Origin of the sequence: Lichenihabitans psoromatis, from assembly GCF_004323635.1 — a bacterium.
GTDB classification, from domain to species: domain Bacteria; phylum Pseudomonadota; class Alphaproteobacteria; order Rhizobiales; family Beijerinckiaceae; genus Lichenihabitans; species Lichenihabitans psoromatis.
Window position 1 is genome coordinate 1,192,501 of the sequence record NZ_CP036515.1, and the last position, 115,343, is coordinate 1,307,843.

The 115,343-nt window shown below is 63.6% G+C and carries 102 protein-coding genes, 3 tRNA genes, 1 rRNA gene and 1 pseudogene (1 of these 107 running past the window's edge); 67 read left to right on the forward strand and 40 right to left on the reverse strand.

Features of this window, described 5'->3' with window-relative positions:
• Positions 1–18 precede the first annotated feature (18 nt).
• The 3 genes from EY713_RS05560 to EY713_RS05570 all read right to left on the reverse strand — a co-directional run bounded on the left by EY713_RS05560 (position 19) and on the right by EY713_RS05570 (position 1,917).
• A tRNA-Ala gene (locus EY713_RS05560) sits at positions 19–94 on the reverse strand.
• 52 nt (positions 95–146) lie between these two features.
• Positions 147–223 (reverse strand) — tRNA-Ile (locus tag EY713_RS05565).
• A gap of 209 nt (positions 224–432) precedes the next feature.
• Positions 433–1,917 (reverse strand): 16S ribosomal RNA (locus EY713_RS05570).
• Positions 1,918–2,867: 950 nt separating this feature from the next.
• Here EY713_RS05570 and EY713_RS05575 point away from each other — a divergent pair.
• The 8 genes from EY713_RS05575 (at position 2,868) to fhuF (ending at position 11,997) form a co-directional block, all read left to right on the forward strand.
• A complete protein-coding gene (locus tag EY713_RS05575; RefSeq protein WP_131113936.1) occupies positions 2,868–4,997 on the forward strand; it encodes a TonB-dependent siderophore receptor in 2,130 nt (709 codons plus the stop codon).
• The gene (locus EY713_RS05580; RefSeq protein WP_131113937.1) at positions 4,997–5,830 is read left to right on the forward strand and encodes an ABC transporter ATP-binding protein; all 834 of its coding nucleotides are present in this window, start codon (positions 4,997–4,999) and stop codon (positions 5,828–5,830) included. Before EY713_RS05575 ends, EY713_RS05580 begins: the two co-directional genes overlap by 1 nt.
• A gap of 17 nt (positions 5,831–5,847) precedes the next feature.
• Positions 5,848–6,747 carry an ABC transporter substrate-binding protein gene (locus tag EY713_RS05585; RefSeq protein WP_165491041.1) on the forward strand — a complete coding sequence of 300 codons (900 nt, stop codon included), beginning with the start codon at positions 5,848–5,850 and terminating at the stop codon, positions 6,745–6,747.
• Complete coding sequence (gene fhuB / locus EY713_RS05590; RefSeq protein WP_131113939.1) at positions 6,737–8,731, forward strand: Fe(3+)-hydroxamate ABC transporter permease FhuB; 1,995 nt, start codon at positions 6,737–6,739, stop codon at positions 8,729–8,731. The genes EY713_RS05585 and fhuB overlap by 11 nt, the downstream gene beginning before the upstream one ends.
• Before the next feature lie 136 nt (positions 8,732–8,867).
• Entirely contained in the window at positions 8,868–9,803 is a 936-nt protein-coding gene (gene exbB, locus EY713_RS05595; RefSeq protein WP_131119305.1) for a tonB-system energizer ExbB, read from the forward strand.
• A gap of 4 nt (positions 9,804–9,807) precedes the next feature.
• On the forward strand, positions 9,808–10,278 hold the full coding sequence (exbD, locus tag EY713_RS05600; RefSeq protein WP_245572904.1) for a TonB system transport protein ExbD: 471 nt from the start codon (positions 9,808–9,810) through the stop codon (positions 10,276–10,278).
• Positions 10,275–11,264 carry a cell envelope integrity protein TolA gene (gene tolA / locus EY713_RS05605; RefSeq protein WP_131113941.1) on the forward strand — a complete coding sequence of 330 codons (990 nt, stop codon included), beginning with the start codon at positions 10,275–10,277 and terminating at the stop codon, positions 11,262–11,264. Before exbD ends, tolA begins: the two co-directional genes overlap by 4 nt.
• A 28-nt stretch (positions 11,265–11,292) precedes the next feature.
• On the forward strand, positions 11,293–11,997 hold the full coding sequence (gene fhuF, locus EY713_RS05610; protein ID WP_131113942.1) for a siderophore-iron reductase FhuF: 705 nt from the start codon (positions 11,293–11,295) through the stop codon (positions 11,995–11,997).
• Here the strand turns inward: fhuF and EY713_RS05615 are convergent.
• From EY713_RS05615 to EY713_RS05630, 4 genes are read right to left on the reverse strand one after another with little or no spacing between them, the layout of a single operon-like run.
• Positions 11,991–12,215 (reverse strand): hypothetical protein, encoded by a 225-nt coding sequence (locus EY713_RS05615; protein WP_131113943.1) that lies wholly within the window; start codon positions 12,213–12,215, stop codon positions 11,991–11,993. The two genes, fhuF and EY713_RS05615, sit on opposite strands and share 7 nt — an antisense overlap.
• A gap of 41 nt (positions 12,216–12,256) precedes the next feature.
• Positions 12,257–12,922: a LutC/YkgG family protein gene (locus EY713_RS05620; RefSeq protein WP_131113944.1), complete on the reverse strand. Its 666-nt coding sequence runs from the start codon at positions 12,920–12,922 to the stop codon at positions 12,257–12,259.
• Positions 12,919–14,352 (reverse strand): lactate utilization protein B, encoded by a 1,434-nt coding sequence (locus EY713_RS05625; RefSeq protein WP_131113945.1) that lies wholly within the window; start codon positions 14,350–14,352, stop codon positions 12,919–12,921. Before EY713_RS05625 ends, EY713_RS05620 begins: the two co-directional genes overlap by 4 nt.
• Positions 14,349–15,092: a (Fe-S)-binding protein gene (locus EY713_RS05630; RefSeq protein ID WP_131113946.1), complete on the reverse strand. Its 744-nt coding sequence runs from the start codon at positions 15,090–15,092 to the stop codon at positions 14,349–14,351. Before EY713_RS05630 ends, EY713_RS05625 begins: the two co-directional genes overlap by 4 nt.
• Before the next feature lie 242 nt (positions 15,093–15,334).
• Between EY713_RS05630 and EY713_RS05635 the strand changes: the two genes are divergently transcribed.
• The 16 genes from EY713_RS05635 to mbfA all read left to right on the forward strand — a co-directional run bounded on the left by EY713_RS05635 (position 15,335) and on the right by mbfA (position 31,394).
• On the forward strand, positions 15,335–15,580 hold the full coding sequence (locus tag EY713_RS05635; protein ID WP_131113947.1) for a DUF6522 family protein: 246 nt from the start codon (positions 15,335–15,337) through the stop codon (positions 15,578–15,580).
• Entirely contained in the window at positions 15,580–16,875 is a 1,296-nt protein-coding gene (locus tag EY713_RS05640) for a cytochrome P450 (RefSeq protein WP_131113948.1), read from the forward strand. Before EY713_RS05635 ends, EY713_RS05640 begins: the two co-directional genes overlap by 1 nt.
• Positions 16,876–16,942: 67 nt before the next feature.
• Positions 16,943–18,247, forward strand: coding sequence for a PQQ-dependent sugar dehydrogenase (locus tag EY713_RS05645; protein WP_131113949.1), 1,305 nt, complete (start codon positions 16,943–16,945; stop codon positions 18,245–18,247).
• Between the two features lie 104 nt (positions 18,248–18,351).
• Complete coding sequence (locus tag EY713_RS05650) at positions 18,352–18,705, forward strand: c-type cytochrome (RefSeq protein WP_425374336.1); 354 nt, start codon at positions 18,352–18,354, stop codon at positions 18,703–18,705.
• 82 nt (positions 18,706–18,787) lie between these two features.
• Entirely contained in the window at positions 18,788–19,678 is an 891-nt protein-coding gene (locus EY713_RS05655; RefSeq protein ID WP_131113950.1) for a proline iminopeptidase-family hydrolase, read from the forward strand.
• A gap of 43 nt (positions 19,679–19,721) precedes the next feature.
• A complete protein-coding gene (locus tag EY713_RS05660; RefSeq protein WP_131113951.1) occupies positions 19,722–21,398 on the forward strand; it encodes an ABC transporter substrate-binding protein in 1,677 nt (558 codons plus the stop codon).
• A gap of 13 nt (positions 21,399–21,411) precedes the next feature.
• Positions 21,412–22,452 carry an ABC transporter permease gene (locus tag EY713_RS05665; protein ID WP_245572905.1) on the forward strand — a complete coding sequence of 347 codons (1,041 nt, stop codon included), beginning with the start codon at positions 21,412–21,414 and terminating at the stop codon, positions 22,450–22,452.
• Complete coding sequence (locus EY713_RS05670; RefSeq protein WP_131113952.1) at positions 22,452–23,429, forward strand: ABC transporter permease; 978 nt, start codon at positions 22,452–22,454, stop codon at positions 23,427–23,429. Before EY713_RS05665 ends, EY713_RS05670 begins: the two co-directional genes overlap by 1 nt.
• 85 nt (positions 23,430–23,514) lie before the next feature.
• Positions 23,515–24,453: an ABC transporter ATP-binding protein gene (locus EY713_RS05675; RefSeq protein WP_131119311.1), complete on the forward strand. Its 939-nt coding sequence runs from the start codon at positions 23,515–23,517 to the stop codon at positions 24,451–24,453.
• Complete coding sequence (locus tag EY713_RS05680) at positions 24,450–25,442, forward strand: ABC transporter ATP-binding protein (RefSeq protein ID WP_131113953.1); 993 nt, start codon at positions 24,450–24,452, stop codon at positions 25,440–25,442. Before EY713_RS05675 ends, EY713_RS05680 begins: the two co-directional genes overlap by 4 nt.
• 103 nt (positions 25,443–25,545) lie before the next feature.
• Positions 25,546–25,854 (forward strand): hypothetical protein, encoded by a 309-nt coding sequence (locus EY713_RS05685; protein ID WP_131113954.1) that lies wholly within the window; start codon positions 25,546–25,548, stop codon positions 25,852–25,854.
• 227 nt (positions 25,855–26,081) lie between these two features.
• Complete coding sequence (locus EY713_RS05690) at positions 26,082–27,440, forward strand: LLM class flavin-dependent oxidoreductase (protein WP_131113955.1); 1,359 nt, start codon at positions 26,082–26,084, stop codon at positions 27,438–27,440.
• Positions 27,441–27,452: 12 nt separating this feature from the next.
• A complete protein-coding gene (locus EY713_RS05695) occupies positions 27,453–28,220 on the forward strand; it encodes a DUF427 domain-containing protein (protein ID WP_131113956.1) in 768 nt (255 codons plus the stop codon).
• Positions 28,221–28,254: 34 nt separating this feature from the next.
• On the forward strand, positions 28,255–29,901 hold the full coding sequence (locus EY713_RS05700; protein ID WP_131113957.1) for an ABC transporter substrate-binding protein: 1,647 nt from the start codon (positions 28,255–28,257) through the stop codon (positions 29,899–29,901).
• 95 nt (positions 29,902–29,996) lie between these two features.
• Positions 29,997–30,070: transfer RNA gene (locus EY713_RS05705), tRNA-Gly, on the forward strand.
• Positions 30,071–30,437: 367 nt separating this feature from the next.
• Positions 30,438–31,394, forward strand: a complete 957-nt coding sequence (gene mbfA / locus EY713_RS05710; protein WP_131113958.1) for an iron exporter MbfA — start codon at positions 30,438–30,440, stop codon at positions 31,392–31,394.
• A gap of 56 nt (positions 31,395–31,450) precedes the next feature.
• Here the strand turns inward: mbfA and katG are convergent, their stop codons facing one another.
• From katG to EY713_RS05735, 5 genes are all read right to left on the reverse strand, one after another.
• Positions 31,451–33,697, reverse strand: a complete 2,247-nt coding sequence (gene katG, locus EY713_RS05715; protein WP_170314101.1) for a catalase/peroxidase HPI — start codon at positions 33,695–33,697, stop codon at positions 31,451–31,453.
• A 365-nt stretch (positions 33,698–34,062) separates the two neighbouring features.
• Positions 34,063–34,656 (reverse strand): LysE family translocator, encoded by a 594-nt coding sequence (locus EY713_RS05720; protein ID WP_131113960.1) that lies wholly within the window; start codon positions 34,654–34,656, stop codon positions 34,063–34,065.
• Between the two features lie 10 nt (positions 34,657–34,666).
• Positions 34,667–35,218, reverse strand: a complete 552-nt coding sequence (gene ilvN, locus EY713_RS05725) for an acetolactate synthase small subunit (RefSeq protein ID WP_131113961.1) — start codon at positions 35,216–35,218, stop codon at positions 34,667–34,669.
• Positions 35,219–35,320: 102 nt separating this feature from the next.
• Positions 35,321–37,093 (reverse strand): acetolactate synthase 3 large subunit, encoded by a 1,773-nt coding sequence (locus EY713_RS05730; protein WP_131113962.1) that lies wholly within the window; start codon positions 37,091–37,093, stop codon positions 35,321–35,323.
• A gap of 238 nt (positions 37,094–37,331) precedes the next feature.
• A complete protein-coding gene (locus tag EY713_RS05735; protein WP_227399085.1) occupies positions 37,332–38,048 on the reverse strand; it encodes a Crp/Fnr family transcriptional regulator in 717 nt (238 codons plus the stop codon).
• A gap of 469 nt (positions 38,049–38,517) precedes the next feature.
• On the opposite strand from EY713_RS05735, the gene EY713_RS05740 reads away from it, so the two are divergent.
• Both EY713_RS05740 and EY713_RS05745 read left to right on the forward strand, forming a co-directional pair.
• Entirely contained in the window at positions 38,518–39,081 is a 564-nt protein-coding gene (locus EY713_RS05740) for a Crp/Fnr family transcriptional regulator (RefSeq protein WP_245572906.1), read from the forward strand.
• Positions 39,082–39,177: 96 nt separating this feature from the next.
• Positions 39,178–39,954: a purine nucleoside phosphorylase YfiH/LACC1 family protein gene (locus EY713_RS05745; RefSeq protein ID WP_131113964.1), complete on the forward strand. Its 777-nt coding sequence runs from the start codon at positions 39,178–39,180 to the stop codon at positions 39,952–39,954.
• A gap of 3 nt (positions 39,955–39,957) precedes the next feature.
• Here EY713_RS05745 and carA read toward each other — a convergent pair whose 3' ends face one another.
• The gene (gene carA / locus EY713_RS05750) at positions 39,958–41,172 is read right to left on the reverse strand and encodes a glutamine-hydrolyzing carbamoyl-phosphate synthase small subunit (protein WP_425373682.1); all 1,215 of its coding nucleotides are present in this window, start codon (positions 41,170–41,172) and stop codon (positions 39,958–39,960) included.
• Positions 41,173–41,323: 151 nt separating this feature from the next.
• On the opposite strand from carA, the gene EY713_RS05755 reads away from it, so the two are divergent.
• The 3 genes from EY713_RS05755 to EY713_RS05765 are packed head-to-tail and all read left to right on the forward strand — an operon-like array spanning position 41,324 to position 43,860.
• Complete coding sequence (locus EY713_RS05755; RefSeq protein WP_131113966.1) at positions 41,324–42,112, forward strand: HesA/MoeB/ThiF family protein; 789 nt, start codon at positions 41,324–41,326, stop codon at positions 42,110–42,112.
• Between the two features lie 3 nt (positions 42,113–42,115).
• On the forward strand, positions 42,116–43,429 hold the full coding sequence (locus EY713_RS05760) for an SGNH/GDSL hydrolase family protein (protein WP_131113967.1): 1,314 nt from the start codon (positions 42,116–42,118) through the stop codon (positions 43,427–43,429).
• A gap of 44 nt (positions 43,430–43,473) precedes the next feature.
• Positions 43,474–43,860: a nuclear transport factor 2 family protein gene (locus EY713_RS05765; protein WP_227399078.1), complete on the forward strand. Its 387-nt coding sequence runs from the start codon at positions 43,474–43,476 to the stop codon at positions 43,858–43,860.
• A 128-nt stretch (positions 43,861–43,988) separates the two neighbouring features.
• Here EY713_RS05765 and EY713_RS05770 read toward each other — a convergent pair whose 3' ends face one another.
• The 3 genes from EY713_RS05770 to EY713_RS05780 are packed head-to-tail and all read right to left on the reverse strand — an operon-like array spanning position 43,989 to position 47,299.
• Entirely contained in the window at positions 43,989–44,366 is a 378-nt protein-coding gene (locus tag EY713_RS05770) for a putative quinol monooxygenase (RefSeq protein WP_131113968.1), read from the reverse strand.
• Between the two features lie 4 nt (positions 44,367–44,370).
• Positions 44,371–46,065 (reverse strand): thiamine pyrophosphate-binding protein, encoded by a 1,695-nt coding sequence (locus EY713_RS05775; protein WP_131119320.1) that lies wholly within the window; start codon positions 46,063–46,065, stop codon positions 44,371–44,373.
• 1 nt (position 46,066) lies between these two features.
• Positions 46,067–47,299, reverse strand: coding sequence for an MFS transporter (locus tag EY713_RS05780; protein WP_245572907.1), 1,233 nt, complete (start codon positions 47,297–47,299; stop codon positions 46,067–46,069).
• A 79-nt stretch (positions 47,300–47,378) separates the two neighbouring features.
• Between EY713_RS05780 and EY713_RS05785 the strand changes: the two genes are divergently transcribed.
• The 3 genes from EY713_RS05785 to EY713_RS05795 are packed head-to-tail and all read left to right on the forward strand — an operon-like array spanning position 47,379 to position 49,691.
• Positions 47,379–48,089, forward strand: coding sequence for a GntR family transcriptional regulator (locus EY713_RS05785; RefSeq protein WP_131113969.1), 711 nt, complete (start codon positions 47,379–47,381; stop codon positions 48,087–48,089).
• Positions 48,086–49,252: a lactonase family protein gene (locus EY713_RS05790; protein ID WP_131113970.1), complete on the forward strand. Its 1,167-nt coding sequence runs from the start codon at positions 48,086–48,088 to the stop codon at positions 49,250–49,252. Before EY713_RS05785 ends, EY713_RS05790 begins: the two co-directional genes overlap by 4 nt.
• A 55-nt stretch (positions 49,253–49,307) precedes the next feature.
• Positions 49,308–49,691 (forward strand): putative quinol monooxygenase, encoded by a 384-nt coding sequence (locus tag EY713_RS05795; RefSeq protein ID WP_131113971.1) that lies wholly within the window; start codon positions 49,308–49,310, stop codon positions 49,689–49,691.
• A gap of 116 nt (positions 49,692–49,807) precedes the next feature.
• Here the strand turns inward: EY713_RS05795 and EY713_RS05800 are convergent, their stop codons facing one another.
• The 4 genes from EY713_RS05800 to EY713_RS05815 form a co-directional block, all read right to left on the reverse strand.
• Positions 49,808–50,467, reverse strand: a complete 660-nt coding sequence (locus EY713_RS05800) for a DUF1932 domain-containing protein (RefSeq protein WP_131113972.1) — start codon at positions 50,465–50,467, stop codon at positions 49,808–49,810.
• Positions 50,468–50,718: 251 nt separating this feature from the next.
• Positions 50,719–51,561, reverse strand: coding sequence for a hypothetical protein (locus tag EY713_RS05805; protein WP_131113973.1), 843 nt, complete (start codon positions 51,559–51,561; stop codon positions 50,719–50,721).
• Positions 51,558–52,526, reverse strand: a complete 969-nt coding sequence (gene kdgD / locus EY713_RS05810) for a 5-dehydro-4-deoxyglucarate dehydratase (protein WP_131113974.1) — start codon at positions 52,524–52,526, stop codon at positions 51,558–51,560. Before kdgD ends, EY713_RS05805 begins: the two co-directional genes overlap by 4 nt.
• A 55-nt stretch (positions 52,527–52,581) precedes the next feature.
• Positions 52,582–53,895, reverse strand: a complete 1,314-nt coding sequence (locus EY713_RS05815) for an MFS transporter (RefSeq protein WP_131113975.1) — start codon at positions 53,893–53,895, stop codon at positions 52,582–52,584.
• Between the two features lie 275 nt (positions 53,896–54,170).
• Here EY713_RS05815 and EY713_RS05820 point away from each other — a divergent pair, with 275 nt between their 5' ends.
• Positions 54,171–54,884 carry a GntR family transcriptional regulator gene (locus tag EY713_RS05820; RefSeq protein ID WP_131113976.1) on the forward strand — a complete coding sequence of 238 codons (714 nt, stop codon included), beginning with the start codon at positions 54,171–54,173 and terminating at the stop codon, positions 54,882–54,884.
• A 58-nt stretch (positions 54,885–54,942) separates the two neighbouring features.
• Here the strand turns inward: EY713_RS05820 and EY713_RS05825 are convergent, their stop codons facing one another.
• A complete protein-coding gene (locus EY713_RS05825; RefSeq protein ID WP_131113977.1) occupies positions 54,943–55,497 on the reverse strand; it encodes a GNAT family N-acetyltransferase in 555 nt (184 codons plus the stop codon).
• Positions 55,498–55,659: 162 nt separating this feature from the next.
• On the reverse strand, positions 55,660–57,309 hold the full coding sequence (locus EY713_RS05830; RefSeq protein WP_131113978.1) for a tetratricopeptide repeat protein: 1,650 nt from the start codon (positions 57,307–57,309) through the stop codon (positions 55,660–55,662).
• Between the two features lie 156 nt (positions 57,310–57,465).
• On the opposite strand from EY713_RS05830, the gene EY713_RS05835 reads away from it, so the two are divergent.
• From EY713_RS05835 to EY713_RS05855, 5 genes are all read left to right on the forward strand, one after another.
• The gene (locus EY713_RS05835) at positions 57,466–59,421 is read left to right on the forward strand and encodes an HAD-IIIC family phosphatase (protein WP_131113979.1); all 1,956 of its coding nucleotides are present in this window, start codon (positions 57,466–57,468) and stop codon (positions 59,419–59,421) included.
• Positions 59,418–59,657, forward strand: coding sequence for an acyl carrier protein (locus tag EY713_RS05840; RefSeq protein WP_131113980.1), 240 nt, complete (start codon positions 59,418–59,420; stop codon positions 59,655–59,657). The genes EY713_RS05835 and EY713_RS05840 overlap by 4 nt, the downstream gene beginning before the upstream one ends.
• A 259-nt stretch (positions 59,658–59,916) precedes the next feature.
• Positions 59,917–60,633: a bacteriorhodopsin gene (locus EY713_RS05845; protein ID WP_245572908.1), complete on the forward strand. Its 717-nt coding sequence runs from the start codon at positions 59,917–59,919 to the stop codon at positions 60,631–60,633.
• A gap of 14 nt (positions 60,634–60,647) precedes the next feature.
• Positions 60,648–61,574 (forward strand): Brp/Blh family beta-carotene 15,15'-dioxygenase, encoded by a 927-nt coding sequence (locus EY713_RS05850; protein WP_245572909.1) that lies wholly within the window; start codon positions 60,648–60,650, stop codon positions 61,572–61,574.
• Between the two features lie 183 nt (positions 61,575–61,757).
• A complete protein-coding gene (locus EY713_RS05855; protein WP_131113982.1) occupies positions 61,758–62,702 on the forward strand; it encodes a LysR family transcriptional regulator in 945 nt (314 codons plus the stop codon).
• A 75-nt stretch (positions 62,703–62,777) separates the two neighbouring features.
• On the opposite strand, the gene EY713_RS05860 is transcribed toward EY713_RS05855, so the two are convergent.
• On the reverse strand, positions 62,778–65,195 hold the full coding sequence (locus tag EY713_RS05860) for an ATP-dependent helicase (RefSeq protein ID WP_131113983.1): 2,418 nt from the start codon (positions 65,193–65,195) through the stop codon (positions 62,778–62,780).
• Positions 65,196–65,627: 432 nt separating this feature from the next.
• Here EY713_RS05860 and EY713_RS05865 point away from each other — a divergent pair, with 432 nt between their 5' ends.
• The 7 genes and pseudogenes from EY713_RS05865 (at position 65,628) to EY713_RS05890 (ending at position 72,073) form a co-directional block, all read left to right on the forward strand.
• On the forward strand, positions 65,628–66,260 hold the full coding sequence (locus tag EY713_RS05865) for a LysE family translocator (RefSeq protein WP_165491042.1): 633 nt from the start codon (positions 65,628–65,630) through the stop codon (positions 66,258–66,260).
• Positions 66,261–66,444: 184 nt separating this feature from the next.
• Positions 66,445–66,684: a 30S ribosomal protein S21 gene (rpsU, locus tag EY713_RS05870; protein ID WP_131113985.1), complete on the forward strand. Its 240-nt coding sequence runs from the start codon at positions 66,445–66,447 to the stop codon at positions 66,682–66,684.
• A gap of 251 nt (positions 66,685–66,935) precedes the next feature.
• A complete protein-coding gene (locus EY713_RS05875; protein ID WP_131119324.1) occupies positions 66,936–67,787 on the forward strand; it encodes a tetratricopeptide repeat protein in 852 nt (283 codons plus the stop codon).
• A 222-nt stretch (positions 67,788–68,009) separates the two neighbouring features.
• Complete coding sequence (locus tag EY713_RS22685; protein WP_165491043.1) at positions 68,010–68,168, forward strand: hypothetical protein; 159 nt, start codon at positions 68,010–68,012, stop codon at positions 68,166–68,168.
• Positions 68,169–68,568: 400 nt separating this feature from the next.
• A complete protein-coding gene (locus EY713_RS05880; RefSeq protein ID WP_165491044.1) occupies positions 68,569–70,014 on the forward strand; it encodes a porin in 1,446 nt (481 codons plus the stop codon).
• 259 nt (positions 70,015–70,273) lie between these two features.
• Positions 70,274–70,705 (forward strand): annotated as a pseudogene (gene mscL / locus EY713_RS05885) (large conductance mechanosensitive channel protein MscL); the annotation flags it as partial.
• Positions 70,706–70,879: 174 nt separating this feature from the next.
• Positions 70,880–72,073 carry a pyridoxal phosphate-dependent aminotransferase gene (locus EY713_RS05890; RefSeq protein WP_131119326.1) on the forward strand — a complete coding sequence of 398 codons (1,194 nt, stop codon included), beginning with the start codon at positions 70,880–70,882 and terminating at the stop codon, positions 72,071–72,073.
• A 65-nt stretch (positions 72,074–72,138) separates the two neighbouring features.
• Here the strand turns inward: EY713_RS05890 and EY713_RS05895 are convergent, their stop codons facing one another.
• The 3 genes from EY713_RS05895 to hemE form a co-directional block, all read right to left on the reverse strand.
• Entirely contained in the window at positions 72,139–73,056 is a 918-nt protein-coding gene (locus tag EY713_RS05895; protein WP_131119328.1) for a lysylphosphatidylglycerol synthase transmembrane domain-containing protein, read from the reverse strand.
• 184 nt (positions 73,057–73,240) lie between these two features.
• Complete coding sequence (gene hemJ / locus EY713_RS05900) at positions 73,241–73,663, reverse strand: protoporphyrinogen oxidase HemJ (RefSeq protein ID WP_131113988.1); 423 nt, start codon at positions 73,661–73,663, stop codon at positions 73,241–73,243.
• Positions 73,664–73,786: 123 nt separating this feature from the next.
• Positions 73,787–74,848, reverse strand: coding sequence for a uroporphyrinogen decarboxylase (gene hemE / locus EY713_RS05905; RefSeq protein WP_131113989.1), 1,062 nt, complete (start codon positions 74,846–74,848; stop codon positions 73,787–73,789).
• A gap of 441 nt (positions 74,849–75,289) precedes the next feature.
• Here hemE and EY713_RS05910 point away from each other — a divergent pair, with 441 nt between their 5' ends.
• Both EY713_RS05910 and EY713_RS05915 read left to right on the forward strand, forming a co-directional pair.
• Entirely contained in the window at positions 75,290–76,126 is an 837-nt protein-coding gene (locus EY713_RS05910; RefSeq protein WP_131113990.1) for a pyruvate, water dikinase regulatory protein, read from the forward strand.
• Entirely contained in the window at positions 76,123–76,752 is a 630-nt protein-coding gene (locus tag EY713_RS05915; protein ID WP_131113991.1) for a Maf family protein, read from the forward strand. Before EY713_RS05910 ends, EY713_RS05915 begins: the two co-directional genes overlap by 4 nt.
• Positions 76,753–76,759: 7 nt before the next feature.
• Here EY713_RS05915 and EY713_RS05920 read toward each other — a convergent pair whose 3' ends face one another.
• Genes EY713_RS05920 through EY713_RS05940 form a run of 5 tightly spaced genes read right to left on the reverse strand, consistent with a single transcriptional unit; the run spans position 76,760 to position 81,807 of the window.
• On the reverse strand, positions 76,760–78,118 hold the full coding sequence (locus EY713_RS05920; RefSeq protein ID WP_245572911.1) for a bifunctional folylpolyglutamate synthase/dihydrofolate synthase: 1,359 nt from the start codon (positions 78,116–78,118) through the stop codon (positions 76,760–76,762).
• A complete protein-coding gene (gene accD / locus EY713_RS05925) occupies positions 78,096–78,989 on the reverse strand; it encodes an acetyl-CoA carboxylase, carboxyltransferase subunit beta (RefSeq protein ID WP_131113992.1) in 894 nt (297 codons plus the stop codon). Before accD ends, EY713_RS05920 begins: the two co-directional genes overlap by 23 nt.
• A 28-nt stretch (positions 78,990–79,017) precedes the next feature.
• On the reverse strand, positions 79,018–79,860 hold the full coding sequence (gene trpA / locus EY713_RS05930) for a tryptophan synthase subunit alpha (protein WP_131113993.1): 843 nt from the start codon (positions 79,858–79,860) through the stop codon (positions 79,018–79,020).
• A gap of 4 nt (positions 79,861–79,864) precedes the next feature.
• Positions 79,865–81,082, reverse strand: coding sequence for a tryptophan synthase subunit beta (trpB, locus tag EY713_RS05935; RefSeq protein ID WP_131119333.1), 1,218 nt, complete (start codon positions 81,080–81,082; stop codon positions 79,865–79,867).
• A 17-nt stretch (positions 81,083–81,099) separates the two neighbouring features.
• Positions 81,100–81,807, reverse strand: a complete 708-nt coding sequence (locus tag EY713_RS05940; RefSeq protein ID WP_170314067.1) for a phosphoribosylanthranilate isomerase — start codon at positions 81,805–81,807, stop codon at positions 81,100–81,102.
• Between the two features lie 321 nt (positions 81,808–82,128).
• Between EY713_RS05940 and EY713_RS05945 the strand changes: the two genes are divergently transcribed.
• Positions 82,129–83,991, forward strand: coding sequence for a putative bifunctional diguanylate cyclase/phosphodiesterase (locus EY713_RS05945; protein WP_131113994.1), 1,863 nt, complete (start codon positions 82,129–82,131; stop codon positions 83,989–83,991).
• 14 nt (positions 83,992–84,005) lie between these two features.
• Here the strand turns inward: EY713_RS05945 and EY713_RS05950 are convergent, their stop codons facing one another.
• Entirely contained in the window at positions 84,006–84,470 is a 465-nt protein-coding gene (locus tag EY713_RS05950) for a nucleoside deaminase (protein WP_131113995.1), read from the reverse strand.
• Between the two features lie 39 nt (positions 84,471–84,509).
• Between EY713_RS05950 and EY713_RS05955 the strand changes: the two genes are divergently transcribed.
• The 17 genes from EY713_RS05955 to EY713_RS06035 all read left to right on the forward strand — a co-directional run bounded on the left by EY713_RS05955 (position 84,510) and on the right by EY713_RS06035 (position 104,096).
• Positions 84,510–86,453 (forward strand): pseudouridine synthase, encoded by a 1,944-nt coding sequence (locus EY713_RS05955; protein ID WP_177525402.1) that lies wholly within the window; start codon positions 84,510–84,512, stop codon positions 86,451–86,453.
• Positions 86,453–87,004 (forward strand): 16S rRNA (guanine(966)-N(2))-methyltransferase RsmD, encoded by a 552-nt coding sequence (gene rsmD, locus EY713_RS05960; RefSeq protein ID WP_131113997.1) that lies wholly within the window; start codon positions 86,453–86,455, stop codon positions 87,002–87,004. Before EY713_RS05955 ends, rsmD begins: the two co-directional genes overlap by 1 nt.
• 230 nt (positions 87,005–87,234) lie before the next feature.
• Complete coding sequence (locus EY713_RS05965) at positions 87,235–88,962, forward strand: NAD-dependent malic enzyme (RefSeq protein WP_131113998.1); 1,728 nt, start codon at positions 87,235–87,237, stop codon at positions 88,960–88,962.
• A gap of 23 nt (positions 88,963–88,985) precedes the next feature.
• A complete protein-coding gene (locus EY713_RS05970; RefSeq protein ID WP_131113999.1) occupies positions 88,986–89,930 on the forward strand; it encodes a 2-hydroxyacid dehydrogenase in 945 nt (314 codons plus the stop codon).
• Positions 89,931–90,101: 171 nt separating this feature from the next.
• Positions 90,102–91,010, forward strand: coding sequence for a sulfate adenylyltransferase subunit CysD (gene cysD / locus EY713_RS05975; RefSeq protein ID WP_131114000.1), 909 nt, complete (start codon positions 90,102–90,104; stop codon positions 91,008–91,010).
• Positions 91,010–92,878 (forward strand): sulfate adenylyltransferase subunit CysN, encoded by a 1,869-nt coding sequence (cysN, locus tag EY713_RS05980; protein ID WP_131114001.1) that lies wholly within the window; start codon positions 91,010–91,012, stop codon positions 92,876–92,878. Before cysD ends, cysN begins: the two co-directional genes overlap by 1 nt.
• A gap of 110 nt (positions 92,879–92,988) precedes the next feature.
• Positions 92,989–93,501 (forward strand): DUF4142 domain-containing protein, encoded by a 513-nt coding sequence (locus EY713_RS05985; RefSeq protein ID WP_131114002.1) that lies wholly within the window; start codon positions 92,989–92,991, stop codon positions 93,499–93,501.
• Positions 93,502–93,587: 86 nt separating this feature from the next.
• Entirely contained in the window at positions 93,588–94,418 is an 831-nt protein-coding gene (gene lgt, locus EY713_RS05990; protein WP_131114003.1) for a prolipoprotein diacylglyceryl transferase, read from the forward strand.
• Positions 94,415–95,521 (forward strand): class I SAM-dependent methyltransferase, encoded by a 1,107-nt coding sequence (locus tag EY713_RS05995; protein ID WP_131114004.1) that lies wholly within the window; start codon positions 94,415–94,417, stop codon positions 95,519–95,521. Before lgt ends, EY713_RS05995 begins: the two co-directional genes overlap by 4 nt.
• 202 nt (positions 95,522–95,723) lie before the next feature.
• Entirely contained in the window at positions 95,724–96,908 is a 1,185-nt protein-coding gene (locus EY713_RS06000; RefSeq protein ID WP_131114005.1) for a hypothetical protein, read from the forward strand.
• A 207-nt stretch (positions 96,909–97,115) separates the two neighbouring features.
• Positions 97,116–99,767: a TIGR02302 family protein gene (locus tag EY713_RS06005; RefSeq protein WP_165491045.1), complete on the forward strand. Its 2,652-nt coding sequence runs from the start codon at positions 97,116–97,118 to the stop codon at positions 99,765–99,767.
• Between the two features lie 133 nt (positions 99,768–99,900).
• Positions 99,901–100,095 (forward strand): twin transmembrane helix small protein, encoded by a 195-nt coding sequence (locus EY713_RS06010; protein WP_131114007.1) that lies wholly within the window; start codon positions 99,901–99,903, stop codon positions 100,093–100,095.
• Between the two features lie 3 nt (positions 100,096–100,098).
• Complete coding sequence (locus tag EY713_RS06015; RefSeq protein WP_131114008.1) at positions 100,099–100,677, forward strand: cob(I)yrinic acid a,c-diamide adenosyltransferase; 579 nt, start codon at positions 100,099–100,101, stop codon at positions 100,675–100,677.
• A 94-nt stretch (positions 100,678–100,771) separates the two neighbouring features.
• Positions 100,772–101,518, forward strand: a complete 747-nt coding sequence (locus tag EY713_RS06020; protein ID WP_131114009.1) for an electron transfer flavoprotein subunit beta/FixA family protein — start codon at positions 100,772–100,774, stop codon at positions 101,516–101,518.
• Positions 101,518–102,465 carry an electron transfer flavoprotein subunit alpha/FixB family protein gene (locus EY713_RS06025; protein WP_131114010.1) on the forward strand — a complete coding sequence of 316 codons (948 nt, stop codon included), beginning with the start codon at positions 101,518–101,520 and terminating at the stop codon, positions 102,463–102,465. The genes EY713_RS06020 and EY713_RS06025 overlap by 1 nt, the downstream gene beginning before the upstream one ends.
• A gap of 46 nt (positions 102,466–102,511) precedes the next feature.
• Positions 102,512–103,390, forward strand: coding sequence for a 3-hydroxybutyryl-CoA dehydrogenase (locus tag EY713_RS06030; protein WP_131114011.1), 879 nt, complete (start codon positions 102,512–102,514; stop codon positions 103,388–103,390).
• A 136-nt stretch (positions 103,391–103,526) separates the two neighbouring features.
• Positions 103,527–104,096 carry an HNH endonuclease gene (locus EY713_RS06035; protein WP_170314068.1) on the forward strand — a complete coding sequence of 190 codons (570 nt, stop codon included), beginning with the start codon at positions 103,527–103,529 and terminating at the stop codon, positions 104,094–104,096.
• 68 nt (positions 104,097–104,164) lie between these two features.
• Here the strand turns inward: EY713_RS06035 and odhB are convergent, their stop codons facing one another.
• The 6 genes from odhB to EY713_RS06065 all read right to left on the reverse strand — a co-directional run bounded on the left by odhB (position 104,165) and on the right by EY713_RS06065 (position 112,753).
• Positions 104,165–105,415: a 2-oxoglutarate dehydrogenase complex dihydrolipoyllysine-residue succinyltransferase gene (gene odhB / locus EY713_RS06040; RefSeq protein WP_131114012.1), complete on the reverse strand. Its 1,251-nt coding sequence runs from the start codon at positions 105,413–105,415 to the stop codon at positions 104,165–104,167.
• Positions 105,416–105,498: 83 nt separating this feature from the next.
• Positions 105,499–108,450 (reverse strand): 2-oxoglutarate dehydrogenase E1 component, encoded by a 2,952-nt coding sequence (locus EY713_RS06045; RefSeq protein ID WP_131114013.1) that lies wholly within the window; start codon positions 108,448–108,450, stop codon positions 105,499–105,501.
• 124 nt (positions 108,451–108,574) lie between these two features.
• Complete coding sequence (gene sucD / locus EY713_RS06050) at positions 108,575–109,462, reverse strand: succinate--CoA ligase subunit alpha (protein WP_131114014.1); 888 nt, start codon at positions 109,460–109,462, stop codon at positions 108,575–108,577.
• Between the two features lie 73 nt (positions 109,463–109,535).
• Positions 109,536–110,735, reverse strand: a complete 1,200-nt coding sequence (sucC, locus tag EY713_RS06055) for an ADP-forming succinate--CoA ligase subunit beta (RefSeq protein WP_131114015.1) — start codon at positions 110,733–110,735, stop codon at positions 109,536–109,538.
• A gap of 67 nt (positions 110,736–110,802) precedes the next feature.
• Complete coding sequence (mdh, locus tag EY713_RS06060; RefSeq protein ID WP_131114016.1) at positions 110,803–111,768, reverse strand: malate dehydrogenase; 966 nt, start codon at positions 111,766–111,768, stop codon at positions 110,803–110,805.
• Positions 111,769–111,988: 220 nt separating this feature from the next.
• The gene (locus tag EY713_RS06065) at positions 111,989–112,753 is read right to left on the reverse strand and encodes an SDR family oxidoreductase (protein ID WP_245572912.1); all 765 of its coding nucleotides are present in this window, start codon (positions 112,751–112,753) and stop codon (positions 111,989–111,991) included.
• Between the two features lie 225 nt (positions 112,754–112,978).
• Here EY713_RS06065 and EY713_RS06070 point away from each other — a divergent pair, with 225 nt between their 5' ends.
• Together EY713_RS06070 and EY713_RS06075 are read left to right on the forward strand one after the other, a co-directional pair.
• Positions 112,979–113,245 (forward strand): helix-turn-helix domain-containing protein, encoded by a 267-nt coding sequence (locus tag EY713_RS06070; protein WP_131114017.1) that lies wholly within the window; start codon positions 112,979–112,981, stop codon positions 113,243–113,245.
• Between the two features lie 86 nt (positions 113,246–113,331).
• Positions 113,332–113,793 (forward strand): hypothetical protein, encoded by a 462-nt coding sequence (locus EY713_RS06075; RefSeq protein WP_131114018.1) that lies wholly within the window; start codon positions 113,332–113,334, stop codon positions 113,791–113,793.
• A 16-nt stretch (positions 113,794–113,809) separates the two neighbouring features.
• Here the strand turns inward: EY713_RS06075 and EY713_RS06080 are convergent, their stop codons facing one another.
• Both EY713_RS06080 and EY713_RS06085 read right to left on the reverse strand, forming a co-directional pair.
• Entirely contained in the window at positions 113,810–114,739 is a 930-nt protein-coding gene (locus tag EY713_RS06080; protein WP_245572913.1) for a ParB/RepB/Spo0J family partition protein, read from the reverse strand.
• Positions 114,736–115,343, reverse strand: the 3' portion of a protein-coding gene (locus tag EY713_RS06085) for a ParA family protein (RefSeq protein WP_131114019.1). Its footprint extends 226 nt past the window's final position; the window shows 608 of its 834 coding nt (coding positions 227–834); the start codon falls outside the window, past its right edge — the gene reads right to left on this strand; its stop codon occupies positions 114,736–114,738. The genes EY713_RS06080 and EY713_RS06085 overlap by 4 nt, the downstream gene beginning before the upstream one ends.

Below are 115,343 nucleotides of genomic sequence, written 5' to 3' on the forward strand. Positions count from 1 at the left end.
AACGTCGGCCAAAGCGAATGGTGGAGCCTGACGGGATCGAACCGACGACATCCTGCTTGCAAAGCAGGCGCTCTCCCAGCTGAGCTAAGGCCCCGTTCCGTTCCATCAAAGCCAACAGCCAAACCGCCCCGGCCTCAACGTCAACATGGTGGGCCTGGGAAGACTTGAACTTCCGACCTCACGCTTATCAAGCGCGCGCTCTAACCAACTGAGCTACAAGCCCGAACCTGATCCCCGCCGCCCAGCGAGACAACCCATCTTGCGACAGAGGCCTCAAACCGGACCAGCGGTCCCGCATATCAATGGAAGAAAGAGAAACGTTAGACGGCGCCGACATCCCGCATTGCCGACCATGACTGGTCGTTGATTCTAAAACAGCCGAAGAGCGCCACCCGGTCCGAAAACCAGGATCGTCTGAACAGCCATCCTTAGAAAGGAGGTGATCCAGCCGCAGGTTCCCCTACGGCTACCTTGTTACGACTTCACCCCAGTCGCTGACCCTACCGTGGTCGCCTGCCCCCTTGCGGTTAGCGAAACGCCTTCGGGTAAAACCAACTCCCATGGTGTGACGGGCGGTGTGTACAAGGCCCGGGAACGTATTCACCGTGGCGTGCTGATCCACGATTACTAGCGATTCCAACTTCATGCACTCGAGTTGCAGAGTGCAATCCGAACTGAGACGGCTTTTTGAGATTTGCGCGGGGTCGCCCCGTAGCATCCCATTGTCACCGCCATTGTAGCACGTGTGTAGCCCAGCCTGTAAGGGCCATGAGGACTTGACGTCATCCACACCTTCCTCTCGGCTTATCACCGGCAGTCTCCCTAGAGTGCCCAACTGAATGATGGCAACTAAGGACGTGGGTTGCGCTCGTTGCGGGACTTAACCCAACATCTCACGACACGAGCTGACGACAGCCATGCAGCACCTGTGTTCCAGCCCCTTGCGGGAAGGATCTCATCTCTGAAAACCATACTGGACATGTCAAAAGCTGGTAAGGTTCTGCGCGTTGCTTCGAATTAAACCACATGCTCCACCGCTTGTGCGGGCCCCCGTCAATTCCTTTGAGTTTTAATCTTGCGACCGTACTCCCCAGGCGGGGTGCTTAAAGTGTTAACTGCGCCACTAAGCTGCAAGCAGCCTAACGGCTAGCACCCATCGTTTAAGGCGTGGACTACCAGGGTATCTAATCCTGTTTGCTCCCCACGCTTTCGCGCCTCAGCGTCAGTACCGGGCCAGTGAGCCGCCTTCGCCACTGGTGTTCTTGCGAATATCTACGAATTTCACCTCTACACTCGCAGTTCCACTCACCTCTCCCGGACTCAAGACTTCCAGTATCAAAGGCAGTTCCAAGGTTGAGCCTTGGGATTTCACCTCTGACTTAAAAACCCGCCTACGCGCCCTTTACGCCCAGTTAATCCGAACAACGCTAGCCCCCTTCGTATTACCGCGGCTGCTGGCACGAAGTTAGCCGGGGCTTCTTCTCACGCTACCGTCATTATCGTCGCGTGCGAAAGAGCTTTACAACCCTAAGGCCTTCATCACTCACGCGGCATGGCTGGATCAGGCTTGCGCCCATTGTCCAATATTCCCCACTGCTGCCTCCCGTAGGAGTTTGGGCCGTGTCTCAGTCCCAATGTGGCTGGTCATCCTCTCAGACCAGCTACCGATCGTCGCCTTGGTGAGCCGTTACCAACACCAACTAGCTAATCGGACGCGGGCCATTCCTTCGGCGATAAATCATTCGCCCTCAGGCCGTATTCGGTATTAGCTTAAGTTTCCCCAAGTTATTCCGAACCGAAGGGTATGTTCCCACGTGTTACTCACCCGTCTGCCACTCACCTTGCGGTGCGTTCGACTTGCATGTGTTAAGCCTGCCGCCAGCGTTCGTTCTGAGCCAGGATCAAACTCTCAAGTTGTAGGCTTCAATAAAGAAACCACAGAGAATTTGCTCCGGCTAAGTCATCATTACACCCCTTCACAGAGGTCTCTCTTGACGAGTAACCCAGATCTCTCAAAACCCAACCTAGCAAAACTAAGCCAAATCCCAAGAAACCCAGATGTAACGTAGACCGCCAGATTATCCCATTCGATCGATTGCTCGATCCGCAAGGATATCAGACGCCGCCTACGTTTCTCTTTCTTCCGATTCAAATGTCAAACAGCGAAACTCAAGACGAAAAGCACCCCAGCCCAAAGACCAAAATACCCAAACGACAAAATCCAGCACCCCAGGGCCCTACCCGGTCGCTACCCCTACAAAATAATGCAGAAGATGGATCATCGCCGCCGCAGAACCAAACCTCGTTGGCCCCGCCGTCGATGACCGTCTTCTAGGGAAAGCCGCCGAGCCTGTCAACACAATCGGCCCAGCCGGACTGGATAGCAGGGTTGCATGAAGCTCTCTTGACAGACCGCACGACAATCATGGCCGCGCAACGGGCCTGCACCCACGCCGCCGCTTCACTGAGACCAACGCAGAACCGTTGCTCATCGCGAGCGCGGCAGCCTTTGCTCATGTCGCTGACGTTGTCGTCCCTCGATTGAGCGGTCCCTGATCGCCGTCATCAGGATGTTCCCGCATGCGCACGCCCGGCCAGCTTAGAACTAGAACAATAACGCTTTAGAATTACTCGAATTAAACCTTGTGCTTTTATTGCGTCTTCGTAAGACGATCGCCGATTTTTCCCGAATTATAGATTGATCTCTGGCCTCATTGTTGAAAGTAACACTCCCGACTGAAGATCTACGACAGTTTATAGTCGATCAAAACTGGGAATTTCCATGACGGCCGAAGCGAAAAAATGGACGGTCGACGCTGCCGAGGCGCCGTGCCTCCGCGACACTCTGGGGGCGACCCGTCGCCGTCATGCTCGTGCTCGGCTCGACCGCAGTCTCGGCCCAGACGGCCGTCCCGCAACCCCAGACGGCTGTCGGGAGAACCGTCGAACTCGACACCGTCGAGGTCAAAGGCAAAGCAGTCCAAAGCGCAACGGGCCCGATCGACGGCTATGTGGCGACCCAGAGTGCCGCCGGCACCAAGACCTCGACGCCCCTGATCGAAACACCGCAAGCCATCGCGGTCGTCGGCGCGCAGCAAATCCGCGATCAACGGGCCACCAGCATCGATGAGGCGACCCGCTATTCGCCCGGTATCCACTCGCAGACCTTCGGATCGGATAGCCGAAACGATTGGTTCCTGATCCGGGGCTTCACCGAACAGACGACCGGCTATTATCTGGATGGGCTGCAGCTTTATTCGTCGGCCTTTGCGACCTGGAAGCTGGAGCCCTGGAACCTTGAGCGGATCGAGATCGTGCGCGGTCCGGCCGCGACCCTCTATGGCGGCGGCGATCCGGGCGGCCTCATCAACGCGGTGAGCAAGCGACCCACCTTCACGACGTTCGGCACTGTCGAGGGCGGCGTCAATCAATATGGCAACGTCTATGGCGCGGTGGATCTCGGCGGCGTCGCGGGCGACAAGGGCCAATGGTCCTATCGCTTCAACAGCATCGGCCGGATCGGCGACACGCAAACCGACCATACCAGCAACGACCGCGCCTTCGTGGCCCCCAGCCTGACCTATGGGACCGGCGACGGCACCACGTTGACACTGCTGGCGCAGTATCAGCACGATTATACCAACAGCCAGAACTTCCTGCCCTATCAGGGTACCGTGGTCGCGGCGCCGTTCGGCCGCATTCCGACGCATCTCTTCACCGGCGATCCAAGTTCCGATCGGTTCACGCGCGACCAGACGATGCTCGGCTACGAGTTCGAGCATATTTTCAACCCGAACGTCACGTTCCGTCAGAACGTGCGCTACAGCCATCTCGACGTGAACTTTCAATCGGTTTACGGCGGCGGCTACGCCAGCACCCCGACCGCGACGAGCGCCGAACTGCAGCGCTATAATTTCGTGACGCGGCCCAGCGTCGATATGGCGGAGGCCGACAACCAAACCGAGGTGCGCTTCAACACCTATGCGTTGCAGCATATCGCGCTGTTCGGCCTCGATCTGAAACACTACGACCTGAAGGACACCCAAGGGTTCGTCTTCGGCACTCCGCTCAACCTGCTCAACCCGGTCTATGCGGCGTCGACGCCGCCGAGCTCGCGCTACATCGCCTCGAACACGATCCAGGATCAGGTCGGGCTCTACGCGCAGGATCAGATCAAGCTCGATCGCCTGACCCTCGTGCTGTCCGGGCGGCAGGATTACGTCAACACCAATTTCACCAACAAGCTGGCGCTCGCCAGCAGCACCGATAGCAACGAAAGCGCCTTTTCGGGCAAGGTCGGCGCGATCTACAATCTCGATTTCGGCCTCGCGCCCTACGTCAGCTACTCGACATCCTTCAGCCCGATCGTCGGCACCAATACGGCCACGAGCAAGCCCTATAGCCCCGAACATGGCGAGCAGGAGGAAGTGGGCCTGAAGTATCAGTCGCCGGTCCTGCCGGTGACGGCCAGCATCGCCTTCTTCAACCTGACCCGCGACAACGTGCTGACGACGGACCCGAACAACGTCCTGAATTCGGTGCAGACCGGACAGCAGCGATCGCGCGGACTCGAACTCGACGCCACCGCGACCTTGGCGGACGGCCTCAGCCTGATCGGCGCCTATACGGTCTACGACCTGTCGATCACCCGCGACCTGAACCCGGCCAATATCGGCAAGCTGCCGACCAACACGCCCGAGCAATTCGGCTCACTGTGGCTCGACTACACCGTGCAGGACGGCAATTTCCGCGGCCTCGGCTTCGGTGCTGGCGCGCGTTACGTCGGCCGCTCCTATGCGGATGCCGCCAACCTGTTCCAGGTGCCGTCCTATCTGCTCGGCGATGCGGCGATTCACTACGATCGCGATCATTGGCGTGCCGCCCTGAACGTCTCGAACTTTACAGACGAGACCTATGTGGGGTCGTGCTCCAGCACATCGGCCTGCTTCTATGGCGATCGCCGCAAGATTACGGCGTCGCTGGCCTATCGTTGGTGATGGTAGCTCGCGCACTGCGCGGTGCGGTCGCGGTGCGGGGCGAGGCGTTGGACGCCCCTGCGCCGTTGCTGCGCGCCGACGGTGCGGGCCTGACGATCGAGGGGCGCTCAGTTTTATCGCCCGTCGATCTCGCATTTCCGCGCGGCCGGATGGTCGGCATCATCGGGCATAATGGCTCGGGCAAGTCGACGCTGCTGAAACTGTTGGCGCGCCAGATCCAGCCGACCGTCGGCCGGATCATGCTCGGTGACGCGGCGCTTCCCGGCTTAGGCGCGCGGGCCTTCGCCCGGCAAGTCGCCTACCTGCCGCAAGCCATTCCGATGCAGACGGGGCTGACTGGCCGGGAACTCGTGGCTTTCGGCCGCTATGCGTGGCACGGCCCACTCGGCCGCATCGGCGCCTCCGGCCATGCCGCCATCGCCGAGGCCATGCGCCTGTCCGGGACCGCGCCTTTCGCCGATCGCCTGATCGATCACCTGTCGGGCGGGGAGCGCCAACGCGTCTGGATCGCCATGCTGATCGCGCAGGACAGCGGCTTCCTGCTGCTCGACGAGCCGATCGCGGCGCTCGATCTCGCCCATCAGATCGAGGTGCTGGGCGTGCTGCGCTCGCTCTGTGCCATCCGCAATGCGGGCGTGATCCTGGTGCTGCATGACATCAACATGGCGGCTCGGTTCTGCGACGAGATCGTGGCGCTGCGGGCCGGCACCGTCGCGGTCCAGGGCGCCCCTTCCGCGATCATGCGGCCTGATGTGCTGCAAAGCATCTACGACATCCCGATGCGGGTCCTGACCGACCCGGCCAGCGGCGCGACGTTCGGCATGCCGGCCTGATGCGTGGGTCTCGACCCTTGAGCCGGAGGGCGGCGATCGGCGGCGGCATCGCCGCCCTGACGAGCCTTGGCGCGACCGGCCCAGGCCGGGCGGATGCGTCGCATCCCGCCCCGACCGTCGTGGCGCTGGATTGGGCGCTCGCCGCAACCGCCGTCGCGCTCGAGGCCGATCTCGTCGGCGTTGCCGAGCGGGAAGCCTATCGGCGATGGGTCGGCGCACCCGCGCTACCGCCCGAGGTCGCCGAGCTCGGCCTCCGCACCGCGCCCAATCTGGAAATGCTGACGGCGCTGCGCCCCGGCTTGATCCTGATCAATGCCCTCAACGAGAGCGAGCGGCCGCGTCTCGAGACGATCGCGCCCTGCTTTTCGAATGTGATCTATACGCCCCAACATCGGCCGATCGAGCGCGCCATCGCGACCACGCGCGCTCTCGGCGCTCTCCTCGACCGCGCCAACCAAGCCGAGGCGATGCTCGCCCATGCGGACACGCGATTCGAGGCCGCACGCAGGCGGCTCGCCAGCACAGGTCGTCGCCGCCCCATCCTGCCGGTCAACTTCGTGGACGCACGCCACCTTCGCGTCTACGGCGCCGGCAGCCTGTTCGAGGATGTGGCGCGACGGGTCGGGCTCACGCCCGCATGGATGCGCGACACCAACCCGTGGGGTTTTGCGACTGTCGGCATCGAAGCGATGCTGGATGGCGTCGATTGCGACATCCTGGTGATCGAGCCGACCCCGCCCGCGGCCCGCGCGTCCCTCGATTGGCCCGGGCTGTGGACGAGCCTGATCGCGGCCGGCCGAAATCGCGTCAACAGCGTCCCTCCCGTCTGGGCTTTCGGGGACATGACAGCGGCGGCGCGCTGCGCCGATCTCCTCGCCGACGCGCTCGCGCCGGACGGAGGCGCCCATGCGGGTTGATCGAACGTCTTGGCGGGCCGACGCTCTCACGGCCGCGCTCTGCCTCGCGGCCCTCGTGCTTGTCGCCTTGCGCTTCTCCCACCAACTGGCCCCCGCGGCGTGGATCGGGGCCGCGATCCACCCGTCAGCCGGCAATGCCGACGCCTTGGTGTTCCACTTCAGCAGCTTGCCCCGGCTGGCGGTCGCCGCCATATGCGGGGGCGCCCTCGCGCTGTCGGGCGCCATGTTCCAACACGTACTCGGCAATCCGTTGGCTTCGCCGATCCTGCTCGGCGTCTCGGCGGGCGCGCAACTGGCGCTCCTAGCCGCGACGGTGCTGGCGCCCGCATGGCTGGCCGACCAGCATGAGGTGGTGGCACTTGTCGGAGCCGGCCTCGCGATCGCAACCGCATTCGGCATCGCGGCGCGGCAGCGCTTCTCCTCGCTCGGATTGATTCTAGCGGGGCTTCTCGTCGGCTTGTTTTGCGGCGCGGTCGGGGGTCTGCTCAAGCTCTTCCATCAGGAGGAGATCGGCGCGATCTTTTTGTGGGACGGGGGATCGCTCGCCCAGCAGGACTGGTCGGTCGCCGCCGCGCTCTGGCCGCGCCTTCTCGTTTTTACGCTTGCGGCCGCCTTGGTGCTCCGGCCGATGCGCCTCCTTGGCTTGGCGGATGACAGCACGCGCGGCCTTGGCGTCTCCCTGGCGTTTTTTCGCACCCTTTGCCTCACCGTCGCGGTCTGTCTTGCGGCCAGCGTCACGGCCGCCGTAGGCCTGATCGGGTTCGTCGAGATCGCGGCGCCGTTCATCGCGCGGCTGGCCGGCGCCCGAACGCTCGGACATCGCATGATCCTGTCGGCCTTGATCGGCGCCGCCTTGCTGGTGCTGGTCGACGAGGCGGTCCAGGGCTTCGACCGTTTCGGCGGAATCAGCCTGCCGACCGGCGCCGTGACGGCGCTGCTGGCTGCGCCGCTCTTGCTGCTGCTGCTCTCCCGCTTGAAGCCGGAGCCCGAGGCGGCGGTGGCGATCGGCATGAGCGGTCGTGCCAAGACCTCCGCGATCAGGGTCCTGCTGGTTCTCACGGTCGTGGTGCTGGCCGCCATCGCTTTCTCGACCCTGGTCGGTCGTGTCGGGACCGGCTGGTCGATTGCCTCATCGGCCGATTGGGCGGCGCTCGCGCCGTGGCGGCTGCCCCGCACAATCGAGGTCTTCGCGGCAGGCGCCATGCTGGCGACCGCCGGCGCGTTGCTGCAACGCTCGACCGGCAATCCGATGGCGAGCCCTGAAGTTCTCGGCATCGGGGCCGCCGTGGTGGCCGGCCTCGCGGTGGCGCTGGTGGTCAGCGCCTCCCCATCCCGCATGCTTCTTCTCATCGCCGGCTCGGCCGCAGCCTTCGCTTTGACCGCGATCCTGATCTGGCGCGGCAGCCGGACCGGGTTCTCGCCCGGCCATCTGGTGCTGACCGGCCTGTCGTTAGGGGCGGCCCTGCAATCGATCATTGCGATCGCGCTCGCCGCAAACGATCCCCGCTCCGCCATTCTGCTCGGCTGGATGGCCGGCTCGTCGGCGTCGGCCGACACCGCATCGGCCGGTGTCACCCTGCTGCTCGCCGCGATCCTCATTCCGCTCGCGCTGCTGTTCGCCCGAAGCCTCGATCTGCTGCCCCTCGGGGATGGTGTCGCAAGGTCGTTGGGGGCGGCCCCCGGCCCGGCTCGCTTCGGCATTCTGGCCTTGGCCTCGGTGCTGACCTCGGCCTCAGTGCTTGCGGTCGGCCCGCTGACCTTCGTCGGCCTCATGGGGCCGCATCTCGCGCTTCGCCTCGGATGTCGTCGTGCCATCACGCATCTGCCGGGTTCGGCGCTGACGGGCGGCTTGGTCATGGTGCTGGCCGATTGGCTCGGCCGCGTCGTGATCGCGCCGTTCGAGGTGCCGGCCGGCCTCGCGGCCGCCCTTATCGGGATCCCTTACCTCGTCATCACCTTGCTGCGGCGAGTGCCCTCGACATGACACGTCGCTTCAGCACCGCACGGGCCGGAACCGCAGCAAACGGCTTTTCACAGGACGACCTTCGACCATGAGCAAGACCCCTCTTCAGCCGACAGCCAACAGCGCAACCGGACAGCCGACGCTCACGGCACAGCCGATGCGTTCGGTCTGGCGGACACGGCTCAAAATCGTCGTGCTGGCTGGATTGCTGATCGGCGGCGCGTGCGACGGGATTGTGATGGCGCAGACGCAGGCCGCACCCGCCGAGGCCGCCGTGCCGGCGCTGTCATCGCCGACGCTGCCGACCGTCCCGACCGCGCCCGCGATCCCGCTCGAGACTCAAACGCCCGTAGCCACGCCTCCCACAACGATGGGAATCGGCAGCTTGCCGCATGATCTGTCGCCCTGGACCATGTTCCTGAACGCCGACATCGTGGTCAAAGCCATCATGGTGGGGCTCGCTCTCGCGTCGCTGGCGACCTGGACGATCTGGATCGCCAAGAGCCTCGCCTTGGCGGCGGCCCGCCACCGCGCGACACGGGCCGTGCGTGCGCTACTGGAAGCCCGCAGCCTCGCCGATCTCGCGACCGAGCGGGAGAGCGGCAGCTTGCGCGGCGGACCCGTGGCGGCCCTGGTCCATACGGCTCAGCATGAGCGGGATCGCTCGGCCGATCTGCCGCCCGACGGCATCAAGGAGCGGGTCGCGATCGCGCTATCGCGCGTCGAGGCCCGCGCAGGCCGGGCGATGAACAAGGGCACCGGGCTGATCGCGACGATCGGCGCAACCGCCCCGTTTGTCGGGTTGTTCGGCACGGTCTGGGGCATCATGAATGCCTTCGTGGGCATCAGTCAGGCCCATACGACAAATCTTGCCGTGGTGGCGCCCGGCATCGCCGAAGCCCTGCTGGCCACCGCGATCGGCCTCGTGGCCGCCATCCCGGCCGTCATCATCTTCAATAGTTTTGCGCGCGGGATCGCGGGCTATAAAGCGATCCTCGCGGATGCGTCGGCCGAAGTGCTGCGTCACCTCTCGCGCGACCTCGACCGGCGCGAGGCCCACGACTCGGGTCGCCGTCCCCTGGCGGCGGAGTAGACCCGTGGCGGTCCGTCTCAGCGATCCGGGTGACGAGATCGGCGAAATCGCCGACATCAACGTCACGCCGTTCATCGACGTCACCCTCGTGCTGCTCATCATCTTCATGGTGGCAGCGCCGCTCTCGACCGTGGATGTCGCGGTGGATCTGCCAACCTCTAACGCGCAGCCCCAGCCGCGCCCCGACAAGCCCCTGTTCCTCACGGTCCGACAAGATTTGTCCCTGGCGCTCGGCGACGACACTGTGCCGCGCGGCGCGATCCAACTCCGGCTCGACAACGAGACGGGTCGCGACCGGGAGCGGCGCATTTTCGTGCGCGCCGATCAGGCCATCTCCTACGGCGATCTGATGGGGGTCATGAACCTGCTGCGCGGCGCCGGCTATCTCAAAGTCGCACTCGTCGGCCTCGAGGATACGGGTGCAACGCCGGCTGCCACACAGACGGCTCGACCGCTGCAGGCGGCAACGCCTTGAACCCGGATGGCCTGGAGGGATCGAGCCGTTTCGCTGCGGCGCTTCGCTGGGGCGGCGCGATCGTGCTGGTGGCGGGATTACATGCGGCCGCCGGCTATTGGGCGCTGACCCATCAGATCGTGCGAAGCGAGCCGCCGGATGCACCCCTTGGCATCATGATCGATCTCGAGCCCGTGTCGGTGTCGCAGAGCGCGCCGCTGCCGAGTGCCAGTATGGCGTCGGGCGAGACCGCGACGCCACAAGAGGCGGCGCAACCCGAACCAGCACCCGAGCCAACTCCGCCGCCGGCAGCAACTCCCGAGCCCGCGGCACCAGCGCCGATCGCACCGTCGGAGCCGACGCCCATCGAGCCGCCGCCTGCGGTTCAAGCCCCCGATCCCCCGATGGAGGCTCCCAAACCATTGGAGACGCCAGCGGTCGAACAGCCGCCCATCGAGACACCGCCCCTCAGTCTGCCGGTCCAGGAGCAGAAAAGCGACGCCGTGCTGACGCCGCCTCAGCCCAAACCGAAACCCAAACCAAAACCAAAACCAGATCCGCGCAAGCTGGCCGAAGCGGCAGCGGCCCGCGAGGTCGCGACCAAGCGGCGCGAGGCGGTTCGCAAGGCGAGGGCGGAGGCGCGCGAGCAAGCTCGGGCGCAGCACCAAGCCGAGGCGCGGGAGAGCGGAGGACAAGCGACCCAGGCCGCAGCGGCCAGTAGCGCGTCGTCGGGTGCCTCGGTGTCATCGTGGCGCGGCGAGGTCGTGGCGCATCTCAACGCCTACAAACCCCCGTCCCCTGGCGGCAGCGGGACCGTACGGATTGCCTTCTCGGTCGACCGCAACGGTCGCGTGCTGTCGGCCAGCCTCGCGGGCGGATCGGGCGACAGCGCCCTCGACGAGGCGGCGCTCACCATGGTGCGGCGGGCCAGCCCGGTGCCGGCCCCGCCGACCGAGATGGGCGGCCGGGTCAATCTGACGGTTCCGGTGCGCTTCACGGCGCGATAGGCGAGCCGATGTGGATGAGAGACGCGACATGACCAGCCTCGACGACGTCTTTGTTGGCGACCTCGCCTGGTTGGCGGAGCGCTTCGTCATCGGACCGGCTGGGACGCCCGCCGCCGAGATGCTCGATTCCGACAGACTCAGCTCCTGCATCGATCGCTTTCGGCGGCACCACGGCGTTGCCGAACGCTCGGCGGCCGCGTCGCTTTGGAGCCAATTCTATTTTTCCGGCTTAATCGTCCCCTCAGTCATGGCCGGCATGGCGCTCGACCGGGTGCTGCCGTTGCGGATCGATGACCTCCGGCTCGACCTCTGCCCGGAGAGTGGCGTTCCACTGCGGTTCCGGATGGATCGTGCCGCCGATGGCAAAGCAACCCCGAGTATCCGCGCGACCCTGGCGCCGATGCTCGAGGGGCATGTCGCTCCGATGATCGAGGCGCTGCGCGGCATCACCGGATTGTCGCGCCGCCTGCTCTGGGAAAATGCCGGCTGGTCTCTGTTCTGGGCGTTGGGCGAGGCCGTCCGCCGCGCGCCGCCGCGACAGGACGAGATCGACGCGCTGCTGGCAGACCCGTCCTGGCCGGATGGTGGTCGCACGCTCATCGCACACATGAAAAGCGACATGCGCCAAGTCGGGGCCGTGCAAGCGCGTCGCGTCTGCTGTCGACGTTATCTCGTCCCGGGATTTGAGCGGTGCGCCGCGATATGCCCGCTGGCCGACCGCCCTCGTCAGTGAAAGAAGATGCCCCGCGCGAAGATCAGCATGAACCCCGCCAGGATCACGGCCGCGACCATCAAGACCCGTTGCAAGATATCGCTGAACCGCAGGGGCGGGTTCGGGAAAAACTGCCCCTCGTCGATCGGCGCGCTCAGATGCGGCAGCACCTGCACGTCCGGCCGATAAACCGGCTCGAATAGCTCGATGTCGCGATGAGGGTCCGAGGGATCGGGCAAGGGTGGGTCACGCGGCTAAGGGATCGGCTGCTGCCAAAACCCTAGTGGGTTTCGGTCTCGTTGGGAAACGCCTCGTCGAGGATCACGACCACGAGCGTGCGCGGCCCATGGACGCCCTCGACCCGGTTGAGCTCGATATCCGACGTCGCGGACGGCCCCGAGATGAAGGTCAGCGGTCGGCCCGCCGCGACCGACGGCTGCATCCGCTCGACCGCTTCGGGAACCAGCCCGAGGATCGCCGACGCCTCGACGAAACAGAGATGATAGTCGGGCAACAGCGTCAGCTTGCGGCGGCCCTGGCCGACGCCATGGTCGAGCACCAAGGTTCCGGTTTCGGCGATCGCGCAGGCGCAGGTCGTCAACACGCCGTCGCAGGCCGCGATCGTGGCATTGTCGAGCCCGTCGTCACGGAGCAGATCGAACCCTTCGGGCGCGAGATCGACGGGAAAATCCGCCGGCAGAGCGAGCCGGACGAGACCGGCTTCGGCAAGGATGCGGGCCGCCCGCGCGGGGGCTTCGGCGCGAGTCGCGCGTTCGACCCTCACCTTGTAGCCACGTGCCCGCTCCGTGAAGCGGTCCAGCAGCGCCGAATGGTCTTCGGTGGATCGCTGGCGAAAGCGCCACGCCTCTGGGCCGGCCTCGGTTTCGGGAACATCGACCAGAGCCTGCCGGATGCGGCCCAGAATGGTGTCTTTGGCGCTCGTCATCGATCGCGCGCCTTCCACCACTCGCGGAACGACTGCTTGGCGATGGGCGTCAGATCCCGCATCGCGGTCCACCCCGCAAGCGGCCCCGGCAGGGACTTGATGGCCCCGTCGCGAATGAAGGGCACCTGCCCGATCGCGGCCGCCTTGTGGGCCAGGGCATAGAGGCGGGGGTTTTCGAACACACGGGCCATGGCGGCCATCACCAAGGCTTCGCCATCGAGCGCGGTCTTGGCGCCCCGCGCCGCCACCACCTTGCCGCGCAAATGTACGAGGATGCGGGGAATGTCGATCTTGACCGGGCAGACCTCGTAGCATGCGCCGCAGAGCGATGAGGCGAACGGCAGACTATCGGCCGGGCTCGGCGGCGCATTCATCTGCGGCGTCAGGATCGCACCGATCGGGCCGGGATAGGTCGATCCGTAGGCCCGACCGCCGGTCCGCTCATAGACCGGACAGATGTTGAGGCAGGCCGAGCAGCGGATGCAATTCAGCGTGTCGCGCGCCGGCTCGTCTGCCAAGACGTCGCTGCGGCCATTGTCGAGCAGAACGAGGTGGAACTCCTCCGGCCCCTCGCCGGCCCGCGTGCCCGACCACACGGAATTATAGGGGTTCATCCGCTCGGCCGTGGACGAGCGCGGCAACAACTGCAGAAAAGCCGACATATCGGCCCAGCGCGGGATGACCTTTTCGATGCCCATGATCGAGATCAGCACGCGCGGCAGGGTCAGGCACATGCGGCCATTGCCCTCGGATTCGAAGATCGCGACCGAGCCGGTCTCGGCCACGGCGAAATTGGCGCCGCTGATCGCGTAAGGCACGGTCAGGAATTTCTGGCGGAGGTAGCGCCGGGCCGCGTCGGCGAGGTCGCGCGGCTCGTCGGTCAGATGCTCGGTATCGGGCAACTCCCGCTTGAAGATCTCGCGGATCTCGGCGCGGTTGCGATGGATGGCCGGAACCAGGATGTGGGACGAGCGATCATGCCCCTTCTGGACGATGACCTCGGCGAGATCGGTCTCGATCGGCTCGATGCCGCGCGCCGATAAAGCGCCGTTGAGGCCGATCTCGTCGGTTGTCAACGACTTGATCTTCAGCACCTCCTTGGCCTGATGCCCGGCCAGGATGTCGCCGACCATGCGGTTCGCCTCTTCCCCATCGCGCGCCCAATGAACCGTGCCGCCCGCCGCCGTGACACTGGCTTCAAGCGCCAGCAGATGGCGATCGAGGTGACGCAAGGTGTCGCGCTTGATGGCGTAGCCGGCGTCGCGCAGGTCCTGCCAATCCGGCATTTCGGCCACCACCGCCTTGCGTTTGGCCCGGATCGTGTTGGTGGCTTTGCCGATGTTGCGGCGGAGTTGGCTGTCGCGCAGCGCGTCGCGCGCGGCGGCCGGAAACGCCCGCTCGACGATGATGCCGGGGCTGTCGACACTCATGCGGCGACGCCTCCTTCGACCGATGCGAGGATTTCGGCGAGATGCAGCGTGCGACGGCCGGACCGCTCGCGCGACAACCCACCCGCGATATGCATCAGGCAGGAATTGTCGACCGCCGTGCAAATCTCGGCTTGTGTGCCGCGGATCGCGGCAAGCTTGTCGGTCAGCATCGCGATCGACGTATCGGCATTCTTGATCGCGAAGGTGCCGCCGAAGCCGCAACATTCGTCCGCACGGGGCAGTTCCACGAAATCGAGTCCTCGAACATGCGACAGCAGCCGGGTCGCCGCATCACCGAGGCCGAGGCCCCGCAACGAGTTGCAGGTGGAATGATAGGTCACGCGATGCGGGTAGTAGGCGCCGACATCCTCGATGCCGAGCTTTTTGACCAGAAATTCGGCGAACTCGAAGGTTCGTGCGCCGAGATCGGCGATCCGCGCGATCAGCTGCTGGTCGCCCGTGGCGGCCGCGAGCCGGGGATAGGCCACCCGCACCGTCACGACGCAGGAGGACGAGGGGCACACGATGGTTTCGGCATCAGCGAAGACATCGGCGAAACGCCGCATCAGCGCGGTCGCTTCGGGGCCATAGCCGCTGTTGTTGTGCATCTGCCCGCAACAGGTCTGTTCGAGCGGAAACGCGACCTCGTGGCCGAGACGTTCGAGCACCGACACGACGGCTCGGCCGGTCTGCGGAAACAGCATGTCGTTGAAGCAGCTGATGAACAACGAAACCTTCAAGCTTGCCCCTCCGCTGCCGCATAGACGACCGTTCTTCGTATCGCTCGCCTTACCGCGCGAAGCCACGGCCCACAAGGGTGCCCCGATGGTTGCCGGACCTGGACCCGGCATGCCATTGACGACATCTGGTCGCATCCCGGCACGTCGTTCGCGGCGCCTGGGATCGCGCGTCGTGCTTTGCTGGTCGGACGCGGGGCGGATGGTGGGCCGCGCGACCTGAGGCTAACGGATCGAGACGAGACATGCAGGTGGAACGGGGGCCGGACGGCGATTATCTGCTCGATCCGGCAATGCTGGCGGCCAAATTTGGGCTACCGCTCGAGCGGTTCCGGCAGAAAAATCGCATTGGTCAGGTCACGAGTCTCGTCGAGGCGGGCGAGGGAGACGATGCCGGCACCCATCGGCTCACGGTGCGCTGCGGCCGGCAGGTGTGGCGGGCCGTGATCGATGACCAGCATGTCATCCTTCAGGACGAGATGATCGGCTGATGGGCGGTCCGCAGATCCCAAGCCCGGCCGATCTGCCCGCCAGTCTCCGGATCGACGCCGCGGCACGGCGGGTCTGGCTGTCGCCATCCGATCCCGGCTTTTTTCGCGACCCCTATCCCGCCTATGCGGCGATCCACGCAGCCTGCCCGGTCTTCTTCTGGGAGGATTACGGTCAGTGGTGCTTCACCGGCCACGGCGCGGTCGGCGCCCTGTTCCGCGACCGGCGTTTCGGCCGCGAGATCACCCATGTGGCGAGCCGTTTTGCGCTGGGTTGGCCGGACCACCCCGATCACGTCGAGCCCTTCTATGCCTTCGAGTCCAACTCGATGCTGGAGCGCGAGCCGCCCGTCCACACCCGGCTGCGGGCGCTGGTCAACCGGGCTTTCGTGTCCCGCACCGTCGAACGGCTCCGCCCGCGCGTGGCAGCGCTGACGCACCGCCTGATCGACGCCTTCTCGGGCGACATCATCGACCTTCTGCCGGCCTTTGCCGAGCCGATCCCGGTGACGATCATCGCCGAGATGCTCGGCGTTCCGGTCGAGGCCGCGCCGCAATTGCTGAGGTGGTCGCACGAGATGGTGGCGATGTATGCCTTTGGCCGCACGCGAGCCATCGAGGACCGTGCCGTGGCGGCGACGCTGGCGTTCAGTTCCTTTATGCGCGAGCATGTGGCGGCGCGGCGAGGCAAGCCCGGCGACGACATCCTCACGCTGCTGCTGGCCGCCGAAGCCGACGGCGACCGACTGAGCGAGGACGAGCTCGTCACCACCGCGATTCTGCTGCTGAATGCGGGGCATGAGGCGACCGTTCATGCGATCGGCAACGGTGTCGCCGCCATTCTGCGCTCGGCCCTCGATCCGAAGCATCTGTTCGGCAGCCCGGAGCGAACCAACGCGACCGTCGAGGAATTGCTACGGCTCGATCCGCCGCTTCACATGTTCTCGCGTTACGCGTTAGAGCCGATGACGGTGGCCGGGGTCGATCTGAAACTCGGCGACCGGATCGGCTTGTTGATCGGCGCCGCCAACCACGATCCAAGCATGTATCCCAACCCGCAACGGCTCGATCCAGACCGCGCCACCGTGCCGCATGTGGCGTTCGGGGCCGGCCTTCACTTCTGCATCGGCGCTCCGCTGGCGCGGCTCGAACTGCAGGTGGCTCTGCCGATCCTGTTCGAGCGCCTGCCGACGGTGAAACTGGCGGCGCCCCCGGTTTATGATGACCGCTACCATTTCCACGGGCTGGAGAGCCTGCGGCTGCGAATCGGCGCTGTACATCCGGTGCGTTCGACGTAACCTGACCTAAGCTCGGCGCCACCGAGCCACGTGACGGCCATCAAGTGCCGAACGAGGGAGGACACACATGAAGTCGATCTGGCTTGCGGCCACCGCCGCGGGAGCCCTGCTGGCTGCCACCACCGCTTATGCTCAATCCGCCGATCCATCGACCCCAGCCGCGCCGACCAGCAATGGCGCGGATTCGGCCGGCATGAAGAAGCTCGAAGATTTCCATTCGACCGGGGCCAAGACGATTCCGGTCGTGCCGCAGGGTGGTCCCAAGGCCGACGCGATCAAGAAGACGCTCGCGACCATCAAGCTGCCGCCGGGCTTCAAGATTAGTCTCTACGCCCAGGTCCCAGACGCGCGCATGATCGCGGTCGGCCCGCAAGGCGTCGTGACCTTCGTCAGCACGCGCAAAACCAAGGTCTACGCCCTCACTGATCGGGCGAAGACCGGCATGGCGGATGACGTCAAAGAATTCGCGCCCACGGTCGAGATGAAGATCCCGAACGGCCTCTGTTTCTCGAAGGATGGCATTCTGCACGTCGTCGAGCAGAACCGCGTGCTGGCCTTCCCGGCGGCCGAGTTTTTCTATGAAAGCCCCGATGTCGCGGTCGCGACTGTGGTCAAGCAGGGCGACCTGATCCCGTCCACCGAAGAAAGCTTCAACCATTCGGCACGGGTGTGCCGCATCGGACCGGACAACAAGCTCTATATCGCGCTTGGGCAGCCCTATAACGTCTATGCCAAGGACAAATACGACATCTACTACAAGGCCGGAATGGGCGGCATCATCCGAATGGATCGCGACGGCAGCAATCGCGAAGTCTATGCCCACGGCATCCGCAACTCGGTCGGGATGGACTTCAACCCGAAAGACAAGACCCTCTGGTTCACCGACAACCAGGTCGATGGCATGGGCGATGACCAGCCCGCGGGCGAGATCAACCACATCACCAAGGCCGGCGAAAACTTCGGCTTTCCCTGGTACGGTGGCGGCCACACCCGCACGGTCGAATATAAAGACGAGACGCCGCCCGCCGATGTGGTCTTCCCGGTTGTCGAGGAAGCGGCGCATGCGGCCGACCTCGGCATGATGGTCTACACCGGCAAGATGTTCCCGAAGGAGTATCAGGGCGCGATCTTCTCGGCTCAACACGGGTCGTGGAACCGCACTGAGCCGGTCGGCGCACGCGTGATGGTCACCAAAGTCACGGCGGACGGCACCGCGCCGGAGGGCTCAAAGCCGTTCGCGGAGGGTTGGCTCGACGAGGATGGTGAATATACCGGCCGCCCGGTCGACGTCGCACAGATGCGGGACGGTTCGCTGCTGGTTTCGGACGACCTTGCCGGCGCGGTGTACCGGATCACCTACGAGACGCCCTAATCGGCGCAGGCGCACGACGCGGCGTCATCAACCCATCAGGAGCCGGGCCGTTTTCCCAAGGGAGGCTGCCCGACCCTGTTTTGTGATCTGAAGGGACAATTGGCATGAGGGCTCGCACGCTGCGGCAAATGACACTTGGTCTGGTGGTCGGCCTGCTATCGTTATCATCTCTGGCCCGGGCCGACGGTGACGCGAAAGCCGGAGCCCTGAAGATCAAGACGCTGCAATGTATCAGCTGCCACGGTCGCGACGGCATATCCAAGCTGCCCGAAGCGCCCAATCTCGCCGGACAGGTCGACCCTTATCTCATCACGTCCCTGACGGCGTACCGGAGCGGCGCCCGCAAGAACGAGATCATGTCGGTCATCGCGGAGAAACTGACCGACGTCGATATCGCCGATCTCGCGGCCTATTATTCCGCCATCGAGATCAACGTAACGCCGCCCGCCAAGCCCTGAACGCCCATCCTCAACGGTCTCAAAAACGGTCGGTGTGGCATGTTGATTGCTACCGATCAGTCGCGATGATGATGGATGTGACATGCAGGTAGTCGAAGGCGAACTGCCCTTCCGGGGGTTTTCGACGTGGTACCGGGTGACCGGCGATCTCGCGAGCGGCAGGACCCCGCTGGTGGTGGCCCATGGGGGGCCGGGCTGCACACACGATTATGTCGATAGCTACAAGGATCTGGCCTTAACCGGCCGCGCGGTGATCCATTACGATCAGATCGGCAACGGCCGATCGACCCATCTGCGCGACCGCGGCGCCGATTTCTGGACCGTCGATTTCTTCCTGGCTGAACTCGACAACCTCCTGACGCAACTCGGTCTTTTGAATCGCTATCACCTGCTCGGCCAATCCTGGGGCGGCATGCTGGGAGCCGAACATGCAGTGCTTCGCCCCGCCGGCCTTAGGGCTCTCGTGATCGCCAACTCGCCCGCCTCGATGGCGCTCTGGGTCAGCGAGGCGAACCGGCTCCGGGCCGAATTGCCGCCGGAGCTGCAGGCCACGCTGCTGCTGCACGAGCAGGACCTGACCACGGATCATCCCGATTACGTCGCGGCCACCCAGGCGTTCTATGTTCGCCATGTGTGCCGGCTGGACCCGTGGCCGGCCGAGGTGGTCCGCACCTTCGAGGCGATGGTGTCGGACCCGACCGTCTATTCGACCATGAACGGCCCGAACGAGTTCCACGTCATCGGCACGCTCCGCGACTGGACCGTGATCGACCGGCTCGATCGTATCGTCGCACCGACCCTGCTGATCTCCGGCCGCTTCGACGAAGCCACGCCGGCGACCGTCCAACCGTTCGCCGACCGCATCGCCGACGTGCGATGGACGATCTTCGAGCAATCCTCCCACATGCCGCATGTCGAGGAACGCGCCGCCTGCATGGCGACCGTCGGCGCTTTCCTGACTGCCCATGACTGATCTTTAGGCAATCGGCCGCTTCTTCGTTCAACAAGGACCGTTCATGACCCTGACTTCGCTTCTTTCCGCTACCATCCTGTCCCTGGGTGTTCTGGCCGCCACCCCCGTCCTCGCCGCCGACACGCGCGCCGATCTTATGACCCAACATCGTGGCGGGACGCTCAAGCTGAACGCCCACGGCTCTGCCGGGACGATCGATCCGCAGATCAATTACGAGACGGAATTCTGGACGATCTTCTACGTCACGAATGACGGGCTGCTCGGTTTCAAGAAGGTCGAGGGCAAGGAGAGCAACACGGTCGTGCCGGATCTTGCCGAGGCGCTGCCGAAGCCGGAAGACGGCGGCAAGACCTATGTGTTCAAGCTGCGCGATGGCTTGAAATTCTCAAACGGCAAGGACATCACGCCCGCCGATGTCGTCGCCTCGTTCCAGCGCATCTTCAAGGTATCGAGTCCGACGGCCGGATCGTTCTATAACGGCATCGTCGGTGCCGATGCTTGCTTGAAGGAGGCCGCGACCTGCACGTTGAAAGACGGCGTCGTGGCCGACGACAAGGCCCGCACCATCACGTTCCACCTGACCCAGCCGGATGCGGAGTTCTTCTACAAACTCTCGGTCCCGCATGCCACCATCTTGCCGGCCGACACGGTCGCGAAGGATCTCGGCACGACACCGCCGGTCGCGACCGGGCCTTATATGATCACGAGCTACGATCCGGATCACGGGATGAAGCTGGTTCGGAACCCCTACTTTAAGGAGTTCAGCGTCGACGCGCAGCCCGACGGCTACGTCGACGATATCGACTACAACTTCGGTCTCGACGATCAGGCCGGCCTCACGGCTGTGCTGAACGATCAAGCGGACTGGACCTTCGATCCGCCGCCGAGCGATCGGTTGGGCGAACTCGGCAGCAAATATGCCAAGCAGGTCCGCATCCACCCGCTGCTGGCCTATTACTACTTGCCGATGAACACCAACTTGCCGCCCTTCAACAACATCAAGGCGCGTCAGGCCGTCGCCTATGCGATCGACCGCAAGGCTGTCGTCGGCCTGTGGGGCGGACCGAACCTTGCGTCGCCTCTCTGCCAACAACTGCCGGTCGGCATGGCGGGTCACGAAGATTATTGCCCCTACACGCTGAACCCGGGCACCAAATGGACCGCGCCTGATCTCGAAAAGGCTAAGCAACTGGTCGAAGAAAGCGGCACAAAAGGCCAGCAGGTGACCCTGATCGGTGACGACAAGGCCGTGCCGAAGGCGATTGCGACCTATGTGCAGGGCGTGTTGCGCGACATCGGCTATGACGCCAGCCTCAAGGTCGTGTCGCACAACATCCAATTCACCTATCTGCAGAACACCAACAACAAGATGCAGATCGGCGTCAGCGATTGGTATCAGGATTACCCGGCTCCCTCGGACTTCCTCAACGTGCTGTTCGGCTGCGACTCGTTCCATCCCGGATCGGATTCGTCGATCAACATGTCGGGCTGGTGCGACAAGGGCGTCGATGCCGAGATGAAGCAGGCCATGCTGACGGCCGTCACGGATGACGCCGCCGCCAACAAGATGTGGGGCAAGATCGACAAGGAAATCACCGACGCGGCACCCGCCGTCGCGTTGTTCCAGCCCAAACAGATCGACGTCATCTCGAAGCGGGTCGGCAATTTCGTCTACACCGACCAATTCCACATGCTGTTCTCGGCCGCCTGGGTCAAGTAAGGGCGACCGAGCCTTGACCCTCGCATCCGGCGACGTTGCGGCCTCGGCCGCGACGTCCACCCGCCAGCGCGCTCATCGGGGCCCCTGGGCGACGGCGATGCGAAAGCTTCGCCGCGATCATGCGGCCATGACGGCCCTCGCGGCCCTCATGCTCATTATCCTGGTCTGCGTGGCGGCCCCGCTCTACGCCAATGCCGTGGCGCATACCGACCCCTTCGCGTCGAACTTGAGCGGATCGATCACGCTCAACGGCCAGGAGGTGCCGATCATGGCGGCAGAAACCGAGGGTCTGGGACTCGGCACAACCCCGCTCGGCCCGACCTGGACCGGGCAGTATTTCTTTGGAGCGGATTCGCAAGGTCGCGACGTCATGGCCCGGCTGCTCTACGGCGGCCGAAATTCGCTCATCATAGCCGGTAGCGCAACCATGCTGACCCTGGTGCTGGCCGCGCTGGTCGGTATTGTAGCTGGCTTCTTCGGCGGCTGGACCGATGTCGTCCTGTCGCGATTGCTCGACGTGCTCTGGGCCTTTCCGGTCTATCTCCTCGCGATCTCGCTTTCGATCGTGACGATCGGTCATGGCCTGTCGATCGGCCCTGTCTCGATCGCATCCGACAGTCTGCTGCTGCCCATCGCGATCATCGGCATTATCTATGTGCCCTATGTGGCGCGGCCGATCCGTGGACAGGTGCTGCAACTCAAGCAAAGCGAGTTCGTGCTGGCCGCGACCGGGCTTGGCGTGCCGCCCTGGCGCATTCTCTGGGTGGATATCCTGCCCAACATCATGTCGACCCTGATCGTCTTCGCGCCGCTGACCATCGCGCTCAACATGATCATCGAAAGCGCGCTGTCCTTCCTGTCGATCGGCGTGCAATCGCCGGCCGCCTCCTGGGGCACCATCATCGAAGACGGCCAGGGCCTGCTCTACACCCGCCCGCTCGTCGCCATCGCGCCCGGCGTCGCGATCGTGCTCACGGTTCTGGCCCTCAACGTGTTCGGCGATGGGGTTCGCGATGCGCTTGATCCGCGCGCCAAGCTGCGGGTGAGAGACTGATGGGCTTCGTGTTGCTGCGCCGGCTCGGCGACATGCTCTTCGTCATGGTCGGGATTTCGATCCTGGTCTTCCTGATCTTTTTTGCGACGCCCGGCACCGACCCGGCCGCGCGGATCGCGGGCCGCAACGCCTCCCCCGAGGTGCTGGAAGCCGTGCGGCACGATTTCGGCTTCGATCGGCCGCTCTGGGTGCAATATCTGCTTTTGATGAAGCGGCTCTTCATCACCGGCGATCTGACATCCTTCGTCAATCGCGGCCAAAAGGTCATTCCGTCCATCATGCATGCGGTGCCGGTCACGATGTCGCTGCTGATCGGCGCCGCGATCATCTGGGTCGTGTTCTCGATCCTGATCGGCGTGCTGGCCGCCGTCACGCGCGGCAGCGCCCTCGACAAGGGCTTGATGATCCTCGGCCTCATCGGGATCTCCATGCCGGTCTTCTGGGTCGGCGAGGTCGCCAATCTCATCACCCAGAGCCGCTATCACGACACCTGGCTCTTCTCCTGGGTGCCGGCCCTCGGCTACGTGCCGCTGGTCGATGATCCGGTCGGCTGGTTCAAGGCGCTGGTGATTCCCTGGTTCACGCTCGCGATCCTCTATATCGGGCTCTACGGCCGCGTGCTGCGCGCCAGCCTGATCGAAGCCTACCAAGAAGACTTCATCCGCACGGCGCGGGCCAAAGGCCTCAGCGAAAGCCGCATTCTATTTCGCCACGCGCTGCGAACCTCGCTCATCACCTTCGTGTCGTTGTTCGGGCTGGATTTTGGCGTGCTGGTCGGAGGCGGCACATTGTTGACCGAGATCGTCTTCGGCCTGCAGGGCGTCGGGTTCCTGACCTTCAACGCGCTGGGCAATCTCGACCTACCGATGATTATGGCGACCGTCATGTATGCCTCCTTCTTCGTGGTCGCGGCCAATGCGGTCGTCGACATCGTCTATGCGTCGCTCGATCCCCGCGTGAGGGCCGGCCGTGCTTGATCTGGCGACTACCCCGCCGACGACGCCCGAGCCCGTGCTGCGGGTCGAGAACCTGTCGGTGTCGTTCCGAACCGAGCAGGGTCCCATGAAGGGAGTCGACGGCGTCTCCTTCACGGTCGCGCCCGGGGAACTCGTCTCGATCGTCGGCGAATCCGGTTCCGGCAAGTCGCTCACGTCGCTGGCCGTGATGGGGCTGATCAACGACCCCAACGCGATCGTGACCGGGTCGATCCGCTACAGGGGCCGCGAACTCATCGGCCTGTCGCGCCAAGCGCTCCGCGCGGTCCGAGGCGACGAGATCGCCATGATCTTCCAAGACCCGATGACCGCGATGACGCCGGTCTATACGATCGGCTGGCAGATCGCCGAGCAGATCCGCGCGCATCAGAGCCTCACCCGCAAGCAGGCCCATGCCCGCGCGATCGAGCTGCTCGGCGACATGGGCATTCCCAACCCGAGCGTCGCGGTCGACCGGTTCCCGCATCAATTGTCGGGCGGCATGCGACAGCGCGCCATGATCGCGATGGCGCTGTCGTGTAATCCCTCGCTGCTGATCGCCGATGAACCCACGACCGCGCTCGACGTGACCGTGCAGGCTCAAATCCTCCGCTTGATCGAGCAACTGCGCCACGATCATGCCTCGTCGATCATCCTGATCACCCATGACATGGGCGTGGTGGCCGAGGTGGCCGACCGCGTCATGGTGATGTATTCGGGCCGCATCGTCGAACAGGGCCCCAAGCTGCCGGTCTTCATCGAGCCCGGCCACCCCTATACGACCGGCTTGCTGCAATCCATTCCGCCCATGTCCGGCATCAAGCCACGCCGCTTGACGGCCATTCCCGGCGTGCCGCCCTCGATCGCCGATCGTCCGATCGGCTGCCGCTTCTCGCCGCGCTGCATGCACCGTTATGCGCCATGCGTCGTCGACCCGCCGCTGTTCCGGCGCGGCCAGCAGGACATCGCCTGCTATCTGGCCGAAACCACGGCCGCCACCGCACTCACGGCGGAGGTCGGCGCATGAGCGACGACGTCCTGCTCGAAGCCCGGCATCTCTCGAAGCATTTCCACCTCGGCGGCCGTTTCACCGCGGGCGGCCGGCGCACGCTGCGGGCCGTCGACGACGTGTCGCTGACGGTCCGGCGTGGCGAAACGCTCGGTCTGGTCGGCGAATCCGGCTGTGGCAAGTCGACGCTCGGCCGCTGCCTGCTCCGCCTTTACGACCCTTCGAGCGGCACAGTCTTGTTCGAAGGCACGGACATCACGCAAGCCAGCACGCGCGACTTACGCGCGTTGCGGCCGCGCATGCAGATGGTGTTCCAGGATCCCTATGCGTCGCTGAACCCACGACGCCGCGTCGGCCAACTCGTGGCCGAACCATTACGGGTTCATCCTGGCCCGGATGGCAAAAACCGCTCGGACGCCGCGATCCGGGATCGCCTGCATGAGTTGATGGATCTCGTCGGCCTCTCGCGTGAACATCTCGATCGCTTTCCGCATGAATTTTCCGGTGGTCAGCGCCAGCGGATCGGTATCGCGCGGGCGCTCGCACTCGAACCCTCGCTGATCGTGGCGGACGAATCCGTCTCGGCGCTCGACGTCTCGGTGCAGGCGCAGGTCGTCAACCTGTTCATGGATCTGCAGGACCGGCTCGGCATCACCTATGTGTTTATCGCGCATGATCTCAGCGTCATTCGGCAGGTGTCCCAGCGCACCGCCGTCATGTATCTCGGCGCTCTGGTCGAAACCGGCCCGACCGACGTCGTGTTTCAGACACCCGCCCACCCCTATACGGGCGCGCTGATCTCGGCGGTGCCGCAGGCCGACGTGCGGGCGCCCCGGCGCGAGAAGATCATTCTGCGCGGCGACGTTCCGAGCCCGATGAACCCGCCCTCCGGGTGCCGCTTCCACACCCGCTGCCCCAAGGCGGAGGATCGGTGCCGCGTCGAGCCGCCGCCACTACGGCCGATGGGCCACGACCGTTATGCAGCCTGCCACTTTCCGCTGATCTGACCGGCTCTCTCCTCGGACGACAAAAAGCCAACCGGCGACCGACAATCGTGCTCTAAAGGACGCTGGGGCCTCGCAGCGGACGGCCCCGGAGCACCGAAGCGTCATGAAAGAACTCCACCGCGCCATCATCACGCGCATCATCAGCGACGCGGTGGGAGAGGGCTACGCGCTCGACGTGTTCAACGGCGAAGAGACGATGCTGCGCCACAGCCGCGACGAGCGCGCCATTATGGACGCGCTCGCCAGCACCAGCGAAGACCAGTTGCGCTTTCGCCGGGACGGCAAGCGCGTCGGGGTCGTCCGGCTCGTCTATGCCAATGACGGATGGGGCGTCGCCAACGAATATACCCCCGTGCTCGAGCCGGTAATGATCGGCGCCCGCAACGTGGCCGACGGTATATTTTCGCGCTAACGCGGGACCAGCTTTCTCCGAGAGCGCCGACGATCGATCGAGTTCTGGCACCATGCAGGGGTGGCGACGTTATCGCATTGCCATCTCGCCGCCCTGGCGTCCATCATCCACTCTGATTGTCTACAAAACTGATGGATTAATGCGTCAACGACGTTACGGTGTGGGTCTAGCGATTGTCAGCCGACACCCCATTTGCCGGGTATCGGTCGGCCGTTCCGGAGTTCGCCATGTCCCGTCGGCACATGATCCTCAGCGCGTTTTTCTTTAATCCGCAGGGCGATCATCGGATGTCGTGGCGACACCCGCGCGCGCCGGACGGCGAGGTGTTCGATTTCGATTTCTATCGCGGACTTGCGGAAACGGCAGAGCGGGCCAAGCTCGATACGCTGTTCGTGGCCGACCACGTCGCGATCTGGGACTCGCTGCCGAGCGGCCTCGCCCATTATGCCAATGCGCGTCTCGAACCCCTGACGCTGCTGTCGGCCCTCGCCGCTGTCACCCGCCATATCGGCTTGATCGCGACAGCATCGAGCTCCTACAGCGAACCCTATAATCTGGCCCGAACCTTTGCGTCGCTCGATCACATCAGCAAGGGGCGCGCCGGCTGGAACGTCGTGACGTCTGCGATGGACGAGGAAGCTCTGAATTTCGGCCGCGATCGCACCATCGAACATGCAAATCGCTACGATCGAGCTGCGGAATATCTCGATGTCGTCACGGCTTTGTGGGACTCGTGGGAAGACGGCGCCGTCCTCATCGACAAACAGAGCGGGTTTTTCGCCGATCCCGCGCGCGTGCACCGGATCGACCATGCTGGTCCGCATTTTCGTGTACGCGGCCCCCTCAACGTGCCGCGTCCGCCGCAGGGACATCCCGTCATCTTCCAGGCTGGATCGTCCGAGGCCGGCAAGGATCTCGCGGCCCGTTACGCGGATGTTCATTTCGCCGTCACTCGCAGCATCGAGGAGGGCCAGTCCTATCGAACCGAGTTCGATCAACGGTTGGCCAAGTTCGGCCGCACTCCGGAGAGTTTCAAGATTCTACCGGGGATTCTTCCGATCGTCGCCGCATCGGCGTCGGAGGCGGAGGAGCGACAAGCCTATCTCGAAACCCTGATGCCGGATGCGGTCGGCATCGACCTTCTGTCGAGCTGGGCTGGCATCGACCTCTCAGCTTATCCGCCCGAAGGCCCCCTGCCGCCGCTTCCCGAGGAGGCCACGTTCGATGGTGGCCGGACCGCGCTGAACCGGGTCAAGGCTTTGGCCATTCAAAACCGTTCGATCCGGGAGATCGCGCGAACGATCGCCAATTCCGGCTCGATCCCAACCGTCGCCGGCACGCCCCGCCAAGTCGCCGATCATCTCGAAGCTTGGTTCCTGGCCGGGGCGGCGGATGGGTATAATCTGATGTTTCCGCTGCTGCCGGAAGATTGGGTCAATTTTGCCGAGCAGGTCGTGCCCGACTTACAGCGGCGCGGCCTGTTTCGGCAGGACTATGAACCTGGAACTCTCCGGGATCGTTTAGCGCTGCCCCGCCCGGAGAACCGCTTCGCCACCGCACGGGCCCACCCGCCCGTAGCGTCTTGACCCGAGGTCCTCATGCCGCTTGCCACGCAACCGCATCGCGCAACCATTCCGAGCGTCGTCAATCTGCTGCAGAGCCCGAAGCGCGTGCGCGTCGTGCTTAACGGCGAGACGATCGTGGACAGCCGCGACGTTCTGATTCTTCGATCGAACCACTTTCTGCCGGTCTATTTTTTCCCGCTCGAGGCGGTGCGGCTCGGTGTGCTCATTGCGTCTGGCCGAACCGGCCGCCATCGGAGTGGTGACCCGACCGCGCTCTACGCACTGGACGTGAAGGGACGCCGCTTCACCGACGCCGCCTGGTCGTTGGCCGCGCCGAGGCGCGATCTTCTTACGCCGCTGGAGAACCGGATCGCGTTCGATTGGCATGCCATGGATGCTTGGTACGAGGAGGACGAAGAGGTCTTCGTTCATGCCCGCGACCCTTATGTGCGGGTCGACGCGCTGCAATCCTCCGCCCACATCGAGGTGGTGCTCGGTGGCGAGATCCTGGCCGAGACGCGGCGGGCCGTGCTGGTTTTCGAAACACACCTCCCGACCCGGTTCTACATCCCACCAGACGATGTCCGGATGGAGCGGCTCGTCCGTTCCGATACGCTCACCCGCTGCCCGTACAAAGGCACGGCGTCCTATTGGTCCGTCCGCATGAGGGATGGATCGATCCGTCCCGATGTCGTCTGGGATTATCGCGATCCGATCCCGGAAATCCCCAAGATCAAGGGCCTGCTCGCCTTCTACCCCGACGCGGTCGATCAGATCCGCCTCGACGGTCTGCCCGCCTGACGAGGCGCCCTCGCCCACAACGCAAGGTTTCACGATGCCAAAGCTTCCGACACTCGATCATCTGCGCCGCCTTTCGGGCGACATCTGGAATGTCGCGGTCGACGAATATGCCGCCGGTTCGCTCAATCGCCGCGACCTCATCCGCTACGCCGGTCTGATCGGCCTCACGGGTTTTGCGACGGCGCAGAATTTCGGTCTTCCCGGCGCGGCGCGCGCTCAGACAGCCGCTAAGCCCGGCGGCACGATCCGCGTGGCGTTGGACCAGCCCGCCGCGACGATCGATCCCGTGCTCGTGACCGATCCGGCCAGCATTTCGGTCATGAGCCAGGTCGGCGAATACCTGCTGTTCGACGATTCCGAAACGGGCTTGCGTCCGGCCCTGGCGTTATCGTGGGACGGCGACGACACCGCAAAGATCTGGACGTTCAAGCTCCGGCCCGACGTCAAGTTCAACGATGGGCGGGTGGTTACGGCCAAGGACGTCGTCGCGACATTCGAGCGGCTCATCGATCCGGCCAATGGCTCCTCTGCCCTCTCGGCCTATAAGGGGCTGCTGTCCAAGGGCGCCGTATCGTCGTCGGACGACCTCACCGTCACGTTCCGGCTCGATGTGCCGAACAGCAACTTCCCCTTCTATGTATCGTCCGATGTCGTCAATGCCGTGATCCTACCGGCCGACTATAAGGGCGATTTCGAGAAGAGCTTTCCGGGAACCGGCCCCTTCAAGCTCGAAGCTTTTCGCCCGAAACTTGGCGCGAGTTTCGTCCGCAACCCCGATTACTGGGGTGAGAAAGCCTTGCCGGATCGTGTCGAGATCACATTCTACAACGACCCGCAATCGCAGGTGCTGGCGCTGCAGGCCGGTCAACTCGATGTGATCCCCTACACGCCGCGCATCGCCCTTTCGATCGGCAACGATGCGTCGTTCAAAATCCTGAGCGTCCAGGCAAGCTCGCATGATCCGGTGCATTTCCGCACCGACATGGCGCCGTTTCAGGACAAACGGGTGCGGCGCGCCTTGGCTTTGACGATCAACCGCGAAGCGCTCGTCAAAGGCTTGTTCAGGGGGCGTGCGGTTGTGGGCAACGACAGCCCGTTCGCCCCGGTCTTCGCCTCAACCGATGCTTCGGTGCCGCAACGCCAGCCGGATCTCGCCGAGGCCAAGCGCCTGATGGCCGAAGCGGGCGTGCCGAACGGCTTTCCGATCACGCTGACCACCGAACGCGCCTATGAGATTCCCGACTATGCCGTGCTGATCCAGAATTTCGCCAAGCAGATCGGCATCGCGGTCACGCTCAACGTGGAATCGCAAGATGCCTATTATGGAGCCGCGACCTTCGGCAAGTCGGACTGGCTGGATTCACCCTTCGGCCTGACTGATTACGGCCATCGTGGCACCCCGGACATCTTCCTCAACGCAACGCTGAAGAGCACCGGCCCCTGGAACGCGGCCCATTTCAAGAACCCGACCTATGACGGGCTTCTGAGCGACTACAGCAGGGCGCGCGACCTCAAATCCCAACGGCTGGCGGCCGGCAAGATCCAGAGATTGCTGCTGGACGAGACACCGAGCATCATCGCCTATTTCGCGCAATATAGCCGCGTCACCACGGCCAAGATTCAGGGCGTTCGCTTCACCGCCATCTCGCATCTGCTGCTCGATCGCGCCTCCTTCCTATGAGGCGCGATCCCTTCGGGTAACGCCCTAGGTAAGCCAGAATTCTTCTGGCGCGGCTGGTTCCCTCGCGGGCCGAAACGCGGTATGTAGATGACTGTGCGGGTGTAGTTCAATGGTAGAACGGCAGCTTCCCAAGCTGCATACGAGGGTTCGATTCCCTTCACCCGCTCCAACGCTGTACCTCGGGATGGTCTGCCCCCTCTACGCGCGGTCGACTTTATCGACCGTGTTTTGGAAACCGGCTTCATTTGTGAGGCGGCAGGCGACCCCACACGGCAAGCATCCAGCAGATAGATCGCCTCGGATATCAGCCGACACCGCGTGATGGCGTGATCTCCCGCGCTGGCATGTAGGGCTTCGGGCCGGCGATCCGACCAAACACGCGGCGGATCTCACAGCCATGCAACGTCAGTCGCAGCCTGGATGAAAACTGAGCGATTTGCTCAATCTAGAGTCTTTCCAAACAAGCCTTGATCTCACGCGCGCCGCGGGCATATGCAGATAGATTGGATCAATTCTAATCTATTGCGAGCTGCCTTATGAAATCCATGTCAGACCTCGATGAACGGGAACTGCTCGCGCTAGCGATCAGCAGCGAGGAGGAGGATGGCCGTGTCTATCTCGACTTCGCCGAAAGTCTCCGTGAGCATTATCCCGATAGCGCGAAGGTTTTCGCCGACATGGCGGCTGAGGAAAACCATCACCGTCGATCGCTGATCGACATGTTCGCGCGGCGATTCGGCGATCATATTCCGCTGATCCGCCGACAGGATATCCGGGGCTGGGTGCAGCGCCGGCCGCATTGGCAGGTCCGGGCACATGGCATCGGCGCGGTGCGGGCGGAAGTCCGCCGAATGGAACAGGAATCCGGACGCTTTTATCTTCTGGCGGCCAGCCGCACGACCGACACGGCCGTGCGCAAGCTGCTCGGAGATCTCGCCGAGGCCGAACAGCGCCATGATCTGACGGCCGCCAGCATCGAGGCCAAACATCTTCCGGACGGCGCCAAAGGGAAAGAGGAGGACGACGCCAGCAAACGCTTCGTGTTGCAGATCATCCAGCCCGGCCTCGTCGGACTCATGGATGGGTCCGTCTCGACCCTGGCGCCGGTCTTCGCCGCGGCTTTCGCGACCCACAATTCCTGGAACGCGTTTCAGGTCGGCATGGCCGCCTCGCTCGGCGCCGGTATTTCCATGGGGTTTGCCGAAGCGCTCGCCGACGACGGTAAGATCTCAGGTCGCGGCACACCCTATCTCCGTGGCCTCGTCTGCGGCCTGATGACGATCGCGGGCGGCATCGGCCACACGCTGCCCTACCTCATCAAGGACTTCTACACAGCGACCGCCGTGGCGGCGGTCGTCGTCGTGATCGAACTGCTGATCATCGCCTGGATCCAGTGGCGCTACATGGATACGCCACCCGTCTCGGCGGCCGCCAAGGTCATGCTGGGCGGAGGCTTGGTCTTGGCGACCGGCATCCTGATCGGCAGCAGCTAAAACAAAAAGGCGGAGCGGCCCGTCCGGCCTCTCCGCCCCGTCTCGAGGTGTTGGTCTCAGGTCCGAACGTCGAACCGATCGAGCATCATGACCTTGTTCCAGGCCTTGACGAAGTCATTGACGAAGCGAACGTGTCCATCGCTGCTGGCATAGACCTCGACGACAGCGCGAAGCTGGCTATTGGCGCCGAAAATAAGATCACTTCGCGTGGCTTTGAACTTTGGCTGGCCGGTCGTGCGGTCGTCGATCGAGAAGACCATGCCGGCCTCGTCCTGCTTCTTCCAGTCGTAATCCATGCTGGTCAGCACGGTGAAGAAGTCGTTGGTCAGGACGCCGACGCGATCGGTGAAAATGCCGGTCGCAGAACCATCGTGATTGGCACCCATTGCCCGCAGTCCACCAACCAGCGCAACCCACTCGGGTGCGGTGAGGGCGAGCAGTTGCGCCTTGTCGAGGAACATCTGCTCGGGCGCGACACCCTGGGCCATCTCCGAGAATCGCTCGTCCACGTAGTTGCGGAAACCGTCGGCAACCGGCTTCAACCACGTGAACATCTCGATGTCGGTCAGGTCTTGGGTCGTGTCGCGGCGACCCGGCGTGAACGGAACCGCGATCGGGACGCCGGCATCGGCCGCTGCCTTCTCGACAGCCGCGCAACCGCCGAGCACGATGAGATCGGCGAGCGACACCTTGACGGTCCCGGTCTGCTTGGCGTTGAAGCTGTCTTTGACCGTCTGCAAAGCCGCAACGACCGGAACGGTGCGGCGGTTGACGGCCCAGTCCTTCTGCGGCGCGAGTGCGAGGCGCCCACCATTGGCGCCACCGCGCTTATCGCTGTTGCGGTAGGTCGCGGCCGCCGAGAAAGCCGTGAAGACCAGGTCTGATACCGAAACGCCCGTCGCCATGATCGCCTGCTTGAGAGCGGTCAGATCCGCTTCGCCGACCAGATCATAGTCGCGGGGCGGGATCGGGTCTTGCCACAGCAAACCGTTTTCGAGCGTCTTTTCCGGCCCGAGATAGCGTTCGCGCGGTCCCATGTCGCGATGGGTCAGCTTGTACCACGCCTTGGAGAAAGCCTGCGTGAAGGCCTCGAAGTCGTTCAGGAACTTCTCGCACACCGCGCAGTAAGCCGGGTCTGTCTTCAACGCGATGTCGCTGGTCATCATCATCAGCCCATGCGTCTTGCCCGGAATATGGGCATCGGGCGTCGTCGGCGCGGACGGGTCGATGGGGGTCCACTGCGAGGCGCCAGCTGGGCTTTTGACCTGCCGCCATTCGAACTTGAACAGATGCTCGAGGTAAGTGTTGTCCCACGTCGTAGGGTCGGGCGTCCAACTGCCTTCGATGCCATTGGTCATCGTGAATTGACCAGCGCCGGTCCCTTCCGGATTATGCCAGCCCAGTCCCATGGCTTCGATCGGCGCGATTTCGGGCGGCGGGCCGATCTTGGCGGCGGGGACCATGCCATGGCTTTTGCCGAAGGCATGTCCACCGGCGATCAGGGCCACCGTCTCCTCATCATTCATCGCCATGCGGGTGAAGGCGATGCGAATGTCGCGCGCCGAACCCATAGGGTCGCCGTTCGCATAGGGGCCCTCTGGATTGACGTAGATCAACGCCTGATGGGTCGCAGCCAGCGGGTTCTCGAGATCATAGTCGGCGTCGCCGTTCTGACCGCGCCAACGCTTGTCGCGGGTCACCATGCTGTCATAGGACGTGACGTTCTTCGGATCCCAGACTTCCGGACCCCAATAGGTGCTGACGTCGGCCTCCCATGCGTCGCGGCGGCCGCCGGCGAAGCCATAGGTCGGAAATCCCATGATCTCGAGGGCGCAATTGCCGGTCAGGACCATCAGGTCGCCCCAGGACAACGCATTCCCGTATTTCTGCTTGATCGGCCAAATCAGGCGGCGGGACTTGTCGGTATTGCCATTGTCCCACCAGCTGTCGATCGGCGCGAAGCGCTGCAGCGCCTCACCGGCACCGCCGCGTCCGTCGGCAATGCGGTAGGTACCCGCCGCATGCCACGCCATGCGGATCATCTGGGGGCCGTAATTGCCATAATCGGACGGCCACCATGCAACTGTGGACGTCAGGAATGTCTTGATGTCGGCCTTGAGCGCGTCGTAGTCGAGCGCCTCGAAAGCGCCGACATAGTCAAACTCGCCCAACGGATTGGCACCTGGGCCGTTGTGATGCAGCAGTTCGACCTTCAGCCGCTGCGGATACCAATCCGACAGCGTCGGAGGCGATCCCTCGGCGCCGCCGATACGGTCGCCGCCAAAGGGACATTTGCCGGGCATCTCGAAAGTCTTGGTGTCGGTTTTGTCGTCCTTGATGTCGAGCACGATAAGATCCTTCTGCCGAACGTCAGACCACGCGTTTGAAATAACCGAATACGGGTCGTCTGTTACTCTGGTGTCTCTTCGCTTATCTGGCCCGCAAAAGCCAGATCGGAGGACGCTTGGATGGTCGAGCCGGCAGCCTCAAAACAGCGCAACCGAGACCCCTCGGTCGTCGGCCCGCAGGCCGCCGCCCACCTGAAAACCACACCGCGCCGGTCGCGCAGCGTCGATGTGACGATCCTCGCCTTGCCCCCGCGACAATGGGCAGCATGGGACCACGAGCGTCGGTTGTGGACCGCAGACCGCGATGACCGCGGGCGCGCTCACTCCAGCACGACGGGGATCAGCGACAGCAGCAACAATCCCGCCATGCTCCAGTTGAACAAGCGGAGCTTGTAGGGGTCACTCAGGGCACGGCGCAGCCCGGCGCCGAACAGCACCCAGACCGACACACAGGGGAACGTGACGGTGCCAAGCACCAGGGCCACCAACATGATGCTGGCGGTGTAGTGACCCGGCACCGCATAGGTGGCGCAAGCGCTGATCACGACGATCCAAGCCTTCGGGTTGACCCACTGAAAGGCAGCGGCGTGGAAAAAGGTCATCGGCCCGCGTCCGGCCACAACCTCGCCGACGGTGGTCGAGCGCGCGATGCGGATCGCCAACACCAGCAGATAGACGGCGCCGACCCATTTCAGGATGACAAACAGGACCGGCATGGCCGTGAACAGCCCGGCCAGCCCGAGGCCGACCAGCGCCGCCATGACGCCGAAGCCGATCGTGACGCCGCTCATATGCGGCAAGGTTCGACGAAAACCGAAATTCACGCCAGACGCCATCAGCATGACGTTGTTGGGGCCGGGCGTGATCGACATCACGATGCCGAACAGGACGAGAGCCGGCAGCAGCGCCAACATTGGGCGGCGCCTAGATGGCCAGCGGCCCGCGCGAAATCGCGGCGACGCCGGTGCGTGACACTTCGACGAGACCGATCGGCCGCATCAACTCGACGAATTGGTCGATCTTCGCGGGGGCGCCTGTCAGTTCGAAGACGAAGCTCTCGATGGTCGCATCGATGACGCGGGCCCGGAAAGCATCAGCGAGTCGCATCGCCTCCATCCGGTTCTCGCCCTTGCCCCGCACCTTGATCATGGCGAGTTCGCGCTGGATCGACGTATGCTCGATCGTCATATCGGTGACTTTTTGCACCGGAACGAGCCGCTCCAACTGGTGGCGGATCTGCTCGATGGCCTCCGGCGTACCGGAGGTCACGATGGTGATGCGGCTGAGGTGTTCGGCATGCGCTACCTCGGCGACCGTGAGGCTCTCGATATTATAGCCGCGCCCGGCGAACAGCCCGACGACCCGTGCCAGGACACCGGGTTCATTGTCGACCAGAACCGAAAGCGTATGCGTCTCGGTGTTGGAGCGGACCAGGGCGGAGGAGTAAGGCGAGGGCGGCGACACGGGGGCGTTCATCGATCCATTTCCTTGTTGCTGGGAGGGCCGATACCTCTCGCCAGTCTTCACATCTCGACCTGCGTCGGATCGCGCCTCGCGTGACCGACGAGACGGCCGGGTTCACACCAGCATCTTGCCTTTTTCGTCGATGACGCTGCCGAGTTCGATGCCGGCATCGTCTGCGAGCTCCGCCATGATCATCTCGTTATGGGCCTTGCCGGACGGGATCATGGGAAAGCAATTCTCCATCCGGTCGACCACGCAATCGAAGATCACGGCTTTCGGACTATCGATCATCTCCTGGATCGCAGCGTCGAGATCGTTCGGGTCGGAGCAACGAATGCCGTGACCGCCATAAGCTTCCGCGAGCTTCACGAAATCAGGCAGCGCTTCCGAGTAGCTTTCGGAGTAACGCCCGCCGTGCAGCAATTCCTGCCACTGGCGCACCATGCCCATATAGCTGTTGTTAAGGATGAACACCTTAACGGGCAACCGATACTGCAAGGCTGTCGACATCTCCTGCATGTTCATCAGGATCGACGCTTCGCCCGCGATATCGATCACCAGCGCCTCGGGATGCGCCATCTGCACGCCGATGGCGGCCGGCAGGCCGTAACCCATCGTGCCCAGGCCGCCGCTCGTCATCCAGCGGTTGGGTTCCTCGAACTGATAGTGCTGGGCGGCCCACATCTGATGCTGACCGACCTCGGTCGTGATGTAGGTGTCGCGATGTCGGGTGAGTTCGTACAATCGCTTGATCGCGTGTTGCGGCTTGATCGTCGTTTTCGAGGCGCGAAACCCGAGCGAGTTGCGGTCGCGCCAGCCATCGATCTCATCCCACCACGCCGAGAGGGCGGCCGCATCGGGACGCTGGGTCGACCCACGCCACAGGCGAACCATATCCTCGAGCACGAAGGCGCAATCGCCGACGATACCGAGATCGACCTTGACGACCTTGTTGATCGACGACGGATCGATATCGATGTGGATCTTGGTCGATCCGGGCGAAAATGCGTCGAGCCGTCCGGTGATCCGATCGTCGAACCGCGAGCCGACCGCGATCATCAGGTCGCAATCATGCATGGCGTGATTGGCCTCGTAGGTGCCGTGCATGCCGAGCATGCCGAGCCAGTTGGCGCCGGAGGCCGGATAGGCGCCGAGCCCCATCAGCGTGGAGGTGACCGGAAAATTGGTGAGGCTGACCAATTCGCGCAGCAGCGTCGAGGCTTGCGGCCCCGCGTTGATGACGCCACCACCCGTATAGAACACGGGCTTCTTGGCGCGGGCCATCAGGTCGACGGCCTCGCGGATCTTGTCGAGATCGCCTTTGATCTTCGGCCGATACGTCTTGTGCTGCACGTTGCTCGGCCCCGTATAGGTTCCGAGCGCGAATTGGACGTCCTTTGGGATATCGATCAGCACGGGACCGGGCCGGCCGTGCGAGGCGACATAAAACGCCTCATGCAGGATCCGCGGCAGATCCTCGATGCTCTTCACCAGGTAGTTGTGCTTCGTGCAGTGGCGCGTGATGCCGGTCGTGTCACATTCCTGGAAGGCATCGGAGCCGATCAGGTGGGTCGGAACCTGTCCGGTGATACAAACGAGCGGGATCGAATCCAGCAGCGCGTCGGTCAATCCCGTGACCGCGTTGGTGGCGCCAGGGCCGGATGTGACCAACAGAACTCCGACTTTACCGGAGGAGCGCGCATAACCTTCCGCCGCATGGGCGGCGCCCTGCTCGTGGCGAACCAGAATATGACGGACGCTGGTCTGCTGGAAGATCGCGTCGTAGATCGGCAGGACAGCCCCGCCGGGATAACCGAACAGCGTCGTGACACCCTGATCCTTCAGAGCCTCCACGACCATTTGGGCTCCCGTCATCTGTCTCGACATAGCGTGCTCCGTTCGAACCGTTTTGGCTTTGGCTTGGAGGAATTGCAGGCAATAAAAAAGGCCCTCAAGGGGCCTTCGGGGTCAGCGCCGAACGTGGGAAGCGAGGTTTAACCTCGTCCCGCTCCAGGCGCTGTCGATACTACGAGAATGAGGTTGGACACAATGGCTCCATGCCAGCCGAAATCAAGCTCTGTTGGTATCAGCGGCTTGGAGAAGCGTCAAGCGGATGAGGCGCTCCTTACCGCATCGTTCCGATCAAACGTTCATATTCCGCCTCTGGAACGCCATAGCTGTCGCCTGCGATCTGTTCGAGCATCGGGCGATTGATCACACGGATATTGCCGCGGGTCGCCTTGATGACATGCGATCCCTCGAGCACATGGATGGCCTCGGTGACGCCGGATCGGCGGACCCCCAGCATGACGCCCAGAAATTCATGCGTCAGCGAGAGATCGTCCATCTCGAGCCGGTCATGTGTCATCAGAATCCAGCGCGCGAGCCGCTGGCCGATGATATTGCTCCCATTGGAGACCGCCGTGTAGTTCGTCTGCGTCATGTAAACCTGAACGAACCGCAGCAGCAGCGGCCGGAGCACGATGCTTTTCTCCATGACGTCCATCATGATCGAAACCGGAAGCCGATAGGCATAGCCTTTGCCTTGGACGATATGCATGCACGGGGATCGATCGACGCCAAGAACGACGTTGGAGGGGCCCATGCCGTCGCGCCCATAGATGCCGACCTCGAGCCGACGCCCCTCGGTCGTGATCGCAATCTGCGACATCAGGCCTTGTTCGGGGAAGAATGCAAAGTCGCAAGGCTCGTTTGGCTCGATGATCCGATCACCGAGTGTCCAGGTCACACGTTCGAGGCTGGATGACAGCAAGCCAAATTCGTCAGCCGGGAGTGCGGCCAGGAGACGATTGCGAATGTCCTTTTGATGAAGACCCGACAAAACTCTTCCGCAACCGGAGGGCTCGATCCCAATCAGTCCAACGACTTCATGGAACGATCGCGCCTAGGGCTTCTTTGGTCGAGCGGCATGCCTCGTACGATCGTCACGCGCAGGCGCTCTAAGGCGAGAGCGAACCTCTCTCAGCCGCTTGCGCCCTCAATCAAAGCAAGTGGTCCTTCGTGCATGTCATGAAGCCCAGGCGGCTGCCCTAACAATTGTTAGCAAGCCGCGAATGCGTCGGACCCGCTGACCTTTTGGCAAAGTTGGGACGCTATCTGACGCTTCTCGGGTCGGGCTTCAAAGAAGCGGGTGATGCGTCTAACAAAAAAACATGTTCGAACGCGTTTACACCAAGCTCAGGCTTTCGGATGTTATTTTGGGCCGGGAACCCCAGCTGATCGAACAGGTGGGACGGGTTCGGAGAGTTGAGGCTCACGAAAATTTCGTCCATCAGGGCGAAGCCTCAACGGTGCTGCATTTTCTTCTCACGGGCTACGCCTGCCGCTACAAGCTGCTGTCCGATGGACGTCGGCAGATCGCCGCAATCTTGGTGCCGGGCGACAGTTGCGACCTGCATGGCTTATTGCAAAAGACGCTCGACTACAGCGTCAAGACGCTCACCGATTGCACGATCGTCGAAATTCCTCGCAGCGCCGCGCTCGGCTGGACCGAGACTCACCCCCGCCTCACCCGCGCGCTCTGGTGGTCGTGCATGGCCGACGAAGCCGTGTTGCGCGAATGGCTGGCCAATGTGGCGCGCCACGACGCGCGGCAGCGGATCGCGCATCTCTTCTGCGATCTCCTGTTTCGCTTGCAGGCGGTCGGCCTTGCCGGGGAGAACAGCTACGATTTCCCGCTCACGCAGGAGGAGCTGGGCGACATGACCGGATTGTCGACGGTGCATGTCAACCGAACCTTACAAGAATTGCGGATCGATGGCTCCGTGATCCTCAAGGGTCGTCGCATGACGATCATCGATATCGAACGTTTGAAGACCATCGGGGCGTTCGAGGGCAGTTACCTCAAGGTTTAACCGATCGGCGGGCACTCCGCGCGTTCGTCTGGGCTGGGCATCGCCGCCCTTTCGGCGTTAAAGGTCGGGCCGGACCATTCTCCCGTGCGAGCCGCCATGACGTTATCTCCGATCCAGGCCGACGCGCTATCGCTGCCCGGCATCCGGCACGCTTTCTTCACCCGCGAAGGCGGCGTTTCGACCGGCGTCTATGCTGGGCTGAATGGCGGCGTTGGGTCGCGCGATGCGCCAGAGGCCGTCAAAGAAAACCGAGCTCGCATGGCGCTTTATCTCGGGGTCGCGCCGGACGACCTCGTCGTGCCGTTCCAGATCCATTCGGCCGATGCCCTGCTGATCGACGCCCCCTTTGCGTCAAACGATCGGCCGCGCGTCGATGGCCTCGTGACCAGAACGGCGGGTCTGGCGATCGGTGTGACGGGTGCGGATTGCGGCATCGTGCTCATGGCCGATGCCGAGGCAGGCGTTGTCGGAGCGGTCCATTCGGGCTGGAAGGGCGCGCTGACCGGCGCGCTCGAGGCCACGATCGACACGATGGTGCAGGCCGGTGCGCGGCTCGATGCCATCACGGCCGTGCTCGGCCCGACCATCGGGCAAGCGTCCTACGAGGTGGGGCCGGAATTCGTCGATCGCTTCGTCTCAACCGAGCGGACCAACGCGCGCTTCTTCACGCCCTCCCCCCGCCAGGACCATGCGTTGTTCGATCTCCCGGCCTTCATCGGGGCGCGACTGACGGGCGCCGGCATCGGCCGGTTCGTAGGGCTTGGCCTCGACACCTATCCGGACGAACGCCGCTTCTACAGCTACCGCCGGGCCACGCATCGGGGCGAGCCCGATTATGGCCGCCTGGTCGCGGCCATCGCGCTCGCCGGCTGACGATCAGGTCGTCGGCTGTGTCTTGGCGGCCTTATCGGCCGTCATCAGGTCGACGAACTGACGGAACAGGTAGTGGCTGTCACGCGGGCCGGGCGACGCCTCGGGGTGATGCTGCACAGAGAAGACCGGCTTGCCATTGAGCGCGATGCCGCAATTCGAGCCGTCGAACAACGAGACATGAGTCTGCCTCGCACTCGCCGGCAGGGTCGCGGGATCGACCGCGAAACCATGGTTCATCGACACGATCTCGACCTTGCCGGTGCCGGTATCCTGAACCGGGTGGTTCGCGCCATGGTGGCCCTGGTGCATCTTCATGGTCTTGGCCCCGACCGCCAGGGCCAGCATCTGATGTCCGAGGCAGATGCCGAAGGTCGGCACGCTGTTCTCGATCAGACCTTGAATGACCGGCACCGCATATTTGCCCGTCTCGTCCGGGTCTCCCGGACCATTTGACAGGAACACGCCATCCGGTTTGAGAGCCATGATCTCGTCGAGCCCGGTCGTCGCCGGCACCACGGTCACGGCGCAACCGGCATCGGCCAGCAGCCGCAGGATGTTGCGCTTCACGCCATAGTCGATCGCCACGACCCGATGTTGCGGCGCGGTCTGCTGGCCATAGCCGTCGCCGAGGTTCCAGACCGTCTCGGTCCATTCGTAGCGCTGGCGTGTGCTCACATCCGGCACGAGATCGGTCCCGACGATGCCATGCCAAGCGGCAGCCTGCGCCTTCAAGGCCTCGCGATCGAAACTGCCATCGGGATCATGCGCGATGACGGCATTCGGCATGCCCTTGTCGCGGATCAACGCCGTCAAGGCGCGCGTGTCGATGCCGCCCAGTCCGACGATCCCGCGTCGCTCGAGCCAACGCCCGAGATGCCCGGTTGCGCGATAGCTCGCCGGATCGGTGATCGGCGCATGCAGGATCACGCCGCGGATGCCCGTGGCGGCCGCCATGTTGACGGTTTCGATATCGTCCTCGTTGGTCCCGACATTGCCGATATGCGGGAACGTGAAGGTGATGATCTGCCCGGAGTAGGACGGGTCGGTCAGGATTTCCTCGTAGCCGGTCATCGCCGTGTTAAAGCAGACCTCGCCGACCGAGGTGCCGACGGCGCCGAAACCGACCCCCTCGAAGATCGTGCCATCCGCAAGGATCAGCAGCGCAGTGGCCTTCGGCTCGGTCCAGCCGCCAGTTGTGGTCTCGTCCTGGCTCGTCATCATGGCCTCGAAGTTTGGGAGGGCGGGGGGCGCAAGCGCCCGCTCACGCGCGTTGCATGCGATGTGTTGGGCTGCTCGACGCCTGTCAAGCCGTAAGTCGACGTTGACTTATCAAACCGAGCCCCGACATTGCGCGCATGAGTGCAGCCGCATGAGCTTGTCGTCCGAAGAGGTCGAGCGTTACGCCCGGCATATCGTGCTGCGCGAGATCGGCGGCCCCGGCCAGAACAAGCTGAAGGCGGCTCGCGTTCTGGTGATCGGGGCCGGCGGCCTCGGCGGCCCCGTGTTGCAATATCTCGCAGCCGCCGGCGTCGGCACGCTCGGCATCGCCGATGACGATCACGTTGCGCTGTCGAACCTGCAGCGCCAGGTTTTGTTCGCGACCGACGATATCGGTCGACCCAAGGCCGAGCGGGCCGGCGCGGCGCTGGCGGCCATCAACCCGCATGTCGCGATCGTGCTGCATCCGATGCGGATCACGGCCGACAATGCCGAAGGCTTGATCGCGACTTACGACATCGTCGTCGACGGATCGGATAATTTTGTCACGCGCTACGCCGTCTCCGACGCCTGCTACAGCGCGCGGCGTCCGCTCGTCACCGGCTCGATGGGCACATTCGATGGCGCAGTGACGACGCTGCGGCCGTTCGAGCGCAATGCAGCCGGCACCCCGAACCCGACCTATCGCTGCCTGTTTCCCGAGCCGCCGCCCGAAGGCAGCGTGCCGACCTGCGCCGAGGCGGGGGTGCTGGGCGCACTGACGGGGATCGTCGGGAGCACTATGGCGCTCGAAGTGATCCGCGAAATCGTCGGATTCGGCGAGGGATTGGTCGGCCGGCTTCTGCTGATGGACACCCGCTCGATGCGCTTCGAGACCCTGCGCTATGCCTGGGACGCCGACAATCCGTTGAGCGGCACAGCCGCGACAGCCGGGACCTGACGCGTGCCGGGGCCCCACTGGACCCGTCGCCTCGTAAGAGGGGTTGCGGCGCTCCGACCGGTCCAGCGAGCCGCCCCTCTCGCGCTTCCGGAACGCGAGCCGTCCCCCGCACCGGCCCTCGCCTTGTCGCAGCGCCTGTCCTACCGCCTGCAAAATAGCCGCTATGCCGCCGGCCCAAAGCCCGCGCAGACGCTGGCGACACTCGTCCATCTCGAGGCCGAGCCGGTGTTCGTCCGGTTGATGTATGTCAACGACGACCCGGAGCCCTGGACGATCGATGGCGCGGCCGTGGCTCCGACGTCGGCGCTCGGCAACGGGGTGGATCCGCTGAACGCGGCGGGTGACCCCGACCCGAGCCTGTGGCGGCCGGTGACGTTTCAGGCGAAGGGACGCGACAGCCAGCCGCTCGATCTGATCGAGGGCGGCGACACGACCCTGACGCTGCCGGGAAACCAGCTCGATGTCGGCCGCCCGGTCCATGCGTTGTCGGATTGGGTGCCGCTGCGCGCCCTGCCCCGCCGCGATGGCGGCAGCGGCTGGCTGTTGCTCGTTCGCAGCTTCTCGCATGGTTCGATCCGCTTTGCCGCGAGTGTCGGCCTTCCCGATCCTGCGATCGGCCTGCTGCATCGCGGGTTTTCGGCCGATGGCGATCGGACGATCCCAGTGACGTCCGGAGGATTCGAGCGCGACGACACGCTCTTCGCCTGTCATGGCGTGCAATTCATCACGCCGGTCGCGGGCGCGACCGTGATCGGCATCGGCGACAGCATCATCCACTCGTCCTGCACGAGCGGCGAGGTCAGCGGCTTCGGGATCAGGGCCTGCACCGCCATCTCGCGACCGGATCGACCCGTCAGCTACGTCAACGAGGGCTTTCCGGGCCGCAACTCGCTCGGTTTCTCGACCAACGGCCTCTGGGCGATCGAGACACTGCGGCCGCAGATTGCCATCATCCAGGCCTGGACCCGCAACGAAGCCTGGACAGCCGACCAGGCCGACATCGCGTTCGGGCGCGCCATGGCGATGGCGGATGCGGCGCGCCGGATCGGATGTGTGCCGATCCTGACCACGGCCCCACCCGTGTTCCACGATAACCCTGCGGGGGAGGCGGTTCGCTGCGCCGCCAACGCCAGGGTGCGGGCCGCCGCCGACAGCGGAATGTTGCTGCTCGATATCGACGCTCTCTGGCGGACGGAATCGACGCCCGCCGCCTATCGGCCCGAATTTGATGCGAGCGACCAGACGCATCCAAACAATCTCGCCTGCGCGGTCGCGGCCGAGGTACTGGCCCCGATGCTGTTGCGGATTTTAGGATGACCGCAACCGAAGAAGTTGCGTCGTAGACGTCTCATGAAAGAGGGATGATGACCGGCTTACAGGCGAACGATCCCGCCTATCCCGTGCAGAGGCAGCTCGACGCCTATAACGCGCGCGACATCGACGCGTTCATGGTGTGGTGGGCCGACGATTGCCAATATTACGCCTTCCCGGCGACGCTACTGGCGAGCGGTTCGGCGGCGATCCGCGAGCGGCATGTCGAACGCTTCCGGGAGCCGGATCTGCACGGCACGCTGCTGACCCGCCTTATCGTCGGCAACGTGGTCGTCGATCACGAGACGGTGCAGCGAAATTTCCCCGAGGGGCGGGGCGAGGTGGATGTGCTCTGCATCTATGAGGTCGAGCGTGGGATGATCGCAAAGGCGTGGTTCAAGCTCGGGGAGCGCCGCCTGCATCCATCTGCGGCGTGAACCATAGAGGTCCGCTGAAACACGATCGGCCTTGAACCGGCGACGCCTCAGCGCACCGACGTAGGGGAATTGAATGACCACCCTGTGCGGCCGATCGCTCGTCCGCACAGAGTCGAAGGAGACTTCCGTTACCGCATAGCGGTCGTGACCATCGTGTCGTAAGGGCTGCCGATCAACGACTGCAAATCGTTGCGGAACTTGCGGGTATGCGCGGCTGCGAGATGGGTCGCAAAATCCCCTTCGCTCTTCCACACCTCGAGAAGCGCGAAATGATTAGGCCGGCCTGTCTCGCGCAGGATCGTGAACGACACCAAACCCGGCTCGCTCTGCGTGTCGGCGTTCATCTGCTTCAACAGAACCTGCGCCTTTTCCTCGTTCTGCGGCACGAATTGATCTGGAATGGCGTCGATGTAAGTCATGACGGTGACCGGCTCTGCCGCACGCGCAGCTGAAGCGGTGATGGACAGCGCCACGACACCCGCGGCAGCAAGAATGACCTTTTTCACGGCTTTATCCTCCTTGACCCTTGTTGTCTTCTCCCGGCCGATCCGTCAGGCGGAGCGTCGGTGTTATCTGATCGGGGTCGACGATCAATTCGATGAGCGCGGGGCGACCGGCCGAGAGAGCGCGCTCGAAAGCGGGACCGAAGGCCTCTGTCGTCTCCACTTGCTCGGCATGTGCTCCGAACGCGTGGGCCAGCGCGACAAAATCAGGGCCTTTGATGACTGTGGCCGAGATGCGGCCTGGAAACCGCCTGGCCTGATGCATGCGGATGGTGCCGTAGAGGCCGTTGTTGACCACCAGAACAACGACATTCGCGCCAAACTGAAGCGCGGTGGCAAGCTCTTGCGGATACATCAGGAAATCACCGTCGCCGGCCACGCACACCACCGTCCGGGACGGGTAGCGAAGCTTGGCCGCGATGGCGGCCGGGAAGCCGTAGCCCATCGCGCCGCTGGTGGGTGCAAGCTCGGTCCCATGCTGGCGGTAGCGGTAGAAACGATGGACCCAGACCGTAAAGTTGCCGGCACCGTTCGTGATGATCGCGTCCGCCGGTAGCGTATCGGCGACGTGCTTGACGACCTCGGCCATGAAGACGCCCCGCGGTGGCCGAGGTGCGATCGCGATATCCGTGAACGCCAGATATTCGGCATGCATGGCCCGGGTCCGCTCCCGCCAGGGGACCGCCACCGTCGGGGCCATGGCACTCAGCGCCGACGCGAGGGTGGCCATGCCCGAGCAGATGGCAAGATCGGCCTGCACCACGCTGGAGAGCTCGTCCGGATCGGGATGCACGTGGATGAGGGTCTGGCCGGACCGCACCGAAGCGATCAGGGCATAGCCGGACGTCGCGACCTCACCGAGACGCGACCCCAGCACAAGCAGGAGATCGGATTCGTGGATGCGCCGTGAGAGGGCTGGGCTGGTACCGAGGGTCAGGTGTCCCGCATATTGCGGACGGTGATTGTCGAACAGGTCCTGACGCCTGAATGAGGCGACGACCGGCATGTCGAAGCGCTCGGCAAAGGCGTCGAGGTCCTGGGTCGCCTCGATCGTCCAGCCGCTGCCTCCGACGATCAGAACCGGCTTTTGAGCGCCGTCCAGCGCCGCCTGGATGGCGTGTATCTGCGAGGCCGAGGGCGCCCCCTGAACCGGCTGGAACCGCTTGGGCTGCAGCACAGCCGCAGAGGCCGCAAGCATGTCTTCCGGCAAAGACAGGACGACCGGCCCCGGTCGCCCCGAGGTCGCGACCTGAAAGGCGCGCAGGATATATTCGGGGATGCGGGCCGCATCGTCGATTTCGGCCACCCATTTCGCCAGCGGGCCGAACATCGCGCGATAGTCGACCTCCTGAAATCCCTCGCGGTCGCGGAACCCGCGATCGATTTGGCCGATGAGCAGAATCATCGGCGTGGAATCCTGATGCGCGGTATGGACGCCGATGCTGGCATGGGTCGCGCCAGGGCCGCGGGTCACCATGCAAATGCCCGGACGGCCCGTCAGCTTGCCGTCGGCTTCCGCCATATTGGCCGCGGCGCCCTCGTGTTTGGCGACCACGAGATCGATCTCGGGCGCGTCGCACAAGGCGTCGAGCACATCGAGGTAACTCTCGCCGGGAACGCAGAAGATACGGTCGACCCCGTGGATGCGCAGCGCATCGACCAGGATCTGTCCGGCTTTGCGGACCGGCGGCGTGTCCGGCATATCATTCATAGCTGAGTAGCTCCCTGCCGCGGGTTTCGGGAAGCAGCGCGGTCCCGACCAGCACCAACGTGTAAGACGCGACCGCGAACAGGCCGATCGCGGAGCCCAACGGCATCGAGGCACTGGCGAAACCGACGAGCGCCGGCATCGCGGCCCCGATGCCACGGCCCGCGTTGTAGGAAAACCCCTGCCCGTTGGAGCGGACATGCGTGGGATAAAGTTCGGCGAAGGTGGCGCCCATCCCGGAAACGATGCCCGACTGGAAGAAACCGATCGGAAAGCCCAGCAAAAGCACGATCAGGCCATCGAGATTGCCCAGCATATAAATCGCGACCGTGATGGCGGCCAGCACGGCACTGATCGCGAACGTCAGGCGACGACCCAACCAGTCGCTAAGGTGAGCGAAGATCAGATAGCCGCAGAAGGACCCTGCGATATTGACCCCGAGGTAGCCGCCGGTGTTGAGCACCGAGAGATGGCGCACGCTGCTGAGATAGGTCGGCAGCCAGGTCAAAATCGTGTAATTGCCTCCGAGCGCCCCCATGGCGATCAGCGAGGCGACCAGCGTCGTTCGCAGGAGCGGCGGCTCGAAGATTTCGCGAATGCGCGCCGGCGCCGCACGGTGTCGAGTGGCGCTTTCGAATAGCGGCGATTCCTTCAGCGATCCTCGCATGATGAGAACCGCCACCGCCGGCAGGACGCCGATCAAGAACATAATCCGCCACGCGGTCTCGGGGGGCGCGAGCTTAAACACGATCGTGAACAGCAGTGCTGCCACGCCATAGCCGACAGCCCAGCCGCTTTGCACCGAGCCCACCGCGCGCCCGCGCAGCTTGGGCGAGATCACCTCGGACATCAGTGTCGCGCCGGCGGCCCACTCGCCGCCGAACCCGAGCCCCTGAAGACTGCGCAGAACCAGAAGCTGATCATAGGAGGTCGCGAAGGCCGACAGCGCCGTAAAGCAGGAGAACCACAGAATCGTGATCTGCAGCACCCTGGCGCGCCCGATCCGGTCCGCCACGATGCCCGCGATCCATCCGCCAAACGCCGACATCACCAATGCGACCGTACCCAACGTGCCGGCTTGACCTTTGGATAGACCCCAGACGGCGATCAGCGTCGGCATCACGACGGCGTAGAGCTGCACGTCCATGGCATCGAGCGCCCAGCCCGCAAAGCAGGCCCAGAACGTGCGCCGCTCGTTGCCGGACAGCTGTGTAAACCAACCCTGCACCCGCTTACGCTCCCCAACACACCTGCTTGCAACGTGCTCCCGTGCTTGCTATACAGACCTGTATACAGAGTTGAATTCCATGTCGAGAGAGAAGAAACCGTTAGACCAAGGCGAGCGCGGCGCGGCTGGAGCGGCCAGCCCGGCGAGCCTCTACGACACCTTGTCGGCCGCCATGGTCCGTTTCCAATATCGCCCCGGAGAGCGGTTGAACGAGGGTGCGATCGCCCGAGATCTCGGGGTCAGCCGCACCCCCGTGCGCGAGGCGCTGAGCAAGCTGGTGGCGGCCGGCCTGATCGATCACGAGCCTGGCCATGGCTTCTTTCGCCGCAAGCTCGATCCCAAAGAGATTTTCGACCTTTACGAGCTGCGACAGCAGATCGAAGTCAGTGCTGTCCGCCTCGCCGTGCACCGCGCCACCCCCCAGCAACTCGACGACGTCGATGCGATCCTGGATCGCAGCATGGCGGCCGCACACGAGGCCTCGGTCGAAATCGTGGTTGGTTTCGACGAGCAGTTTCATGACGCGATCACGCGCCTGACCGGCAATGTCGAGATGCTGCGAAGCCTCCAGCAGATCAATGCGCGTATTCGCTTCGTCCGATGGATTGACATGCGCGGGCGCCGTGGCGGCACGCAAGGTGAGCATCGCGCGATCCTCGACGCGATGAAGGCCCGCGATGCCGCGCGCGGCTGCGACCTGATGGAGGCTCATGTCCAACGCCGGCTCGAGCAGATCGTCGAGGCCGTGCGAGAAGGCTATGCGAGTATCTACATGGGAAATGTGGCGTGAGGATCGCGCCAGCTCTCCGCATGCTCCTGACGCTCGGGCTGATAAGCGGATCGGCGCCGTTGCGGGCACAGCCTCTTCTGCTGTCCGCGAACGATGGGCTGCAGAACTTCGCTGATGGCGCCTATCACATGCGGCCGAAGCCTGGGTCCGGCACCCTGTCGGCCTTTGACCTTTCGGTGCAGCCTCCCCGGCCCTTGTGGCAGGTGCCGATCGACCAGACCGCGGTGGGACCACCCACCGCGATCGCGGCGGTGCCGGGTGGCCGTCTGGCCCTCATCGCCAATCCCGCTGTGCTCGATCCCGTCGATCCGGGAAAGATCAAGCGGACCGAGGACCTGCAGATTCTCGATTTTGCAGCCTCACCCCCTGGGGTCGTCCGGCTTTCGATCCATCACCATCCCTGGAACGTCGCGATGTCGCCGGACGGCCGGCTGGCAGCCACGGCAAACGGCGATGGAACCCTGACGCTGCTTCGGATCGAGGGCGCGTCCGTGACGATTCTGCGGGATATCCCGGTCGGCACACCGACGTCCCTCGACACCGGGATTGCGTTCTCGCGGGACGGCCGATTTCTGCTTGTCTCGCGTCGCCACGACGACGTCGTGACCATTTTCCGGGTGGCGGACGAGACCCTGACCGTTGTCCGGGACATCACGGTCGGGTCAAATCCCTATGAGATCGTGACAAGCCCGGACGGCAAGCTGGCCGTCGTATCCAACATCGGGCGTAACTCGGGCGACCGCGACAGCGTGACCCTGATCGACATGGCGGCCAACCCCGTGCGGGCGATCGGCGTCGTCTCGGTCGGCCCGACGCCCGAGGGGCTCGCGGTCTCGCCCGACTCGCGGTGGCTGGCCGTCAACTCGATCAATGGCAGCAACCTGAAACCGGGCGATCCATTCCGGGGCGATCACAGCCTGATCCAACTGTTCGCGCTGAGCGCCGACGGGGCGCGATTGGTTGGGACGACCGAGGTCGGCCCCAATGCGCAGGGCGTGGCCTTCACACCGGATAATTCGACGTTGGTCGTGCAGGACTTCGCGACCGATGCGCTTCGTTTCTTCGCTGTCGGTCCTGACGGTCTGCAGCAGAACCACGATCCGATCCCGGTCGACGGTGGTCCGTCGGCCCTGGCGGTCGTTTTGCTGAATTCCACGCCCTAAGCGTGAGGATGTGAACGGCGTGTCCAGCAAGGGCGCGTCGATATGGGAGGTAACGATGAAAACGATGATGGTGGGCCTGCTGGCCATGACAGCGACCTGTGGCCTGGCGCTCCCGGCTCACGCCGACGACACCAAAGCGGGCCTTTACGAGGTGTCCGAGATCAGCATCCTTCCCAACGCGATGAAGTCCAAAAAGGACAACGTCCCCGGCATGATCGAGCAGATGGTGAAAGACACGAAGGGCGACGAGGGCCTGATGTCCATCAAGGTCACCCAGCAGATTGGCCAGTTGAACAATTATACGGTCGTCGAGCAATGGAAGGATCAAGCCTCGCTCGACAAGCACATCGCCGCCGATCATACGAAACAGTTCAGCGCCAAGATCGAGGACATGCTGAGCGGTCCCATTTACCAGCGTGTTTTCAGCGTCTTCCAATAATCTGACGATCGGCATGCCGCGTAAAGGCGCGGCCTGCTGCCTTTCGAGATCGAACGTAATCGCTATGCCCTTGATGGGCCGCGGATGCCGGATCGATCGTGGCTCCGCGGCGTCAGTCAGCGTGGCTTGAGGATCGTGGAGAGTGTCGCCGCAAGCGCGCCATCACCCTTCGCATCCTCCGCCATGACGCGGTAGAACGATGCCATCTCGGCATAGATCCCAGCTTCGACGTGATCCGCGCCGATGAAGGCCGCGATCTCTTCGATTTCCGGGGCCCAGCGCTCCGCTTTCCCGAACATGTCGGGAATGCTACGCTGGAACGCAGCGAGACCTTGCGCCTGGCTGACCGCCATCTCGGCGACCAGCACCTCGTCGCATCCGGCCCGATGCGCCGCGAGCAGCATCGCGGCCCCGAGCGCGATCGTCCCCTTGGTGATGCCCGCATAGCTCATCTTGAGCGACGAGGCGACGCCCACCGGCCCGTCGAGTCGCTTGAACCGGACCCCGAACCCATCGAGCCGGGCCAGATCGGTCGCGTCGGGTCCGCTCGAGAAGAGCAATGGCCCGGCGCCCTCAGGCCCCGGTGGGAGGCCGATGATCCCGCCGTCGGCAAAGCGGCCACCGGCCGCCCTGATGATGGCATCGCACTGCTTGGCCTTGGCGGGACTGACCGCGTTCCAATCGATGTAAAGTGGTCGCCTGGAACTGGCACCAATATGGTCGGCCACATGGGTCGCGGTGGCCAAGGCCTCGCTCGGGGGCACGATGGAGAACACGAAATCTACCGTTCCGAGATCGCTTGTCTCGACGATCTCGATACCGGCCGCTTGCGCGCGCGCGGCTCGCCTCGCTTCGGCCCGCGGGGGTCACGACCCGAACCCCGTGCGCGTGCAGGCGCCCCCCGATGGCTGCCCCCATGGTACCGGGCGAGACGATTGCGACGACGAGTTGACTCACGATGCTTGCTCCTTCGCAAAAGCTCTAGGCCGAACAGCGAGACGGTTACGGCGCCGGGCGCACGCGTGAATTATCCCCGTCCGTCCGCGGCATTCACGCGCGCTCTGGCGAGCAGCATGTCGACGAACGCTTTGATCGGCAGCCCCGCGGCAGCCCCGAGTGCTTCAGCGGCAGCGTTGGCGTGCGAGATGATGCCATCCCGATAGATCGCCCTCGCATCCCCGATCGGCGCGCTCGCGGCCGCTGCGGTCGCGGCTGGGATGCCGCGCGTGTCGAGATCGGCCAGTCTGGCAATGCCGGCCCCGTCCAGCCCGACACCGGCATCGCTGAAGAAGATTGCCTTGACGTCGGGACCGATGACCCCGTCGGGCAGCCCGCGAAACATCGCGGCATGAGAGCCGGTCACGACGATCTGCCCCGCATCGGTAGCCTCGAGCAGCGGGGCGGCGTCGAGACAAAGAACGTTGGGCTCGCCGGCGACGTCATGCACGACGTAGCGCTTGCCGCCGCCGATCGCGGGCGGCGCGGTGGAGATCACCGGTCCTGCGGTCATGCGATCGGCACAGGCGCGGACCGCCTCGCCGACCCGGCAACCGAGGGCGGCCGCAGCCTCGTTGACGTGGCTGATCCGCCCGTGGTCGAGCATATGATCCGCATCCGCGATATGGCACGTCATCGCATCGGCGGTGGCGGCCGGCAGACCGATCCGATCGAGATAGGGCAGACCCTTGATGCCAGCGCCGTCCTTGCCGACCCCGGCATCGTTGAGCACGACGCCGCGGATGCCCCATTTGGCGGCGTGGAACGCGTTATATTCGCCGCCATAGGATCCCGATACGATCACCTGACCCGCACAGGCGGCCGTCGCGGTCGCGCTGCTCGAACAGGTATAGATAGCGCCATCGGTGCTCATGCCACCTCCGCGACGGGCTGACGGCCACGCGAGCTATCAGGATCCTGCCGGCCCATCGCGGCGATGAGCGCGGACAGTTCGGCCTTCTCGGCCTCGCTCAGGTCCGATAACGGCGCCCGGACGGGCCCGGCGCCGCGCCCCACGATGCTTGCGCCTGCCTTGACGATGCTGACCGCGTACCCCTGTTGCCGGTTCCGCAACGCCAGATACGGGTGCAGAAAACGGTTGAGAATCAGGTCGATCGTCGGAGTGTCGCCCCTCATGACGGCCTCGTGAAACGTGACTGCGGTCCGGGGCAGGAAATTGAGGATAGCCGAGGAGTAGGTAGGAGCGCCCATAGCTCGATAAGCCGGGGCATAGACCTCGGCGGTCGGCATGCCGTTGATGAACATGAGCCGATCCCCGACAAGGCTCCGCATGCCGAGCAACCACTCGATGCTGCCGATGCCGTCCTTGATGCCGATGAGATTGGGACATCGATCCGCCAGACGCTCGACGCTGGCCGGGGTGAGACGGCAGGTTCCCCTGTTGTAGACGATGACGCCCACCGACACGGCATCGCAGACGGCCGCGACGTGAGCGATCAGCCCGTCCTGGGGCGCCTCTGTCATGTAAGGCGGCAAAAGCAGGATACCGTCCACCCCCATCCGCTCGGCACTGCGTGCATGCTCAATGGCGGCCCGCGTTCCCATGCCGGCTGCCGCCACCACGGGAAGCCGACCTTGCGACCAGTCGACCGTCTCGGCGATCACCGCGCGATACTCCGCATCGGTCAACGAAAAATACTCGCCGGCCCCCGCCGCCGGGAAGAGCGCGGCGACATCATATTGCCCAAGCCAGTCCAGACGGGCTCGGTAGGATGTGGCGTCGAACGTGTCGCTCGCATTGAAATCGGTCAGCGGAAAAGACAACAGCCCGCCTTGGATGGCGCGTCTCAGTTCCTGCGGGCTTCGGGCACCTGTCATGAACCAGCGATCCTTCAGGAGTGGGAAAAGTGAGTCACTTGCGGGTCGAGCACCCTCAGCCGACCTTACGGAGCGGTGCGCTGGGCGCGTGCCCGAGCCGGGTGGCTCGCTTCCAATCCGCCATCACGTAGAGAATGACGGCCGCCACCAAGGGGCATATGGCGAGGAAAACGAGACTGGATTGGAAGCTGTTGGTGCTATCGCGCAGGTAGCCGACGAGATAAGCGCCTCCGAAGCCGCCGAGGTTGCCGACGGAATTGATCAGCGCGATGCCACCCGCCGCGGCCGACCCCGCGAGCACGCCGGTCGGCATCGCCCAGAAGGTCGCCATGGAGGTCATAATCCCGATGGCCGCGCAGGTGAGCGCCGCATAAGCCAACGCCGTCCCGCCGATGAAGGCGCTGCCGACAAGGCCGACAGAGCAAACCACGCAAGGGATCACAGCATGCCAGCGCCGTTCGCCCGTCCGATCGGAATGCCGCGCCCAGAACACCATGACGATAGCGGCGATCAGGTAAGGAAATGCGGACAGAAGGCTCGTGATCAAATTCGAATAGCCGACCTGCTTGATGATCTGCGGCATCCACAGGCCGATCCCGTAGATGCCCATATTGATCCCCATATAGGCGATGCCGAACATGTAGACGCCTGGCTCGCTCAGCGCGGCCCAGAACGAGGTTGAGGCAGCACCGGCTCGGTCAACCTGCTCGGCCTGCAGCACGCCCGTCAGCCAATTGCGTTCGGCGGCATCGAGCCACACGGCATCTTTGGGCCTGTCGACAAGAACGAGCAGGCAACAGATCCCGAGCAGGACCGCCGGTGCGCCTTCCAGCAGAAATAACCATTGCCAGCCCTTGATGCCAAGCGCGCCGTCGAGGCCGAGCAAGGCTCCCGACAGCGGCGCTCCGATCACGAACGACAAGGGGACGCCGAGAAAGAAGGTGCTCATGACCACCGCGCGCTGCCGCGCCGGAAACCACAGACTGAGGTAGAAGATAATGCCTGGCAGAAAACCGGCCTCGGCAGCGCCGAGGATCAGTCGCACCCAGTAGAAGCTGGTGCCGTTCCACACAAACGCCGTGCACCCTGCCAGCAACCCCCAGGTGATCATGATGCGGGCGATCCAGGTGCGTGCGCCGACCCGCTCGAGCGTCCAGTTGCTCGGGAGTTCGAACATGAAATAGCCGAGGAAGAAGATGCCGCTCCCGATCGAGTAGACGGTGGGCGTAAATCCCAAATCCTTGTTCATTTGAAGCGCAGCGATGCTGACATTCACGCGATCCAAATACGCGACCAGATAGCAGAGCAAAAGAAACGGAAGCAGCCGCCAGCGCAGCTTGGAGAGCGTCGTCGCCTCGAGATCTCGCAAACTGGATCCTCCACAGATCGATAGGCGTGCCCCTGGGTTGGTCCCCAGCGTTCCCCTACGCTCGCGCGAACCACCCTGGTCTGTCAACGTGCATCGCGCATCATGCACGATCTGAAGGTCGAATGAGCCTCGCTGTTGCGTCCGCTTTGTCGGTCGTGGCAGGGTCCTGATGCGTCCGCTTGGAGTTGGTCAATGAGATGTCAGATCGCGAGCTTTAAGCACCTCGCTCGTGCGTGGCCACCGACGACCCGCGGTCACATGCGATCACCGACGCCATGACCGCGCGCCCGGCAAAGTCCGTGTCGGTCGGTTCCGGAACGCCGCTCAAGGTCCTTCGAACGACGCTCACCGAGCGGACCTACGAGGCCTTGAAGGAGCGGATTCTTGACCAGGATCTCGCTCCGGGAGCGCGGTTGAACATCGACGCCTTGACGCGGGATCTCGGGGTGAGTTCTTCACCGCTGCGGGAAGCGCTGGCGCGGCTCGAAGCCGAACTGCTGGTCGTATCCGAACTCTACAGCGGCTATGCGGTCGCTCCGGAGCCGTCACAGGCCTATCTAAGAGACCTCATCGATTTTCGTATCCTGCTCGAAGGCCGGAGCGCCCTGATCGGGGCGCCGCAACAACATCCGGCCATCCTCACCGAATTGCGCACGACGGTGCGGCAGATGGCCAGCACGCGACGTCTCGGTACGCAGTATAAGCAGTATCGCAAATTCGTGAGCGCCGACATCCGCTTCCATCATGCGATCATCCGAAGTGGCGGCAATGCCGCGATCACACACTCCTATTCCATGATGAACGCCATCCTGCATCAGGCGCGCCTCTACGTTCATCGACTCAGTGGCGAAACGCGCGCGTCCGAGGTCGCGGCAGAACACGCCGCCATTCTGCAGGCTTTCGAAGCCGGAGACGGCCCAGCCGCGAACGAGGCGCTGCGCCACCATCTCGAAGGCGGCAAGCGCCGGCTGCTCGGAACGGAACAGTAGGTAGACACAGGAGGACGGCGCCCGTGTCACGGACGCGGCTCTCCCTTGCGACAGAGGGTCATCCGGCCTGCCCGAACCGAAGCTCCCACTCCGAGCGGGCCAGTCGGAAACACATCCACCGTGCGACTTTTCCCGACAGATCAAGGTCGGCATCGTAAATATGCCGCGCTCCGAACTTGGCGGTCGCCTTTTGGGAGCGGATATTGGTCGGATCGATGTGAAACCACACCGCATCGAAGGTCGCAAAAGCATGTCCGAGCATGAGGCGCTTGAGCATCAGGTTGGTGTTGCCTCCCCAATATCTGATGTCGAGAAAGGTGAAGCCGATCGCGATCCCGTCTGGATGGTCGGGCGGCACATAGTAGCGCGAACACCCGATCAAGTGCCCCGACGCCCTGTCGCTAACCGCGAGAGTGGAGTGGCTTGCGAGCAGAAAATCGAAGTGGGGCTCGAACACCTCGGGCTTGAAGCGATCCTTCACCGGGTGGCCTGCCCATGTGTCAGGATTGCGCGCGGCCTCCTGCAGACCCACAAGATCGTCGCGCCGGAGCGGGCGAAGCAGGACGCTATCGCCAGCAAGCGTTGGCTGTGAGTCGAATGACGCCGGGGACATCAAACCTTCTTTCGCCTGTCAGGCCAAGATCGTCGGTGACGATCCGCCAAGGTCCGATGACTTGTGATAAGCGGCATTCCGAGAGTCAACGGGCCTGTGATGCGAGCGCTTCAAGCCCAACAGAGAGCATGCCGGTCTGCTCTGCAAAGGGAGCCGCCTCGATCACGAGCGTGTGACGCATGTGGGATGGGTGGCACGCGACGCCGCTTCCGCCGCTTGGCACAATTGGAGCCAGATCTCGAACGACACGGCCCAGGCTTTCCCATCGAAGCCGACGCGGTCGATCGATCCAGCCATCAGCCCCGGCCGGATCAGCCGCACGCTGCCGGGTCGAGCGCCGCCCGGCGTGGCTTGAACACAGAGAAGGCGGTTCCGACCATGCCGCAGCAAGGCGTCATGAAGCCGGATCAGATCGTCGTCCGTCAGCACCGCGGCAGCCTGGAACACCATGATCTTCTCGGCAGCACGAAGATCGTCGAGCAGCTTGGTGCGGAGATATTGCAGGCGACGGCAGAGCTTCTGATAAATCCGCGCCTCGTTGCCCTCGTCTCGCGTCATGAACGTATGCATCGCAAGGCCATAGACGCGATCGGTGGTGTAATATTCGTGGTTGCTCGGGTTGAGTTCCATCACGGTCCTGTCGGGCGTGCCGACGCCGTCAAAATCAACCGCTAACCCGCTCAGCAATTTGTCGAACGTGATGCCGGTCCAACGCAGCAACCCGAGCGGCTCGGCGCCGAAATGGCGCTGCACGAAGCCAAACTCGCAATTCTCGCCAAGGCTCTCGAAGCCCATGAACAGGTCCCGGAACTGAGGCTCGTGGCCGCTCTCCCGGTCGGTCGGCAACTCGGGCGGCGGTGCGGATTGCGCCGTAGCGTGAGCCTGGTCGACCAGACGATCGACCTCAGCCAGATTGGCGCGGTTCTGGCTTTCGACCCAGCCAGTCCGAATCGTCGGATGGGTTGGGAAGCGAGCCCGTAACGCAGTCCAACGCCGCATTGCCTCCGCCGACTCGCCTCGATCGTCCGCCACCCAGGCATGATTGATCGCAAGATTCTCGTCATTCGGATATTGCGCCATGCCGGCCACGAGCACCGCATCGGCGTCATCGAACCGCTTCAAGCGCCGAAAGCTCGCCCCCACCCCCGCATAGCCGTAGGCCGCCTTCGGAAAACATGTCCTCACGTCCTGCCAGCGGCGCAGTCCCTCGGCCCAATCGCCTCGCATATCGGCCGTCGCCGCATATTCGGATGCGATCGAGGCCTCTGCTGGAAACAAAGCGCGCCCGCGCAGCAGGATCGCATCGGCCTCGTCGAACCGCTGCTGCTCGCGATAGGCCCGCGCCATGGCCTCGTAGCCGTGAGGCCGCTCAGGAAAATGCGCGACGAGATGCGAGGCGAAAGTCAGCGCCGCCTCGGAGTCGCCGCTCCGATGCGCTGTTGCTGCGGATTCGAGCCAGATGTTGGGGTCGTCCGCGAAAGCCTGCCGCGCAACCGACAAAACGGCATCGGACTCCGCACAGCGATTAAGCTTTCGCAAAGCGCCCGCGTAACCCGCATGCGAGATGGCGGCCTGCGGGTTGTCGGTCCAGATCGTTTTCCAGCGCGCCGCCGCCTCCTCGAGTCGCCACTGCCGCTCGAGATCGTTCGCCTGTTTGATCGCGAAGATAAGCCTCTGAGTCGCGCGGCGATCCTCGCGAAAGAAGCCGAGAAGGAAGTCGGCCGTATAGGTCTTGAGATGGGGTAGGATGTTGCGCGGTGTGCGACGGAGTTCCGCGATCACGTCCCCGGCATTCCGCAGAATCGATTTCACCAAAGCCCAGCCTCAACCACCAGCGGGCGATTGCCCTTTCGAAAACAACAGGCGCAACGCACTGGCGTGTCAACCCAAACGCGCGGTCGCGGCAGCTTTCTGGACATCGCGAGACGCAGGACGTAAAGCGCCGCTCAGCCTCAGGAGCCGATCCGCATGAGCCTTACGCCCACCTTGCACTGGTTGCCGCCGAGCGAGGCGTGGCGCGACCAATTGCAGGCGTTTCGCAAGACCGAGCAACCCCGCTGGAGCGATGCTGTCGCGCTCGCAAAGACACGCCTGGATTTTCTCCGGACCAATGGTCTCGATGCCGCATTGAAGCTGGCATTTTCCGAGCCGCCAGAAGAGACAGGCGGCTCGCAGCCGGTGCGGCTCGCTATCCTTGGCTCTTCCACGACCGCCCACCTCGCCGCTGGCATTCGCGTCGGCGGGCTGCGGCGCGGCCTGTGGGTGACGACCGAAGAGGCCGATTATGGACAATATCGGCAAGCGCTGACCGAGCCCACGTCCCGTTTACACGGTTTCGCGCCGACCCATATCCTGCTCGCCCTCGACGCGCATCACCTGCTGGCGGGGGTCGATGCCTCCCTCACTGCAACCGAGGCCGATGCGGTTCTGCACGACATTCTCGCCCGCATCGAGGACCTCTGGAGTCTGGCGCGCGATCGGTTCGGCTGCGCCGTGATGATGCAGACGCCCCTGCCGATATATCCGGTCTTGATGGGTTCCAACGAGCATCGCCTTCCTGGCTCCCGGGCCGCCCTGCTGAGGCGCTTAAACGAGGCGCTGCGCGTGAAAGCCGACCAGCATGGCGTCGATCTCGTGGCGATGGACGATCGGGCGGCGCGCGACGGGCTATCGGGTTGGCATGATCCGGCCTTATGGCATCGTGCCAAGCAGGAGGTCGCGCCCCCGGCCGCGCCGGTTTATGGCGACCTCGTGGCGCGGGTTTTGGCCGCCCGCCAGGGTCGCTCCGCCAAATGTCTGGTCCTCGATCTCGACAATACGATTTGGGGCGGCGTGGTGGGGGACGATGGGACCGACCGCCTGGTGCTTGGGCAAGGCAGCGCGCTTGGCGAGGCGTTCGCGGCCGTTCAGGCCTATGCGAAGGACTTGGCTCGACGCGGCATCATTCTGGCGGTCTGTTCAAAGAACGACGAGGCCAATGCGCTCGAACCGTTCGACCGCCATCCCGAGATGGTGTTGAAGCGGAGCGACATCGCCTGCTTCGTGGCCAATTGGGGCGATAAAGCCAACAACATCCGCGAGATCGCGACGCGGCTGACGATCGGTCTCGACGCCATGGTGTTCGTCGACGACAACCCGTTCGAGCGCAATCTGGTGCGCGCGGCTCTGCCGATGGTCGCGGTGCCCGAGGTGCCGGACGATCCGGCGCTGGTGCCGAACTGTCTCTCGGACGCGGGCTATTTCGAAAGCCTCGCGATCACGGCGGACGACCGGGCCAGGACGGCGCAATATCGCTCCAACCTCGACCGGATCGCGATCCGGTCGTCGGCGACCGATGTGCCGGCCTATCTTCTGAGCCTCGACATGCGGTTGATCCACGCGCCCTTCGATCGGATCGGTCTGCAGCGCATCACGCAATTGATCAATAAGACCAATCAATTCAACCTGATGACCCAACGCCTGGACGAGGCTGCCGTCGCCGCCTTGATCGATGATCCAAATGCCCTGACGATACAGGCGCGCCTGACCGACCGGTTCGGCGACAACGGCATGGTTGCGGTCGTGATCGGGCGAAAGACAGGCGCGACCCTCGTGATCGACACGTGGCTGATGAGTTGTCGGGTGCTCGGGCGCGAGGTCGAGCTCGCGACCCTCGCGGTATTGGTCGAAGCCGCGCGGCGCTGCGGCCTAACTCACCTGATCGGGCAATATCGTCCCACCGCCAAGAACGGCATGGTGGCCGAACATTATGCCAAACTTGGCTTCGAGCCGATGCGCACCGAGCCCGACGGCACCGTCCTGTCGATGCTCGATCTCGCGACCAACACGGCCGCCGACGTGCCAATCACGATCGTTGCGGCACAGTCCGGTGGGCCGCCGAGCGCCACGACGCCGACCGATCCAACGCAGGAGCGCCGCAGATGACCGAAGCCGAGATCTACTCGATTCTTGCCGAGATCTTCGACGACGTTTTCTTGCGCGAGGTGTCGCTACGGCCCGACCTCAGCGCCAAGGATGTCGACGGCTGGGACTCGTTCAAGCAGATCGACATCGTCATGGCGGTCGAGGAGCGGTTCGGCTTCAAGGCCGCCACGAAAGATCTCGATGCGCTGCAGACCGTGGGAGATCTTGTCCGGCTCATCGTGACCAAGACGGCTTAAAGACCAACGTCCGCTACGAGAGACGTTCGCCGCGCTTTTTATGCCAACATGGGTCGAGGCTCGACAAGGTCGCGGACCTTTGGCGGCGGCGACTCTGGTCGATATGGAACAGAAGGAGCGACGTCTTCGCTCTGCAGAGTGATGTTGGCCGATTGGTCGCAGGAACGCTTTGTGCCTCAATGAGTTTCGCCGAGACTCTCATCGTGAAGAGGATCGACACATGACTTCACAAAGCATACTCTACATAACGACTATAATTATGTTCGTCGGTGGTCTGGCTATCCTGTTCATGGGGAAGCGGAGAACGCGGTCGGAAGAATTGCATACGATTTGTCACGGGATCGTGCCAATCATCGCCGCCTGTTCGTATTTCGCCATGGCGACCGGCCAAGGGTCTGTTCTGCTGCATGATGAGGGGACACCCGAGGGTGTCACGCGGGTTTTCTATTACGCTCGTTACATCGATTGGACCTTCACGACGCCTCTGTTGCTGTTGACCTTGTGCCTCACGGCGATGCGGCATGAGAAAATTCGGGCCGGCGCAATCACGGGCGCAATCCTGGCCGACGTGCTCATGATCGTCACAGCTTTCGCGTTTGGCGCATCTGTCGTGCCATGGGTGAAATGGGCCTGGTTCGCCATCTCCTGCCTGTCGTTCCTCGGCGTTTACTATGTGTTGTGGATCCCCAACATCGAATCGAGCAAGGCTGATCGACCGGACATTCAGGCCGACTACCGTCGCAATGCCGCGATCCTGTCGGTTCTTTGGTTGATCTATCCCTTCATCCTGGCGGTGGCACCGGATGGCTTAGGTGTTGTTAGCGAGACGTTTAGCGTGCTGTTCATCGCTGTGCTCGATGTGGTCGCCAAGGTCGTGTACGGGCTGTTGACCATCGTGGCAGACAATCGCGCGACCGAGACGGACTTGGCCGAAGGCACCGTCACTCATAAAATGCCCACGCGCGCAGTGGCGTGACGCAGATGTCGGTCATGACATCGACGAGCACGGGGCTTATCGCGCATGTCGGTCAGAGCGCTCGGCGATTGTCGCCGATGCTGCTGGCCGCGCCGCTGCTCGCCCTGAGCGCGTTGTTGCCGGCCGACTCGCGTCTCCTCTGTGCTCTTCTCGCCATCATCGTGCTCGGCGTTCCGCATGGTGCTTTGGATGGCGAGGTTGCACGCGACGTCGTGCGGCCGAGGTTCGGCCGCACGTGGTTCCTGGTTTTCTCACTCCCTTATCTGACCCTCTCGGCCTTGGTGCTGCTGGCGTGGCACGCCGCACCTCTCGGGACGCTCGCGGGCTTCCTGGCCGCCTCGGTTTGGCACTTCGGATCGGAGGATGCCGCCGCCGGATCCCTGATCGACAAATTGGTGCGGGGGGGATTGCCGATCGCGGTTCCCACGCTCGTTCATCCGGCCGCCACCGCATTGGTGTTCGCGACCGTTGCAGGCCAGCGGTTCGATGGACCCCCTCTCTGGTTAGACGTCGGCGCGATCGCATGGGCTGCTCTGGCTGCCTTCTGGGCGCTTCGCATCGTTATCTCCCGACGCGGCGATTGGATGCCGGTTGTTGCGCTGGTGCTCGTTTTCGTCGTGCTACCGCCCATTACGGGTTTCGCGATCTACTTCGTCTGCGTGCATGCCCCGGCTCATACGGCCGAATTGATTGGCTCGACCGTGCGGGGCCGTCGTGTCCAGAGCCAACGAAGCGCCCTGCTGTTGGCGTTGCCGATTTGTGGTCTGACGCTGCTGCTCGGCGTGATGCTGTGGCCATTCTACGTCGGCACGGTCCCTGACCGTCTTTTGGCATTGACGCTCCAGGGCCTCGCGGCGCTGACCTTGCCTCACATGATGCTCGACCTCTGGTTATCGCGCCAGGAAGCGGCGCAGACCCAAACTAATCATTCCGCAAGCTAGGGACATCGTCCGCGTCTCACCCATCTCGGCTCGTGAAAGCGGAACATCGACGATGGGTCGCTTGGCCAGTTCTCGGTCATGCTTTTTGTTGCCAAGACACCGGACGGTGCCTATTCGGTGGTGATGTCATCATAGACACGCCCGATCCCCTGACAGCGGCGGTGTCAGCTGAGTCATGCCGTCTTGTCCACACCGAAATCGCTCGATGGATTGCTCAATCTTCTCGCCTTCGTGAGGATCGTCGAAGCGGGTTCGTTCGCCGAAGCGGCGCGTCGCGCCGGAACAACAACCTCGGCCATGTCCAAAGCCGTGACGCGATTCGAGCAGACCCACGGGATCCGGCTGCTGCACAGAACCACACACGCGCTCTCAATGACGCCAGAAGGCGAGCGTCTGCTGGAGGGGGCGCGTGATCTCATGCGTGGGGCAGAGCGGCTGGACGCCTCGCTCGGGGAGTCGGGTCAACATGGCGCATATGGACGGGTTCGGATCAGCCTGCCGGGTGCCCTCGCCCGCGCGTGCGTCGTGCCGATCCTGCCGCGCCTCCAAGCCGAGTACCCCGGGATCGACATCGAGCTCGGCTTTGACGATGCGTCGATGGACCTCGGCGCCGAGGATATAGACATCGCGATCCGGTCCGGCCGCATCGAGGATCAATCCGGGCTCGTGGCCCGCACGTTGACCACCTTCCCTTGGGTGCTTTGCGCCTCGCCGGCTTATCTCGCTTTGCGCGGTAGTCCGACCTCGCCGACCGACCTGAGCGGTCACGAGCAGATCGGGTTTCGCCACCCCGGCACCGGGCAGTTGCAGCCATGGATCTTCGCCGACCCAAAGCGTAAGCCGGCTTTGTCAATGATCCGCCATGTGCCGCCATCGCGCCTCGTGGTCGACGACGGCACGACCGCATGGACCATGGTGTTGGCCGGTATCGGCCTCGCTTGGGTGCCCTCTTGGCTCGGCCTCGAGGACCTGCGACAGGGCCGCGCCATCGAGGTGCTGCGCGAGTGGCGGATTCCGGAAACCAGGCTATCGGCCGTGCGTCTCGACAAGCATCTGACGCCAAAGCGAACCCAGATCGTGCTCGATATCCTCGCGGCCGCCGCACCAGGGTGGCGGGGTGAGGGATGATCGCTGAGCGAGGTGAGCCTTCGGAGATTAGATGCTTATCCCGCCCAACGGAGACCGGACCGCCATACCGATCCCTCACCCCGCCGGGCTGACGAACCCTTCCAGCACCATCTTGCGACCCGCTTTGTCGAAATCGACCGTCAGCTTATTGCCATCGACCTGCGCCACCGTGCCGGGCCCGAACTTCTGGTGGAACACCCGTGCCCCGGCCGTATAGGACGAGGCAACCGAGGATTTGGCCACCAACTCGCCTTCGATCAGCGTGGGTCCCCCGCGTCCGATCTTGCCGAATCCGGAGCCTCGCTCGGCAAAGCCGCTGGCGGCCCGCTCCGCTGCGCCCTTCTGGGCGCGCTGCCAGCCCGGCGTGTCGTAGCTCGACGCGAACCCCTTCATCGTGTCGAAGCGCGAGGCGCCATAGCCACCGTAGCGGGTGGCTTGCGCGGCTTCGGTCACCTCGACATGGGCCTCGGGCAATTCATCGACGAAGCGCGACGGAATGGTGGTCTGCCACAGGCCATGAATACGGCGATTGGTGGCGAAGAAGATCTTGGCACGCCGTTTCGCCCGCGTGACACCGACGTAAGCGAGGCGGCGTTCCTCCTCGAGGCCCGCCCGCCCGTTCTCGTCCATCGAGCGTTGGGAGGGAAACAACCCTTCCTCCCAGCCGGGCAGGAACACGGTGTCGAATTCGAGCCCCTTGGCCCCATGCAGCGTCATGATCGACACGCGTGGGCCTTCGTTGGCCGTATCGGTGTCCATCACCAGCGAAATATGTTCGAGGAACGATGCAAGGCTCTCGAAATCCTCCATGGAGCGAACGAGTTCCTTCAGGTTGTCGAGCCGTCCGGCCGCTTCCGCGGTGCGGTCTTTCGTCCACATGTCGGTGTAGCCGGATTCCTCCAGAATGGTCTCGGCCAGGCGACTATGGTGCAGCGTCGGGATCAGGGTCGCCCAGCGCTCGAAGTCGCCAAGCAAGGCCCGCAGTGTCTGCCGCTGCTTGGGCTTGAGATCCTCGGTCTCAACGAGTTCGCGGGTGGCCTGCATCATCGGCACGCCCTGCCGGCGACCGTAATCGTGCAACACCTGGAGCGTGGCATCGCCGAGCCCACGCTTCGGCGTGTTGGCGATCCGCTCGAACGCAAGATCGTCAGCCGGCTGCGCCACGCAGCGCAGGTAAGCCAGAGCATCGCGAATTTCGAGCCGCTCGTAGAAACGCGGGCCGCCGATTACCTTATAGGGAAGGCCGAGCGTGATGAACCGCTCCTCGAATTCTCGCATCTGAAACGAGGCCCGGACAAGGATCGCGATCTCGTCAAGCGATTGCCCACGGCGCTGCAATCGCTCGATCTCGTCGCCGACCTGCCGCGCTTCTTCTTCTGAATCCCACACGCCGGTGACGGTGGGCTTCTCGCCCAACTCGTCGTCGGTGAACAAGGTCTTGCCGAGCCGCCCCTCGTTCTGCGCGATCAGATGGGCAGCCGTTCCGAGAATATGGCCGGTCGAGCGATAGTTGCGCTCCAGCCGAACCACGGTCGCGCCCGGAAAATCCTTCTCGAATCGCAGAATGTTTTCGACCTCGGCACCGCGCCAGCCATAGATCGATTGATCGTCATCGCCGACGCAGCACAGATTCTGGGTCGCCTGCGCGAGCAGACGCAACCACAGATATTGCACCACATTGGTGTCCTGATACTCGTCCACGAGCATATACTTGAAGCGACCCTGGAATTGCGCCAGCACATCCGGATGGTCGCGGAGCAACCGCAAGCCTTCCAGCAGCAGGTCGCCAAAATCGGCCGCATTCAGTTGCTTCAACCGCGCCTGATAGGCCGCATAGAGAAGTCCGCCCTTGCCATTGGCGAAGGCGCTTGCCTCGCCGGCCGGAACCTTGGAGGGCTCGAGGCCGCGATTCTTCCAGGCATCAATCTGAAACGAGAGCGCGCGGGCGGGCCACCGCTTGTCATCGACATTCTCGGCCTGCAGCACTTGCTTCATCAGCCGGATTTGATCGTCGGTATCGAGGATCGTGAAGCTGGATTTAAGCCCGACCAATTCGGCGTGGCGGCGGATGATCTTGGTCGAGATCGAATGGAACGTGCCGAGCCACGTCATGCCTTCGGCGGCCGGACCGATGAGGGCGGCCACCCGCTCCTTCATCTCGCGCGCGGCCTTGTTGGTGAAGGTCACGGCCAAAATCTCATGCGGCCGCGCCCGGCCGGTCGCTACGATATGGGCGATCCGCGTCGTCAGCACACGCGTCTTGCCCGTCCCGGCTCCCGCCAAGACCAGCACAGGCCCATCCAACGCTTCGATGGCGGCCTGCTGCTCCGGATTGAGATTTTTGAGATAGGCTGCCGCGGGGGCCGCCGCCGCGCGAGCCCGCTCGGCAATGCCGCCCGGTCGCGGGCGAGGCCCAGCCTCGGCGGGGATCTGGTCGGCCAAAAGCACGCTCCGGCGTGAAAGAAGAACGAAGGGCGAATCTTTCAGCAACATGGGGGTTGGGTGCCCCAATGTCCATTTCGCCGGCCGAGCCCCTCGCGCGGAAGCGTGCCTCAGGCCAGTTGGCAATTAGCGGCAGATGCGACGGGTCGTGCGGACCATGCGGCCATAAAACCGGCGCGTCGTGGTCACCGAACGACAGCGGTGCGGCCGTCCGAAGGCGGGTCGAGACCTGCAGGGTTTTCACGGCCGTTTTGCAGCAGACGCGTCAACGCTCACTGGCATTGACGGTGAAACCGCTTTCATCCGCAATTGTGCGACGCGAAGACGACTGCTCGAACCCGATAGGCAACACTCGACACCCCGGTCGTCATGCACGAAGATCTCCTCATCACCCGCCCCTTCCGCGAGACAGCCGACGCACGCGTGGCGTGGGCTCATGGTCGAGCGAACCGTGGCACCATCCTGCCGATCCTGAGGATCTTCATGTCGCTCGCTCTCCTCGTCGCAACCATCGTGGCCGGCTTCGCCTATGTGATCTCGCCGGGCCCGGCGTTCTTGGCCGTCTTCGCTTTGGCGGCGACGCAGGGACGGCAGGCAGCGGCGCGCTTCGTCATCGGCCACCTCGTCGGCGACGTGACATGGGGCGCCCTCGCCTTGACGGCGATCATCGGGGCCAATCAGCTTGGGCCTGTGCTGTTCGACGCGCTCGGCCTCTTCTGCGGCCTCTATCTCGTCTATCTCGGCATCAAGGCCGTGATGACCCGCAAGGATGCGCCACCCACCTCGATTGGCGCCAGCCGACCGTTGATGACCGGCGTGATGTTCGGCCTGACGAACCCCAAGGCCTATCCGGTCTCGACCGCGATGTTCACCGCGATCGCCCTGCCGTTCGCCGGCCGCCTCGGCTGGGTCGACGCACCGCCGCTTCTCGGCGCGGCCCTCGTCGGCTTCATCCTGGCCGACATCCTCATCGTCTTCTGGGCCGGATTGCCAGTCGTGCGCCGGTTCTTCTCGGCTCATCGCGGCATCATCACCCGAAGCGTGGGCGTCATCTTCATCGCCTTCGGGGCAAAGTCGATCGCCGACGCGGGGCGCAGCTTCGCGTCCCGTGCTTGACCTCAGGCCCGAGCACCGTCGGCTGTCGATGGGAAACCGCCGCACGGCTGTGGACAGGCGGACCCTCTTCTGATATCGGACCTTGACGTACCGGAGCGGCCCTGCGCGCGCCCGGTTTTCCGTATTTCACCAACCGATCGACGCGCATCGCTGATGACGTCGTTTCACCCGACAGGATAAACGCTTGCAAGTTCTCGTTCGCGACAACAATGTCGACCAGGCCCTGAAGGCGCTGAAGAAGAAGATGCAGCGCGAAGGCATTTTTCGCGAAATGAAGTTACGCGGCCATTACGAGAAGCCGTCCGAGAAGCGTGCTCGTGAGAAGGCTGAGGCCGTTCGTCGCGCTCGCAAGCTTGCTCGGAAGAAGCTGCAGCGCGAAGGCTTGTTGCCGATGAAGCCGAAGCCGGTCCCCGGCGCTCGCTAAGCTCATCCTCGAGGCCTTCGGCTTCGATCGCCGTGTCTCCGATGCAACGCCGCTCCATCCAGTGACCGGCTACGCTTTGTTAACGATGTCGGGCCCAAATCTTGCCCTCTTGCAGAGCGATTCGGGCCTGATCGACGTCAGGTGGGTCTCCTGACCATCACGATTACGAGCGATATCCAGACATGAGCGGTTGCATGACGAATGGTCCAGTCGAGATGGTCGCGGAGCGAAGCCGGATCGCTCCAGGCTCGATGGGGAGCAATGTGCGCGTCTCGACATTTCGCGCCCTGTCTCTAATGCTTCTCTCGACTTCGGCTCTCGGCCTTGCGGGCTGCGAAACGGTTGGCTCGATCGGATCCGCTGGTCGCGGTGTGGCCGAAGTCACGGCGCCGACCCAGGAAAGTTCGGTCAATATCGCGTCCCTCAGCGACGTCATTTCGCGCAACCCGAATGATTCGGAAGCCTATAACACCCGCGGCACCGCCTATGCGCGCATCGCGGATTTCTCGAACGCGATTGCCGATTTCACCAAGGCGATCCAGCTCGATCCGAACAACGCGGCCGCTTATACGAACCGGGCCTTAGCTGAGCGCCAGACCAATCATAACGATCTTGCCTTGGCCGACTTCAACCATGCGATCCAGGCCAATCCGAATCACGCGCCGGCTTATCTCGGACGCGGTAATCTGCTGCGGACACAAGGCAACCTGCAGCAGGCCCTGGCCGACATGAATCAGGTGATTCGCCTCAATCCGGAAGGCGCTCAAGCGTTCCATGCGCGAGGCCTCATCCACCAGCGCGAAGGCGAGCAGGCGCTGGCCATTATCGATTTCGACAATGCGATCGATCGCGATCCATTCGCCGGCGCGCCCTATCTCGCGCGTGGCCAAAGCCTGACCGTGACGGGCAAATACGATTCGGCGATCGAGGATTTCAACGCCGCCCTCAACGTCGACAATCGGAATGCGGAAGCCTGGGCAAGCCTCGGGACCGCCTACGAGAAAAGCGGCAACAAGACCAAGGCTCGCGAATCCTACATGCGCGCTAAGGTCATCGATCCGCAGAACCAGACGGCGTCGGACGGCCTCTCCCGAGTCAGCTGAGCCGCTTGCGGCGAGCCGTCGCTAAGATGCCGGCTCGTCACATTCAGCGGCCACCATCTGCCAACCTACCCAACCTACAACTGACTTGACCGACAGCCTTTGCGATAGGTCGGCGATGCGGATCGATCGAGCATCGATCCGCGCGTCGTGGCGCCACGCTCCGACGATTCAACGCTGATCGTCCTCGGCCCTCATCTCGCCTGACGCGACGCAACGATCGATTTGGTCGATGACGCCCTGATCCGTCTGCCGGATGTCCGCGGCGTCGCGTCGATCATTCCCAGCGCTTTTGCGACGCCCTCGACGCGGCCGTCGGATGATCTCACGCAGCAAGTCGCCGGCAAGAAGCTCAGCCTCGCCGTGAATTCAGCGCCACCTTGACTGCAGAATTGTCGAAGTAACGCGTGGCTGTGATCCGCGCGTCGGCAAGTCTAGAAGGGGCTCTCACCGACCGCCCGATTGTTGCGTTCCAGCCACATGAACTTTGGTTAAGTCATTGAGGCGAAATCGCGTCTTGATCATGACAGCGTCAGCCAACAAAGCTCAATCGGTCGAGGCGCTTAGAGGCATTTTTTCGAAACCTGATTCGAAACTGTGGCTCGAATGTGACTCAGTGAACCGGATGGTGCGCTGCCTTCGACGCTTCGAGCGAATTTCACAAGCCTGTTACAATCGCCCCATAATTCAACGTTTAGCGACCACATCCGGTTCGGACTGGAACAAGAATATGAAAATCTCTAAAGTATACTGGCTTGCTTCGGCAGCTTTACTGACGAGCGCCATGGGCGCCCAAGCCGCTGATCTTCCGTTCCGGAAAGCTGCTCCCGTCGAATACGTGCGGGTTTGCGACGCCTTCGGCGCAGGCTTCTTCTACGTTCCCGGCACCGACACCTGCATTCGCATCAGCGGGCAGATGCGTGCGGAAGAGACGTTCCGTCCCGGCGCCCCGACCAACAACCCCAACGCTTACTCGTACAGCTTGGCCGGCAACGTCTATAAGCGCGACCTGACCAGCTTCCGGGCACGCGGCTACCTCAACGCCGACTCACGGACGCAGACGGCTTACGGCACCCTCCGGGCTTTCGTCTCGTTCCGGATCACCAACGACTCGACCGCGTCGGGAACGACGGGTGGTGGTAAGGCCGTCGGTCTTGGCACACCGGCCCCCAGCACCGGCGCCTTCCAGGGTAACTCGCCGGTCGTGGGCTCGGCTCCGACTCTCGACAAGGGCTTCATTCAGTTCGCCGGCTTCACCGCTGGTCGCGCCCAGTCGTTCTTCGACTTCGATGCCCAGAGCGTCGAATTGCTGACCAACTCGGTCGCCAACTCCAACCAGCCGACCGAGTTGTTCGCCTACACGGCAACCTTCGGACAGGGCTTCTCGGCCACCATCGCGGCGGAAGATCGTAACGAGCGTAACACGGGCGACTCGGGTTTCCAGCAGAACGGCGGCCTCGTCAATGGCGTGCTGACCGCAACGACGCAGCAGCCGAACGCCACCCGCGCCGGTTACCTCGCCTACTCGGGTGAGACCATCCCGGACTTCGTCGGTAACCTGCGTTATGACGGATCGTGGGGTTCGGCTCAATTGTCGGGCGCGTATCATCAGGTCTCGTCGCTTCCGGTGACGCTCGCGGCTCGGACGGTCGCTGGCCCCGCCGGCACCGTCATCCAGCCCGGCGACGCCGATGGCTTCGCTGTCTTGGGCGGCGTCAAGGTCTTGTTGCCGATGATCTCGAAGGGCGACAGCTTCACGGTCCAGGGCACCTACGAACGCGGCGCGATGGATTACGCCAACGCCAACAACTACTTCAACGGCCTGTCGAATATCTACAGCAACAACACGTCGGTCGGCGTGCCGGTCAACGACGCTTTCGTCCGTCCCGATGGCACGATCGCTCTGTCGACCGCCTACGGCGCTTACGGCAACTTCCGCCATTACTGGATCCCGGAAGTGTCGAGCTCGATCTACGGTGCTTACCTCAAGATCGAGAACCCGAAGTCGGCTCAGCGTCTCGGTGCAGGTGCCGATAACGCTCGCATCTTCCAGGTTGGCTTCAACACCATCTGGACCCCGGTCAAGGATTTCCAGATCGGTGCCGAAGTTCTCTACAGCAACATGCAGCTGACGGGTCTCACCACTCTGCTCGACAATCCCGCCACGACCGTTTCGCCGCGTAACCCGGACGACTACCGGGTCCGCGCCAGCGTCCGTCGCGCTTTCTGATCAACACCGGACAGGGCCGCTTCATCGGCGGCCCTGTCTTGGCATCAGGGATGTTTCACTGCGGTGGCGACATCTTGAACAAAAAGCCCGGTCTCGACCGGGCTTTTTTGTGTGTCGCGTTGCCCGTCATCGCTTGTGACGAACCGCGATCTTCGGCACTCTGTGCTTCGACGTTCTGACACGCGTAAAGCCGCCGAGGCCTCGACAGAGACGATTACCATCCATCCGACCGCCACCCCCGAGACCGAGGAGACATCTGATGATCCGGCCAAAAGTGTCGTTCAGTGAAGAATTGAAGCAGTTTCGCGACTTTGCGCTCAAGGGCAATGTCGTCGACCTCGCCTTCGCGGTCATCATCGGCGCGGCCTTCGGCAAAATCGTCGATTCCTTTGTCAAAGACATCATCATGCCGGTCATCGGGCTGTTCGGCAGTGCCGACTTCTCGAATTATTTCCTCCCCCTCAGCCATGGGGTCACCGCCACCAACCTCGCCGACGCTCAGAAGCAAGGGGCCATTCTGGCTTGGGGCAGCTTCGTCACCTACGTGGTGAATTTCGCAATCGTGGCGCTGGTGCTCTTCATCATGATCCGCCTGATCAACACCTTGCGCCGTGAGGAGCCCGCGACGGCCGCCCCACCGCCGCCGCCAAGCCCGGAAGAGGTTCTACTGACCGAAATTCGCGATCTTCTGGCAAGCCGTCAGCCGGGCGCAGCCCAGGCGATGTCCGACTCCGTCGGCGCCGGTCTGTCGGCTACCGGCCTTCCCAGCCGCGGGCAGCCAGACGCCATCCCGCCGGGACGATAGGAACATCACACCTTGAGCAGCGACACACGGGCCACCGAGACCGATGAGGCCGGTTCACCCATCGACTTTACCCGAGGTCTGCGCCCGGAAGCCTTGCTGAGCCCCGAAAGCGGCATCGTCGAGGTCTTCAATTATGGGCGGAACCGGCAAGGCTTGATCCCGCTCTGGGTGGGCGAGAGCGATCTGCCGACACCGAGTTTCATCTGCGAGGCTGCGGCGCGTTCGCTCGAAGCTGGCGAAACCTTCTACACCTATCAGCGCGGCATTCCGGAACTCCGCACCGCGATCGCGGCCTATATGACAAGGGTCTATGGTGGTCCTTACTCGGGGTCGGCCGATCCTTTCCGGCCCGAGCGCTTTTTCGTGACCATTGGCGGGATGCACGCCTTGCAGCTTGCCATGCGGCTCGTCGCAGGCGTGGGCGACGAGGTCATCGTCCCGACCCCCGCGTGGCCGAACTTTCGCGGCGTCGTCGGCGTCTCGGGAGCCACGACGGTGGATGTTCCGATGCATTTCGGCGGCGATCCCCTCGGCTGGACGTTGTCGATCGACGATGTCGAACGGGCCGTGACGCCGCGCACGACGGCGATCATCATAAACTCGCCGTCGAACCCCACCGGCTGGATCGCATCGGCCGCCGATCTCGAGGCTCTTCTGGCTCTCGCGCGCCGTCACGATCTTTGGATCGTCGCCGACGAGATCTATGGCCGCTTCGTCTATGACGGCGAGCGGGCACCCTCCTTCCACGATATCATGCGGCCGGACGATCGGATTCTGTTCGCCCAGACTCTGTCGAAGAACTGGACCATGACCGGGTGGCGGATCGGATGGCTGGAAGCACCGGAATCTCTTGGCCCCTTGATCGAAAATCTCGTCCAATATTCGACATCCGGCGTCCCGGTTCCTACCCAACGCGCCGCGATCGTGGCGATCGAGAATGGGGAGCCATTTTTGCGTCAGCAGGTCGAGCGCGCCAAGACCAGCCGCGATATCCTTTGCGACGCGCTTGCGGCGACCGGACGGGTTCGCTTCGCGCGGCCACAAGGCGCGTTCTATCTCTTCGCGTCGATCACGGGAGAAACCGACATGCGCCGCCTCGTGCTTCGCATGGTCGACGAGGCTGGGCTCGGCATGGCGCCAGGAGGCGCTTTTGGGACGGGCGGAGACCCTTATGTCCGGATCTGTTTCGCGCGGCAGCCCAGCGAAATCGCCGAAGTCGCTCGCCGCTTCGTGGCATGGCTCGGCCGGAGTTGAGCCACCCTCATCATATTGTCGTTAGCGACGCCTTGATGCGGATCCGTCGATGACCCGGGACAGGCTTAGCCCGCGGCTTTTGGGTCAGTTGCCTTCGTGAGCCGCGAGCGCTCGAACAGGATCACGGCGATGATGCCGAAGGCCAGCGGCGCGATGAGGTAGAGCAGCCGGAACACCAGCAAGGCGGCCAGGATATCGGCTTTGGCGATGTCCGGCAGCGCCGTGACGAAGACGAGTTCGAGAACGCCCAGGCCGCCCGGTGCGTGGCTCAGCAAGGCCGCCGAGAAGGACGCCAAAAACACACCGAGAATGATCAGAAACCCCGGATTGTCGGTTACCGGCAAGGCGCAATAGATGATGCCGGCAGCACCGAGCAATTCGAGCGGCCCGGCGATCAGTTGGCGCATCGTGATGTTGAGGCGCGGATAGACGAGCTTAAACGTCCCGATCTGCAATGGTCGCAGATTCAGCGTCGACCCGATGACATAAAGCGCCACGAACGCCAGCAGCCCGCAGCCGATCAGGCGCACGCTGATGTCCGACAAATGGAACAGACGGGCCAAAATATTCGGTTCGATCACGAAGACGAGGCCGCCCAGCAGAGCCGTGCCGAGCGCGAAGGTGAAGGAGCAGAAGGCCACGAGGACACCGACCTCGGACAGCGTCAGCCCTTTGGTCGAGTAAGCCCGATAGCGCACCATGGCGCCGGAGAACATCGACATGCCGATGTTGTGGGACAGCGCGTAGGTCGTGAACGACACGGCCGAGATGAAACCCCAAGGCAATTTGAAGCCGAGATGCGACAGCGCGATCCGATCGTACCAAGCCAGCGCCATATAGGCCACCAAGGTCGAAAGGATCGCGAGCATCCAGCGGCCCGACGAGATCGCCAGGATTGACTCTTCGACGTCGGTGAACGACAGACCGCGCACTTCGCGGAACAGCAGCCATAAGGAGAAGACGACCGCCGCAACGCCGATCATCGGCCAGACGATCGTCGACCACGTGAACCGGGCGATGGTTGGCGGCTGGACCGGCGGTGGCGGCTGAAGATCGAAGTCTACCAAAGGGATCTCGTCGAACGAAGAGCGGGAACAGGTTGATGGCGGTGGATCGAGGCCGATCCCTTGACGACACGCATCGCGACCATGCGGCCGCGCCGCCGCATCAAAATGGTTTGACGATTACCAGGATGACGATGCCGATCAGCAGCACGGTCGGGATTTCGTTGACGACGCGGAAGTAGCGCGACGACTTCACGTTGGCGTCGTTGGCGAAACGCCGGGTACTCGCCGCCAGGAAGCCATGACAGCCGCTCAGCAGCACGACCAGCAGGATCTTGCCGTGCAACCAGCCATCGCGAAACCACCCACCCTCGTAGGCGAGCCAGAGGCCGGTGATCCACACCGCGATCATGGCCGGGTTCATGATGGCGCGCAGCAACCGGCGCTCCATGACCTTGAAGGTCTCGGACTGCGGCGTCCGCGGCCCCGCTTCAACGTGATAGACGAAGAGGCGCGGGAGATAGAGCATGCCGGCCATCCAGGCCACCATGCTGATGACGTGCAAAGCCTTGATCCAAAGGTACATTGACGACAACCCGAAGACATTCGAGGATTGGCGGAAGAGCCGCCCGGTAAATACCGCAGAACCACCGAGGCGCCTAAGCTTTTCGGCTCGACCAAAGGGTCGGGCCGCGCGTCGGCATCGTGGTTATAATCCGGCTCGGACGCGCGCCACGAGATGCTCGACATGGGCGATCGGGGTTTCGGGCAAAATGCCATGACCGAGATTGAACACATGCGGTCGTCCGGCGAAACCTTTCAGAATACGCGTGATCGCATGATCGAGCCCCTCCCCGCCAGCCACCAGGGCGAGAGGATCGAGGTTGCCCTGCAGCGTCAGATTATGCGGCATGACCCGATTGGCCCATTCGACATCGACACTGGTGTCGAGCCCGAGCGCACTCACCTGATCATCCGCGGCTTGGAGCAACTGACGCCCGGTCGCGCGCGGGAAAGCGATGATGCGAATGGTGGGGCATGCAACACGAAGCCGGGTCACGAGCGTTTGCACGGGACGCAGGCACCAGCGTTCATATTCCAGCGTCGGCAGCACGCCCGCCCAACTGTCAAAAATCTGAATGGCGTCGACCCCGGCCGACACCTGGGCGGTCAGATAAGTGACGGAGGCGTCGACAAGGCGGTCGATGATGCGCTGAAACAATTCCGGATGCCGGTAGGCAAACAAGCGGGCTGGCGCCTGATCGGGCGTGCCACGACCAGCGATCATATAGCTCGCGACGGTCCAAGGAGCACCACAGAAGCCTATCAGCGGGGTCGCAGACCCCAGCATGGCCTTGGCGCGCGTGACCGTCTCCAGAACGGGAGACAAGCGGTTCATGTCAATCTCCGCATGCAGCCGATCGACATCGGCTGCATCGATGAGCGGATCGAGCCGAGGACCATGCCCGGTCTCGAACGAGACGGTCTGACCGAGCGCGTCCGGGATCACGAGGATGTCGCTGAAGAGGATCGCGGCGTCGAAGCCAAAGCGGCGGATCGGCTGCAATGTGGCCTCCGAGGCGAGCTTTGGATTGTAGCAGAAATCGAGGAACGAGGGCGCCGTTGCGCGCATCTCCCGATATTCGGGAAGATAGCGCCCCGCCTGGCGCATGAGCCAGATCGGCGGTTTGTCGGCCACCGATCCATCGAGCGTGTCGAGGAACAGGGTGCTCGGGCCACGCGTTAGATTGCCGGATTGAACATGAGACATAAGAAAAGAGAATCCCTTAGACTCTTCTTCTGAGTCTTCTTCTAGGGGGAGGCGTAACCGTCCTCCCGTTTCGTTCACATTTCGTCAACGCTTGTGGCGAGACATAGGCCGCCGCTATGACGCGTCATCGGTCTGTGGAGAATTTAAGAATTCCTTAACGTCTTGCGCCACATGGGACGACCTCGGCATGTGGACAGCAAAAACCCAATCCCCACTGTTCCGTCAAGGTTGCGCCTGAGGCCGGGCTGTGTCCACAGGCTCGGCCGTGTGGACCAAACCGCCTGAGGCTCGGGAGAAGCCGGGAGAATTCCTTCCCCTCGCTGGCGCTGGACTCTACTATCCACAGACCGCCTGATGACGCCGGTATAAGTTCAGCGGGCAGGCCGCGGTACCGTCCCGCAGCGCCAATGTGAGATCGATCGCCGAGGTGGAGACAAAGGTGTGACACGCAGCTATTTCCATCTGCATCTGGTCTCGGATTCGACCGGCGAAACTTTGATCGCGGCGAGCCGCGCCGTCGCGGCGCAATATCAAGACGTGTCCTCGATCGAGCATATCTATCCGCTGCTGCGGACTCGCGCTCAACTCGAACGGGTCATCACCGATATCGAGGCGGCGCCCGGTATCGTCTTGTTCACGCTGGTCGACCCGGAATTGATCAGCCGCCTCGAGGAAGCCTGTCACGAATCGGGCTCACCTTGCCTGTCCGTGCTGCAACCGATCGTCGACGTCTTCCAATCCTATCTCGGCCGGGCCGCGACCTCGCCGCGGCCTGGCGCGCAGCACGTTCTCAACGCGGATTATTTCAAGCGGATCGACGCGCTCAATTTCACCATGATGCACGACGATGGACAGATCTCCGAAGGGCTTGAACAAGCCGACGTGCTGCTGCTTGGCGTCAGCCGAACCTCCAAGACACCCACCAGTATCTATCTGGCCAACCGCGGCATTAAGACCGCCAATATCCCGCTCGTGCCCAACGTGCCGTTGCCTCCCGTGGTGTTCGAGCTCAAAAATCCTCTCGTGGTCGGGCTGCTGGCGTCGCCCGAGCGCATCGTGCAGATTCGTCAGAACCGGCTTCTGTCGCTTCGGGCGGAAGCTGAAACGCCCTATGTGGATCGGATTTCGGTCGCGGAGGAAATCGCGCAATCGCGCCGGATCTTCGCTCAGAACGGCTGGCCGACCATCGACGTCACCCGGCGGTCGATTGAGGAAACTGCCGCCGCTATTATCGATCTGCACAAGGTCCACCGCATGAAATTCATCGCCCAGGCATGACCGAACCTTACTCGCTTTGGCGTGGTGCGCCGCTGGTCCTCGCCTCGGCTAGCCCGACGCGGCGCTTGCTTCTCGAAAGCGCCGGCATTCCGGTCGTGGTTCGTCCCGCCTTGATCGACGAGCGTGCCATCGAGCGTGAGATCGATGACAACTTGTCTGGCGGAGGTATCGACGCGCGGAAGACCGCGACGGCCCTGGCGCGGGCCAAGGCGTTGGCGGTCGTGGCTCCCGGTGCGCTCGTGCTCGGCGCGGATCAGACGCTGTCGCTCGATGGACATGGGTTGCACAAGCCGGCCACGACCGAGGCGGCGCGCCATCAAATCGCGGCGCTGGCTGGACGGACCCATGATTTAAATTCAGCTTTTGTGCTCGTGCGCGATGGATCCGTGGTGGCCGAAGCAGTTTGGAGCGCCCGCCTGACGATGCGGCCACTTTCACCCGCCTTTATCGCGCTTTATGTCGACGCCATGGGAGTGGCCGTCTCGGAGAGTGTCGGCGGCTACAAGCTCGAAGGGCTCGGCATCCATCTTTTCGAGCGGATCGAAGGCGATCAATCGACGATGCTCGGCCTGCCTTTGCTGCCCTTGCTCGCGGCATTGCGCCAGTGCGGTGTTCTCGACGGATAAGCGGTGTTTAGACCGGTGGTGACGCGTTGAGGGTCAGCACTTCGCCGGCGAGATAGAGCGATCCGGTGATCAACACGCGGGGTGACATCGGCCACACCCGCGCCGAGATAGCGTGAAGCGCCGCCAGGATCGTATCGAAGGCACTGGCGCGGAGGCCAGCCGCCACAGCGATATCGGCGAGTTCGGTGGCGGTCCGGCCGTCGTGATCGCCGCCCACCGGCACGGTCAAAACCTCCTGGGCCAAGCCGTTGAACGGTGTCAGAAAGGCTTGCGCGTCTTTGGTCGATAGCATGCCGCAGACGATGACGAGCGGACGGCCGGCTCTCTCTTCCAATTCGGCCATGGCTTCGGCGAGCACGCGCCCACCATCGGCATTATGGCCCCCGTCGAGCCAGACCTCGGCGACATCGCCGAGCGCCTCGACGACGGGTCCGCGCGACAGACGCTGCAGCCGCGCCGGCCAGTCTGCGGTGCTGAGGCCGGTTTCGATCGCCGCGATCGGAAAATAGGGATCGAGCACCCGCATCGTCGCGATGGCGGCGCCCGCATTGATCTGTTGATGGCGTCCGGGGAGGCGCGGCAGTGGCAGATCGAGGAGACCTCTCTCGTCTTCGAAGACGAACCGGCCCCGTTCCTCGCGCGTGGCGAAATCCTGGCCGCCGATCTGAGGCGTGACGCGTAAGCGGTCGGCTTCGCGTTGCAACACCGCGATCGCGTCGGCGCCTTGGGCTGCGATGACGGCGGGAGAGCCCGCTTTCAATATTCCGGCTTTTTCGAACGCGATCCGCTCGATCGTCGTGCCGAGAAATTCCGGATGGTCGATCGACACCGGCGTGATGACGGTCGCGACCGGGTGAGCAATCACGTTGGTGGCGTCGTAGCGACCGCCGAGACCGACCTCGAGCAGCAGGATATCGGCGGGATGGCGGGAGAAGACCTCGATGGCCGCAGCGGTCAGGATCTCGAAAAAACTGATCGACTGGCCAGCGTTGACGCGTTCGCACTGGGCCAGAACGCTCGCAAGTTCCTCATCGGTGATGAGGACGCCGCCACCGACTTCGCCAAGGCGGATACGCTCGTTGAACCGGACGAGATGAGGCGAGGTATAGACATGAACCACGCGGCCCGCCGCTTCGAGCATGGCGCGCATGAACGCGACGGTCGAGCCTTTGCCGTTGGTCCCGGCCACATGGATGACGGGCGGAAGGCGCCGTTCCGGGTGGCCCAGTTCCGCAAGCAGGCGTTCGATGCGGCCAAGCGACAGATCGATCTTCTTGGGGTGCAGAAGCGGCAACCTGGACAGGATCGTGTCCAGGGTCTCGTCCGGTGGCATCATCGCAGCGTCACGCAGCAGCCGCGACATCATCGGGAAGGTCCACTGCGACATGCGGCGGCGTGTTCATCAAGATACCGCAGAGGCGGCCGAGCGTCGCCCGCATATCGCGTCGCGGCACGACGAGATCCACCATGCCGTGATCGCGCAGATATTCCGACCGCTGAAACCCCTCGGGCAGCTTTTCGCGCACGGTCTGTTCGATGACACGCGGTCCTGCAAAGCCGATCAAGGCCCCCGGCTCCGCGATGTGGATGTCACCCAACATCGCATAGGAGGCCGTGACGCCGCCGGTCGTCGGATTGGTCAGCACGACAATATAAGGCAGCTTGGCGGCCTTCAGCCGCCGGACCGCCACCGTCGTGCGCGGCATCTGCATCAGCGAAAACATTCCCTCATGCATCCGCGCGCCGCCCGACGCCGCGAAGAGGATAAAGGAGGTGCGGTTCTTCACGGCATAGTCGATGCCGGTCACCACGGCTTCGCCCGCCGCCATCCCGAGTGTGCCGCCGATGAAGTCGAAGTCCTGCACCGCGACGGTCGCGGACTGACCCTCGATCGTGCCAGCCCCGAGTTTGATGGCATCGACGAGGCCAGTCTTGGTCCGCGCATCCTTCAGCTTGTCGACATAGCGCTTCTCGTCCCGAAATTTTAGCGGATCGAGCGGCACGTCGGGGACGCCGATATCGGTCCAAGTGCCACCGTCGAAGGTCGCTTTAAGCCGCACATCGGCGGTCATCCGCATATGGTAGCCGGAATTCGGCACCACGAAGAGGTTGGCTTCGAGATCCTTATGATGAACCAACTGGCCGCTGTCCGGGCACTTCACCCACAGATTCTCCGGCGTTTCCCGTTTGAGGAACGAGCGGATCTTCGGCGGCACCACGTTCAGCATCCAGTTCATTCATGTCTCCTTGAGTTTGGGCTCTGCGTCAGGCCGCTGTGCTGATGCGGCGGCCGGCTTGGACGCCAGAGGCCAAGCTCCGAACAAACGCAACCGCAGCCGGAACCGTCTCGGTCGTGGCCCGGTCCTCGGCATCGAGGGTCGAAACGATGACCGAGATCAAGGCGGAGCCGACCACGACCCCGTCGGCATGAGACGCCACGGCGGCCGCATCGGCGGGTGTTTTCACGCCAAACCCCACGGCGACCGGGAGGCTGGTGTGCGCCTTGATCCGCATCACGGCCGCGGCGACGCTTGTGTAATCCGGGACCGCCGACCCCGTCACGCCGTTCACGGAGACATAATAGACGAAGCCGGAGGTGTTCGCGATGACGGCCGGCATCCGCTCGTCATCCGTGGTCGGTGTGGCGAGGCGGATGAAATTGAGCCCGGCCGCGATGGCGGGCCGGCACAATTCGTCATCCTCCTCCGGTGGCAGATCGACAACGATCATACCATCGACGCCGGCCGCGACCGCATCGGCGAGAAAGCGCTCGACCCCATGCACATAGATCGGGTTGTAATAGCCCATCAGGACGATGGGGGTTTCGCTGTCGGTCTCGCGGAAGTCACGCACCATGGCGAGTGTCTTGCGGAGCGTCTGCCCGGCCTTGAGGGCGCGAAGCCCTGCGGCCTGAATGACGGGCCCATCCGCCATCGGATCCGTGAAAGGCATGCCGAGTTCGATCACATCGGCCCCAGCGGCCGGAAGCGCCTTCAGCAGCGCCGCCGATGTGGTGAGGTCGGGGTCACCGGCCGTTATGAAACAGACGAGAGCGGCGCGGTCCTGTTCGGCGCAGGCCGAGAAACGTGCGGTCAGACGGGTGCTCATCGGATCACATCCCGCCGAGGTGGTCGGCGACTGTGAAAATGTCCTTGTCGCCGCGGCCACTCATGTTCAGCACCATCAGGTGATCCTTCGGCCGTTTTGGCGCGAGATCGAGGATCGAGGCGATCGCATGAGCTGGCTCCAGCGCCGGAATGATGCCCTCGAGCTTGGAACAGAGTTGGAACGCGTCGAGCGCCTGCTTGTCGGTCGCCGAGAGATAAACGACGCGGCCGATATCCTTCAACCATGAATGCTCTGGGCCGACGCCGGGATAGTCGAGGCCAGCCGAAATGGAATGGCCCTCGAGGATCTGGCCATCGTCGTCCATCAGCAGGTAGGTGCGGTTGCCGTGCAGCACGCCGGGTTTCCCACCCGCCATTGAGGCCGCGTGGGCCGGCGTATCAAGCCCATGACCGGCGGCTTCGACACCGAAGATCTCGACGGCGGCATCGTCGAGGAAGGGGTGGAACAGGCCGATCGCGTTGGAGCCGCCGCCGATACAGGCGATCAACGAGTCCGGCAGTCGACCCTCCTGCTTTTGCATCTGCTCGCGCACCTCGGTGCCAATGACGGATTGGAAGTCGCGCACCATGGCCGGATAAGGCGCTGGGCCGGCGGCTGTTCCGATGCAATAGAAGGTGTCATCGACATTGGTGACCCAGTCGCGCAGGGCCTCGTTCATTGCGTCCTTGAGGGTTTTAGCACCCGATTGTACGGCCCGAACTTCGGCGCCCAGCATTTTCATGCGGAAAACGTTGGGCTTCTGCCGCTCGACGTCCACGGCGCCCATATAAACGATACATTCGAGCCCAAAGCGGGCGCAGACCGTCGCGGTCGCGACGCCATGCTGACCAGCGCCCGTCTCGGCGATAATCCGGGTTTTGCCCATGCGCCTGGCCAGCAAAATCTGCCCGATCACATTGTTGATCTTGTGAGCGCCGGTGTGGTTCAGGTCCTCGCGCTTGAAATAGATTTTGGCGCCGCCGCAATAGTCGGTGAGGCGCTCGGCGAAATACAGAGGCGACGGACGACCCACGTAATGCGTGTGGAGATCGGCGGTTTCGGCCTTGAAGCCGGGATCGTCCTTGAACCGAGCATAGGCGCCCTCGAGTTCGAGGATGAATGGCATCAGGGTCTCGGCCACGAAGCGGCCGCCGAACACTCCGAACCGGCCATGCTCATCCGGGCCGTTCCTGAAGGAGTTCGGCATCCCTTGCGCGTTCATTCGTTCCTCCAGAAGCGTCATCGTGGTTCTCGCGGTAAAGTTGCGTCCGCGCGAGTCACGGGAGACTCGGCCATCGACGTCGCGGCACGACGCACCGCGAGCACGAAGGCGCGAATCTTGTCGGGATCCTTGCGGCCGGGGCTGCTTTCAACCCCCGACGACACATCGACGCCCGGCGCCCGCGTCAGTCGCAGCGCAGTCTCGACGTTGCCGAGCGACAATCCCCCGGAAAGCATAAACGGAACCTTGAGGTCAAGACCACTCAGCAGCGACCAATCGAACGGGACCCCATTGCCGCCGGGCAGGTTGGCCTGCGGCGGCGGCTTGGCGTCAAACAAGATCATGTCGGCGACATCGCCATAGGCCTGGATCTGTGCGAGGTCGCTCCGGGTCGACAGGCCGATCGCTTTGATGACCGAACGTCCCGTTCGTGCCTTGATGGCGGCCACCCGTTCGGGCGTTTCGCGACCATGCAGTTGCAAAAGATCGGGCGCGACCTGCTTCATCAAAGCATCGAGCGCCGCGTCCTCAACGTCCACCGTCAAAGCCACGATTTCGGCGCGTCCACGCGCCTGCTGGGCCAATTGTCGCGCCACGTCATGCGTGACATGCCGCGGGCTTCTGGCAAAAAACACCAGACCGACGAGATCGACACCCACCTCGAGGGCGACCTCCATGGTCGGCGCCGTCGACAGGCCGCATATCTTGATCAGCGGCGACAGCATGACTCGCGACGACTCCGAAGGGTTGAGGGTGACCTCGCTCACGAGACTTGGCTCATGAGCATGGCCGCATTGATCTTATATGGGACGGCCATAGTGGCGTCCAAGGTGGTGGCCGACGCCGTTTTCGTGCCGCAAGGTCAAGGAGACGAGCCGACCTCCAAACTTCGCTAGACCATTACGGTTTAATCGCGTCTGTTACGGCAATCGTTTACCTTGCTGCCGCAATGATAGCGCCACGAGTTTGGCTCATGCGATCTATTCACTCCTTACAGCCTATCATCACCAGATCAGAACCATGCGGCCATCCCGAGCGGAGCGATCATGCAGCCGGCCTATCTGCCGTTTAACGAGACCCAGCGCCTCGAAGCCTTGCTGGAGCTCCATATTCTTGACACCCCGGCCGATCCGCAATTCGACAGTTTCCTGGCAGTGGTGGCCGAGAGCCTGAACGTGCCGATCGCGACCTTTACGTTGATCGACGAGGAACGCCAGTGGCATAAGGCCATGGTGGGTCTGCCGGCGCGGTTTCAGGAGAGCCCGCGGGCAAGCTCGCTCTGCGCCCATGTGATCCTGGCTCCGGACGAAACGCTGGTGGTGGAGGATGCGCGGAGCGATGCACGCATGAAGGCGAGTCCTCTGGTGAGTGGTCCGCCTTTCATCCGCTTCTATGCCGGCCACGCGATCCTCGACGAGAGCGGGTTCGCGGTCGGCGCGCTCGAGATCATCGATCATAGCCCGCGAACCTTGTCCGATGAGGATCGGACGATGTTGGCGCGCTTCTCCCGACATGCGTCGTCGCTGCTTCGCGTCCATAAGCTGAGCTATGCGCTCCGGATGCAGCGCGAGGTGGATGGACTGACAGGTCTCGGCAACCGCCTGGCCTTCAATCGTATTCTCGAGGATGCGGTCGCTCGGGCCAAGACCGACATTGCCGCCTCTTTGGTTGGCGGCAAGGTCGTGGAAGGCAAGCTCCCGGAAGGGCTGGCGCTGCTATCCGTCGATATCGACGGGTTCAAAAAAGTCAACGACGTGCACGGGCACGGCTTTGGCGATGCGATCTTGAAGGATGTGGCTCGTCGCCTCCGCAATGCGATCCGCGGCAGCGACCGGTTGCTCCGCCTCGGCAGTGCGGAGTTCGCCATTCTGATGGCTGGGCCGTTCCTGGTCGGCGAACCCGAGGCGACGGCGCAACGCATTCATGCCGCCTTCGTGACGCCGTTTGAGATGGACGATCTCACCCTGCAGCTCAATCTGTCGATCGGGGTGGCGCTTTACGGCGAACAGGCCGACACGCCGGTGATGTTGCTGCAGCAGGCGCATCGGGCCTTGGCCGATGCCAAGCAGGCAGGGCCGGGTCAGATCCGGACGACACGCGATGGGGCCGCCGGCAATCTCCGGTCGGATCGTCGGATGGAAGAGGATTTGCGGAACGCCATCGAGACCGAGGGTTTCTCGATCTACTGGCAGCCGATCGTCGACCTTCGTCGTGAGGAATTGCATAGCTACGAGGCGCTGGCGCGGTGGAACCGGCCCGATCACGGCCCGGTCGCCCCAAGCACCTTTATCCAGGTGGCCGAACGCGGCGACCTGATGATGGCGATCGATAAGGTCATTCTCCGGAAGGCCTGCCGCGCCGCCGCCTCTTGGACCGATACGACAGGCGTGTCGGTGAATATCTCGCCGGAGTGGTTCTTGGCCGGACATCTTCCCGACATCGTGGCCGACACGATGCGGGAGACAAGCCTCGATCCCAGCCGGTTGCGGATCGAGATCACGGAAGGGTCGTTGATCCGGGATTTTAGCCGCGCTCTCAAAGACATCGAGGCTTTGAAGGCGATCGGGGTGCAGGTGACGCTCGACGATTTCGGTTTTGGTTTGTCGTCGCTCTCCTATTTGACCGAGTTTCCGTTCGACATCATCAAGCTCGACGGCAGTTTCGCGCGCCATCTCCGTGACAATTCACGCGCCATCGCGGTCGCGCAGGCCGCCATCGAACTGGGGCATAAACTCGGCATCAAGGTTTGCGCCGAGGGCGTCGAGGAATTGTGGCATCTCGAGTTTCTGGAGCAGCAGGGCTGCGATCTCGCGCAGGGCTACCTGTTCGGGCGCCCCTCGCCGATCCCCCAGGTGCCGGGCCGATGGGGCAAAGCGAAAAGCGCAGGCAGCACGATCGCCGCGGCCTGAACGGAACGGGGGCGTCAGCGACGCTCGGCAAAAAAGTCGCGTAGCAGCGCCGCAGCCTCGCCTTCCCGCAGCCCGCCATAGACGTCGGGGGCGTGATGGCAGGTCGGTTGACCAAAAAAGCGCGGTCCGTTGTCGACCGCGCCGCCCTTTGGATCGGAAGCCGCGTAATAGAGGCGACGGATGCGCGCGAACGAGATCGCGCCGGCGCACATCGCGCAAGGTTCGAGCGTGACATAGAGATCGCAATCCGGCAGCCGCTGCGATTGCGCCGTAGCGCAAGCGGCGCGGATCGCCAACACCTCGGCATGGGCGGTGGGATCGTGATCGGTGAGGGTTCGGTTCCCGGCCACGGCGAGCACCTGGCCGTTGCGAACCACCACGGCTCCAACCGGCACCTCGCCCCGCGCGGCAGCCTCTCGCGCCGCCTGGAACGCCAGCGAAAGCGGGTCGAATGTGGCTTTCTGCGCCTCGTCGCACATTGATGTCCCCAAATGTTTCGGCCTCTGGTATCACGGCTTATGACCGACACGACCGATAATACCCGCCGCCCTGGCCGCCCGGCCCGACGCTTCAGCCAACTGCAGCCGTTGATCCGGCGCGTTTCACCAAAATCCGTTGTCCTGAAGGCGGCATCCTCCGACCTGGACGCGGCCGCATCCGCGCCTGCAGCCGACGTGACCCCTGCGCTGCAATCCGATGAAGCGCGGATCGCGAAAGTGATGGCTCGGGCTGGCCTCTGCTCGAGGCGGGATGCCGAAAGCTGGATCCTCGCCGGCCGCGTCGCGGTCAATGGTCGGGTCATCGAAAGCCCGGCGCTCAACATCGGCCCGTCCGACGTCATCACGGTTGACGGTTCGCCGATCGAGAAGGCGGAGCGGACCCGCCTCTTCATGTTCCACAAATCGCGCGGGCTCGTCACGACCGCGAAGGACCCCGAAGGCCGTCCGACCATCTACGACGCTTTGCCGGACGATCTTCCCCGCCTCGTGACGGTCGGCCGTCTTGATATCAATACCGAAGGCCTGATGCTGCTGACCAATGATGGCGGCCTCTCCCGCATGCTGGAGTTGCCCTCGACCGGCTGGGTGAGACGCTATCGCGTCCGCGCCAATGGCTCGATCGATCAAGGCACGCTCGACGAGCTCTCGCGCGGCGTCACGATCGAGGGGATCGACTATGCCGGCATCGAGGCCAAGCTCGATCGCCAGCAGGGCGCCAACGTGTGGCTCACCATGGGTCTGCGCGAAGGCAAAAATCGTGAGATCAAGCGCGTGCTCGAACATCTCGGGCTGGCGGTGAGCCGTCTTATTCGCGTGTCGTTCGGGCCCTTCCAGCTCGGGGATCTGACCGAGGGCGCCGTCGAGGAGGTCAAGACCCGTATCCTGCGCGACCAACTCGGGCCGGCGCTCGCCAAGGAGGCTGGCGTCGATTTCGAGGGCCCGGTGCCCAGCGCTACGATCGTGACGCGCGAGGTCCGCCAGACCAAGATGGCCGAGCGACGCGGCATGCGCGATAAACGTGACGCCTCCACCGAGGATCGTGCCCGCCCGCAGCGTGCGTCGGCCACCGAGCCCCGTCGCCATGTCTCGGCGCTCCGTCAGCAGCGTGACGAGGCCGAGACCGATGGTCCGCGCCGGCGCACCCAACGCACCGCCACGGCCGATCGCAAGGGTCGCGCCGTCGCTGTCGAGCGGATCACGACGGCGGCCCGAACGCCCTCGACCAATGCCGCACCGAACCGAAATGCGCGCCGCTTTGAACAGGCGCGATCGGGCGACGATGCGCGACCCGGCCCGGGCATGCGGGTTGGCGGCACCCGTCGCCGCGACGAGGATGTCGGCGAGGAGGCGGCACCGCGTCAGGACGGCCGCCGTCCGCGCACCGTGCGCCAGGCCGATAAAGACTTTCGTCCCGCCCGACGCGAGGCAGCGCCGTCACGGCCGCCACGCTTCGACAATCGCGACGATCGCGCCGCGCCGCGTCCCGCACGGGCCGCCCGCAGCGACACCGGCGATGCGCGCCCCACACGGTCGCGAGATCGGGACGCTCGGCCGCAAGGCGGACAGCGTGATGACCGCCCGCGGTCCGATGCTCCGCGCTTCCCTCGGGACAGCGGGCGAGCCGGCCCGAGCGCGCGGGCAGGGTCCGACGAACGAGCCCCGCGTGGACAGGACGGCAAGGCAGCACGACCGCGCTTCACCTCGGGCGACAAGCCCGAAGGTCGATCCGCCCAGCGCCTCGAACGTCAGGCCGATCGACCGAACCGTCCGCCGGCGCGCGGCAAGACAGGGCAGGATGGCGGTTTCGGCGGCCGGTCTCGCTCCAGCGCCCCAGGGCGTCCGGGCGGAGACGATCGTCCGAAAGGCGGCTCGCGCCCCCCGCGTTCCGGCACCCGGCCGGGAACGGGCGGCGGTAAACCGCGAACCGGCGGCGGTGGTGGCCGTGGGCGTCCGACACCCTGATGCGGATCATCGGGGGGCGCTTCAAGGGGCGCAGTCTACTCGGCCCGACCACGCGCGACATTCGTCCCACCTCCGACCGGCTTCGCGAGACGCTCTTCAACATCCTCGATCACGCCTATGACGGGTCGGTCGAGGACGCACGGGTCATCGATCTCTTCGCCGGGACGGGTGCGCTCGGCCTCGAAGCACTGTCGCGCGGGGCGGCATTCGGCATGTTCGTCGATGACGGAACCGAAGCGCGGGCGCTTCTGCGTGGCAACATCGAGGCGCTTGGCCTGGGAGGCCTGACGCGGATTTTTCGTCGCGACGCCACCAAACTGGGCGCCTCGCCCGGTTTGCCCTTCACGCTTGCGTTTCTCGATCCTCCTTACGCGAAAGGGCTTGGCGGCCTCGCCCTTACGGCGCTCGACGAGGGCGGGTGGCTGGCTCCCGGCGCGGTCTGCGTCCTTGAAGAGGCGGATGATGCGGTGCCCGATCTGCCCTTGCGGTTCACGCAACTTGAGCGGCGCACCCAAGGCGACAGCGAAATCCGCTTCCTCCGTTACGATTGAGCCGCTGCAGACAGCGGTTGAGCCGTTCGACGCCGTCTTGCCTCACCTCCGATGTCACGAGGCTGGATCCATTCGCCTCAGGGGTAGGACGGGCCGCGTCCGAACCGCGCCAAGACGGGCTTAGCGCGGCCGTGATTCTGTCCTATAGGGGCTGCTCCACATCGTGCCGATGGCATGAACGAGGACGCGCGCTTGTCGGTGGCGAGACGCGAAGCCAAGGAAACAAGACGATGAGCCAGACGCGGGTCCCGGGGCATGCCGCCGTGATCGAAACCCACCTCAGCGGGTACGATCTCATCAACCGCCCGCTCCTCAACAAGGGCACCGCGTTCACGGATGGAGAGCGCGATCAGTTCCGCCTGCATGGCATTTTGCCGCCCCATGTCGGCACCATCGAAAGCCAGGCGGCCCGCCGACTGAAAGTGTTGCGCGAGTTCAGCAACGACTTCGAGCGCTACGCCTTCCTGCGCGACCTGCTCGACACCAATGAGACCTTGTTCTACCGCCTGTTTGCCGACAACACCGAAGAGATGCTTCCGCTCGTCTACACGCCGACAGTTGGCGAGGGTTGCGAACGGTTCAGCGAAATCTGGCGCAAGCCGCGCGGCATCTTTCTCAGCTACCCCAACCGGGATCGTCTCCGCGACATCTTGGCCAATCCGCTTTTCGATGCCGTTCGCGTCATCGTGGTGAGCGACGGCGAACGCATTCTCGGGCTTGGCGATCAAGGCGCCGGTGGCATGGGTATCCCGATCGGCAAGCTGTCGCTTTACACGGGTTGCGCCGGCATCCATCCGGGCGAAACCCTGCCGATCCTGCTCGATGTCGGCACCGACAATGACGAACGTTTGGCCGACCCGATGTATGTTGGGTGGCGGCACAGGCGTATGCGAGGGCAGGATTACGACGATTTCGTCGAGGATTTCGTCAACGCGGTCCACGAGCGCTGGCCAAAGGTCCTGCTGCAATGGGAGGACTTCGCCGGCAGCAATTCGGGACGTTTTCTGGAACGGTATCGCGACCGGCTCTGCACGTTCAACGATGATATCCAGGGCACGGCCGCGGTTGCGGCCGGAACCCTGATGGCCGCCGTGAAGGTGACCGGCACGCCGCTTGTCGATCAGCGGATCGCCTTGCTCGGCGCGGGCTCGGCGGGTTGCGGCATCGCGACCTTCCTGCTCGAAGCCATGGTGGCGGACGGGCTCGACGAGGCGGAGGCGCGCAAGCGCTTCTATGCGGTCGACATCAACGGCCTGCTGGTCGAGGGCCAGAACGACATCCGGCCGAACCAGCGCAAATTCGTGCAATCGCGCGAGGCGGTGGCGGGGTGGACGTTGGAAGAGCCCGGACGCATCGGGTTGGCCGACGTGGTTGCCAACGCCCATCCGACGACGCTGATCGGCGTGTCGATGCAGGCTGGCGCGTTCACCGAGGCAATCGTGCGGAAGATGGCGGACAACACACCGCGCCCGATCATCTTCCCGCTCTCCAACCCGACCTCGCGAGCCGAAGCCCAACCGAAGGACGTGATGGAATGGACCGGCGGCCGCGCCCTGATGGGCACCGGCAGCCCGTTCAAGGCGGTCGAGCGGAACGGCGTGACGATCCCGATCAACCAGACCAACAATTCCTACATCTTCCCGGGTGTGGGACTGGGGGTTCTGGCGGTCGACGCGCGCCGCGTCACGGATGCGATGTTCATGGCGGCGGCCCGAGCCTTGGCAGATCTCTCGCCCGCCCTGAAGGATCCGAACGGTCGGCTTTTACCCCCCGTCGAAGAACTCCGTAGCGTGGCGCGGACGCTCGCGGGCGCGGTGGCGCGGCAGGCGATCGCCGATGGTGTGGCGGAGCCGCTCGACGAGGCCGAGATCGACGAGCGCATCGACGCGCATGTGTGGGAGCCGAGCTATCGGCCCTACCGCTATGCTCCGCTGGTCGTGAAGACCGTCGAGGGTTAAGTCCCGCATCGTCAGAGGCCAGCATGAAACCCACCATCCTGATGGTGCCGCAGTTGCCCGCCCGCTTCGTCGAGCGGTTGAAGGAGGATTATCAGGTGCTCGGGCCGCTCGGAACGGCGGGGCCAGGCGCGCTGCCTCTGGGTGCAGCCGAGGTACGCGCACTGCTGACCATGGGGACGCTGACGACCGATGCAGCCCTGATCGACGCCCTGCCGTCGCTCGAGCTGATTTGCTGCTACGGCACGGGTTTCGAGGGGGTCGATCGGGCCCACGCGGCGTCCCGCGGCATCGCGATCGCCAATGCGGGCTCCGCCAATGCCGGCGCGGTCGCCGAATATGCGATCGGGCTCATGCTGGCGACGACGCGGCAGATCGCGTCCGGCGATCGCTTCGTACGGGCCGGCTCTTGGAAGGGCAATTCGGTCGAGCGCATGCCGATGCGTGCCGGTTTGTCGGGCCGCCGGGTCGGCATTTATGGGCTTGGAGCCATCGGCACACGGATCGCCCGTCTCGCGGCCGGGTTCTCGGTGCAGATCGGCTATCACAACCGCTCCGCCCGGACCGACGTGCCTTATCTCTACCACGACAGCCTCATCGGACTGGCAGAATGGGCCGATATCCTCGTGGTCGCGGCTCGCGCCGGCGCCTCGAACTATCACGCGGTCGATGCGAGGGTCTTGGCGGCGCTCGGCTCCGAGGGCCATCTCGTCAACATCTCGCGCGGCATCGCGGTCGATCAGGATGCAGTGGCCGATGCGCTCGAACGCGGCGTCATCGGCGGGGCCGCTCTCGATGTGTTCGAGCGTGAGCCCGAGGTCCCGGCCAGGTTGAAGGCTCTTCCCAACATCGTGCTGACACCGCATATCGCCGCCAATGCGACGTCGGCCCAGGAGGCCCAACAGTCCACGATGCTGGCCAATCTCGCGGCATTCTTTGACGGGAAGCCGCTCGTCAGCGAGGTTCGCTGAGCCGACCCGAGTCGGCATCCGATGTTTATTGATCCTGCCCGCCATCACCTGAAACCGCAGCCCAGACTCTGAGAAGTCTAGCGGCGCGATATAATAATCGCGCGAGCGCGTTGCATTGGCGGCATTTGGCGCGGTAAACACGATTGCATCCGTCACGGAACCGCAATCTTCATGTCCGATCAGCTCCCCGTCCACCTGCGCCGTCTCGAAGCCGAAGCGATCCATATCATGCGAGAGGTCGTGGCCGAGTTCCGCAACCCGGTCATGCTCTATTCGGTCGGTAAGGATTCGAGCGTGATGCTGCATGTGGCTCTGAAGGCGTTCTTCCCAGCCAAGCCGCCGTTTCCGCTGCTGCATGTCGACACGACCTGGAAGTTTCGTGAAATGATCGCGTTCCGGGACGAGGCGGCGAAGCGCGCCGGGATGGATCTGATCGTGCACATCAATCAGGATGGCGTGCGGCGGGGTATTTCGCCGGTCGCGTCAGGCTCCTCCGTGCACACGCAGGTAATGAAGACCGAGGGGCTTCGGCAGGCGCTCGACAAGGGCCAGTATGACGCGGCCTTTGGCGGCGCGCGGCGCGACGAGGAGAAGAGCCGCGCCAAGGAGCGCGTCTTCTCGCATCGCTCCGCAAGCCATGCTTGGGACCCGCGCAATCAGCGGCCTGAATTATGGAGCCTGTTCAACACACGGATCAAACCCGGGGAGTCCATGCGGGTATTTCCGCTGTCGAATTGGACCGAACTCGATGTTTGGGATTACATCCGGGCGGAGCGGATCGAGGTCGTGCCGCTGTATTTCGCCAAGGAGCGTCCGGTCGTCACGCGTGACGGCACCCTCATCATGGTGGATGACGATCGCTTGCCGATGAACCCCGGCGAGACGCCACGGATGGAGCGGGTGCGGTTCCGCACTCTCGGTGATTATCCGCTGACGGGGGCAATTCCCTCGGATGCCGCGACGCTGGACGACATGATCGACGAGATGCGCTCGTCCACGACGTCGGAACGCCAGGGCCGTTTGATCGACAGCGACGAGTCCGGCTCCATGGAGAAGAAAAAGCGCGAGGGGTATTTCTGATGGCGACCCAACGCGAGGCCTTGTCCCGCCCCACTTTGCGCTTTCTGACCTGCGGCTCGGTCGATGACGGCAAGTCGACCCTGATCGGCCGTCTACTCTACGAGCAGAATTCCATCTTCGACGATCAATTATCGGCGCTCGAACGCGACAGCAAGAAACACGGCACGGTCGGTGACGACATTGATTTCGCGCTGCTGGTGGATGGGCTCGAGGCCGAGCGCGAACAGGGCATCACGATCGACGTCGCCTATCGCTATTTCGCGACGCCGCGTCGCGCCTTCATCGTGGCCGACACGCCGGGCCACGAGCAATTCACCCGCAACATGGCGACCGGTGCCTCCAATGCGGATCTCGCGATCCTGCTGGTCGATGCGCGCAAGGGCCTGCTGACGCAAACGCGGCGTCATGCGTTCATCGTCTCGCTGCTCGGCATCCGGCACGTCATCCTGGCGATCAACAAGATCGATCTGGTCGATTACGATCAATCGGTTTTCGAGCGGATTGAACAGGACTTTCGCACCTTCGCCGAGCAGCTGAATTTCAGCGCCATCACGGCCATTCCGCTATCGGCTCGCTATGGCGACAACGTCTCGGCCGCGTCCGATAAAATGCCGTGGTACGATGGTGGGAGCTTGCTGAGCCATCTCGAGGCCGCCGATGTCGATCAGGACCGGCGGGAGAAGCCGTTCCGCCTGCCGGTGCAGTGGATCAACCGTCCCAACCTCGATTTCCGGGGCTTTGCCGGCACCATCGCGAGCGGCCGGATCGTGCCCGGCGACGCCATCACGGTGGCGGGCTCGGGGCAGACCTCCGTCGTGACCCGCATCGTCACCCAGGACGGCGACCGCACCAGCGCCGAAGCCGGCGATGCCGTGACGCTGACGCTCGCCGATGAGATCGACATCGCGCGGGGGGACGTCCTGTCGTCGAAGGATCGTCCTCAGGTGGCTGACCAATTCGCCGCCCATGTGATTTGGATGAGCGCCGACAATCTGCTCCCAGGCCGGTCCTATCTCATGAAGATCGCGGCCCGGTCGGTTCCGGTGACCGTGACGGATCTTAAACATCGGGTCGACGTCAACAGCCTCGACCGGCTCGCCGCCAAGACCCTGAGCCTGAACGAGATTGGCCTCTGCAATATCGCGGCATCCGTCCCGATTGCCTTCGACAGCTATGCCGACAACAAGGACACCGGCGCCTTCATCCTCATCGACCGTGCCACCAATGCGACCGCCGGGGCCGGGATGATCGATTTCGCGCTGCGGCGGGCCACGAATATCCACCGGCAGGATCTCGCGATCAGCAAACAGTCCCGCGCGGACCTCAAGCATCAGAAACCCGCGATCCTGTGGTTTACTGGCCTGTCGGGTGCCGGCAAATCGACGGTCGCGAATCTCGTCGAAACCAAGCTTCATGCGCGCGGCGTCCATACCGTGATGCTAGATGGCGATAACGTGCGGCACGGCCTGAACAAGGATCTCGGCTTCACCGATGCCGACCGGGTCGAGAACGTGCGCCGCGTCGGCGAGGTCGCCAAATTAATGACCGAGGCCGGCCTCGTGGTGCTGTGCAGCTTTATCTCGCCTTTCGCGGCGGAGCGGCGGCTCGTGCGGGAACTGGCCGAGCCGGGCGAGTTCCTGGAAATCTTCGTCGATGCGCCGATCGAGGCGTGTATCGCCCGCGATCCAAAGGGACTCTACAAGCGCGCCCTGGCGGGGGAGATCAAGAACTTCACCGGAATCGACCAGCCCTACGAGGCGCCAGAGAACCCGGAAATGCGGCTGGACGCCGGCACCAAGTCGCCGGAGATCCTGGCCGACGAGGTGGTCGCCTCGCTACAGGGGCGGGGCGTCATCGCTCGCTTCTGACCGCGCCTCGCGATATGAGGGTGCGGGAACCGTGCGCCGCGGCGCTGGTTTCCGAGCTATCGCGGCGTGACACGTCGATGCTGTCAGCCGCAAACGATGGATGAACGAGCATGAAATCAGCACTTTTGGCCGCGGCTCTGATGACGACGCTGCTGAGCGCATCGCATGTTTCGGCCGAACCGGCCTCGCCCTTCGTGGGCCTGTTCGCTCAAGATGCATCGCTCGGCAACGCGTTTGAGATCGACGAATCCAAGATCATCCTCGAGACCAGCACCAATCCGGTGGTCCGGGCTTTTGCGGAAGAGATGATCCACGATCATACGATCGCGCAGGCCGAACTCGACCGGCTGGGCCGTCGGGCCGGCGTGCCGACCGACATCATTCCTGGCAAGGCGCAGAAGACGTTGGTCGACGATCTCGGCCTGATGGACAGCCCGAAGCTCGACAAGGTCTATTTGTCGGATCAGTCGAAGGCGCATGCGCGCGCGGTGGCGCTCATCAGCGATTACGCGATCAACGGCGAGGACCCAGCCTTCCGTGCTTATGCGCGCGCGACGCTGCCGATGGTGCTGATCCATCAGCGCATGCTGGTCGAGATCTCGGGTAAGAAGCCGCACCTCTGAGACAAACGACCAAGTCGGTCGATTTGTGATCCGGGCGGCGCTCCAGCCCGCTTGACGACCCGGCGGTGGGCGGGCAAGCACCGCCCATGCCGATCTTTCTCATCCCCTACCCCGTCATCGACCCGGTCCTGATCAATCTCGGGCCGTTTCCGATCCGCTGGTATGCGCTGGCCTATGTGGCCGGCCTCGTGGCGGGGTGGGCCTATGCCCGCTGGTTATGCGGGCGCGAGGCGTTGTGGCACGGTCTCTCGCATCCGACCCGCCTCAGCATCGACGATCTCGTGGTCTATATCGCGTTCGGTATCGTGGTCGGCGGCCGGCTGGGCTATGTGCTGTTCTACAACCTGCCCTACTACCTCGATAATCCAAGCGAGATCGTCGCGGTATGGAGAGGCGGCATGGCCTTTCATGGCGGCTTGGCTGGAGCCATTCTGGCGATTTGGATCTTTGCCCGGCGGCATGGCGTCAGCGCCCTGAGTGTGGCCGATGTCGTGGCGGCCGGGGTGCCGATCGGTCTGTTCTGTGGCCGCCTTGCCAACTTCATCAAGCCCGAGCTCTGGGGCCGCGAGACGGACGTGCCTTGGGCCATGGTGTTTCCAGGCGGAGGCCCCCTCCCGCGTCATCCAAGCCAACTCTATGAGGCGGGCCTCGAAGGCGTGGTGCTGTTGATCATTTTGGCCTTGGTGATCCGCGCTGGAGGATTGCGTCGCCCCGGCCTCGTAGCGGGCTGTTTCGCGGTCGGCTATGGCATCGCCCGCATCATCTGCGAGTTCTTCCGCCAACCCGATCCGCAACTCGGTTTTCTCTTTGGCGGGGCCACCATGGGGATGCTGCTGTCGCTGCCGCTGATCGTGATCGGGATCGTCGCGATCATCTACGCGCGCCGCTCCATGCCAGCGGCCCCGTCGCTTCGATGACAGACGCAAGCCCCCTCGCTCGGCTGATCCGCGATCTGATCACCGACGATGGGCCGATCGGGCTCGATCGCTACATGGCCTTGGCGCTCGGACACCCCGCCTACGGCTATTATCACACGCGCGATCCACTCGGCCGCTCGGGTGATTTCATCACGGCGCCCGAGATCAGCCAAATGTTCGGCGAGATGATCGGCTTGTGGCTTGCCGAGACCTGGCGGCTGTTGGGTGAGCCGGCCCACGTCATCCTGGTCGAACTTGGCCCGGGGCGCGGAACTTTGATGGTCGATGCCTTGCGGGCCGCGCGTGTGCGTCCGGACTTTCGCGCCGCCATCGATCTCCATCTCGTCGAGACCAGTCCGGTTCTGCGGGCTGGCCAAGCCGAAACATTGGCAGAGGTCGGCATCGCGGCGCGGTGGCACGACACACTCGCGACCGTGCCGGCGGGGCCGGTCCTGGCGATCGCCAACGAGTTTTTCGACGCTCTTCCGGTCCGGCACTACCAGAAGACCGAACGCGGCTGGCACGAGCGGCTGGTCGGCCTCGACGGCAACCAAGGCTTGAGGTTCGGCCTCGCACCCGAGCCGGAGCCGCGCATCGCCCTGACGGGGCCGAACGGGAGCGTACTCGAGGTCGCGGCCGATGGCTTGCGGGAGGCCCATAGGCTTGCCACACGGATCGCCACGAGCGGCGGCGCAGCGTTGATCCTGGATTACGGCCACACCGCCAGCGGTTTCGGCGAAACGCTGCAGGCGGTGAGCCGCCATGGTTTTGCCGATCCTCTGCAACGGCCCGGTGAGGTCGATCTGACGGCGCATGTCGATTTCGCGGCACTCGGTCGCGCCATGCGGGCGGCGGGGGCCGTGGTGTCGGGGCCGCGCCCGCAAGGGGAATTCCTGCTTGCGCTCGGCGTCGAGGCGCGCGCCCACCAACTCGCCACCGCAAAGCCATCAGCCGGTGAAGAGATTAAAGCGGCTTTCACCCGCTTGACGGCGATCGACAGCAAAGACGGCCCGGGCATGGGTCGTTTGTTCAAAGTGATCGCCGCCTCACAACCGGGCCTGCAAGCCTTGCCGGGCTTTGTCGATGAGGTTTTGGCTTTATAGCATCACCGTCAATCAAAACTGAAGCTTTGCTGCAACGATCTGCGGCACTACTACCGAATTGCCATATTGATTAATATTTTATGGATGACTCGGGGGTTGGACTCGACGTAGTTGAATTCGATCGTTCCGTTACTCGGCGTAGTATTTGTTCATGAAGCCAATCGTTGCAACATGTCTTGTAGGACTGCTCGCATCCTCTGCGATGGTCTCGTCGGTCCGGGCTGAAAATGGGGTCGGCGAGCCGGCTCTTCCCTGCAATTCCTGGTGCCGGGTCTGGCTTGGACTCGACAAGGAGCCGGCCGCGGCACCCGCGCCTGTCGAACCCCCGACGCCGATTATCTCGACCGAACTGCCGCCGCCGCCATCGATCACGGCTCCGCCCCAGCGCATCGCCAAGGCGCATGGCGCGCCGTTGAAGTCTCGGCTCCACGTCGGCGATGGGTCTCCGTTGCGCGATCGTCACGCCCCGATGAAGGCCGGGGCTGATGTCGAGACGACGGTGAAGTCGACCGACACGGTCGCGGCCGAGCCCCTCACGCCGATCCCGCCTGTGCGAAAGCACATCGCGCGGATTCTCGCTCGCCCGGTGAAGCCCGTCGTGCGACAGGCGTTAGGCCCGCCGATGCCGCCCGTCGACAAGCGTGCTGCGGCGGTCGAGGCGACGCGACCTTTTGGGCTGACGGGTGTGGTGGTCCATGCCGCTCCATCCAACCCGCCGTCCGCTCCCATCGTCGCGCTTAAGGCCGCCCCCGTGCCGGAGCGTGCCCTTGCGGTCGTGTCGCTCGAAAGCGTGCCTGCCGTGACATCGGCACCGTTGATTCCGGCGGCACCGGCGCAGGACCCTGCCCCCATCGCCGCCGCATCCATGGAGCAGACGAGAGCCTCGACCCATCGTCCGGTCAATCCCCTGCTTTCGCTGCTCGCAACCCCTGCCGCGAGCGCTGCCGTGCCGATCGAGACCCCGATCGATTCAAGCTCAGCGGTGTCGGACAAGGCCATGCTCGAGGCTCAAACGCCGTCACCGCCAGCCGCGCCACCGGTGGGCGATCCCGCGATCGAGCCTCAACAACCCGTCGTGACAGCCCTGGCGCAGCCCGATGCAATGGTCGGCGTTGTCGCTGCTCCGAGCCAGCCGATCGCAACCGGCGACACGGGAGGGTCGGCGTCGGGCCCCGTCATTGGGACGGCGATGCCGCTCCCCGATCGAGCCATGCTGCACGATCAGGCGCCCGTGCGGACGGTCTCGCTGGGTGAGCGGGTCGATCCGTTACCCACGGCATCGATCGCGCAGCCGGCCTTGCCGACGGTGGTGCCGCCCATCGATCCCTCGCGGCAGGGTCAGCCGCCAATGCTCCAGGGCGACACGGCGGTCGTTCCTCTCGACTGACAATGCCGGGCGCGTCACGCCACACCGACGGTCAACCCGTCGCAGTTTCGACGCGGTCCTGGCCGATCATGTTCCGATAGGCGCCCGAGAACCGCGTTCGCATGACGCGTTTTCTTGGCGCGCCATGGGCCTATAGTGGGGCTCGATCGTGTCGTGCCTCGCGTGAGAGGGCGGCGCCTGTGGCTTCAATCTAACCGGAGACGGTGCTTGCCGGATCAAAAGGACGCAACACCGGGCCGCATCGACCGTCTGATCGGTCGGGCTCTTTGGACGCTGCGGTTCGAACGGCTATGGCCCGCGATCGTTCTCGCGGCCGGTTTGGTGGCTCTGTTCGTCACGCTGTCGTGGCTCGGTGTTTGGGTTGTGGCGCCGAGAATCGTTCGGATTGCGGGTGTTTTGGCGATCCTCGGCGGTCTGGGTTGGGCGGCCGTTCTGGCTTATCGGGCAGCGTGGCCGACCCGGTCCGAGGCCCTGAACCGTCTCGACCGGGATTCGGGATCGAAGCATCGGCCAGTTTCGGCGGCGGCAGATCACTTGGCGAACCACGGCAGTGATCCGACCACGCGCGCGTTGTGGGAGGTCTATCGCAAGCGGCTCGAGGGCACGGTCGCGCGCATCCGGGTGGCGCGCCCCTCCCCGCGCATGGTCGATCGCGATCCGTTCGCGTTGCGGGCGCTGGCGCTTTTGGCGCTGGTCGCGGCCGCTTTCGTGGCGGGAGCCGATCGGGACAGCCTGTTGGGAACGGCGTTCGATTGGCGCGGCACCACCGGCGCGGCTGGTCCCGGCTTTCGCGTGGATGCCTGGATCGATCCGCCCCTCTATACAGGCCGGCCACCCGTGGTTCTGGTTGGTCCTGACCATCCCGTCACGCAAAACCAGACCGTGACGGCGCCGGCTCATTCGACTGTCGTGATCCGTTGGTCCGGCACGGGGCGCGTCGATGTGGCGTCCGACCCTGGGCTCAAGGCAGACGCTCCCGTTCAGACGGCGCAAGGCAGTGCTTCGCCGGCGGCGTCCGACCGCCTCGGTGCCTCGGCCTCTGCCGGGGGGACCGAAAAGGGTTCGGCCAAGCCGGAGGGTCCCGAGAAGAGGTTCACCCTCACCCGCAATGCGACGCTGACGCTTACCCATGACGGGACGAGCTTGGGATCGGTCGCCCTGCAGGCCATTCCCGACATGCCGCCCACCATTGCGCTGATCGGCAAGCCGGAGCCGGCCTCTCGCGGAGGCCTGACGCTGAACTACAAGATCGACGACGATTATGGCGTCACAGGCGCTGAAGCCTCTTTCACCGATCCCGCCGTGAACGGAACGCCGATCGCGGGTCGCTCGCTCGTTCCGCCTCCCCGCCTGACGTTGTCTTTGCCTGCGACGGCCGGCGGCCTTGGGACGGGCCAGACCAAGGGCGATCTTTCCGACCATCCTTGGGCCGGCGCCGAAGTCTCGATGGTGCTCAGCGTCAAGGACGAGGGCGGCAATGTCGGCATGAGCGCGCCGGTCCGCATAGTGCTACCCGTCCGCGTCTTCACCAAGCCGCTGGCACGTGCCCTTGTCGAGCAGCGGCAGGCTCTGGTGTTCGATCCGGATCATCGCGATGGCGTCGCGACCGCGCTCGACGCCCTGATGATCGCCCCGGACGACTTCGGCACGACGAAAGCAATCTATCTTGGGCTTTACACGGCGCGGCAGCGGCTCGACAGCGCTCGGACCGACCAGGACCTCATCGACCTCTCCGACTATCTCTGGCAGATGGCGCTGCGGATCGAGGATGGTGACCTGACACAGGCGCAGCAGGATTTGCGCGCGGCTGAACAGGCCTTGCGCGAGGCGATGGACAAGGGCGCCTCCCCCGACGAGATCAAGAAACTGACCGACAATCTGCGCCAGCAGATGGACAAGCTGCTGGCCGAAATGATGCAGCAGGAGAAGGGTGAGCAGCAGCAAGGCGAGGCCAATCCGAATGTCAAGATGGTCACGCCGAAGGATCTTGCGCAGATGATGAAGCGCATGGAGGATGCGGCGCGAACCGGCGACATGGCCGAAGCGCAGCGGCTACTCGACCAACTCCAAGGCATTCTGGACAATTTGAAAACCGCAAAGAAAAGGTCGGCCGGCGATCAAGCGGCGCGCGAGATGAACCGCCAAATGAGCGAACTCGACCGGATGACGCGGGACCAGCAGGCGGTGCGCGACAAGACGTTTCAGCAAGGCAAGACCCGTCGTTCGCCGCCGAGCGGATCGCCGCAATCCGGTGACCAGCAGATGGGACAAGGCGCCGACCCGGACGACGACAGCGGCGACATGGAGGACCAGTCCGCCGACAACGAGAAACCCTCCGACCAGCCTGGCGACCAGCAGGCGCAGGAGGATCTGAAGCAGCAGCAGCAAGCGCTTCGGCAGCGGCTCGACGACCTCCAGAAGAAAATGCATGATCTCGGCATGAAAGGTGAGCAAGGGCTCGACGATGCCGAGAGCGCCATGAAGGATGCGGAAGGCGCCTTGTCCAAGGGCAATGGCAGTAGCAACCGTCAGGCCGTCGAGGCGCAGGGACGTGCGCTTGAAGGGTTGCAGAAGGGCGCCAATGGTCTGGCGCAACAGATGGCGCAAGGGCAATCCGACCAGGATGGAGACGGCCAGGGCGGAACGACCGGCCAGGGCATGGCCAATGGCAGCGACACCGATCCGCTCGGCCGCCAGCGTGGCGGACGCGGCGTGGCGGAGACACGCGGCACCGAGATCGGCGAAGGCGTCGCGGCGCGCGCGCAACGAGTTCTGCAGGAGTTGCGGAAACGCCTCGGCGATCCGTCTCGCCCCCAGGAAGAGCAGGATTATCTCGAGCGGCTTCTGAAGCGGTACTGAGGCGCTGCGATTGTTGGGGATGTCAGCGCCGACGCCCTGCCTGCGGCGATGTCACTGACCGAAGCCGGTTGACCGAGAGCTTACGGTTGGGCAACGCTTCGGGCTTCGACTGTTTCGGCCCCGGGCTCGCCTCATGACTTATCTGCAAGGCAACATCGTCACGGCCGTCGCACTCGGCCTCGTGGTGGTCGTGTTGCTGGCGGGCCTCGTCAATATGATGCGGGGCGGCAGTACGAATACGTCGCAGCGCCTCATGCGGCTCCGGGTCGGGCTTCAATTCGTCGCCGTCGTGGTCATCATGGGCGTGCTTTATCTCCGAGGACATTGATCGATGGTGGTGCTGAACCGCATTTACACCCGCACGGGCGACGATGGGTCGACCGCGCTCGGCAACGGCGAGCGCCGGGCCAAGTTCGATCTGCGCGTCGAGAGCTATGGTACGGTGGACGAAACCAATTCGGCGCTTGGGCTGGCGCGCCTGTCGACCGCCGATCAGCCCCAACTCGACGCAATTCTGGCCCGCATCCAGAACGACCTCTTCGATCTCGGGGCGGATCTCGCGACACCGCCGAAAGAGGTCGAGACGTCGGGCTCCGCCTTACGGATCGTCCAGGCTCAGGTCGATCGGCTGGAGCAGGAGATCGACACGCTGAATGCCGATCTTTCGCCCTTGCGCTCCTTCGTGCTGCCGGGCGGCTCGCCTGCCGCGGCGGCGCTGCATCTCGCCCGCACGGTCTGCCGTAGGGCCGAGCGACTGATGGCGCATCTGGCCCGCATGCCGGATGAGCGGGTCAGCGATGCCGCACTGCGCTACGTGAATCGATTGTCCGATCTTCTGTTTGTCGCAGCGCGCGTCGCCAACCGAAATGGTGAAGGCGACGTGCTTTGGGTACCCGGGCAGAACCGCTGATTCCAGCGGGGTCCCACCGCGTTGACTTGGTGTAATCCCCCCAGTACGTGTTCGAAGACGTGGCTTTCGCGCTCAATTCCCGAGGCATTTATCGATGAAAATCCTGGTGCCCGTGAAGCGGGTGGTCGATTACAACGTCAAGATCCGCGTCAAGCCGGATGGGTCGGGCGTTGACCTCGCCAACGTCAAGATGTCGATGAACCCGTTCGACGAAATCGCGGTCGAAGAGGCGCTTCGCCAGAGGGAAGCCGGCAAGGCCACCGAGGTGATCGTGGTGTCGATCGGCCCGGCTCAGGCGACCGAGACTCTTCGCACCGGCCTGGCGATGGGGGCTGATCGCGGCATTCACGTGAAAGTCGATGGTCCGGTCGAACCCTTGGCGGTTGCCAAGCTTCTGCTCGGTGTCGCGAAAGAAGTCGAGCCTGGCTTGGTCATCATGGGCAAGCAGGCGATCGATGACGACTGCAACCAGACCGGTCAGATGCTCGCGGCCTTGGCCGGATGGGGTCAGGGCACGTTTGCCTCGAAGCTGGTGTTGAGCGACACGAGCGCCGACGTCACGCGCGAGGTCGATGGTGGATCGCAGACAGTTTCGCTCGCGCTTCCGGCCGTGATCACGACGGACCTCCGCCTGAACGAGCCGCGCTACGCGAGCCTTCCCAATATCATGAAGGCCAAGAAGAAGCCGATCGAAGAGAAAAGCCCGGCCGATTATGGGGTCGACGTGACGCCGCGCCTCACGGTGCTCAAGACGGTCGAGCCGGTCGGCCGCAAGGGTGGCGTGAAGGTGGGTTCGGTGGGCGAACTCGTGACGAAACTGACCGAGGCGGGAGTGATCTGATGACCACGCTTCTTTTGGCCGAGCAGAAAGCCGGCGTTCTCAACGACATGACGTCGCGTGCTCTGACGGCCGCCAACGCGCTCGGCGCTCCCGTGCATGTGTTGGTGTTCGGCGAGGGCGCTCCGATGGCGGCTGCGACGGTCGCCAAACTCACGGGTGTCGAAAAGGTCCTGGTCGCTGAGGATGCCGCAGTCGAGCATGGCTTGGCGGAGCCGGTAACGGCCTTGCTCAAGACGCTCGCGAGCCACTATTCCGCGGTTGTCGCGCCGTCGACCGCCAGCACCAAGAATATTCTCCCGCGCCTCGCGGCTGCGCTCGACGTGATGCAACTGTCAGACATTACGGCGGTGATCTCGCCGGATACGTTCGAGCGACCGATCTATGCCGGAAACGCAATCCAGACCGTGCAGACGTCCGAGGCCCACAAGATCATGACGGTGCGGACGGCTGCTTTCGCGGTCACGGGCGAGAGTGGCGTGGCGGCTCCGATCGAAATGGTCGGTGGTGCCGTCGACCCAGCGCTCTCGCATTTCACCGGTGAAGCTTTGGCGACCTCGACGCGGCCAGAATTGACCTCCGCCAAAATCGTGATTTCGGGCGGTCGCGCCATGCAGAACGCCGAAAATTTCAAGACCTATATCGAGCCGATTGCCGACCGTCTCAAGGCCGCTATGGGCGCCTCCCGCGCGGCCGTGGACGCGGGTCTCGCGCCGAACGACTGGCAGGTCGGACAGACCGGCAAGGTCGTGGCTCCGGACCTTTACATCGCGGTTGGCATCTCGGGCGCGATCCAGCATCTTGCCGGCATGAAAGACTCCAAGGTGATCGTGGCGATCAACAAGGACGAGGACGCGCCGATCTTCCAGATTGCCGATTATGGGCTAGTGGCCGACCTGTTCACGGCTTTGCCCGAACTCGAGCAGGAATTGGCAAAGACAGGCCATTAACTTATGTAAACAAGACAAGCGTCGTCGTTCGCGGATGGATCATAAGATGGATGAAATTCGCAAAGTCGGCGTGATCGGAGCGGGTCAGATGGGCAGCGGTATCGCCCATGTGGCGGCCGTCGCCGGCTTCGATGTCGTCCTGACCGATATCTCCGAGGAACGTCTCAAGGCGGGTCTCGCGACCATCAATGGCTATATGGCCCGGCAGGTCCAGCGCGAGCAGTTGGACGAGACCCAACGCACGGCGGCGCTTCGGCGGATCGTGTCGAGTGACCAATATTCCGGCCTCTATGATTGCGACCTCGTGATCGAGGCCGCTACTGAAAATGAAGCGACCAAACGCAAGATCTTCACGACGCTCTGCCCGTCGCTGAAGGCGGGAGCGCTGGTGGCGTCCAACACCTCCTCGATTTCGATCACGCGGCTCGCTTCGGTCACGGATCGGCCCGAAAAATTCATTGGGATTCATTTTATGAACCCCGTTCCGCGCATGCAGCTCGTCGAGCTCATCCGCGGCATTCAGACCGACGCCGCCACTTTCGAGTTAGCGCGCATCTTCATCGAAAAGCTGGGCAAGACCCCGACCGTCTCAGAAGACTTCCCGGCTTTTATCGTCAACCGCATCTTGCTGCCGATGATCAACGAAGCGGTTTATACGCTGCATGAGGGTATCGGATCGGTCGACGCCATCGATACCGCGATGCGGCTCGGTGCCAATCACCCGATGGGGCCCTTACAACTGGCCGACTTCATCGGTCTCGATACCTGTCTTGCGGTCATGCAGGTGCTGCACGAGGGGCTCGCGGATTCAAAGTACCGACCGTGCCCGTTGCTGGTCAAGTACGTCGAAGCCGGGTGGCTCGGGCGCAAGACAAACCGCGGCTTTTACGATTATCGCGGCGAAACGCCGGTCCCGACCCGCTAAAGCGGAGTTTTCGCGCGTCAGCATGCCGCTTTCGCTCGGAAAACACGAAGGCTTTCACAACGCCGTCATCAGGGATATGTTCGATACATCGATAGTGCTTCGGACTGTCCGGGGCTGGTACTGAAAAGGCTTTGCTTTGACGGTGCATGTCCATTCGAACGTCTCGCCCGAGGCCTGCCCGGCCTTAGTGCTCAATGCTGATTTTCGCCCGCTCAGCTACTACCCGCTTTCGCTCTGGTCGTGGCAGGACGCGATCAAGGCGGTGTTCCTGGATCGGGTCAATATCGTGTCGGAATATCCCAACACGGTTCGAAGCCCCAGCTTCGAGATGCGCCTGCCCTCTGTGGTGTCGCTCAAAACCTACATCAAGCCGTCGCGGAACCCGGCCTTCACCCGCTTCAATGTGTTTCTGCGGGACCGGTTCACCTGCCAATATTGCGGCGACCGGGACGATTTGACGTTCGACCACGTCATTCCGCGCTCTCGCGGTGGATCGACCACCTGGGAAAACGTGGTCGCGGCCTGCTCATGTTGCAATCTTCGGAAGAGCGACAAGATGCCGGCCGAAGCCGAGATGTTTCCGGCCACCTATCCGTTCCAGCCGTCCGTTCACGATCTGCATCAGAACGGCCGGTTGTTTCCGCCGAACTATCTGCATCAATCCTGGTTGGATTATCTCTACTGGGATTCGATCCTGGAGCCGTAGCGCCCGCTGCGATCGGCAAGAAAAAGGGGCTCGCTCCACTGGAGCGAGGCACTTTTTTTGATGAGGCCTTAGACCTCGAGCATCAGACGGGTGGGATCTTCCAGGGCTTCCTTGACGCGAACCAGGAAGGTCACGGCCTCGCGCCCGTCGACGATCCGGTGGTCATAGGATAGCGCCAGATACATCATCGGACGAATCTCCACCTTGCCGCTGATCGCCACCGGACGTTCTTGGATCTTGTGCATCCCGAGAATGCCGGACTGCGGCGCGTTCAGGATCGGCGTCGACATTAGCGAGCCGTAGATACCGCCATTGGTGATCGTGAACGTGCCACCTTGCATGTCGGCGATGCTGAGCTGTCCGTCACGCGCGCGCTTGCCATAGCCGGCGATCGTGGTCTCGATGGCCGCGAGGCTGAGCTGGTCCGCGTCGCGCACGACCGGCACGACGAGGCCCTTCTCGGTCCCGACCGCGATACCGATATGGTAATAGTTCTTGTAGACGAGATCGGTGCCGTCGATCTCGCCATTGACGGCTGGGATCTCCTTCAAGGCGCCTACACAAGCCTTCACGAACAGTCCCATGAAGCCAAGCTTGGCGCCGTGCTTCTTTTCGAACACGTCCTTGTAACGGGCGCGGAGCGCCATCACACCGCTCATATCGACCTCGTTGAAGGTCGTCAGCATGGCGGCGGTGTTCTGGGCGTCCTTCAAGCGGCGCGCGATCGTCTGGCGCAGCTTGGTCATGCGAACCCGCTCTTCGCGCTGAGCATCGCTCGCCGGCGAGGGAGCGCGAGGCGCTGGAACAGGCGCTTCCGCACGGGCCGGGGCGACAGCCTGCGCGACGGGTCGAATGGCCGCCAGCACGTCGCCCTTGAGGACCTGACCACGCTTGCCCGAGCCATCGATCCCGTTGAGGTCGATGCCATTCTCCGTACCAAGCTTGGCGGCGGACGGTGCCGGTGGCATCGTGGTCTTGGCAGCGCCGGGCTGGCTTGCGGCAGGAGCCGCTGGCGCGGCCTGCGGCTGTGCAGCGGCAGCCTTGGGGGCTTCCGCGGCGGGCTTGGCGGCGTCACCAGCCGCACCTGCCTGGATCTGACCCAGCAAGGCGCCTGGGCCGACCGTCTCGCCATCCTTCACGGTTATTTCCGACAAAACACCGGCGGCCGGAGCGTTAACTTCGAGCGTGACCTTATCGGTCTCGAGTTCCAGAAGCGGCTCGTCGGCCTTGACGGTCTCGCCGGGCTTCTTGAACCAGCGGCCAATCGTTGCCTCGGTGACGGATTCACCAAGAGTTGGAACACGAATCTCGGTTGCCATTACGATCGATCTCACTCTGCGCGGCTTCGAAAAACAACACGCTCCCGGCTTGTGGCCGGGAGCGTGAAACATGGATCTGAGGACTAGGCCGCGAAGGCGTCGTCCATAAAGGCTTTGAGCTGGGCCAGATGTTTCGACATGAGACCCGTTGCAGTGGCGGCCGACGACGGTCGGCCGATATAAGTGGCGCGTTTGGCGGGTCCATTGACCTGGGTCAACACCCATTCGAGATAGGGATCGATATGCGACCAGGCGCCCATGTTCTTGGGCTCCTCCTGACACCACGCAACCTGCGCGTTTTTGAAACGCGAGAGTTCGTTCACCAGAGTCTTCAACGGAACCGGATAAAGCTGTTCGACGCGCAGCAGATAGACATCGTTGATGCCACGCTTCTCACGCTCCTCATAGAGATCGTAATAGACTTTGCCGGAGCAGAGCACGACCCGACGGATCTTGTCGTCCGACACCAGCGTCGAGACATCGCCCTTCGCCGCATCATCGCGCAGCACGCGATGGAAGGAGGAGCCAGTCGCCAGATCCTCGATCGTCGACACGGCCCGCTTGTGGCGGAGCAGCGACTTCGGTGTCATCAGGATCAGCGGCTTGCGAATGTCCCGCTTCAACTGACGGCGTAGAATATGGAAATAGTTCGCCGGGGTCGTCACATTGGCGACCTGCATATTGTCTTCGGCGCACATCTGCAGGAAGCGCTCGAGCCGGGCTGAGGAATGTTCCGGCCCCTGCCCTTCATAGCCGTGTGGCAGCAGGCAGACGAGGCCCGACAGCCGGAGCCATTTGCGCTCGCCCGACGAAATAAACTGATCGAACACCACCTGGGCGCCATTGGCGAAATCGCCGAATTGGGCTTCCCACAGCGTCAGCGCGTTCGGTTCACTGAGCGAATAGCCATATTCGAACCCGAGCACCGCTTCCTCGGACAGCATCGAGTTGATGACTTCGTAGCGGGCTTGGCCGTCACGGAGGTTGTTGAGCGGAATGAACCGCGCTTCGGTCTCCTGATCGATCAAAACCGAATGACGCTGCGAGAAGGTGCCACGCTCCGAATCCTGACCCGACAGGCGAACCGGACGGCCTTCGTCGAGAAGGGTCGCGAACGCCAAGGATTCAGCTGTCGACCAATCGATCCCCTGCCCGGTCTCGATCATCTTGCTTCGGCTCTCGAGAATCCGGCTGATCGTCCGGTGGACGTTGAAGCCCTCCGGAAGCGTCGTCAGTGTTTTACCGATCTGACGAAGGGTCTCGACAGGGACCCCGGTCTGCCCGCGGCGGTCGTCCTCGACATCGGTCGCAACGCGAAGTCCCGACCAACGGCCATCCATCCAATCGGCTTTGTTGGGTCGATAGGTCTGGCCGGCCTGATATTCTTCCTCGAGCTTGTTGCGCCACGTCTTGCGCGCCTCTTCGACGTCGGCCTCGGCCAGCACGCCTTCATCGACCAGCTTCTTGGCGTAGATTTCGAGCGATGTCGGATGCGAGCGGATGACCTTATACATGACCGGCTGGGTAAAGCCGGGCTCGTCGCCCTCGTTGTGGCCGAAGCGGCGATAGCAGAACATGTCGATCACGACCGGCTTGTGGAACTTCTGCCGGAATTCGATCGCGATCTTGGCCGCATGTGTCACGGCTTCGGGATCATCGCCGTTGACGTGAAAAATCGGCGCCTCGATCATCTTGGCGGTGTCGGACGGATAGGGCGACGAGCGCGAGTAGCGCGGATAGGTCGTGAACCCGATCTGGTTGTTGACGATAAAATGGATCGAGCCACCGGTGCGGTGTCCCTTGAGGCCAGACAGACCAAAGCATTCGGCGATGACGCCCTGCCCCGCAAAGGCCGCGTCGCCGTGGATCAGCAACGGAAGCACCTTAATCCGGTCGACTGTATCGTCGAGCTGATCCTGCTTCGCCCGGACCTTGCCGAGCACGACGGGATCGACGATCTCGAGGTGAGACGGGTTGGCGGTCAGCGACAGATGCACTTTGTTCGAGTCGAACTCCCGGTCGGACGACGCGCCGAGATGGTATTTGACGTCCCCGGACCCCTCGACATCGATTGGCGAGGAGGAGCCGCCCTTGAACTCATGGAAGATGGCGCGGTGCGGCTTGGCCATCACCTGGCTGAGCACGTTGAGGCGGCCGCGATGGGCCATGCCGAGCACGATCTCCTGCACGCCAAGCGCGCCGCCGCGCTTGATGATCTGCTCCAGCGCCGGGATCATGGCTTCTGCGCCGTCGAGACCGAAGCGCTTGGTGCCGGTATATCGAACGTCGATAAACTTCTCGAACCCTTCGGCTTCAACGAGTTTATTGAAGATGGCGCGCTTACCCTCGCGGGTGAATGTGATTTCTTTGTCCGGCCCTTCGACGCGGGCCTGCATCCAGGCCTTCTCGTCCGGATCGGACATGTGCATGAATTCATAGCCGATGGTCGAGCAATAAGTGCGACGCAGGATCGGCACCATGTCGCGCAGGGTCGCAAATTCCAGCCCGAGCACGTTGTCGATGAAGATCGGGCGATCGTAATCGGCTTCGGTGAACCCGTAGGTCGACGGATGCAGCTCCTCGTGATCGCGCTGAGGCTCGAGCCCAAGCGGATCAAGATTGGCATGAAGATGCCCGCGCATGCGATAGGCACGGATCATCATGATGGCGCGGACGCTGTCGCGCGTGGCGCGCTGAACATCAGCCTCGGAGATCGCAGGCCCGGCTTCGGGCTGCTTTGCCTTGATCTTCTCGGCGATCTTCTTCTCGCTGACACCCCAATTACCATCGAGCGCTGAGACGATCTCGCCATTGGCCAGAACCGGCCAGCTGGCTTTTTTCCAAGACGCGCCTTCGGCCGACTGTTCTACCGTGGATCGATCGTCGCCCATCGATGCGAAAAAAGCACGCCATGTCGCATCGACGCTGTCGGGCGCAGCTTCGTAGCGGGCCTGTAAGGCCTCGATGTAAGCGGCATTTGCGCCATCCAGGAAACTCGGATCGGAAATCGGTGAACTATCGTCCTGACGTGCCATAAGGCCCTCGTCCTGCCGCCGGGCCAGAGGACAGGCTCGCGGTGTGATTGGAAATGAAGCCGCAACAAGCAGCGAATCGGCGCAATCAATTGCACCGACTTACACACACTAGATGGGCTTGCGCTTACCTATCCTTCAAGACGGTTAGCAAGGTTTTTCCAAGGCGAGCCGGTGAGGGCGATACTGTGATACCGGCCGCTTCCATGGCCGCGATCTTGTCGTCCGCGCCCCCTTTGCCGCCCGAGATGATCGCGCCTGCGTGACCCATGCGGCGCCCGGGAGGAGCGGTGCGGCCGGCGATGAAGCCAACCATCGGCTTCCGGCGACCGCGCTTGGCTTCGTCGAGAATGAACTGTGCCGCGTCTTCCTCGGCCGAGCCACCGATCTCGCCGATCATGACGATCGACTCGGTCTTGGGATCGGCCAGGAAACGCTCCAGAATATCGATGAATTCAGTGCCCTTCACGGGATCGCCGCCGATGCCGACAGCCGTGGTTTGGCCGAGGCCCTCCTGCGTGGTCTGGAACACCGCCTCATAGGTGAGCGTCCCCGAGCGTGACACGATGCCGACCGATCCGGGCTTGAAGATGTTGCCCGGCATGATCCCGATCTTGCATTCGCCCGCCGTCATCACGCCGGGGCAGTTCGGGCCGATCAGCATGGATTTCGAACCCGCGAGCGAGCGCTTCACCTTGATCATGTCGGCGACCGGAATTCCCTCCGTGATGCAGACGATGAGGCCGATTTCGGCGTCAATCGCCTCGCAGATCGCGTCGGCCGCGCCTGGCGGCGGCACGTAGATCACGGATGCATCGGCGCCGGTGGCCTGTTTGGCCTCGGCCACCGTGTCGAACACCGGCAAGCCCAAATGGGTCAAGCCACCCTTCCCGGGTGACGTGCCGCCCATCATGCGGGTGCCGTAAGCCAGGGCCTGTTCCGAATGGAAGGTGCCGTTTTTGCCGGTAAAGCCCTGGCAAATCACCTTGGTGCTTTTGTCGATCAGGATGGACATGGGTCGGATATCTCGCTCGGACGTCTTGGAACAGGCTCGGATCGAACCGTCGATAGATCGGGTGCTTAGAAGGTCAGGCGGCCTTTTGGACGGCGCCGACGATTTTCTGGGCGGCATCGTCGAGGTCGTCGGCCGGGATCACGTTAAGGCCCGACTCGCGCAGGATCTTCTTGCCGAGGTCGACATTGGTGCCTTCGAGCCGGACCACCAACGGCACCGCAAGCCCCACCTCCTTGACGGCGGCGATCACGCCTTCGGCGATCACGTCGCATCGCATGATGCCGCCGAAGATGTTGACCAGAATGCCTTTGACGTTCGGGTCGGCCGTGATGATCTTGAAGGCCGCCGTCACTTTCTCCTTCGAGGCGCCGCCGCCGACATCGAGGAAGTTGGCCGGCGCTTCGCCATAAAGCTTGATGATGTCCATGGTGGCCATCGCCAACCCTGCCCCGTTGACCATGCAGCCGATGGTGCCATCGAGCGTGATGTAATTGAGGTCGGATTTCGACGCCTCGATTTCCTTCGCGTCTTCCTCGGTTTCGTCGCGGAGCGCGAAGGCCTCAGGCTGGCGATACATGGCATTGCCGTCGAACGACATCTTGGCGTCGAGGCAGCGCAGTTCGCCGCTGGTGGTGACGATCAGCGGATTGATCTCCAGCATCTCCATGTCCTTCGCGACGAAGGCCGTATAGAGCTGCGACAAGAGCCGCGCCGCACTCTTCGCAAGGTCGCCCTTGAGGCCGAGCGACTGGGCCAACAGCCGGCCATGATGGGGCATGATGCCGGTCGCGGGATCGACCGAGAAGCTGTGAATACGCTCGGGAGTCGAATGGGCGACCTCTTCGATGTCCATGCCGCCTTCCGTCGAGGCCACAACCGACACCCGCGACGTGGTGCGATCGACCAGCATCGAGAGATAGAATTCCTTCTCGATGTCGGATCCATCTTCGATATAGAGCCGGTTGACCTGCTTGCCGGCCGGACCCGTCTGGATCGTCACCAGAGTCGCGCCGAGCATCTGTTCGGCGAAGGTTTTGACCTCGTCGATCGAGCGGGCGAGGCGAACCCCACCCTTGTCGCCGGCCGACGCTTCCTTGAACTTGCCCTTGCCGCGACCGCCGGCATGGATCTGCGATTTGACCACCCAGAGCGGGCCGCCGAGCTCACGGGCCGCGGCCTCCGCCTCGCCGGCATGCATGATCGGCACACCCTTCGAGACCGGAACGCCGAACTCCTTGAGCACGGCCTTGGCTTGATATTCGTGAATGTTCATCGCAGAAATCCTCGCCGTCGGAATGGCGTTGCGGCCGCAGGGGCAGCCTGATGCTGTGCGGCTGGGCTTAGTCGGCCAAGCTGGTGTCGATGGTCTTGCAGGCGTCGACGAGACCCTGCACGGAGGCGACCGATTTCGCGAACATCTCGCGCTCGGGCTTGGTCATCTCGATCTCGAGGATACGCTCGACGCCGGCCGCGCCGATCACGACCGGAACCCCGACATACATGCCCTTCACGTCGAACTCGCCGTCGAGATAAGCCGCGCAGGGCAGCACGCGCTTCTTGTCTTTGAGGTAGCTCTCGGCCATCGCGATCGCCGAAGAGGCGGGCGCATAGAAAGCGGAGCCGGTCTTCAACAGGTTGACGATCTCGCCGCCTCCCTTCCGGGTCCGCTCGAGGATTGCGTCGATCCGCTCTTTGGTGGTCCAACCCATGGTGACGAGATCGGGCAGGGGAATACCGGCGACCGTCGAATAACGCACCAGTGGAACCATGTCGTCGCCATGGCCGCCGAGCACGAAGGCGGTCACGTCTTCGACCGAAATCTTGAATTCATCCGCCAGGAAATAGCGGAACCGCGCCGAATCAAGCACGCCGGCCATCCCCACCACCATATGCGGAGGCAGGCCACAGGCTTTCTGCAGCGCCCAAACCATCGCGTCGAGCGGGTTGGTGATGCAGATCACGAAAGCGTCCGGCGCATGCGCCTTGATGCCTTCGCCGACCGACTTCATCACTTTCAAATTGATGGCGAGAAGATCGTCGCGGCTCATGCCCGGCTTGCGCGGCACGCCCGCCGTGACGATGACGACATCGGCGCCCTTCATGTCCGCATAATCATTGATGCCGCGCATGCCGGCATCGAAGCCCTCGATCGGAGCTGATTCGGCGAGATCCAGCGCTTTGCCCTGCGGCACACCTTCGACGATGTCGAACAGCAGAATGTCGCCGAGTTCCTTGAGACCTGCGAGATGCGCAAGCGTCCCGCCGATCTGTCCGGCTCCGATCAATGCAATCTTCTTACGCGCCATTCGACACCACCTTCCAGGCTAGATCGGTTGACCGTGACCGGGTGGCAGATGAGGGGCCAGGCCGATCATCTGCGCGACGCTGAGACGGGCCGATACGGCCACCAACGATGCGGCTGTTTCACTCCAAACGGCGGTGAGTTGCAAGTAAAGGATGGCTAATCGGAGCCGAAAAGCGGACCGCCGCTCGCCGGTATACCGGGCCCGCGGGGCAGCGTTGCGATTAGCCCCGGCCGACGAACGGCATGGCGGTCGCCATCACTGTCATGAATTGGACGTTGGTATCGAGCGGCAGGGTCGCCATGAAGGCGACGGCCCTCCCGACATCGTCTGGCGACATGGTCGGCTCCACCGCGATCGACCCATTGGCCTGCAGGACGCCGTCTTTCTGCTTCTGCGCCATTTCGGTATCGGCATTGCCGATGTCGATCTGACCGCATGCAATGTCGTATTTTCGGCCATCCAGCGAGGCCGTTCGGGTCAGTCCGGTCACCGCATGTTTTGTGGCCGTGTAAGGCGCGGAATTCGGGCGCGGCACATAGGCCGAAATCGACCCATTGTTGATGATGCGGCCGCCCCGAGGCGATTGCGCCTTCATGATTTTGAACGCCTGCTGGATGCAGAGGAAGACGCCGGTCAGATTGATGTCGACCACGGTCTTCCATTGATCGAAACTCAGGTCTTCGAGCGGGATCCCCGGTGCGCCGACCCCCGCATTGTTGAACAGCACATCGAGACGCCCGTACCGGTCGCGAATGGCGCCGAAGACACGCTCCACATCGGCGGGTTGGCTGACATCTCCCGGCAGGACCAGCGTGGACGTCCCGTCCGGGTCGAGCGTGGCAGCGGCAGCCGTCAGCGCCTCTTCACGCCGTCCGGTCAAGGCAACCTGAAAGCCAGCCCCGAGCAAGGCGGCGACAGCGGCTTTGCCCACCCCCGTACCAGCTCCGGTGACGAGGGCAACCTTCAGCGGCATTTGCATCGACATGGTGTGGTGACTCGCGTGGAAAGGGGCCTGATCCTCTGCTTGCCTCGAGGTTTGTCAAGCCAACGCGACGAGACAGGCCTTCCACGAGAAAAAGTCGCTCGGCGCGGCTTAATTCGGCTGTTCCGGACGCAAATTCATGACACTCAGGGTCTCTCTGCTCTAAATAGAGCGGAGCGGCAGCGTGACCCCGAGGTTCCGTCTCGGTCGTTTGTCGGAGGAGCCCTAATGGAGCCGGTACAGATCAGGATGGCACGGGCCGGGCTGAACATCAGCGTTGATGACCTCGCGTCGCGAGCCGGCGTGTCGCATGTCGATGTGTTGAACCTCGAGACCGGCGAAACCGCCGAGACGAGCGCGTTTGAGAAGATCAAAACCGTATTTGATACGGCGGGGATCGAATGGATCGGGCAGGATGGCGTTCGGTGCCGGAGCATCGCCGACGCATCAGCCACCATCCCGCTGGAGAAGCTCAACTCCTACAACGACGAGTGACCCCGCCTGCGCCGGACCGGCCTTTCGCCCCGTCTCTGGCGCGACGCATGACGATGGATCCTATGACCCTGGAACGAGAGCCCGCCATGTCCTTGACGTTCGCCGAGACCACCGTCGGAATGCCGTGCCCGCCCCTGCAGTCAGGCCCTCGGACTGGCTTGCTGGCCAGTGTCGTGCTGGTTGCTTTAGCGATCGTCCCCGCGTCGGCCTGGGCGGCGGACGCGTCCTATCCGTTCGTCGGGACTTGGATCCGAGCGGATCGTGTCTGCTCCGCGACCGCGATCGATGTCAGAATCTACACCGCGAAGGAGGTGACGTCCTCTCGCAGCCATTGCACCATTCGGCGCGTTGCATCGTCGGCGAATACATTCGAGCTGCTGGAAGAATGCCGTCGCGGCGAGCGGCATGGCAGTGTGACGGAAACCATCCGGATGACATCGCCGGACAGCATGATGCTGCGCCGGCAATATTCGCGCCTGAAAATCCCGCGAAGCGTCCGCTATGCCCGGTGCAACGCTGCATCCATACCGGCACATCCCGCCCATTGAGGGCGGGGTTCTTCCGTTAGTCTTCGAGACCAAGACGCCGCGATAAGGTCGCCAGTTCCTCGGGCGATCCATAGCGGATGCGGATTTCGCCGGCGGCACCCTTCGGGCTATGCGAGACCGGGAGGCCGAGAGCGGAGCTAAAGGCGCGAGCGAGACGCTGGCTTTCGGCCGTCTTGGTCAAAGTCCGTCGTGGCGCGCTCATTTCGGGAGCATCTGCAGTAGCGGGTGCTTGTGCTTCCTGCTGAGCCAATTGCTCGATGTCCCGAACCGTCAATCCTTCAGCCACGATGCGGCGCGCCATGGACTCCGGATCATTGAAAGCCAACAAAGTCCGGGCATGGCCTGCAGACAACACGCCATCGACCACCATGTCGGTGACGGCGACAGGCAGTTTCAGCAACCGCATCGTATTGGCGACGTGGCTCCTGCTCTTGCCGATGATCTTGGCAAGATCGGTCTGCGAATAGCCGAATTCCTCGCCGAGTCTCTCGTAGCCCCGCCCCTCTTCAATGGCATTCAGGTCGGCGCGTTGGACGTTTTCGATGATCGCGAACGCGAGCGCTTCCCGATCATCCGCCTCGACCACGACAACCGGGACCTCGTCGAGTTCAGCCGCTTGAGCGGCCCGCCACCGTCGTTCGCCCGCGATGATCTCGTAGGAGCCGGCGACGTTGCGAATGGCCCGGACGACGATCGGCTGGATGATACCATTGGCCTTGATCGATTCCGTGAGATCCGCCAAGTCGGTCTGGCTGAACTGCCGACGCGGATTACGCGGATTGGGACGGAGGAACTCAACCGCCACCGTCAATTGCTCACGCCCGGTTGCGGTCTGCTCGGCATTGGACGACGCGGTCGTGTCGGCCAGCAGCGCAGCCAATCCACGGCCTAATCTGGGGCGAGGGTGCTCGTCGCCGCCCATGCGGTCCTTGGTCCGTTGCGTCATGCGGCCTGCTGTTCTTTCTCACGCTGGATGATTTCGGAGGCCAGTTTGAGATAGGCTTGGCTCCCGGTGCATTTGAGGTCGTAGAGCAGCACGGGCTTCCCGTGCGAGGGCGCTTCCGACACCCGCACATTGCGCGGAATGACCGTGTCATAGACCTTGTTGCCCATGAACTCGCGCACGTCGGCGACGACCTGATTGGCCAGATTGTTGCGAGGATCGAACATGGTGAGCAAGACGCCATGGATCGTCAAAGCGCTGTTCAGCGTCCGGCGAACTTGTTCGACCGTCGAGAGTAGCTGTGAGAGGCCTTCGAGGGCGAAGAACTCGCATTGCATCGGAACGAGAACGCTATCGGCAGCCGCAAGCGCGTTGATGGTTAACAGGCTCAACGAGGGCGGACAATCCACCAGCACGTAGTTGAAAATCGGACCATTCGGGCCTCCGGCCCCTGTGAGCGCGCGGATGGCGGTGCGGAGCTTGAACGGGCGGTCACGATGATCGGCGATCTCGACGTCGATCCCGAGGAGATCCATGGTGGCGGGCGCAACGAACAGATTCGGAACCGCCGTCTGACGCGCCGCATCGGCTAAGGTCGCCTCGCCGG

What these genes read in the sequence shown, in the direction of transcription:
- EY713_RS05675 (WP_131119311.1), top strand. Translation starts at nt 23,515, where the DNA reads ATGAAGGGAGTCGACGGCGTCTCCTTCACGGTCGCGCCCGGGGAACTC.
- EY713_RS05650 (WP_425374336.1), top strand. Translation starts at nt 18,352, where the DNA reads ATGAGGGCTCGCACGCTGCGGCAAATGACACTTGGTCTGGTGGTCGGC.
- carA (WP_425373682.1), bottom strand. Translation starts at nt 41,172, where the DNA reads ATGACGAGCCAGGACGAGACCACAACTGGCGGCTGGACCGAGCCGAAG.
- EY713_RS05775 (WP_131119320.1), bottom strand. Translation starts at nt 46,065, where the DNA reads ATGCCGGACACGCCGCCGGTCCGCAAAGCCGGACAGATCCTGGTCGAT.
- EY713_RS05860 (WP_131113983.1), bottom strand. Translation starts at nt 65,195, where the DNA reads ATGTTGCTGAAAGATTCGCCCTTCGTTCTTCTTTCACGCCGGAGCGTG.
- odhB (WP_131114012.1), bottom strand. Translation starts at nt 105,415, where the DNA reads ATGGCAACCGAGATTCGTGTTCCAACTCTTGGTGAATCCGTCACCGAG.
- sucD (WP_131114014.1), bottom strand. Translation starts at nt 109,462, where the DNA reads ATGTCCATCCTGATCGACAAAAGCACCAAGGTGATTTGCCAGGGCTTT.
- trpA (WP_131113993.1), bottom strand. Translation starts at nt 79,860, where the DNA reads ATGAGCACCCGTCTGACCGCACGTTTCTCGGCCTGCGCCGAACAGGAC.
- EY713_RS05660 (WP_131113951.1), top strand. Translation starts at nt 19,722, where the DNA reads ATGACCCTGACTTCGCTTCTTTCCGCTACCATCCTGTCCCTGGGTGTT.
- EY713_RS05685 (WP_131113954.1), top strand. Translation starts at nt 25,546, where the DNA reads ATGAAAGAACTCCACCGCGCCATCATCACGCGCATCATCAGCGACGCG.
- mdh (WP_131114016.1), bottom strand. Translation starts at nt 111,768, where the DNA reads ATGGCGCGTAAGAAGATTGCATTGATCGGAGCCGGACAGATCGGCGGG.
- exbB (WP_131119305.1), top strand. Translation starts at nt 8,868, where the DNA reads ATGCGTTCGGTCTGGCGGACACGGCTCAAAATCGTCGTGCTGGCTGGA.
- EY713_RS05730 (WP_131113962.1), bottom strand. Translation starts at nt 37,093, where the DNA reads ATGTCGAGACAGATGACGGGAGCCCAAATGGTCGTGGAGGCTCTGAAG.
- EY713_RS05640 (WP_131113948.1), top strand. Translation starts at nt 15,580, where the DNA reads ATGGGCGGTCCGCAGATCCCAAGCCCGGCCGATCTGCCCGCCAGTCTC.
- EY713_RS05625 (WP_131113945.1), bottom strand. Translation starts at nt 14,352, where the DNA reads ATGAGTGTCGACAGCCCCGGCATCATCGTCGAGCGGGCGTTTCCGGCC.
- lgt (WP_131114003.1), top strand. Translation starts at nt 93,588, where the DNA reads ATGCCGATCTTTCTCATCCCCTACCCCGTCATCGACCCGGTCCTGATC.
- EY713_RS05825 (WP_131113977.1), bottom strand. Translation starts at nt 55,497, where the DNA reads ATGTCCCCGGCGTCATTCGACTCACAGCCAACGCTTGCTGGCGATAGC.
- EY713_RS06065 (WP_245572912.1), bottom strand. Translation starts at nt 112,753, where the DNA reads ATGTCGATGCAAATGCCGCTGAAGGTTGCCCTCGTCACCGGAGCTGGT.
- EY713_RS06015 (WP_131114008.1), top strand. Translation starts at nt 100,099, where the DNA reads ATGGTGGTGCTGAACCGCATTTACACCCGCACGGGCGACGATGGGTCG.
- EY713_RS06080 (WP_245572913.1), bottom strand. Translation starts at nt 114,739, where the DNA reads ATGACGCAACGGACCAAGGACCGCATGGGCGGCGACGAGCACCCTCGC.
- hemE (WP_131113989.1), bottom strand. Translation starts at nt 74,848, where the DNA reads ATGTCTCATGTTCAATCCGGCAATCTAACGCGTGGCCCGAGCACCCTG.
- EY713_RS05805 (WP_131113973.1), bottom strand. Translation starts at nt 51,561, where the DNA reads ATGAGCACCGATGGCGCTATCTATACCTGTTCGAGCAGCGCGACCGCG.
- EY713_RS05635 (WP_131113947.1), top strand. Translation starts at nt 15,335, where the DNA reads ATGCAGGTGGAACGGGGGCCGGACGGCGATTATCTGCTCGATCCGGCA.
- EY713_RS05765 (WP_227399078.1), top strand. Translation starts at nt 43,474, where the DNA reads ATGATGACCGGCTTACAGGCGAACGATCCCGCCTATCCCGTGCAGAGG.
- kdgD (WP_131113974.1), bottom strand. Translation starts at nt 52,526, where the DNA reads ATGACAGGTGCCCGAAGCCCGCAGGAACTGAGACGCGCCATCCAAGGC.
- EY713_RS06020 (WP_131114009.1), top strand. Translation starts at nt 100,772, where the DNA reads ATGAAAATCCTGGTGCCCGTGAAGCGGGTGGTCGATTACAACGTCAAG.
- sucC (WP_131114015.1), bottom strand. Translation starts at nt 110,735, where the DNA reads ATGAACATTCACGAATATCAAGCCAAGGCCGTGCTCAAGGAGTTCGGC.
- EY713_RS05795 (WP_131113971.1), top strand. Translation starts at nt 49,308, where the DNA reads ATGAAAACGATGATGGTGGGCCTGCTGGCCATGACAGCGACCTGTGGC.
- EY713_RS06070 (WP_131114017.1), top strand. Translation starts at nt 112,979, where the DNA reads ATGGAGCCGGTACAGATCAGGATGGCACGGGCCGGGCTGAACATCAGC.
- EY713_RS05840 (WP_131113980.1), top strand. Translation starts at nt 59,418, where the DNA reads ATGACCGAAGCCGAGATCTACTCGATTCTTGCCGAGATCTTCGACGAC.
- EY713_RS06010 (WP_131114007.1), top strand. Translation starts at nt 99,901, where the DNA reads ATGACTTATCTGCAAGGCAACATCGTCACGGCCGTCGCACTCGGCCTC.
- EY713_RS05655 (WP_131113950.1), top strand. Translation starts at nt 18,788, where the DNA reads ATGCAGGTAGTCGAAGGCGAACTGCCCTTCCGGGGGTTTTCGACGTGG.
- EY713_RS05985 (WP_131114002.1), top strand. Translation starts at nt 92,989, where the DNA reads ATGAAATCAGCACTTTTGGCCGCGGCTCTGATGACGACGCTGCTGAGC.
- hemJ (WP_131113988.1), bottom strand. Translation starts at nt 73,663, where the DNA reads ATGTACCTTTGGATCAAGGCTTTGCACGTCATCAGCATGGTGGCCTGG.
- EY713_RS05965 (WP_131113998.1), top strand. Translation starts at nt 87,235, where the DNA reads ATGAGCCAGACGCGGGTCCCGGGGCATGCCGCCGTGATCGAAACCCAC.
- trpB (WP_131119333.1), bottom strand. Translation starts at nt 81,082, where the DNA reads ATGAACGCGCAAGGGATGCCGAACTCCTTCAGGAACGGCCCGGATGAG.
- EY713_RS06075 (WP_131114018.1), top strand. Translation starts at nt 113,332, where the DNA reads ATGTCCTTGACGTTCGCCGAGACCACCGTCGGAATGCCGTGCCCGCCC.
- EY713_RS05845 (WP_245572908.1), top strand. Translation starts at nt 59,917, where the DNA reads ATGTTCGTCGGTGGTCTGGCTATCCTGTTCATGGGGAAGCGGAGAACG.
- EY713_RS05575 (WP_131113936.1), top strand. Translation starts at nt 2,868, where the DNA reads ATGCTCGTGCTCGGCTCGACCGCAGTCTCGGCCCAGACGGCCGTCCCG.
- cysD (WP_131114000.1), top strand. Translation starts at nt 90,102, where the DNA reads ATGTCCGATCAGCTCCCCGTCCACCTGCGCCGTCTCGAAGCCGAAGCG.
- ilvN (WP_131113961.1), bottom strand. Translation starts at nt 35,218, where the DNA reads ATGAACGCCCCCGTGTCGCCGCCCTCGCCTTACTCCTCCGCCCTGGTC.
- EY713_RS05820 (WP_131113976.1), top strand. Translation starts at nt 54,171, where the DNA reads ATGACCGCGCGCCCGGCAAAGTCCGTGTCGGTCGGTTCCGGAACGCCG.
- EY713_RS06030 (WP_131114011.1), top strand. Translation starts at nt 102,512, where the DNA reads ATGGATGAAATTCGCAAAGTCGGCGTGATCGGAGCGGGTCAGATGGGC.
- EY713_RS05690 (WP_131113955.1), top strand. Translation starts at nt 26,082, where the DNA reads ATGTCCCGTCGGCACATGATCCTCAGCGCGTTTTTCTTTAATCCGCAG.
- EY713_RS05895 (WP_131119328.1), bottom strand. Translation starts at nt 73,056, where the DNA reads ATGATCGGCGTTGCGGCGGTCGTCTTCTCCTTATGGCTGCTGTTCCGC.
- EY713_RS05645 (WP_131113949.1), top strand. Translation starts at nt 16,943, where the DNA reads ATGAAGTCGATCTGGCTTGCGGCCACCGCCGCGGGAGCCCTGCTGGCT.
- EY713_RS05970 (WP_131113999.1), top strand. Translation starts at nt 88,986, where the DNA reads ATGAAACCCACCATCCTGATGGTGCCGCAGTTGCCCGCCCGCTTCGTC.
- EY713_RS05850 (WP_245572909.1), top strand. Translation starts at nt 60,648, where the DNA reads ATGACATCGACGAGCACGGGGCTTATCGCGCATGTCGGTCAGAGCGCT.
- EY713_RS06025 (WP_131114010.1), top strand. Translation starts at nt 101,518, where the DNA reads ATGACCACGCTTCTTTTGGCCGAGCAGAAAGCCGGCGTTCTCAACGAC.
- EY713_RS06000 (WP_131114005.1), top strand. Translation starts at nt 95,724, where the DNA reads ATGGTCTCGTCGGTCCGGGCTGAAAATGGGGTCGGCGAGCCGGCTCTT.
- EY713_RS05755 (WP_131113966.1), top strand. Translation starts at nt 41,324, where the DNA reads ATGAGCTTGTCGTCCGAAGAGGTCGAGCGTTACGCCCGGCATATCGTG.
- EY713_RS06045 (WP_131114013.1), bottom strand. Translation starts at nt 108,450, where the DNA reads ATGGCACGTCAGGACGATAGTTCACCGATTTCCGATCCGAGTTTCCTG.
- EY713_RS05920 (WP_245572911.1), bottom strand. Translation starts at nt 78,118, where the DNA reads ATGATGTCGCGGCTGCTGCGTGACGCTGCGATGATGCCACCGGACGAG.
- EY713_RS05915 (WP_131113991.1), top strand. Translation starts at nt 76,123, where the DNA reads ATGACCGAACCTTACTCGCTTTGGCGTGGTGCGCCGCTGGTCCTCGCC.
- EY713_RS05700 (WP_131113957.1), top strand. Translation starts at nt 28,255, where the DNA reads ATGCCAAAGCTTCCGACACTCGATCATCTGCGCCGCCTTTCGGGCGAC.
- EY713_RS05785 (WP_131113969.1), top strand. Translation starts at nt 47,379, where the DNA reads ATGTCGAGAGAGAAGAAACCGTTAGACCAAGGCGAGCGCGGCGCGGCT.
- EY713_RS05745 (WP_131113964.1), top strand. Translation starts at nt 39,178, where the DNA reads ATGACGTTATCTCCGATCCAGGCCGACGCGCTATCGCTGCCCGGCATC.
- EY713_RS05955 (WP_177525402.1), top strand. Translation starts at nt 84,510, where the DNA reads ATGACCGACACGACCGATAATACCCGCCGCCCTGGCCGCCCGGCCCGA.
- mbfA (WP_131113958.1), top strand. Translation starts at nt 30,438, where the DNA reads ATGAAATCCATGTCAGACCTCGATGAACGGGAACTGCTCGCGCTAGCG.
- cysN (WP_131114001.1), top strand. Translation starts at nt 91,010, where the DNA reads ATGGCGACCCAACGCGAGGCCTTGTCCCGCCCCACTTTGCGCTTTCTG.
- EY713_RS05880 (WP_165491044.1), top strand. Translation starts at nt 68,569, where the DNA reads ATGGGCGCCCAAGCCGCTGATCTTCCGTTCCGGAAAGCTGCTCCCGTC.
- fhuB (WP_131113939.1), top strand. Translation starts at nt 6,737, where the DNA reads ATGCGGGTTGATCGAACGTCTTGGCGGGCCGACGCTCTCACGGCCGCG.
- EY713_RS05680 (WP_131113953.1), top strand. Translation starts at nt 24,450, where the DNA reads ATGAGCGACGACGTCCTGCTCGAAGCCCGGCATCTCTCGAAGCATTTC.
- accD (WP_131113992.1), bottom strand. Translation starts at nt 78,989, where the DNA reads ATGAACTGGATGCTGAACGTGGTGCCGCCGAAGATCCGCTCGTTCCTC.
- EY713_RS05865 (WP_165491042.1), top strand. Translation starts at nt 65,628, where the DNA reads ATGTCGCTCGCTCTCCTCGTCGCAACCATCGTGGCCGGCTTCGCCTAT.
- EY713_RS05995 (WP_131114004.1), top strand. Translation starts at nt 94,415, where the DNA reads ATGACAGACGCAAGCCCCCTCGCTCGGCTGATCCGCGATCTGATCACC.
- EY713_RS05835 (WP_131113979.1), top strand. Translation starts at nt 57,466, where the DNA reads ATGAGCCTTACGCCCACCTTGCACTGGTTGCCGCCGAGCGAGGCGTGG.
- EY713_RS05950 (WP_131113995.1), bottom strand. Translation starts at nt 84,470, where the DNA reads ATGTGCGACGAGGCGCAGAAAGCCACATTCGACCCGCTTTCGCTGGCG.
- EY713_RS05620 (WP_131113944.1), bottom strand. Translation starts at nt 12,922, where the DNA reads ATGACGAGCGCCAAAGACACCATTCTGGGCCGCATCCGGCAGGCTCTG.
- EY713_RS05670 (WP_131113952.1), top strand. Translation starts at nt 22,452, where the DNA reads ATGGGCTTCGTGTTGCTGCGCCGGCTCGGCGACATGCTCTTCGTCATG.
- rsmD (WP_131113997.1), top strand. Translation starts at nt 86,453, where the DNA reads ATGCGGATCATCGGGGGGCGCTTCAAGGGGCGCAGTCTACTCGGCCCG.
- EY713_RS05940 (WP_170314067.1), bottom strand. Translation starts at nt 81,807, where the DNA reads ATGCTGTCGCCGCTGATCAAGATATGCGGCCTGTCGACGGCGCCGACC.
- EY713_RS05875 (WP_131119324.1), top strand. Translation starts at nt 66,936, where the DNA reads ATGGGGAGCAATGTGCGCGTCTCGACATTTCGCGCCCTGTCTCTAATG.
- fhuF (WP_131113942.1), top strand. Translation starts at nt 11,293, where the DNA reads ATGACCAGCCTCGACGACGTCTTTGTTGGCGACCTCGCCTGGTTGGCG.
- EY713_RS05580 (WP_131113937.1), top strand. Translation starts at nt 4,997, where the DNA reads ATGGTAGCTCGCGCACTGCGCGGTGCGGTCGCGGTGCGGGGCGAGGCG.
- EY713_RS05720 (WP_131113960.1), bottom strand. Translation starts at nt 34,656, where the DNA reads ATGTTGGCGCTGCTGCCGGCTCTCGTCCTGTTCGGCATCGTGATGTCG.
- EY713_RS05695 (WP_131113956.1), top strand. Translation starts at nt 27,453, where the DNA reads ATGCCGCTTGCCACGCAACCGCATCGCGCAACCATTCCGAGCGTCGTC.
- katG (WP_170314101.1), bottom strand. Translation starts at nt 33,697, where the DNA reads ATGCCCGGCAAATGTCCCTTTGGCGGCGACCGTATCGGCGGCGCCGAG.
- EY713_RS05945 (WP_131113994.1), top strand. Translation starts at nt 82,129, where the DNA reads ATGCAGCCGGCCTATCTGCCGTTTAACGAGACCCAGCGCCTCGAAGCC.